Source organism: Anaerovibrio slackiae (assembly GCF_009695585.1).
Taxonomy (GTDB): Bacteria; Bacillota; Negativicutes; order Selenomonadales; family Selenomonadaceae; genus Anaerovibrio; species Anaerovibrio slackiae.
Window position 1 is genome coordinate 1 of the sequence record NZ_VUNR01000006.1, and the last position, 114,598, is coordinate 114,598.

92 protein-coding genes, 1 rRNA gene and 1 CRISPR repeat array are annotated in these 114,598 nt (G+C 51.8%); of the genes, 4 read left to right on the top strand and 89 right to left on the bottom strand.

The window, feature by feature from the left end; genetic code table 11:
- The 12 genes from FYJ84_RS04550 to FYJ84_RS04605 form a co-directional block, all read right to left on the bottom strand.
- Positions 1 to 226: ribosomal RNA gene (locus FYJ84_RS04550) — 16S ribosomal RNA — on the bottom strand; the annotation flags it as partial.
- 523 nt (positions 227 to 749) lie between these two features.
- A complete protein-coding gene (gene pilO / locus FYJ84_RS04555; protein WP_154406418.1) occupies positions 750 to 1,277 on the bottom strand; it encodes a type 4a pilus biogenesis protein PilO in 528 nt (175 codons plus the stop codon).
- Positions 1,278 to 1,296: 19 nt separating this feature from the next.
- Positions 1,297 to 2,358 (bottom strand): PilN domain-containing protein, encoded by a 1,062-nt coding sequence (locus FYJ84_RS04560; protein WP_154406419.1) that lies wholly within the window; start codon positions 2,356 to 2,358, stop codon positions 1,297 to 1,299.
- 52 nt (positions 2,359 to 2,410) lie between these two features.
- Positions 2,411 to 2,851, bottom strand: a complete 441-nt coding sequence (locus tag FYJ84_RS04565) for a hypothetical protein (RefSeq protein ID WP_154406420.1) — start codon at positions 2,849 to 2,851, stop codon at positions 2,411 to 2,413.
- Complete coding sequence (locus FYJ84_RS04570) at positions 2,848 to 3,420, bottom strand: hypothetical protein (RefSeq protein ID WP_154406421.1); 573 nt, start codon at positions 3,418 to 3,420, stop codon at positions 2,848 to 2,850. Before FYJ84_RS04570 ends, FYJ84_RS04565 begins: the two co-directional genes overlap by 4 nt.
- Positions 3,386 to 3,745, bottom strand: coding sequence for a hypothetical protein (locus FYJ84_RS04575; protein ID WP_154406422.1), 360 nt, complete (start codon positions 3,743 to 3,745; stop codon positions 3,386 to 3,388). Before FYJ84_RS04575 ends, FYJ84_RS04570 begins: the two co-directional genes overlap by 35 nt.
- Positions 3,742 to 4,188 (bottom strand): GspH/FimT family pseudopilin, encoded by a 447-nt coding sequence (locus FYJ84_RS04580; RefSeq protein WP_205764101.1) that lies wholly within the window; start codon positions 4,186 to 4,188, stop codon positions 3,742 to 3,744. The genes FYJ84_RS04575 and FYJ84_RS04580 overlap by 4 nt, the downstream gene beginning before the upstream one ends.
- 17 nt (positions 4,189 to 4,205) lie before the next feature.
- Positions 4,206 to 4,802, bottom strand: a complete 597-nt coding sequence (locus tag FYJ84_RS04585; RefSeq protein WP_154406424.1) for a prepilin peptidase — start codon at positions 4,800 to 4,802, stop codon at positions 4,206 to 4,208.
- Positions 4,802 to 5,233: a type II secretion system protein gene (locus tag FYJ84_RS04590; RefSeq protein ID WP_154406425.1), complete on the bottom strand. Its 432-nt coding sequence runs from the start codon at positions 5,231 to 5,233 to the stop codon at positions 4,802 to 4,804. Before FYJ84_RS04590 ends, FYJ84_RS04585 begins: the two co-directional genes overlap by 1 nt.
- Before the next feature lie 16 nt (positions 5,234 to 5,249).
- Positions 5,250 to 6,449, bottom strand: coding sequence for a type II secretion system F family protein (locus FYJ84_RS04595; protein WP_154406426.1), 1,200 nt, complete (start codon positions 6,447 to 6,449; stop codon positions 5,250 to 5,252).
- A gap of 6 nt (positions 6,450 to 6,455) precedes the next feature.
- Positions 6,456 to 7,490 (bottom strand): type IV pilus twitching motility protein PilT, encoded by a 1,035-nt coding sequence (locus FYJ84_RS04600; protein WP_154406427.1) that lies wholly within the window; start codon positions 7,488 to 7,490, stop codon positions 6,456 to 6,458.
- 12 nt (positions 7,491 to 7,502) lie between these two features.
- On the bottom strand, positions 7,503 to 8,780 hold the full coding sequence (locus FYJ84_RS04605) for a GspE/PulE family protein (RefSeq protein ID WP_154406428.1): 1,278 nt from the start codon (positions 8,778 to 8,780) through the stop codon (positions 7,503 to 7,505).
- Between the two features lie 465 nt (positions 8,781 to 9,245).
- Between FYJ84_RS04605 and FYJ84_RS04610 the strand changes: the two genes are divergently transcribed.
- Complete coding sequence (locus FYJ84_RS04610) at positions 9,246 to 10,700, top strand: DASS family sodium-coupled anion symporter (RefSeq protein ID WP_154406501.1); 1,455 nt, start codon at positions 9,246 to 9,248, stop codon at positions 10,698 to 10,700.
- A gap of 213 nt (positions 10,701 to 10,913) precedes the next feature.
- On the opposite strand, the gene FYJ84_RS04615 is transcribed toward FYJ84_RS04610, so the two are convergent.
- The 31 genes from FYJ84_RS04615 to nifJ all read right to left on the bottom strand — a co-directional run bounded on the left by FYJ84_RS04615 (position 10,914) and on the right by nifJ (position 51,280).
- On the bottom strand, positions 10,914 to 11,162 hold the full coding sequence (locus FYJ84_RS04615) for a hypothetical protein (protein ID WP_154406429.1): 249 nt from the start codon (positions 11,160 to 11,162) through the stop codon (positions 10,914 to 10,916).
- 389 nt (positions 11,163 to 11,551) lie between these two features.
- Positions 11,552 to 12,577 carry a threonine aldolase family protein gene (locus FYJ84_RS04620; protein ID WP_154406430.1) on the bottom strand — a complete coding sequence of 342 codons (1,026 nt, stop codon included), beginning with the start codon at positions 12,575 to 12,577 and terminating at the stop codon, positions 11,552 to 11,554.
- A gap of 38 nt (positions 12,578 to 12,615) precedes the next feature.
- A complete protein-coding gene (locus tag FYJ84_RS04625) occupies positions 12,616 to 13,308 on the bottom strand; it encodes a TetR/AcrR family transcriptional regulator (protein WP_154406431.1) in 693 nt (230 codons plus the stop codon).
- Between the two features lie 171 nt (positions 13,309 to 13,479).
- Positions 13,480 to 15,075 carry an ATP-binding cassette domain-containing protein gene (locus tag FYJ84_RS04630; protein WP_154406432.1) on the bottom strand — a complete coding sequence of 532 codons (1,596 nt, stop codon included), beginning with the start codon at positions 15,073 to 15,075 and terminating at the stop codon, positions 13,480 to 13,482.
- Positions 15,066 to 16,892, bottom strand: a complete 1,827-nt coding sequence (locus FYJ84_RS04635; protein WP_205764102.1) for an ATP-binding cassette domain-containing protein — start codon at positions 16,890 to 16,892, stop codon at positions 15,066 to 15,068. Before FYJ84_RS04635 ends, FYJ84_RS04630 begins: the two co-directional genes overlap by 10 nt.
- Entirely contained in the window at positions 16,892 to 17,908 is a 1,017-nt protein-coding gene (gene cydB / locus FYJ84_RS04640; protein WP_154406502.1) for a cytochrome d ubiquinol oxidase subunit II, read from the bottom strand. Before cydB ends, FYJ84_RS04635 begins: the two co-directional genes overlap by 1 nt.
- 24 nt (positions 17,909 to 17,932) lie before the next feature.
- Entirely contained in the window at positions 17,933 to 19,288 is a 1,356-nt protein-coding gene (locus FYJ84_RS04645) for a cytochrome ubiquinol oxidase subunit I (RefSeq protein ID WP_154406434.1), read from the bottom strand.
- Positions 19,289 to 19,458: 170 nt separating this feature from the next.
- Positions 19,459 to 21,138: an AAA family ATPase gene (locus FYJ84_RS04650; protein ID WP_154406435.1), complete on the bottom strand. Its 1,680-nt coding sequence runs from the start codon at positions 21,136 to 21,138 to the stop codon at positions 19,459 to 19,461.
- Between the two features lie 225 nt (positions 21,139 to 21,363).
- Complete coding sequence (locus FYJ84_RS04655) at positions 21,364 to 23,763, bottom strand: endonuclease MutS2 (protein ID WP_328596332.1); 2,400 nt, start codon at positions 23,761 to 23,763, stop codon at positions 21,364 to 21,366.
- Entirely contained in the window at positions 23,764 to 26,499 is a 2,736-nt protein-coding gene (locus tag FYJ84_RS04660) for a DUF3656 domain-containing U32 family peptidase (RefSeq protein WP_154406436.1), read from the bottom strand. It abuts the gene before it with no gap.
- A gap of 147 nt (positions 26,500 to 26,646) precedes the next feature.
- The gene (locus FYJ84_RS04665; RefSeq protein WP_154406437.1) at positions 26,647 to 27,963 is read right to left on the bottom strand and encodes a DEAD/DEAH box helicase; all 1,317 of its coding nucleotides are present in this window, start codon (positions 27,961 to 27,963) and stop codon (positions 26,647 to 26,649) included.
- 86 nt (positions 27,964 to 28,049) lie between these two features.
- Complete coding sequence (locus FYJ84_RS04670) at positions 28,050 to 29,672, bottom strand: ABC-F family ATP-binding cassette domain-containing protein (RefSeq protein ID WP_154406438.1); 1,623 nt, start codon at positions 29,670 to 29,672, stop codon at positions 28,050 to 28,052.
- Between the two features lie 56 nt (positions 29,673 to 29,728).
- Entirely contained in the window at positions 29,729 to 30,571 is an 843-nt protein-coding gene (locus FYJ84_RS04675; RefSeq protein WP_235901353.1) for a glucosaminidase domain-containing protein, read from the bottom strand.
- 173 nt (positions 30,572 to 30,744) lie between these two features.
- On the bottom strand, positions 30,745 to 31,746 hold the full coding sequence (locus FYJ84_RS04680) for a lysylphosphatidylglycerol synthase transmembrane domain-containing protein (protein WP_154406439.1): 1,002 nt from the start codon (positions 31,744 to 31,746) through the stop codon (positions 30,745 to 30,747).
- The gene (locus FYJ84_RS04685) at positions 31,739 to 32,593 is read right to left on the bottom strand and encodes a ChbG/HpnK family deacetylase (RefSeq protein WP_154406440.1); all 855 of its coding nucleotides are present in this window, start codon (positions 32,591 to 32,593) and stop codon (positions 31,739 to 31,741) included. Before FYJ84_RS04685 ends, FYJ84_RS04680 begins: the two co-directional genes overlap by 8 nt.
- Before the next feature lie 53 nt (positions 32,594 to 32,646).
- Positions 32,647 to 33,435: a GTP cyclohydrolase FolE2 gene (folE2, locus tag FYJ84_RS04690; RefSeq protein ID WP_154406441.1), complete on the bottom strand. Its 789-nt coding sequence runs from the start codon at positions 33,433 to 33,435 to the stop codon at positions 32,647 to 32,649.
- 299 nt (positions 33,436 to 33,734) lie between these two features.
- Complete coding sequence (gene queC / locus FYJ84_RS04695) at positions 33,735 to 34,424, bottom strand: 7-cyano-7-deazaguanine synthase QueC (protein WP_154406442.1); 690 nt, start codon at positions 34,422 to 34,424, stop codon at positions 33,735 to 33,737.
- Positions 34,425 to 34,427: 3 nt separating this feature from the next.
- A complete protein-coding gene (rpe, locus tag FYJ84_RS04700; protein WP_154406443.1) occupies positions 34,428 to 35,078 on the bottom strand; it encodes a ribulose-phosphate 3-epimerase in 651 nt (216 codons plus the stop codon).
- Position 35,079: 1 nt separating this feature from the next.
- On the bottom strand, positions 35,080 to 35,967 hold the full coding sequence (gene rsgA, locus FYJ84_RS04705; protein ID WP_154406444.1) for a ribosome small subunit-dependent GTPase A: 888 nt from the start codon (positions 35,965 to 35,967) through the stop codon (positions 35,080 to 35,082).
- Between the two features lie 16 nt (positions 35,968 to 35,983).
- On the bottom strand, positions 35,984 to 37,780 hold the full coding sequence (gene pknB / locus FYJ84_RS04710; RefSeq protein WP_154406445.1) for a Stk1 family PASTA domain-containing Ser/Thr kinase: 1,797 nt from the start codon (positions 37,778 to 37,780) through the stop codon (positions 35,984 to 35,986).
- A gap of 128 nt (positions 37,781 to 37,908) precedes the next feature.
- Positions 37,909 to 39,297 (bottom strand): peptidoglycan D,D-transpeptidase FtsI family protein, encoded by a 1,389-nt coding sequence (locus tag FYJ84_RS04715; protein ID WP_154406446.1) that lies wholly within the window; start codon positions 39,295 to 39,297, stop codon positions 37,909 to 37,911.
- Positions 39,298 to 39,300: 3 nt separating this feature from the next.
- A complete protein-coding gene (locus FYJ84_RS04720; RefSeq protein ID WP_154406447.1) occupies positions 39,301 to 40,545 on the bottom strand; it encodes an FtsW/RodA/SpoVE family cell cycle protein in 1,245 nt (414 codons plus the stop codon).
- Positions 40,535 to 41,251, bottom strand: a complete 717-nt coding sequence (locus tag FYJ84_RS04725; RefSeq protein WP_277006635.1) for a Stp1/IreP family PP2C-type Ser/Thr phosphatase — start codon at positions 41,249 to 41,251, stop codon at positions 40,535 to 40,537. The genes FYJ84_RS04720 and FYJ84_RS04725 overlap by 11 nt, the downstream gene beginning before the upstream one ends.
- Before the next feature lie 2 nt (positions 41,252 to 41,253).
- On the bottom strand, positions 41,254 to 41,709 hold the full coding sequence (locus FYJ84_RS04730) for an FHA domain-containing protein (protein WP_154406448.1): 456 nt from the start codon (positions 41,707 to 41,709) through the stop codon (positions 41,254 to 41,256).
- A gap of 77 nt (positions 41,710 to 41,786) precedes the next feature.
- Complete coding sequence (locus FYJ84_RS04735; protein WP_154406449.1) at positions 41,787 to 42,536, bottom strand: FhaA domain-containing protein; 750 nt, start codon at positions 42,534 to 42,536, stop codon at positions 41,787 to 41,789.
- Between the two features lie 168 nt (positions 42,537 to 42,704).
- A complete protein-coding gene (gene rlmN, locus FYJ84_RS04740) occupies positions 42,705 to 43,739 on the bottom strand; it encodes a 23S rRNA (adenine(2503)-C(2))-methyltransferase RlmN (RefSeq protein WP_154406450.1) in 1,035 nt (344 codons plus the stop codon).
- 125 nt (positions 43,740 to 43,864) lie between these two features.
- Positions 43,865 to 45,193 (bottom strand): 16S rRNA (cytosine(967)-C(5))-methyltransferase RsmB, encoded by a 1,329-nt coding sequence (rsmB, locus tag FYJ84_RS04745; RefSeq protein WP_154406451.1) that lies wholly within the window; start codon positions 45,191 to 45,193, stop codon positions 43,865 to 43,867.
- Between the two features lie 4 nt (positions 45,194 to 45,197).
- Positions 45,198 to 45,983, bottom strand: a complete 786-nt coding sequence (locus tag FYJ84_RS04750) for a DUF116 domain-containing protein (RefSeq protein ID WP_154406452.1) — start codon at positions 45,981 to 45,983, stop codon at positions 45,198 to 45,200.
- An 18-nt stretch (positions 45,984 to 46,001) separates the two neighbouring features.
- Positions 46,002 to 46,937 carry a methionyl-tRNA formyltransferase gene (gene fmt, locus FYJ84_RS04755; RefSeq protein WP_154406453.1) on the bottom strand — a complete coding sequence of 312 codons (936 nt, stop codon included), beginning with the start codon at positions 46,935 to 46,937 and terminating at the stop codon, positions 46,002 to 46,004.
- An 89-nt stretch (positions 46,938 to 47,026) separates the two neighbouring features.
- Complete coding sequence (gene def, locus FYJ84_RS04760) at positions 47,027 to 47,500, bottom strand: peptide deformylase (protein WP_154406454.1); 474 nt, start codon at positions 47,498 to 47,500, stop codon at positions 47,027 to 47,029.
- A 252-nt stretch (positions 47,501 to 47,752) separates the two neighbouring features.
- Entirely contained in the window at positions 47,753 to 51,280 is a 3,528-nt protein-coding gene (nifJ, locus tag FYJ84_RS04765; protein WP_154406455.1) for a pyruvate:ferredoxin (flavodoxin) oxidoreductase, read from the bottom strand.
- A 441-nt stretch (positions 51,281 to 51,721) separates the two neighbouring features.
- Between nifJ and FYJ84_RS04770 the strand changes: the two genes are divergently transcribed.
- Positions 51,722 to 53,008, top strand: a complete 1,287-nt coding sequence (locus tag FYJ84_RS04770; RefSeq protein ID WP_154406456.1) for an O-acetylhomoserine aminocarboxypropyltransferase/cysteine synthase family protein — start codon at positions 51,722 to 51,724, stop codon at positions 53,006 to 53,008.
- Positions 53,009 to 53,085: 77 nt separating this feature from the next.
- Here the strand turns inward: FYJ84_RS04770 and FYJ84_RS04775 are convergent, their stop codons facing one another.
- From FYJ84_RS04775 to FYJ84_RS04785, 3 genes are all read right to left on the bottom strand, one after another.
- Positions 53,086 to 53,424: a carboxymuconolactone decarboxylase family protein gene (locus tag FYJ84_RS04775; protein ID WP_328596333.1), complete on the bottom strand. Its 339-nt coding sequence runs from the start codon at positions 53,422 to 53,424 to the stop codon at positions 53,086 to 53,088.
- 140 nt (positions 53,425 to 53,564) lie between these two features.
- A complete protein-coding gene (locus tag FYJ84_RS04780) occupies positions 53,565 to 54,230 on the bottom strand; it encodes a hypothetical protein (RefSeq protein WP_154406458.1) in 666 nt (221 codons plus the stop codon).
- Positions 54,231 to 54,298: 68 nt separating this feature from the next.
- Positions 54,299 to 58,738 (bottom strand): hypothetical protein, encoded by a 4,440-nt coding sequence (locus FYJ84_RS04785; protein WP_154406459.1) that lies wholly within the window; start codon positions 58,736 to 58,738, stop codon positions 54,299 to 54,301.
- Positions 58,739 to 59,003: 265 nt separating this feature from the next.
- Here FYJ84_RS04785 and FYJ84_RS04790 point away from each other — a divergent pair, with 265 nt between their 5' ends.
- Positions 59,004 to 60,290 (top strand): helix-turn-helix domain-containing protein, encoded by a 1,287-nt coding sequence (locus FYJ84_RS04790; RefSeq protein ID WP_154406460.1) that lies wholly within the window; start codon positions 59,004 to 59,006, stop codon positions 60,288 to 60,290.
- Positions 60,277 to 61,266, top strand: coding sequence for a WYL domain-containing protein (locus tag FYJ84_RS04795; protein WP_154406461.1), 990 nt, complete (start codon positions 60,277 to 60,279; stop codon positions 61,264 to 61,266). Before FYJ84_RS04790 ends, FYJ84_RS04795 begins: the two co-directional genes overlap by 14 nt.
- A 172-nt stretch (positions 61,267 to 61,438) precedes the next feature.
- On the opposite strand, the gene FYJ84_RS04800 is transcribed toward FYJ84_RS04795, so the two are convergent.
- The 43 genes from FYJ84_RS04800 to FYJ84_RS05010 all read right to left on the bottom strand — a co-directional run bounded on the left by FYJ84_RS04800 (position 61,439) and on the right by FYJ84_RS05010 (position 113,909).
- Positions 61,439 to 62,437: a hypothetical protein gene (locus FYJ84_RS04800; RefSeq protein ID WP_154406462.1), complete on the bottom strand. Its 999-nt coding sequence runs from the start codon at positions 62,435 to 62,437 to the stop codon at positions 61,439 to 61,441.
- Positions 62,438 to 63,729: 1,292 nt separating this feature from the next.
- Positions 63,730 to 64,689: a DUF1848 domain-containing protein gene (locus tag FYJ84_RS04805; RefSeq protein ID WP_154406463.1), complete on the bottom strand. Its 960-nt coding sequence runs from the start codon at positions 64,687 to 64,689 to the stop codon at positions 63,730 to 63,732.
- A 22-nt stretch (positions 64,690 to 64,711) separates the two neighbouring features.
- Complete coding sequence (locus tag FYJ84_RS04810; RefSeq protein WP_154406464.1) at positions 64,712 to 68,284, bottom strand: ribonuclease H1 domain-containing protein; 3,573 nt, start codon at positions 68,282 to 68,284, stop codon at positions 64,712 to 64,714.
- 54 nt (positions 68,285 to 68,338) lie between these two features.
- Positions 68,339 to 69,643 (bottom strand): hypothetical protein, encoded by a 1,305-nt coding sequence (locus FYJ84_RS04815; RefSeq protein WP_154406465.1) that lies wholly within the window; start codon positions 69,641 to 69,643, stop codon positions 68,339 to 68,341.
- A gap of 179 nt (positions 69,644 to 69,822) precedes the next feature.
- Entirely contained in the window at positions 69,823 to 70,089 is a 267-nt protein-coding gene (locus tag FYJ84_RS04820; protein WP_205764103.1) for a hypothetical protein, read from the bottom strand.
- A gap of 331 nt (positions 70,090 to 70,420) precedes the next feature.
- On the bottom strand, positions 70,421 to 72,139 hold the full coding sequence (locus FYJ84_RS04825; protein WP_154406467.1) for a hypothetical protein: 1,719 nt from the start codon (positions 72,137 to 72,139) through the stop codon (positions 70,421 to 70,423).
- Positions 72,140 to 72,272: 133 nt separating this feature from the next.
- Positions 72,273 to 73,031: an HNH endonuclease signature motif containing protein gene (locus tag FYJ84_RS04830; protein ID WP_154406468.1), complete on the bottom strand. Its 759-nt coding sequence runs from the start codon at positions 73,029 to 73,031 to the stop codon at positions 72,273 to 72,275.
- A gap of 212 nt (positions 73,032 to 73,243) precedes the next feature.
- Positions 73,244 to 73,693 (bottom strand): hypothetical protein, encoded by a 450-nt coding sequence (locus FYJ84_RS04835; RefSeq protein ID WP_154406469.1) that lies wholly within the window; start codon positions 73,691 to 73,693, stop codon positions 73,244 to 73,246.
- A 51-nt stretch (positions 73,694 to 73,744) separates the two neighbouring features.
- On the bottom strand, positions 73,745 to 74,965 hold the full coding sequence (locus FYJ84_RS04840) for a hypothetical protein (RefSeq protein ID WP_154406470.1): 1,221 nt from the start codon (positions 74,963 to 74,965) through the stop codon (positions 73,745 to 73,747).
- Positions 74,966 to 75,079: 114 nt separating this feature from the next.
- Complete coding sequence (locus tag FYJ84_RS04845; protein ID WP_154406471.1) at positions 75,080 to 77,578, bottom strand: Hsp70 family protein; 2,499 nt, start codon at positions 77,576 to 77,578, stop codon at positions 75,080 to 75,082.
- Complete coding sequence (locus FYJ84_RS04850) at positions 77,556 to 78,176, bottom strand: hypothetical protein (RefSeq protein WP_154406472.1); 621 nt, start codon at positions 78,174 to 78,176, stop codon at positions 77,556 to 77,558. The genes FYJ84_RS04845 and FYJ84_RS04850 overlap by 23 nt, the downstream gene beginning before the upstream one ends.
- Positions 78,177 to 78,350: 174 nt before the next feature.
- Positions 78,351 to 78,635 (bottom strand): hypothetical protein, encoded by a 285-nt coding sequence (locus FYJ84_RS04855; RefSeq protein WP_154406473.1) that lies wholly within the window; start codon positions 78,633 to 78,635, stop codon positions 78,351 to 78,353.
- Between the two features lie 18 nt (positions 78,636 to 78,653).
- Positions 78,654 to 78,794 (bottom strand): hypothetical protein, encoded by a 141-nt coding sequence (locus tag FYJ84_RS04860; RefSeq protein ID WP_154406474.1) that lies wholly within the window; start codon positions 78,792 to 78,794, stop codon positions 78,654 to 78,656.
- Positions 78,795 to 78,826: 32 nt separating this feature from the next.
- Positions 78,827 to 80,794, bottom strand: coding sequence for an ATP-binding domain-containing protein (locus FYJ84_RS04865; protein WP_205764104.1), 1,968 nt, complete (start codon positions 80,792 to 80,794; stop codon positions 78,827 to 78,829).
- A 139-nt stretch (positions 80,795 to 80,933) separates the two neighbouring features.
- Positions 80,934 to 81,917: a CRISPR-associated endonuclease Cas1 gene (gene cas1, locus FYJ84_RS04870; RefSeq protein WP_205764105.1), complete on the bottom strand. Its 984-nt coding sequence runs from the start codon at positions 81,915 to 81,917 to the stop codon at positions 80,934 to 80,936.
- A 68-nt stretch (positions 81,918 to 81,985) separates the two neighbouring features.
- A complete protein-coding gene (gene cas2 / locus FYJ84_RS04875) occupies positions 81,986 to 82,261 on the bottom strand; it encodes a CRISPR-associated endonuclease Cas2 (protein WP_154406477.1) in 276 nt (91 codons plus the stop codon).
- A gap of 137 nt (positions 82,262 to 82,398) precedes the next feature.
- Positions 82,399 to 83,764: a CRISPR direct-repeat array (repeat unit 37 nt; unit sequence GTTTCAATGCCGCACGCGGCATTGGTTCTTACGTAAT).
- 230 nt (positions 83,765 to 83,994) lie between these two features.
- A complete protein-coding gene (locus tag FYJ84_RS04880; RefSeq protein WP_205764106.1) occupies positions 83,995 to 85,848 on the bottom strand; it encodes a TM1812 family CRISPR-associated protein in 1,854 nt (617 codons plus the stop codon).
- Positions 85,848 to 86,060 carry a hypothetical protein gene (locus FYJ84_RS04885; protein ID WP_154406479.1) on the bottom strand — a complete coding sequence of 71 codons (213 nt, stop codon included), beginning with the start codon at positions 86,058 to 86,060 and terminating at the stop codon, positions 85,848 to 85,850. Before FYJ84_RS04885 ends, FYJ84_RS04880 begins: the two co-directional genes overlap by 1 nt.
- Positions 86,061 to 86,876: 816 nt before the next feature.
- The gene (locus FYJ84_RS04890; RefSeq protein ID WP_154406480.1) at positions 86,877 to 88,985 is read right to left on the bottom strand and encodes a hypothetical protein; all 2,109 of its coding nucleotides are present in this window, start codon (positions 88,983 to 88,985) and stop codon (positions 86,877 to 86,879) included.
- A gap of 3 nt (positions 88,986 to 88,988) precedes the next feature.
- Positions 88,989 to 90,578: a TM1812 family CRISPR-associated protein gene (locus tag FYJ84_RS04895; RefSeq protein ID WP_154406481.1), complete on the bottom strand. Its 1,590-nt coding sequence runs from the start codon at positions 90,576 to 90,578 to the stop codon at positions 88,989 to 88,991.
- 31 nt (positions 90,579 to 90,609) lie between these two features.
- Entirely contained in the window at positions 90,610 to 90,981 is a 372-nt protein-coding gene (locus FYJ84_RS04900; RefSeq protein ID WP_154406482.1) for a CRISPR-associated protein, read from the bottom strand.
- A gap of 19 nt (positions 90,982 to 91,000) precedes the next feature.
- A complete protein-coding gene (locus FYJ84_RS04905) occupies positions 91,001 to 92,872 on the bottom strand; it encodes a TIGR03986 family type III CRISPR-associated RAMP protein (protein WP_154406483.1) in 1,872 nt (623 codons plus the stop codon).
- Positions 92,873 to 92,875: 3 nt separating this feature from the next.
- Positions 92,876 to 93,463, bottom strand: coding sequence for a type III-D CRISPR-associated protein Csx19 (gene csx19 / locus FYJ84_RS04910; protein ID WP_154406484.1), 588 nt, complete (start codon positions 93,461 to 93,463; stop codon positions 92,876 to 92,878).
- Entirely contained in the window at positions 93,460 to 94,836 is a 1,377-nt protein-coding gene (locus FYJ84_RS04915; RefSeq protein ID WP_154406485.1) for an RAMP superfamily CRISPR-associated protein, read from the bottom strand. The genes csx19 and FYJ84_RS04915 overlap by 4 nt, the downstream gene beginning before the upstream one ends.
- A complete protein-coding gene (locus tag FYJ84_RS04920) occupies positions 94,829 to 96,448 on the bottom strand; it encodes an RAMP superfamily CRISPR-associated protein (protein WP_154406486.1) in 1,620 nt (539 codons plus the stop codon). Before FYJ84_RS04920 ends, FYJ84_RS04915 begins: the two co-directional genes overlap by 8 nt.
- A complete protein-coding gene (locus FYJ84_RS04925; RefSeq protein WP_205764107.1) occupies positions 96,445 to 97,101 on the bottom strand; it encodes an RAMP superfamily CRISPR-associated protein in 657 nt (218 codons plus the stop codon). Before FYJ84_RS04925 ends, FYJ84_RS04920 begins: the two co-directional genes overlap by 4 nt.
- A gap of 43 nt (positions 97,102 to 97,144) precedes the next feature.
- A complete protein-coding gene (locus tag FYJ84_RS04930; protein WP_154406488.1) occupies positions 97,145 to 98,779 on the bottom strand; it encodes a hypothetical protein in 1,635 nt (544 codons plus the stop codon).
- Between the two features lie 81 nt (positions 98,780 to 98,860).
- Entirely contained in the window at positions 98,861 to 99,670 is an 810-nt protein-coding gene (cas6, locus tag FYJ84_RS04935) for a CRISPR system precrRNA processing endoribonuclease RAMP protein Cas6 (protein ID WP_205764108.1), read from the bottom strand.
- A gap of 303 nt (positions 99,671 to 99,973) precedes the next feature.
- Positions 99,974 to 100,243 carry a DUF4160 domain-containing protein gene (locus FYJ84_RS04940; RefSeq protein ID WP_154406490.1) on the bottom strand — a complete coding sequence of 90 codons (270 nt, stop codon included), beginning with the start codon at positions 100,241 to 100,243 and terminating at the stop codon, positions 99,974 to 99,976.
- Complete coding sequence (locus FYJ84_RS04945) at positions 100,236 to 100,511, bottom strand: hypothetical protein (RefSeq protein WP_154406491.1); 276 nt, start codon at positions 100,509 to 100,511, stop codon at positions 100,236 to 100,238. The genes FYJ84_RS04940 and FYJ84_RS04945 overlap by 8 nt, the downstream gene beginning before the upstream one ends.
- 47 nt (positions 100,512 to 100,558) lie before the next feature.
- Positions 100,559 to 100,906 carry a hypothetical protein gene (locus FYJ84_RS04950; RefSeq protein ID WP_154406492.1) on the bottom strand — a complete coding sequence of 116 codons (348 nt, stop codon included), beginning with the start codon at positions 100,904 to 100,906 and terminating at the stop codon, positions 100,559 to 100,561.
- 83 nt (positions 100,907 to 100,989) lie between these two features.
- Positions 100,990 to 101,688 carry a DNA/RNA nuclease SfsA gene (sfsA, locus tag FYJ84_RS04955; RefSeq protein WP_154406493.1) on the bottom strand — a complete coding sequence of 233 codons (699 nt, stop codon included), beginning with the start codon at positions 101,686 to 101,688 and terminating at the stop codon, positions 100,990 to 100,992.
- Positions 101,689 to 101,856: 168 nt separating this feature from the next.
- Complete coding sequence (gene ileS, locus FYJ84_RS04960) at positions 101,857 to 104,985, bottom strand: isoleucine--tRNA ligase (protein WP_328596334.1); 3,129 nt, start codon at positions 104,983 to 104,985, stop codon at positions 101,857 to 101,859.
- A gap of 416 nt (positions 104,986 to 105,401) precedes the next feature.
- On the bottom strand, positions 105,402 to 106,154 hold the full coding sequence (locus FYJ84_RS04965) for an exodeoxyribonuclease III (protein ID WP_154406494.1): 753 nt from the start codon (positions 106,152 to 106,154) through the stop codon (positions 105,402 to 105,404).
- Between the two features lie 111 nt (positions 106,155 to 106,265).
- On the bottom strand, positions 106,266 to 106,892 hold the full coding sequence (locus tag FYJ84_RS04970) for a L,D-transpeptidase (RefSeq protein ID WP_235901355.1): 627 nt from the start codon (positions 106,890 to 106,892) through the stop codon (positions 106,266 to 106,268).
- A gap of 147 nt (positions 106,893 to 107,039) precedes the next feature.
- Positions 107,040 to 107,885 (bottom strand): undecaprenyl-diphosphate phosphatase, encoded by an 846-nt coding sequence (locus FYJ84_RS04975; protein WP_328596335.1) that lies wholly within the window; start codon positions 107,883 to 107,885, stop codon positions 107,040 to 107,042.
- Between the two features lie 108 nt (positions 107,886 to 107,993).
- Positions 107,994 to 108,758 carry a hypothetical protein gene (locus FYJ84_RS04980; RefSeq protein WP_154406496.1) on the bottom strand — a complete coding sequence of 255 codons (765 nt, stop codon included), beginning with the start codon at positions 108,756 to 108,758 and terminating at the stop codon, positions 107,994 to 107,996.
- A 65-nt stretch (positions 108,759 to 108,823) separates the two neighbouring features.
- Entirely contained in the window at positions 108,824 to 110,368 is a 1,545-nt protein-coding gene (locus tag FYJ84_RS04985) for an SLC13 family permease (RefSeq protein ID WP_154406497.1), read from the bottom strand.
- A gap of 250 nt (positions 110,369 to 110,618) precedes the next feature.
- On the bottom strand, positions 110,619 to 111,206 hold the full coding sequence (locus FYJ84_RS04990; protein WP_154406498.1) for a GerMN domain-containing protein: 588 nt from the start codon (positions 111,204 to 111,206) through the stop codon (positions 110,619 to 110,621).
- 22 nt (positions 111,207 to 111,228) lie between these two features.
- Entirely contained in the window at positions 111,229 to 112,326 is a 1,098-nt protein-coding gene (locus FYJ84_RS04995; RefSeq protein ID WP_235901356.1) for an N-acetylmuramoyl-L-alanine amidase family protein, read from the bottom strand.
- A gap of 48 nt (positions 112,327 to 112,374) precedes the next feature.
- Positions 112,375 to 112,575: a DUF3006 domain-containing protein gene (locus FYJ84_RS05000; protein WP_154406499.1), complete on the bottom strand. Its 201-nt coding sequence runs from the start codon at positions 112,573 to 112,575 to the stop codon at positions 112,375 to 112,377.
- Between the two features lie 97 nt (positions 112,576 to 112,672).
- The gene (locus tag FYJ84_RS05005; protein WP_235901357.1) at positions 112,673 to 113,659 is read right to left on the bottom strand and encodes a ComEC/Rec2 family competence protein; all 987 of its coding nucleotides are present in this window, start codon (positions 113,657 to 113,659) and stop codon (positions 112,673 to 112,675) included.
- Between the two features lie 67 nt (positions 113,660 to 113,726).
- Positions 113,727 to 113,909 carry a hypothetical protein gene (locus FYJ84_RS05010; RefSeq protein WP_154406500.1) on the bottom strand — a complete coding sequence of 61 codons (183 nt, stop codon included), beginning with the start codon at positions 113,907 to 113,909 and terminating at the stop codon, positions 113,727 to 113,729.
- Positions 113,910 to 114,598 lie beyond the last annotated feature (689 nt).

Consider the following 114,598-nt stretch of genomic DNA (forward strand, 5'->3'; position numbering starts at 1 on the left):
GGTTGCCCGGCCTTTGGTTTCCAGGTCATGCGACCAGGAAACGTCATTCGGTATTAGCACCCCTTTCGAGGTGTTGTCCCCATCTGAAGGGCAGGTTGCCTACGCGTTACTCACCCGTTTGCCACTAGGCTCCATAATAGCAAGCTATCACTTCGCCCCGTTCGACTTGCATGTGTTAAGCACGCCGCCAGCGTTCGTCCTGAGCCAGGATCAAACTCTCCAATAAATATATTGGTCTGGACATTAACCAATCAACTTCACCCTACGGGCTCGTTTCTTGGATGTCCTGACACTCATTTCACAGCCGTTCAGCTATCGCTTCACGGGTGAAATGTAGAAGACCTTGAATGGCTCTCAAAATTATCCATGTAATGGAATTTCAGATTGTGTTTCGCACAAATCTTGTTTTGTTTATATCCTGCATCCGCATGGCGGACACAGAATCCAACATCTGGCTTGAAATCATGTGTGCATGATTTCTTATTGCATTGTTTAGTTTTCAAGGAACACTGCCTCTCTATCATCAACGGCTTGTAAAAGCTCTGTAAGCTTTTTGTAAGACCGCTGTGCGAGTCAGCTTTTATATAATATCTCAAATCATTCAGCTTGTCAAGAACTTTTTGAAATATTTTTTATTGACATCGCCAGCCCCTTGATTCTGCCCACCGCTGTCAGCGTGGCTCTCAAGGACATGTCAGCGACAACGATGTATATACTACTACATCATTGCCGCTTTGTCAACACTTTTATCAAAGTTTTTCTGAAAAAATTTTGAACTGCAGCCTGCAATCCAAAAAATCCCCCTTGCTGGCTACATCCATTGCCACCACCTGCATAAATCTGCTGCCATTTTGCAATGCCCGCAAAAAACGCACCAGGGAAAAATAATCCCCTTGCAGATTTACCCTCACCGGCATGGAAAGCAGGCCATTTTCTTCCTGTGCTTCCTCCGGCACCAGCTCACAGAGCACCATGCCTGTCCTGTCAGAGGCAGCCTTCAGCTCCTGCAAAAACACCCCTGTCTGCATCTCATCAGGCAGCAGTGCCGCCACGCGTTTTTTCTCCATCTCCACCTCCAGCTGATATTTTTCCACATCCGGATGCTCCTCCTGCAGCCTTTCCAGGGCAGCATACTCCTCCTGCATCTGATGCAGGGACTGCTCCTGTTCCTCCAGCTCCTGCACCGCCCCGGCTCCCTGCCACATCATTGCCGCCCACAGTGCCAGCAGCAGGCAGGAGGCTGCCGCAAAGCCCCGGCACTTCCACTTTTGCATCATATATTCCTCGCCATATCCCTCACTGGCTTCCCTTCAGCTGAAAGCTGATCATGCCATCCTTGCCCACATCCGCAGATGCCAGATAGATTTTCCCCTGAAAAAATTCCTCATCCGCCTGCAGCCTCTCCATCAGCTCCGACACCTGCCTGTATCCTGCCGCCTTGCCGGACAATACCAGCCTGTGGCCCGCCTCTGCCGACATCCCCGTCAGCCAGCTGCCCTCCGGCATGGCATTGCCCACAGTCACCAGCAAGCCCTGGCACCGCAGCCCATTTTCACGAATTCTCCCCATAGCCTTGTTTTTCCTCTCTGCAACCTGCTTATTTTCCTCAATAGCCTGCCTGCGTTCCCCTATATCCGACAGCAGCGCCAGCCGTTCCCTCTGAGCACGGAGCTCCTGCCCTGTTTCATAGCCCATATACCCCAGCCAGCCCCCTGCCAGCAAAAAGATAGACAGGCTGGCACCCCACAGGATGCCGCCACAGCGCAGCCAGTCCCACCTGCGCCACACAGGATGCACGCAGTCAAAGCGAATCCCTTCGCCTCCCAGGGCTGCCATTGCTCCCCGGGCAGCTCCCTCCGCCCCGGCAGCACCGACAAAAAGCACACAGCCAGCCATGCTGAAATACTGCTGCCAAAAGGACAGCCTCTCCGCCATGCGTTCCCTGAGAATGCCCCCCAGCCTGAACCTGCCATCCGCCAGCCTCTCATAGCCAAAGGCAAAACTCCTATGCCAGCCGGAGGCCGCCGCAAAATCCAGCCTCAGGCTCTGCTGCAGCTCCCTGTCTGCCATATCCGGGAACTGCTTTTCATAAAAGAACACCTCCTGCCCTTCCAGCACCAGATAGCACACCCCTTCCTCCGGGCAGCTCCTGAGTCCCCCCAGGGCAGCCCGTGCCCAAAAATCCTCCACCCCCTCATCATTACCGCACACATATTCCTCCTGCCACACCAGCTCCGCCCTGCCGTTCTCCGACCGCTCCGCCATTGCCATACAGATATTGTCCTGCCGCACCAGAATCCCCATCCCGGCACGTACTTTTGCTGACAGCCATGCCCTCAGCCTGCTTATACCTGTCATTCACCGATTCCCGTCCTTTCCCGGCTTTTCCCAGCCTATTTTCTCCATCATCCTAGCCTATCCTCTCCAAAACCAGCTTTTCCTGTGCCCTGTCCCCATAGAAGCACCATTGAAGCAGGTATTCATTGCCCATCATCATCTGCTTTTCATATTTCACATGGGACACCAAAACCAGCCTGTCATCAGCCTCATCCCTTTTGATTGTCACCCGGTATGCCATGCCATCCCTGCTGCCTGACGCAATTTCCTTTATCCGCCAGCTTTCCATTGCCAGGAACTCATCCACCCTGGCAAAATCCCCCTGCAGCCTGATGCGCTGCTCCTCCAGCAGATTTTCCGCCATCAGCTGCAAAGGCAGGTTGCGCTCCGCCAGGATAATCAGCTGGCTCTCCCGCTGGCTCAGCAAAAACACCAGCGTCCCGATAGCCAGAAAGCTCCCCAGGAGCCACGCCCCCAGCAGCGTAAGGCTGCCCCTTTCACCATCACACCTCATGCATCATCAACCGCCTCTCCCCCTGCCACATGCTGCTCCAGTCCCTGCCCATAGCTGTACAGTGTCCTGTCCAAGCGAAATACATGCCCCGTGGTCTGGTTGCACCCTGCCATGACTACCCGGACCTTGTTGGGGGCAAAAATCTGAAAATAGCATTCCTGCAGCACCACAGCCGACAGGGAAGTATTGCCCAGCACAGGCTGATTGTTCTTCCTGATCCAATAGCCGCTGCCATCCGCCAGCCGGGTAAACCTGTATCTTTGCCAATAATCATCATTTTCATTCATATAGTTCCTGCGGATTTTCAGGTTGATGCTATGGCTGTCCATAACCTCTGACTGCAGCTCACGGCAGTACCGCACATCCTGGGCGATTTCCTCCATGGGAATCCGAACCTGCTGCATCAACTCCCAGTCACCCAGAAAATCCTGATAATACCGTACTCCCATGCCGAACATATTCAGCATGCCAAAGCCTATCACCCATATCAGTGGCAGTGCCGCCAGCAGCTCCAGGACGGAAAAGCCATCCTCCTCAGCCTTCCACCGCCACTTCCTTTGCCAAGGCAAAGGAGTGCCTCTCCCTGTGCCCCTGCCAATCCGCCTGCACATGGTAGCGCACCATCCCCTGCACCCCAGCAGCCTCCCTAGTAGACTCAACACAAAACTCATAGCCGTTTTCCTGCCTATACCGGATGCCAAGGTCACTCTCCTGCCGCTCAACGCACAGCCTGTCCAGTTGTTCCCGTACCATGCATTCAGCTGTTACATAGCCTTCCAGCTCCTTCATGCCTGCCAGCTGGACATGCATATAGGACATACCTGCCACCATAGCAAGGAGCAGAATCAGAGCACCCATAGCATCCAAAATGAAATATCCTTCCTCACGCCTCATAGCTGCCGCTCCTCCAGCCGTACACGCCCCACAGTATCCACCACAATCCTCTGCTCATAGCCGCCCTTTATAAGCCGCACTGTACCGGCAGTAGCGTGCCCCCGCGGTGAAAACAGAAATCTTGATCTGTTGGTATGCATTTGAATACCTTTTTCTACCCTGCGCCAATTCAGGGCACGCCCCTGCTGAGAAATCTTGTGCTCACCACGCTGTACCTTCAGTATAGGACCGCTCAGTTTCTTGTCATAGTTCTCATAGCTACTATAATCCATCCCATGGCTCCAGCTCTGCACGTACCGCAAATCATTCAGCAGGCACAGCGCCTCATACCTGAGCTGCAACCTATCCAGTGGCACATACCGCGGTACCGCTGCCGCCAGCAGCAGCATAAAAATCCCAAGGCACAATACCATTTCCAATATCCCCGTACCTGTCTCATTCATCATAGTTCCCCTTTCCGCTACCATGCCCCCGTATACCAGCCCATCAGCTCACGCCCATGCAGGATCGACAGCAAACATGCCGCTGCCAGAAAAGGTCCCAGGGGCATCCTGTACGCTTGTTCCCTAATCCGGGCAGCCCCTGCCACATACACCAGCACAGCCCCTCCGCCACCCAGCATAAAAGTCAGGAAAAACGCCAGCGGAATGTACTCAAATGGGATGAAGGTTCCTAATCCCGCAGAAAAGCAAACATCCCCGAAGCCCATACTGCCCCTGCTCAATACAAAGACAATCAGCATCAGCAAACAGAACAAGCTGCCACCTGCCATCGACCAAAACACACTGCCTGTTTCTCCCCACATCATCCCCTGCGCTAGTGCCAGCAACAAGCCTGAAGCCGCCATGCAAAAAGACAATCTGTGATACAGCTTGCCATATATACTGTCCAGAACAGCCGCAGGCACCGCAAACAACGTACAGACAACCGCCCGGCACAAAACGTCCGCATACTCCGTACAGACCAGCTCATACATAAGCACCGCCACAATCACTGCCAGCACCAGCCTCCGATGCCTCAGCAGCTGTCCGCAGATTTCCCTGCTACCGGCTGCCATCAGCCATTCACCCCGCTTGACGAACTATCATTCCCCTTGCCGAATTCATCCACCGTATGCCCCTGAAACCTGGCCTCCTCGCCATTTTCAGCCAGCACATACTCCGTAGCCGTGATATCCACGATGCCATCTTCCTTCAGCAGACACTTACCAGTAGGCGGGCTAAGCTTATCCAAATGCGCCACATATTCACCCAGGTCGCTGGAAATATCTGACGGATTGGTGCCATTCTGCAGCTGATACATGGTTATGGCTGCATCCAGTGTCTGCAAATCAGACTGAATTTTTGCCGTATTTGCCATAGCCATGGTATTGGTGTACCTTGGCACAGCAAATGCAGCGATTACCCCCACTATACCGATATATACCAATAGCTCCAGCATAGAAAAGCCATGCTCGTTTTTCCATACCTTTCTCAACAACTGAATCATAATCTTTACCCCTCTTTCACATTACACACATCAAATCCAATATCGGCAGCACCGTACTAAGCACAATGAAACCTGCCACGCCCCCTAAAAGCAGCATAATCAGCGGCTCTGCCAGCACATTTATCCTCTCCAGCAACAGCTCTGCCTCCCCCTGACATACATCTCCCGCACCTTCCAGCATCCCTGCCAGCTCTCCTGATTGTTCCCCTGCCCTTATCATGGAAAGCACCATCGCCGGAAACAGCCTCGATTTTTCCATGCATACCCCCAGGCTGTAGCCCTGCTCCAACTGCACAGACATAGAATCGCACGAAAACTGCCAATACGCATTGCGGCTCATATTCCTGACTATGCCGATACCCTGGTGCAGCCTGATGCCGCTGTGCGCCATCATGGCAAGCACGGACAGGAAGGCTGCCTGCTCACTGCGCAGCTTCAGCCTGCCCCATACCGGCAACAGGAATGCCAGCCGCCCCAGCTTCAGTCCCAGCCAGCTGAACCTGCTGCCAGCCTGCCTCAGCAGGAAAAATAACAGCGCCACCGCTATCATCAGAACAGCACAAACACCCAAATGCTCACTCAGTGCAAGCAGCAGGCGCGTGGTCCCTGGCAGCTCTGCCCCAAATCCTGAAAATACCTCTGCAAAAACCGGCAGAACCTGGCACAAGAGAAATATCACTAACGCAGCACCAATTATGCATAACAGGCACGGATAAGCCATCGCCAATTCCAACTTCTGCATTATTTCCTGACGTTTCCTGAAAATCTGATACATCTTTCCAAAAACCTCTGGCAGGTTGCCAGACAATTCACCGCCTTGCACCATAACAATCATCGTTGGCGAAAACTCTTTTCCCAAAAGCCCCATGGACTCCGACAGCGAATACCCATCCACCAGATACTGCAACAGCCTTTCCATACTTTTCTTGTGAGCTGTATCCAAGTCACCTGCAAAAATTCTAACCGCTTCCAGGACAGGCAGTCCTGCCCTCAGCATAATATGCATCTGACGGCAAAAGGCTAGCCTGAACCTGTCACTGCCCTGCCCGAAGTGCCTGTACCATAGCCGCTTTACCCAGCTCTCCCTATGCAGGCTGATGACAGTCAGCAACCTGTCCCGCAGCTTTGCCGCCGCCTCAATCCTGTCACATGCCGCAATACAGCCCTTTTGCCTTCTGCCCATTTCATCGATGCCTTCATACACATACATCGCCATACTCAATCACCCGGCACTCAAAACCTTACCAAATTCACGCCTCACAAGATTTGCCTTCCTCAGCTTATCCACTCCCATCTCCATGCTCTGCATCCCTTCCGCCATGCCTGACTGGATAATATTGTGCAACTGCTCATATTTACCGCTGCGGATAATATTTCTCGCCGCATGATTGGCATTGAGGCATTCCACCGCACAATGCTTTATGCCTCCCCTGCCGGTCAGCAGCTGCTGCGTGCAAATCCCTTGCAGCGAAGCGGCCAGCAGCGACCTGCCCATAGACTGCTGTTCCTCCGGATACATGCTTATCAGCCTTTCCACCGTCTCAGTTACACTCCCGGCATGCATGGTTGCTATGACATAGTGGCCTGATACCGCTGCATTGAGAACAGCATGCACCGTCCTATAATCACGAAGCTCCGAAACCATAATGACATCCGGGCCTTCCCGCATGGCATTTTCCACCGCCTGAAAATAATCCCCAAAATCATCTCCCTTTTCCAGCTGGCTGACCAGCCCATAGCCCTTGGTGAACAAAAATTCAATAGGATCCTCCAATGTCAGTATATGCAGGTTTCCTGAGCGATTCATGCTTTCCAGCAAGGCAGCCACCGTAGTACTCTTGCCAGCCCCCGTGGCACCTGTCACCAAAAACAGCCCCTGCCGCCTGTCACCAAACCTGCCTGCAATCTCCGCCTGTCCCAACTGTTCCAGGGCAGGTATCTGGCGAGGCAGTGTCCTGATGGCAAAAGAAATCTGCCCCCTTTTCTTGTAGACATGTACCCTATACCGCCAGCTATCCATTGCCCAGGCACAATTCACTGCATTATCACTGCACATTTTCTCCCATGCATCTTCCTTCACAATCAGCTTGAACAGCCCGTACATATCACTTTCTGAAGGCACATATTCTTTCAAATGCGACAACACATCTCCCCTGCGCCAGCAAACCGGCTCATTTGCCGTCATATGCACATCAGATATGCCTGCCTCCGATGCACATCGCAAAATCCTGACAAAATCACGCTGCCTTACCCCCATAGCAACACCTCCCTAAAAAATTTCCATCAGTTCTTTCAGCTCCAAATACCCCAAAGCAGCTTTTGCAATCCCATCCTGCTTCATGCCAATCATACCATTCTCCATCGCTATTGCTTCCAAATCCTCAGCCTTTACATTGTTCATCACCGCCTCCGCCACATCTCCTTCTACAGAAAGCAGCTCCTGTACTGCAATCCTGCCTGCATAACCAGTATAATTACATGCCGCACATCCCCCTTCCCTATGCTTAAAAAATCTGTCTGACTGCCATCTGTATTCATCACCTAAAAAAATCCCCTCCCCGCTTTCTTTTTGAACGAAATATGCCTCCCGGCAGCAAGGACACAATCTTTTTACCAATCTTTGCCCTACAACCAGTGAAATAGCCGATGCCAGCAGATATGGCTTAATTCCCATATCCAAAAGACGGAATATCGTCTTGACCGCACCCGGGGTGTGCAGTGTAGCAAACACCCTGCGCCCTGTAAGTGCTGAAGTAATCAGCATATCTGCCGTCTCAGCATTCCTCAGCTCCCCGACTGCCAGACAATCAAAATCCTGCCTCAGCACCGCCCTCAGTGCCATCTCAAAGGTATAGCCTATTTTTTCGTTTATTTGGATCTGATTAATCCCCTCAATCCTGTATTCAACCGGATCCTCGATGGAAATAATATTCCGCCCTTCCTGGTTCAGCATACTGAGAATAGCATACAGATCAGTAGTTTTGCCGGAATTTACAGGCCCGGACAAAAGCACTGCCCCATGTCCCGATGTGCATTTCTGCCGTAGCAATTCATAATTCCTGCTGGTAAAATCAAGCTGCTCAATCCCCTTAAAGCTTTCCTGATTGTTCAGAAGCCGTAGTACTATTTTTTCGCCGTTAATCATGGGAACTATTGACACCCTGATATCCAGCATCCTGCTTCCATCTGCCATAAAGGAAAACCTGCCATCCTGAGGCAACCGTTTTTCAGCTATATCAAGGCCGCACATAATCTTCAGCCTGGACAGCAGATTGCCATACAGCTCCCACGGCATATCCTGAAAGAACTGCTTCATGCACCCATTTATTCTTAGCCGTATGCGCACCTCCTGTTCCAAAGGCTCAAAATGTACATCACTAGCCCTTTCCGCCACCGCTGTCTTGATTATAAATTCCATCAGATCCACCAACGGTGTCCTTTCATCCTGTAATCTGGCAGGCTGCTCACGCACCATTTCTATCAAGCCATTGGAAGCATTTTGCCTGGCTCGTTTCATCAGATGAAAATATTTTTCCTTAAGCTCCATCCTGTACCCCCTATATATATATATATATATATATAATTATTATATTAAATTAAATATTTCTATTTTGTAATTATATTTTCTATTCACTGAAATTTTATAAACTAATCTTGGTGACTATAATACCACATTTCCAGATTTTTGCAAGCATTTTTTATCATAATCTGAAATATTTTTATTATTTGCTCGCATTGTTAATTATTAATATATATATCTATATAAATATATATATTAATATTAAATGAAAATCCCCTTGACTTTTCCCCCCATTAGAGCTACTATTGTTATATAAACATTTTAATACAAACTATATAACTTTTGTTATATTGCACAGTGTCGTGCAGCTCATCAGTTATACTTCATCTATGCGTTTTGCGCTTGGTTTCTGAAGCAGGCTCTCGGTTTGAGCCTGCTTTTTTATTTATAAATATAGAGTTGTATAAAATCTAGGGGAAAGGAATGATTTGTATGCGTCAAAAATATGGTTTGGCGGTGGCTATCCTGGTGCTGATTGCCACCCTGATGGTTCCCACGCCGCCGGAGCTGTCCACAGCAGGCCACAGAATGCTGGCGGTATTGCTGTTTTCCGTTATTGTCTGGATGTCCGAATCGGTATCCTATCCTGTCTCGGCATCCATCATCATGACTCTGATGGCGTTCCTGCTGGGCACCGCCCCCAACATGAACAACCCTGACAAGCTGCTGGGTACCTCGGGGGCTCTCAAGCTGGCTCTCAGCGGCTTTTCCAGTACCGCCCTGGCACTGGTAGGTGCTGCCCTCTTTATTGCAGCAGCCATGATGAAGACGGGGCTGGACAAGCGCATTGCCCTGTTCGTCCTGTCCAAGATAGGAGCCAGGACCAACAGGATTCTGGCAGGCGTGATTCTGGTGGGCTTTATCCTGAGCTTCTTCGTGCCTAGCACCACCGCCCGGGTCTCCTGCATGGTCCCTATCGTCATGGGCATCATCTCCGCTTTCGGCGTGCCGCTGAAAAGCCGCTTCTCCGCCGTGATGATGATAGCCATCGCCCAGGCGGACAGCATCTGGAACGTAGGCATCAAGACCGCCGCCGCCCAGAACATGGTCGCCCTGGGCTTCATCGAGAAGCAGCTGGGCACCACCATCAGCTGGCTGGACTGGTTCATCGCGGCGGCCCCCTTCGCCGTCATCATGAGCGTGGTCCTCTACTTCCTGCTGCTGAAGCTGGTACCCCCTGAGATGAAGGAAATCCCCGGCGGCCAGGAGACCGTGGCGAGAGCCCTCAGGGAGCTGGGCCCTATGACCGCCAGCGAGAAAAAGCTCATGGCCCTCTCCGTCATCCTGCTGTTCCTGTGGTCCACGGAGAAGGTGCTCCACAGCTTTGACACCTCCACCACCACCCTGGCGGCCGTCACCCTGATGATGCTGCCGGGCATCGGCATCATGGACTGGAAGGAAGCCCAGAACCGCATCGGCTGGGGCACCCTGGTCATGTTCGGCGTAGGCATCAGCCTGGGCTCCGCCATCCTGTCCACCAAGGCAGCCACCTGGATAGCCCATGTCATCGTGGACGGCTTCAGCCTCTACACCATGAGCGCGGTTGCCATCATCGGCGTCATGTCCCTGTTCCTGATCCTCATCCACCTGGGCTTTGCCAGTGCCACGGCCCTGTCCTCCGCCATGATCCCCATCATCATCTCCGTGCTGCAGGGAGCCTCCGAGCAGGCGCCCCTCAACGTGGTGGGCATGACCATGATACTGCAGTACGTCATGTGCTTCGGCTTCATCCTGCCGGTAAACGCCCCTCAGAACATGGTGGCCTTCAGCACTGAGACCTTCGAGGCCAGGACCTTCGTCAAGACCGGCATTCCGCTGACCATCATCGCCTTCGGCGTCATCATGCTCATGTCCGTCACCTACTGGAGCTGGCTGGGCATCATCTGAGCCCCCTGCCAGGCAGGGCGGTTGCCGGTCTCAGCCTGACGGGCGCAGCACAAATAAAAATCCGGGCAAAAAAAAGAGACCGCGAGGATTGTGTCCCATACAATCCTTGCGGTCTTTAATTATATCCAAAACACAGGGGTAATGGTGTCTTGAATGCACAGCCCCGGGGAAGGGCTGCTGCGGAAAAAGAAAAGCAGTAGATACGCTATGCCATCACGCCACGCCGGTAACAGGCTTCAGCATGATGTTGTGGCCGACAGTCAGAATGTTGTACTTCTGCTTCAGCTCATTGGTGAAATCCTCCAGAGCGGCCACGTTATTGCACTCCACTGTAATAAAGCAGTCACCCTCCTCAATGTCGGAGCAGGATATAACCCTGTCATCCTCCTCGATGAAGCTCATGAAGGATTCGTCAGATGCCAGCGCGCAGGCACCGGCAATGCTCATAAATGATTCAACCATGGTCATTTAAACCTCCTATCATCTCACAAGGACATTATAGCCGAAAACCGAAATATTGTAAACACTTTTCTTGCACATTGGTGAAATTTTGATATATCTTTAACTGTTATAATAGATAGCCTTCATAATTTTAAACACCTGGCAGGAAAAGCTTTTCATTTTTATGCAACAACCATTCATCAAGCTATCTCACAGGCTTGCCATTTTAGCACCATCCTGTTGCAAAGCAATTATATGATATTTTCTGCAATTTTGCAAGCCGTTTTTTGTATTTTTTATGCAAAGTTTCATGGCTTTTCAGACACAAAAAAATCCTTTCTGTCCATGGCAGACATACATCAGCTGCCACAGCACAGAAAGGATTTTCTTCTGCAATGCTATCCCGGAAGCTATAAAATTTTCTTCAGCTGGTCCACCGCCTTCTGGGTGGTCGCCCAGCTGGTAGCCAGGCGGATGACGGTGTTCTTCTTGTCATACTTTTCCCAGTAGCTGTAGGATACAACCCTGGCAAGCTCTCCCAGGGCACTGTCAGGCCACACCACAAAAATCTGGTTGGTAGGCGAGTCCACATAGAGCCGGTAGCCCTTGTCCAGGAGATCCTCCTTTATCTGGGCCGCCATCTCCACTGCATGGCGGCAGATCTGAAAATACAGGTTGTCCGTAAAGAGGGCGGAAAACTGCACCCCCAGCAGCCTGCCCTTGGCCAGAAGGCCGCCGTGCTGCTTCACGGAGGTCAGGAAATGCTTCGGGGCATTGCCCTGGGGGAACACCACCGCCTCGCCGCAGATGGCGCCCGCCTTGGTGCCGCCTATATAGAAGGCATCCGCCAGCCTCGCCACATCTGCCAGGTCCATATCCGCCTCATCGCACATGAGCCCGTACCCAAGCCTGGCCCCGTCCACGAACAGCCTGATGCCGTAGGCGTTGCAGGTGTACCGCAGGGCCTCCAGCTCCGCCTTGGTGTAGACGGTGCCATACTCCGTAGGCTGGGAGATGTACACCAGCCCCGGCTGTGGCATGTGGTCGCTGCTGGCATCTGCCCCGAACTCCCGCAGGTAGCGTGCCAGGTCCGCTGTCTTTAGCTTGCCCTCGTGCCCCGGCAGGGTAATGACCTTGTGGCCGCTGTACTCGATAGCTCCTGCCTCATGGACGCTGATATGCCCCGTGTCCGCGGCTATCACTGCCTCGTAGGGCTGCAGCATGGTATCAATGACAATCTGGTTGGTCTGGGTGCCCCCTGCCAGGAAGTATACCTCCCCCTTGGGGCACTTGGCAGCCGCCCGTATCTTGTCCGCCGCCTCCCGGCAGTACCTGTCAGTACCGTAGCCCGGCAGCTGCTCCATGTTGGTGGCGGTCAGCGCCTTTAGCACAATGGGGTGCATGCCTTCGCCATAGTCGTTGGTAAAAAACAGCATCGCTGTCGCCTCCCATCATTTTGCCGGAGGGCATCCCGTTATTTCACCAGAGGATGCTCCACCATTTCCTTGCCAATTCTCTCCCATGTATCGTTCATGGAGCGAATCTTTTCCACAATTCCGTTGATTTCGGCCTCTTTTGCCCCGAAAACCCCCAGAGCCAGCCGCAGGAGGCTTTCCCTGGTCCCGGCGGAATCCACCTCCCGCCGGAAGAACATCTCTGACAGGCAGGCATGCATGGCTCCCTTCACCATCAGGGTATTCTGATAATACCCCTCATCGGAGCACTCATACTCCGTATCATCAAACAGCCCCCGTGCCAGCTCCACGAACTGTGCCACCATCCCCTCAAAGATAATGGTGGAGTTGTAGCCCTCCAGGTAGGTATCTCTGACAATCTTGTAGTCCGCCAGCACCTTCAGCTCCACCTGGCAGACAGCCGCATACTTGAACAGCGGTGATTCATCGCAGCAGTTCTTGTTGATCTTGTTGATGCAGTCACGCACCAGCTCCAGGAGGATCGCCCGGAAAATATCTTCCTTGTTCTTGAAGAAATAATATATGCTGCCGGTCAGCACCCCGGAATGCTCCACAATCTTCCTGATAGTGGTCTTGCTGTAGCCTTCCCTCGCCAGAAGCTCCTTGGCGCTGTTCATGATGCGCCCCCGGATGAGCGTTGCATGGTCGCTCATGATGGTTCCGTCTTCAGATTTTAATACTCTCCTTGCCATTTCCTTAATCCCCTCATATCCAAAACTTTTAAGCTTAAACACATTCAGATGTTACATATTTCCATTCTATAGCAAAAATATTCCATTGTCAATATTGAGAATTGTCAATCTGTCCTTCATTTTGCCAAAAAGGCAAGACATTATTCCATCTGCCAGGCAGACTGTCCTCCCTCACAGATGGATTTTTTTCTTGAACATTTCTGCAACATATTCATCATGTGTAATAACCAGCATGGCCCTGCCTGCAAAAGCAGCCAGCAGCCCTGCCAGCAGCCTCTCCCCGGTCCGCCTGTCCAGGCCGCAGGTAGGCTCGTCCAGCAGCAGGAGCCTGCTGCCGGTGCTGAGAGCCCTTGCCGCCGCCAGTGCCACCAGGAGCCGCTGCCTCTGTCCCCCGGACAGCCTGCAGCCATCCTGCCCCAGCCGGTAGCCCAGCCCATCGGGGCAGCTCCTGACGAAGTCCCCCAGGCAGGCAAGCTCCAGCGACTGCCACACTACAGCCTCAGAGCCTTCCGGGCAGAGCCTCCTGAACAGCTCCCCTATGGTGGTGTCAAATACATACACGTTCTGGGTGATGGCGCTGACCGTGCCCCCTTCTGCCAGCAGGCTTCCCTGCAGGGTGCCCCTGTCCGGCTGCCACAGCCCCAGCAGCAGATAAAAAAGCGTAGTCTTGCCGCTGCCGCTGTCCCCCAGCACTGCCGCCTTCTCCCCTGCCATGAGCTCAAAGGACACCGAATCCGGCACCCTGTGAACCCCGTCGTAGGAAAAGGATATCCTGTCGGCTTTTAGGCAGACTTTATTACTATTCATTATACTACTTTCTGCCCAAATTTGACTACTATTTTTCTCAAATTGACTATTGTTTTCTGAAATTTGGCTACTATTTGCCCCGGACAAGGCAGGCAGCACATGGCGGACCGCCTCCGCCAGCCCGGCAAACTCCCCCAGAATCGCCTGCACGGACACAGCCAGCACCGCCGCCTCCACAAAGCTCATCCTGCCCAGGCTGCAGCTCTCCCACAGCTCTGCCATCAGGAGGCAGAAGGGCAGCACCAGCATGAGGCGGATAGCCAGCTCTGTCAGGCTGCGGCAGCGTCCCTGCCGCCTGCCGGCCAGCCACAGGCTGTGTGCCGCCCCGTCCAGCTGCGCCTCTGCCCATGCCCTGCCCCCTGTAGTAAAAAGCTCCTCCCTGCCTGACTGCAAATCCAGCAGCCTGTGACGGTAGGCGCTATATTCCGCCGTCAGTGCCAGCTGCTTCCTCTCCCCCAGCCAGGCAGTACCTGCCACCGCCAGCCAGCACCAGGCAGGCAGCCAGCTGCACAGGGGCGAAAGGCTGCCCATGCCGCAAAGCACCGCTGCTGCCAGCATCGCCAGCATGAGGCTCACCAGCATAGGCGTCACACCCCTGAGGTAGAAGCTCCGCCATTCCTCCGCCGCCCGGTTCAGCCTGTGCAGGAGGCTCCCCTGATTCTCCCCGCTGCTGTGGCTGAGGGGCAGCAGCCGCAAGAGATAAATAAACAGCCTGCGGCTGACCCGGGCAGAAAGGGCAAATGCCGCCGCGTGCCCCGTATACCTTTCACCGTAGCGGAGCAGGGCGCGCAATATGCCAAAGGCCCGCACCCCGGTAATGGGCAGTGCCAGGGTATAGAGCTCCGGCTGCAGGGAAGCTGCCGCTATCAGGTATGCCGACAGCCCCAAAAGGGCGATGGAGGACAGGGAAGACAAAAGGCTCAGGCAGAAGGCCGCCAGCTGCATGCATCTCATAAGCATGGGCCCACCTCCCCTTCAACTTTCCCGGACTCAGACTCAATTTCAATTTCAATCTCAGCCTCAATCTCAACCTTCTCAATCTCAGGCTCAGCTTCAACCGCAATCACCCTGTCCGCCCGGCTCACAGCCTGCTGGCGATGAGTGGCCAGCACCACCACCCTGCCGCTGCCCTGCCACTGCCGCAGCATATCCAGAAGCTCCCCTTCCTCATGGGGTTCCAGCCCTGCCGTCACCTCATCCAGGAGCAGCACGGAAGGGCTGCCCAGCATTGCCCTGGCCATCCCCAGCCTGTGCCGCTGGCCGTTGCTGAGGGAGATGCCCCCATCACCAAGCTTTGCTTCCATCCCCCCGGCAGCAGCCTGCCGTCTGTACCAGCTGCCAAGTCCTGCCAGCTCCAGCACCCTCACCAGCTCCCCATCGGGAAAATCCCTGCCCAGGAGCAGGTTGTCCCGGAGGGAGGCGGCATACACATGCGGCTCCTGGGGCACATAGCCGATAATTTTCTGCCGCGTTCCCTCCGGCAGTGCCCCCAGGTCATAGCCTGCCAGCAGGAACTGCCACCCGGCCGGGGGCAGGAGACCTGCCATCCGCCGCAGGAGGGTGGTCTTCCCGGCACCGCTGCTGCCTGTCACCACCGCAAAGGTGCCTCCGGGCAGCTCCAAAGCATGATTGCCGCTCTCACCTGCTCCTGCCAGCATTTTAGAACCAGTGCCGCTCCTATCTGCTCCTGCCGGCATTTCAGAAGCGGTGCCGCTCCCCTCTGCCCCTGCCAGTGCCAAGGCAGCAGTGCCAATTTTCTCCGCCTCTGCCAGTTCCTGGAGGGCAGCCCTGGTATTCATCAGCACATGAAAGGCCATGCCTGCACTCCTGACCGGCATAAAAAACTCCGGTGCCAGGAGAAGCACCAGAAAGCCTGTAGCAAAATCCAGGCTCCCTGCCAGCACCCTGAGCCCGATGCCCACTGCCAGCACCGCGATGGACAGGGTAGTGAGAAGCTCCACCGCAAAGGCGGAAAGAAAGGCTATCCGAAGCACCCTCAGGGAAGATTCGCTGTGATGCCTTGCCAAATCCTCCATCTCCCTCAGGGCGGCAGCCGTCCGCCTGAACAGCTTCAAGGTCACAACTCCCTGCATCAGCTCATAAAAGCCCCTGTTCAGCTCCGACTGCCTGTCCCACTGCTCCGCGCTGGCACCGGCTGCCAGCCTGCCCAGAAGGTACAGCATGACAGGCGCCACCGGCATGGTGACAAAGGCGATAAGGCCGCTGACCGCATCCAGATATAAGAACACTGCCAGGAACAGGGGCAGGCGGATAAGCCCCGCCAGCACCAGGGGCACCACCTTCTGAAAGAACTCATCCAGGGCATCCACATGCTGGCAGCAATACGCCGCCAGCCCGGCATTATCCAGCATATCCTGCCTTTGCATCCCCTGCTCTTTGTTCGGCATGTCCTGCTTCTGCAGCCCCTGCCCTCTGTTCAGCATATCCTGCCTTTGCCTTCCCTGCCCCCGGCTCAGCCAGTTCAGCCTGTGCAGCCGTTTTCTGCAGGACAGCCGCACCCTCTCCGAGATGCCGGACAGCAGATACCTGCCCAGGGCGCCGCACACCGCCTGGACAGCCAGAGCCGCCGCCAGAAGCAGCAGATACCGCCAGCCAGCATCAGCCAGCATCCTTTCTCCTGCCATGCCGTCAATCAGCATGGCCGCAGCGTATGCCGCCAGCAGGATGCAGCCATTCTCAAAAAGGGCAGCCACCAAGGTGGCCGCCCTCTCCCTGACAGGTATTTGGTTATAGCAAAACCGCAAAAACTTCTTCATCAATAGTGGTTCCCCTCTATATCTGCCTCCGTAATAGTGCCCCGGAAATGCCAGTAGGCCATCCCCTGATAAATCAGCACAATCGGCACGAAGACACATGCCGCCCCGGTCATGATGGACAGGGTATACGGGGTGGAGGAAGCATTGTAGATATTCAGGCTCCAGGCCGGGTTCAGGGAGGAAATCAGGATATTCGGGAACAGTCCCCCGAATATGCCTGCCGTGGTAAAGAGCACCGCTGCCGCCGTCCCTGCAAAGGAACCGCCGTAAAGCCCCGCCTTCATCAGCACCATTGCCGCCACAAAAGCGACAACTGCCAGCCCGATAAGCACCAGTGGCATAGTAGTGGACAGGAGCCCGGTGCAGGCATACATGCCAAAGGCAAACATCAGGTAAAAGACCGCTGCCAGCAGCCCCAGCTTCAGGGCAAGAGCCTTGATTTTCTCCTGCAAGGCATACCTGCCCAGCCGCATGTTGAGGTAGGCAGCCCCGTGGAAGGCAAATACCAGCAGAAATGCCGCGCCGCCGATAATCGTCCCCGGTGTCAAAAGGTCAAAAAACGTCCCTGCATAAATCATATTGGCATCAATCTTCATGCCGCTGACCAGGTTTGCCACAGCCACCCCCCACAAGAATGCCGGCAGGGCGCTGCCGATAAAAATCGCCATATCCCAGAGCCTGCGCCACTTGATATCCTCCAGCTTGTCCCGGAACTCAAAGGCAACGCCCCTGAGGATAAGCCCTATCAGCATCAGAAAAAGTGCCAGGTACATGCCGCTGAACATGGTGGCATACACATGGGGAAAGGCCGCAAAGGTGGCTCCCCCTGCCGTAAGCATCCACACCTCGTTGCCATCCCACACCGGGGTAATGGTCCTCAGCATCATGCGCCTTTCTGTATCGTCATTGGTAGCCAGCATGGACACCATGCCCACCCCGTAGTCAAAGCCCTCCAGAAGGAAGAACCCGGCAAACAACACGCCTATCAGCACGAACCAAATAGTGTTCAAATCCATTTCCATTATCTGCCACTCCCTTCCTCAGTCTTCTGCAATCTTGGTATTGTAGATATGGCGGAAGCCGATGCCGACAGCCACCGCAATCAGCACCAGGTACACTGCCGTAAAGCCTGCGATGGTCAGCCCCACCTCACCGGCAGTGAGGTTTGGCGATACGGCATCAGCCGTCTTCTGCAAGCCCACCACAATCCACGGCTGGCGGCCTGCCTCGGCAATATACCAGCCTACAGAGTTGGCGATAAAGGGCAGGAAAAACAGCACCTGCACCAGCTTCAGCACAATCGGAAAATCCAGGAGCTTCCTGCGCCATGCCAGAAGCCCCAAAAGAGCCGTAATGGCAGCCATCAGCCCCCCTACGCCAATCATGATGCGGAAGCTGAAAAACAGCCCCGTCACATCAGGGTAATAGTCACCCTGGCCGTATTTTGCCACCAGCTCCTGATGGAGGTCGTTCATTCCCTTTACCTCCCCCTCAGGCTTGTTGTAGAGCATAAAGGAGAACAGGGCCGGTATCTCGATGGCCATATCGTTCTTGTGCTCATCCTCGTTGATAACCGCCATGACGGTAAAAGGTGCCGGGTTTTCCGTCTCCCACAGGGCTTCCATGGCAGACAGCTTCATAGGATTGGCCTCCGCCAGGTACTGGGTATGGAAATGGCCTACCCCCATGGTGCCCATGAGCCCCACCATGGTATAGACTACCGCTGCCTTCAGGGACAGCTCAAAGGCCGCCCGGGACTCCCTGTCATACAGGAGCTTCCAGGCGGAGATTGCCAGTACCAAAAAGCCTGCCGTGGACACACCTGCCAGCAGGGCATGGCCGAACTCCCCGTGGACATAAGGATTGGTCACAAGGGCCAGAAAATCCGTCATCTCCGCCCGGCCGTTGCTGATGGCATAGCCCACCGGGTGCTGCATAAAGGAATTGGCCGTCAGAATCCAGAAGGCAGACAGATTGCTGCCCAGTGCCACAATCCAGATAGTCAGGCAGTGCAGCTTCGGGCTGAGCCTGTCCCAGCCGAACATCCAAAGGCCTAGGAAGGTGGACTCCAGGAAAAATGCCGTCAAGGCCTCCAGGGCCAGCGGCGCACCGAAAATATCCCCCATGAACCTTGAATACTCCGACCAGTTCATGCCAAAATGAAATTCCTGCACAATGCCTGTTACCACGCCCATGGCGAAGTTAATCAGGAACAATCCCCCGAAGAATTTCGCCAGCTTCCTGAGCCTGTCCCTCATGGCATAGGTCTTTGTCACCAAAGAGCCCGTCTCCAAAAGTGCCACGAAAATCGACAGCCCCAATGTCACAGGCACGAACAGAAAATGATACACAGTTGTCAGGGCGAACTGCACCCTGGACAGCAAAAGCGCATCCATACCTTTCCCTCCTTTTCTTTTACCGCAGAAAAACGATTCTCCATTGATTATAAATACAATCAGTTCTCACTGTTATTTATTCGACCAAAGGGAAAAAATTCCTGCTAAGAACGAGAAAAAATACACAAAATTTGGCAAAATCCCGCCCGGGCAGGTACCATGGGCATACCTTATCGGGCTGATTGCCCCCGCAGGCACACCTTCTTGCCGCAAAAGGCGATGCCGTACTTCCAGACTTTCTCTATCTGCCGCTGCTGAAACTCCGCGATGTAGGACAGCTCCTCAATCTGTGCCAGGGCTTCCAGTGCCTTTTCCTCCAGCTGCCCCTCGTCAGCTGCCCGCTTGAACTCCATGATCACCCCGTAGTACCGCCTGTCGGTGGGAATCAGCGCCAGATCGAACCTGCCGTAGCCGCTCTCCCGGTTGGACTGCACTATATGGGTATCTTTCAAGAGGACGCAGAAGCCCAGCATCATGCCGTGATAAAAACTTTCCCCGTTGGCAGCATCGTGGTAGCTGACGCTGTTTCTCAGGATGCGGTTCAAGTCCTCCTCAAAGAGAACGGCATTGCCCTTCAGCATTTCATCCATCATATTGGTTATATCGCTGACACCGCGATAACCTGTAAAATTCTGCGCAATCTCACGGGTGAACAGCCGCAAAATTTCCAGGTTCGGTATCTGCAAATCCATATAGGTGCCCAGCAGGCTGTCCTGAGAACTGGTGCATTTCAAGTAGCCGGTAGTCAGCAGCATGGTGTACAAATCATCGGCATTGCTGCCGATTTCTTCATAAATAATCCCTTCCTGCACCTGCTTGCTGATTGTATTGCCGTCCATCAGCGACTGCAAATCCTCCCGGTCCCTGCCATCCAGCCTGTCCAGCATATATTTGATAATGCCGTTGCCGGAGGTGTTTACCCAGTATGGCGCAGGCTTGCATTTGGCATCAAAATACATGATGACGGACCAGGGGTTGTAGATTTCACTGCCGCCGAAGCTGTAGCCGTCATACCATTCCCGGATTTCCGGCAGCTTATCCTCTAGCTGCAAATCCGCAGCCATCCTTGCCACTTCCTGGCCCGTAAAGCCAAATATATCGCTGTAATCCTCCGAAAGGACGCTGCACACCTTGAGATTGTTCAGGCCGCTGAAAATGCTCTCCTTGGCCACCCGCAAAACGCCGGTCAGCACCGCAAACTCCAGGGCATCGTTCCCCTTCAGCACCTCGCTGTAAAACTGCCGCATGAAGCGTATCATGTCCTCATAATAGCCATCTTCCCAGGCATGCTGTATAGGGGCATCGTATTCGTCAAGAAGCAGGATGGTCTTGACACCATAATGCTTCCACAGGTACACAGTCAGCATTTTCAGGCTCTTGCCCCATTTATCCCTGCCATACTGCTCATGGTCAGCTATATTGTACACTGACAGAAAATATTCCTTTTCCCGCTCATTAAGAGCCGGTGACTCAGCCAGAAAGCCGTATTCAGCATACAAATCAGAAATCTTGCCGCACAAATCACGCAGGGCGTCCTGATAATTGCCTGTGGCAATATCCTTCAAGGAAAAAAATATCACTGGGTATTTGCCCCGGTGCTGTATGTATTTTTCCCCTGCCCGGCTGATGTTCAGTCCCTTGAAGGTATCACGGCCGGCGGCATTGATGTCAAAGAACTCCTGCAGCATCCGCATGGCAAGGGTCTTGCCGAATCGCCGGGGCCGGGTTATCAAAGTGACCTTATTCTTATTATCCAGCAATTCCTTGATAAAATTCGTCTTATCAACAAAATAATAGTCCCTGGAAACCATTTCCCGGAAATTGTCCACGCCTACCGGCATAGCGTACATAACAAGCACCTCCTGACTCAACGCCCAGCTTCTTATCTGTATTTTATAACAAAAACATAAGTATTGCAATACAAAAAGAGGAATGGCATCTGATGATAATCACCAAATCTCATTCCCCTATTGATATTCTATATTGCTGCGGAAAATAATGCTTTTTATCTCATTTTGCCGTCAGCTATCTGCCCTGCCTGTGCAGCCTTGCCAATTAACTCAGCTATTCCCTGCTTATTGCAGCTCCACTAAGGTTGCCCCGGTACCCCCTTCGCTCATGTCGGCGAAGTTGAAGCTGGCCACGTTGCGGTGGCGTTTCAGGTAGGCATGGACGCCCTTCCGCAGGGCGCCGGTGCCCTTGCCGTGGATAATCAGCACCTGGCTGAGGCCTGCCATGACGGAATCGTCCAGGAACTTGCCCAGCACCATCTCTGCCTCGTCCACCATCATGCCCCGGATATCAATATCCCGGTGGGCTTCCTGAGCCTTGGAGATAAAGCTGCTGCCCCGCTTCCTGCCGCCGCCCCCGGAGAGGGAGCCATTGGCACCGCCCTTGGCAGACGGCTTTTCCTTGGGTGCCTTTTCCACAAATTTGCAATCCCTGGCCTTCACATTGGTCTTGAGGCTGCCCAGCTGCACCTCCAGCTCCTTGCCCCTGATGGACAGGACGGTGCCCTTCTGGTCCAGCTTGGTCACGTAGATGATATCCCCCGGCTCAAGGGTTTTCAAATCCACAGGCTTGCGGAAGGCCTTGACGGACACAATGCCCGGGCGCACCTTGCCAGCCGCCTCGTTAATCTGGTCGCGGGCTGCCTGAATGGCCGCCTGCCGCTTCTGGATGCCCTGGTCGTTGAACTGCTCCTTCAGCTGGCTGATGACCTCCTCGGACTCACGGCGCATGCGGCGCACCAGTGCCGCCCCCTCGTCCTTGGCACGGCGGAGGATATCCGCCTTTTTCTGGTTCAGCTCCACCCGCATGGCCTCTGCCTTGGCCTCCATCTGCTCCGCCCGGCGCAGCCTGGTCTCAATATCCGCATTCATCTGCTCATAGAGCATCTTTTCCTTTTCCAGCTGGTTGATGACCTGCTCAAACTGGGCATGATCCGCCTGAATCAGCTGCTTGGCGCGGATAATCAGGGACTCGCTGAGCCCCAGCCTGCGGCTGATGGCAAAGGCGTTGCTGGCGCCGGGTATGCCAATCAGCAGGCGGTAGGTAGGACGGAGGGTTGCCACGTCAAACTCCACGCAGGCATTCTCGATGCCCTCCCTGCCAAAGGCAAAGGTCTTCAGCTCCGAATAATGGGTAGTGGCCAGCACGGTGGCCTTGATAGTCAGCAATCGCTCAAGAATCGCCATGGCCAGGGCCGCCCCTTCCTCCGGGTCCGTGCCTGCCCCCAGCTCGTCAAGGAGCACCAAATCCTCCGGCTCCACCTTGTCAAGGATGGAAACCAGATGTGTCATGTGGGCAGAGAAGGTACTGAGGCTCTGCTCGATGCTCTGCTCATCGCCAATATCCGCGTAGATGTTGCTGTACACGGCAATCTCCGAGCCGGATTCCACCGGCAGGAACAGCCCTGACTGGGCCATCAGCACCAGAAGGCCGAAGGTCTTCATGCTGACGGTCTTGCCCCCTGTGTTGGGGCCTGTCACCAGCAGCATGCTGTAGCTGTCACCGATAGTAATGTCAATAGGCACTACCTTGTCCGGGGGCAGCAGGGGATGCCGGGCAGACATGAGCTTTGTCACCCCTGCCTCGTTCAGCACCGGCTCCGTGGCCTTCATCTCATAGGCGAGATTTGCCTTGGCAAAGGCAAAATCCACCTGCGCCATGATTTCGCAGTTGTCCATCAGCTGGCTGTCGTTCTTCCGTATCTTCTGGGAGGCCGCCCGGAGGATGCGCTCCACCTCGTGGCGCTCCGCTGCCGTCAGCTGCTTGATGTCATTGTTCAGGTTCACCACTGCCATAGGCTCGATGAAAAGGGTGGAGCCGGTGGCGGACTGGTCGTGGACAATGCCCGGGAAGTGCTGGCGGTACTCCTGCTTCACCGGCAGCACATAGCGGTCGCCACGCATGGTGACGATGGCTTCCTGAAAATACTTCTGGTACTCATTGTTGTGCAGGAGGCCTGCCAGATGATCCTTGATTTTCGCCTGGCTGATCCTGATTTCCCGGCGGATGCGCTTCAGCTCCACGCTGGCATCGTCCCGGAGGTTGCCATGCTCATCCACGATGTGCTCCAGGTCCTTTTCCAGCTGGCCAAGGATTTCCAGGCTGCGGGCCCAGTTCTTCAAAATCGGTGCCTCTGCCTCCAGCTCCTTGAAGAACCGCTTCATCTCCCGCATGGCGTACATGGTGGTGAGAATGTCAAGAAGCTCGTCAGGAGCCAGCACTGCCCCCAGGCCTACCTTCTTGATGCTCTCCCGGATGTCCTTGATGCCCCCCAGGGGCGGCTGCGCCATGGAGGACACATAGACCGCCTCCGCCGTCTGCTGCAGCCGCTCCCTGACTTCCTCCCTGTCGCCGGAGGGCAAAAGTCCGCCAGCCAGCTCCTTGCCCAGGGTGGTGCCTGCCTTTTCCCTGAGCCTTGACAGGATGCGCTTGTATTCTAAAACCTTAAATGATTCCTGTTCCACTTATAATACTCCTCTAAAGTAATGGCCTCTGGTGATATTCTCCCCTTCCAGCTGCTGCACAGCCTTTTTCTCAGCCTCTGTCAGTTCTGCCGGATAGGCCATATACTTTCTGTAGTTCCTTACTGTCTTTCTCAGCTGCCCCTCATCCATGTACCTGCCGTCAAGCCGCAGGCTGCTGATTCCCATGTCCCGGAATTTCATGGCATGGGGCAGCATGCTGAGACGGCTGCTGTTCAAAAGGTGCATATGGCAGTACTGATCCATCACCAATGGGAATTTGATGTCCTTCCTATCCTTGAGGAAGAAGCTCTTGCCGCTGGTGACGCATGGTGCGCCGCAGCTGCCCTTGTCCAATCCCCCCAGGAAGCTGCCTGTGCAGCAGTACTCGGACACCATCAGCTCCAGGTTGCCATCCACAAGGCACTCCACAGGCACAGGCGACTGGCCTGCCAGGTCAGATAGCTGCGCCATGTTCAGCTCCGGTGACAGGACGGCACGGCTGATGCCCAGCTCTGCCAGATGCCTCAGTGCCTCTATGTTGTAGCTGATGAGGGAAAAATCCGCCTCCACCGGCAAGTCAGTCAGCTTCCTTGCAGCATAGAGGCTGCCGATGTTGTGGACGCTGATGGCGGCTGCCCCCATATCCCGGATGCTTTCCAGCCATTTGTGGAAGGCTGGCAGCTCCCCGTCACGGATGATGCGGGGGGTGTTGAAAACCACCTCTGCCCCTGACTGCCTTGCCAGCTTCACTGCCATCTCATACATGGGCAGGGTAACTGCCTCGTGGCGGTAATTCTCGCCGCCGAAGACGATGCGATCCGCGCCCCCCTCAAGGGCTGCCGACAGCTTTGCCAAATCGTCTGCCACCACGGTAATGCCTGTTTCGCCACGGTTGCGGCTCCTGATATTTTCAGTCTGCCGGCATAATTCACTGGCAGTTTCACCAGACTTAGGGCTCCTGATATTTTCAGGGGCAGTTTTTTCTATAACGCTATAAAAATTGGCAAGGCCTGCCCGGACGGCAGTGGCAGCTTCCCTGCGTGCCTTATCTGCTTTCTGCTGAAAATCTGCCAGCCGCATCTTTTCCAGCTGCTCTACGCATTTTCGGCGCACCTCGTTCAGCTCGCTGACAGGCACCATGACATGGCCGCTGATTTCTGTCTTTAGCCCGGTCAATGTGAAAATGCTGGTGCCCAGGCGGCCAATCTGCTTCATGAGGGTTTCCTCCGTCAGGGGACGCTTCATGGCCTCCTGCCCGATAAACTCCGTCTCCGCCTCAGCCACATTACCATCTTCATCGGTGAGGCTGAGATAAAGGGGCTGTCCCACAGCTGCCCGGACAACGGCTCTCACGCCAAAGCGACGCACCGGGGCACCTGTATTGTACATGGCCTTGGCCGCATCCATCAGCTTCCCGTCATAGACCTTGAATACCCTGTCCCCCGGGAATACGCGCCCCTTGACGGTGAGGGCAGCCATGTCACCTGCCGCCGCCTTTTCTACCGGCAGAAGATTCTGCATGTTCAGGCTGCTGGCATTTTTTGCCAGGTTCTTCGCCTGATTCCTGTCCTGCTTTTTTCTATCGTCTTTGCTGATGTTTTTCTTGGCATTTTTCAGGCGGCTTTTGCCTCTGATACCTGTTACCAGCTGCATATCCTGCACGGTGGCAGTCACCCTGCCCCCTACCTTTACCCAGAAATCCACCTGGTCACCTGCACTGATACCATCTGACAGCCTGAGAACCGCCAGTCCGCTGTCCTCCGTCAGGGGATGGTACTCCTGCACCCTGCCCAGCATCAGCCCCCGGTTATTGGGACGCTTGTCGCTCATCATGTTGCGCCCCTGCTTCTTTTCCAGATATGCGGTGGTGAAATCCCTGTTGAAAATCTGCGCCAGGGCCCTGCTGTCCTCCTCCGGCACGGCAAAATCACCTGACAGGAAGCTGTCCACCGCCCGGCGGTAACAGCCTACGGCCACGGCCACATACTCAGGCCGCTTCATCCGTCCCTCGATTTTCAGGGAGGTAACCCCGGCAGCCAAAAGCTCCGGCAGCAAGTTGATAGTATTCATATCCCTTGGGCTCAGCAGGTATTTGCCTGCGCTGTCCCCCAATAGGTCATTGTCCTTTTCATCCACCAGGGTATAAGGCAGGCGGCATGGCTGGGCACAGCGGCCCCGGTTGCCGGAACGGCCGCCGATCATGCTGCTCATCAGGCACTGGCCGGAGTAGCAGACGCACAGTGCCCCGTGGACGAATACCTCTATCTCCGCCTTGGCATGGGCGCAGATGTGGCGCACTGCCTCAAGGGTAACCTCCCGGGACAGCACCACCCTGCTAAAGCCCAGGGCCTCCAGTGCCCTGACGCCGTCCAGGTTGTGCACCGTCATCTGGGTGCTGACATGCATGGGCAGCTCCGGCACGGTTTCCCGGACAATCCGTGCCGCCCCCAGGTCCTGCACCAGCACCGCATCCGCCCCTGCCTCATAGAGGAAGCGCAGGTACTTCTTCAGCTCCGGCAGCTCCCGGCTGTCCATGATGGTGTTCACTGTCACATGCACATGGACACCCCTGAGATGGGCAAAGCGGATGGCCTCCCTCATGCCCTCCTCATCAAAATTGTCCGCATAGGCACGGGCCCCAAACATATTGCCTGCCAGATAGACAGCATCCGCGCCGCTTTCCACTGCCGCTACTAATGCTTCCCGGCTGCCAGCCGGTGCCAAAAGCTCAATCACAACTAAAACCTCCGTACAGCCCTCATTGCTGCTGCCTGCTACACAATGCTTAACTCATGCTTTCTGAAAATCTTTTATATCACTTTCTGCTGAAAACAGCACTACACAATGCTTAACTCATGCTTTCTGATAATCCCTATGGGCTTTTTACCTTCTGCCCCGGACGCCGTTTTTCGCCCTGTCCCGCATACGGCGTGAACGGCTGTTGCGCCCCTTGTGCTCCGCACCCTTGCGGTTGGCGTAGCGGCTCTTTGCCTTCTTGGCCTGCTCCTTTTCGGCAGCGGCACGCTTGGCGGCCAGCTCACGCTCACGCTTTTCCCTTTTCAGCCGGGCAGCCAGGCTGCGGCCGGACACATCCTTCTGAATGTGGTTCTTGATGCCTGCCTCGATGCGCCGCAGCTGGGAATACTGACGGGCGTTGACAAAGGTGATTGCCACTCCCTGCTGGCCTGCCCTGCCGGTGCGGCCGATACGGTGAATATAGCTTTCCGTATCCCTTGGCATGTCGTAGTTGAACACATGGGTTACGCCCTCGATGTCCAGTCCTCTGGCGGCAATATCCGTAGTCACCAGAATCTGCAGCTTTGCCTCCCGGAACTTCCTCAGCACATTGGTGCGCTGCAGCTGGGACAGCTCCCCGTGCAGCTCATCTGCCAGATAACCCCGCCTTGCCAAAGCCATTGCCACCTGGGACACACGGCTTCTAGTGGAGCAGAAGACCATGGCCAGATAAGGATTCTGCTCATTAATCAGCTCGCAGAGCTTGTCCAGCTTGGAGTCCTCCACCGTATCCACTATCCGCTGCTGGATATTGTCCAGGGTGATGTTTTCCGTCTTGATGATAACATGCTGGAAATCCGTCATGTAGCGGTGGGCCAGTGCCTTGATTTTGTCCGGCATGGTGGCGGAAAACAGCATGATCTGCCTGTCCCTGGCCATGGTGGACAAAATCTGCTCCACATCCTCCAAAAAGCCCCGGCGCAGCATCTCGTCCGCCTCGTCCAGCACAATCCTGTTGGTGGTGGCAAAATTGATGGTTCTGCGCCGCATGTGGTCCAGAATCCTGCCGGGGGTGCCGATAATCACATGGGGCTCCCTGCCCAGCTTCTGCTTCTGCCTTTCTATGTCCTGACCACCGTATATGGCTAATGAACGCACGCCCTCCGCCTTGCCCAGCTGGGCTGCCACCTTGGCAATCTGCAAGGTCAGCTCCCGGGTAGGTGTCAGAATCAGGGTCTGGATGTTGTCCGCCTGCACCTTTATCTTGTCGTACAGGGGCAGCAAAAATGCCAGTGTCTTGCCTGTGCCTGTCTGGGCCTGTACTATGGTGTCCCTGCCGTTCCTGAGGGCAGGAATTGCTTCTGCCTGCACAGGGGTAGGCTCCTTGATGCCCATCTGCGCCAGCACGGTGCAGATGCCTTCGGACACCCTCAGCTCATTGAATGAAGTGATTTTATTCTCCATAATCTATCCTCTAAAAAATACTGAATTGAAATGAGCCGATGGCATACGTCATCGACTCATGTTTACTGCTATAGAATACTAAAAGCTCACTCTGCCCCGTACATCTTGGCCAGCCTTGCCTGCACTTCCTCATCAGCCAGGAAGTCATCGTAGCTGGTGAGCTTGTCAAATACTCCCTCAGGAGTCAGCTCAATGATGCGGTCGGCAATAGTCTGCACAAACTGATGGTCGTGGGAAACGAACAGCAAGGTTCCCTTGAAGGCAATCAGCCCGTCATTCAGGGCCGTAATGGACTCCAAATCCAGATGGTTGGTAGGCTCGTCCATCAAAAGCACGTTGGCGCCGCTGAGCATCATCTTGGACAGCATGCAGCGTACCTTCTCGCCGCCGGAGATAACGGAGGCTTTCTTCAGGCTTTCCTCGCCGCTGAACAGCATGCGCCCCAAAAAGCCCCGGACAAAGGACTCATCCGGGTCCTTGGAATACTGGCGCAGCCAGTCGGTGAGGCTCAGCTCGCAGCCCTCAAAATACTGGGTATTGTCGTTTGGCAGATATGCCTGGGTAGTGGTAACGCCCCACTTGAAGGAGCCCTCGTCCGGCTCCATTTCACCCATCAAAATCTGGAACAGGGCAGTCTTCCCTGCGCTGTTCGGGCCGGTAAAGGCAATCTTCTCGCCCTTCTTTACCGTAAAGGAAACATTGTTCAGCACCTTTTCCCCGTCAATGGTCTTGGAAATGCCCTCCACCAGAAGCAGCTGGTCGCCAGCCTCCCGGTCAGGGGTAAAGGCAATATACGGATAGCGGCGGGAAGACGGCTTGATATCCTCCAGGGTAATCTTGTCCAAAAGCTTCTTTCTGGAAGTAGCCTGCTTGGATTTGGAAGCATTGGCTGCAAAGCGGGCAATAAAGGTCTGCAATTCCTTGATTTTTTCCTCTTTCTTCTTGTTGGCGTCCTTGGCCAGCTGCAACGCCAGCTGGCTGGAATGATACCAGAAGTCGTAGTTGCCCACATAGAGCTGGATTTTGCCAAAGTCCACATCCGCAATATGGGTGCAGACCTGATTCAGGAAATGGCGGTCATGGGAAACCACGATAACGGTGTTCTCAAAGCCAGCCAGAAAGTCCTCCAGCCAGTTGATGGAGGCCAGGTCCAGATGGTTGGTAGGCTCGTCCAGCAGCAGGATGTCAGGATTGCCAAAGAGAGCCTGCGCCAGCAGTACGCGCACCTTCAGGGCAGGGTCCAGCTCGGACATCTTCTGATAGTGGTATTCCTCGCCGATGCCCAGGCCGTTCAGCAGCTTGGCTGCATCGGACTCGGCATCCCAGCCGTTCAGCTCCGCAAACTCCGCCTCAAGCTCACCGGCACGGATGCCGTCCTCATCGCTGAAATCAGGCTTGGCATAGATGGCATCCTTCTCGTCCATAATGTCCACCAGGTGCTGGTTGCCCATGATGACAGTGCGCAGCACCTCATACTCGTCATAGGCATAATGGTCCTGCTTCAATACGGACATGCGCTCACCCGGGGTAATGTCGATGGAGCCCTTGGTTGGCTCAATATCGCCACTCAGGAGCTTCAGGAAGGTGGACTTGCCGGCACCGTTGGCACCGATAACGCCATAGCAGTTGCCCGGCGTGAACTTGATGGATACGTCCTTAAAGAGGACGCGCTTGCCAAATTGCAGTGTTACACCGCTAGTTGAAATCATTGTTACTTATACCTCGCAAATTCTAAATTAATTCATTAATTACTTATTTATCAGCATCAGGAATTAATAATTCCCTTGTAATAGTCATTTAATATGCTCTGGCCGTAGCCTACTCCCGGCACTGCCCAGCGGCCATTCAAATCCTGCCATCTGGTCAGGGTTTTCTCCCCGTAGGAATTGCGCACCAGGTCATAGCGCGGATCCACGATATTGTCATCAGGCTTTTCCGTGGAGGCGTATGCCAAAAGGTGCTGGATATGGGCCTTTACCCCCAGCCGCGGCGTGGCAAAATAAGCCCCCCGCACTGTGGCGCTGGTAGTTCCCAGGCCGCAGTAGTTGTTCTGCGCCGGCACCACCGTGCCGCCATACCTGAAATAGCCTGTCTCCTTCAGGGCCTGGGCAAAGGCAATATCAGGGCGGATGCCTGTGCGGCTGCCTTCCTCATAGTAGTATGCCACCAGCTCCTGGGGGGAAACGTTCAGCTTGGGATAAGGATTGTTCCTCAGGAGGTAGCGGACGCACTGCTCCTGGGTGGCCACGGCGCCCCCCATAATCATGTTGTCATCATTGCTCATGGCCACCACCGCTGGTTTGGGCGGCATGAAATCCTCCGGATGCAAAATCCGCTGGATGCGTTCCTGCAGGCTAAGCGCCTTTTCAGGCTTTTCCGCAGCTGACATAGCCTCAACGCCCTCATCAGCCACTTCGTTCCTATCCATGACATCGCCAGACCGGAGGGATTTGTGCCTGTCCGTATTTACCACTGTACGGCCTGATACCCTGACATCCTCAGGCTGGCCTGCCTGCCTGCCCGTTGCGGCATCGGCACTGCCTATTCCGGCAAAAAACAAGAAACTAAGGCTGCAAGCAACAACCGATAATAATCTCTTACCTCTCAAAATCACTGCCCCCAAAAACAACTTAAAACAAAAAATAACTCAAAAACAGCTTTTTAACTCATTCACTCTATACAACGTCAAATATCATATCACGAAACCTGCACTATATGCAAGCCAATATCAGTCATAGCCGGACAGCTTTTAGCCTGACGCTCCTGGCTGCCCATTGATGCTCATATATCATGCTCCGTATTCATGGACCTGGCCAGGATGTCCCTGCCCAGCACGGTGACGGAGTAATACAGCCCCACAAAGAAGGGCAGGTATTCAGCAATGAACCGCCACGCCACTGCCAGCACTCCCACAGTGCCTGCCGGTACGCTGTCAGCAAACAGCAGCACGAAGCCACCCTCTGCAATGCCGGAGCCTCCCGGCGTCGGGGAAAAGTACAGCAGGATATTCAGGAACATCATGCGCCCCATTACCGTCAGCCAATCCACATCCGCCCCCAGCCCCAGCATCAGGCAGGGCACTACCATGTAAATAAAAATCAGGCTCAGCCCTGATTCAAAGAAAACCCGCACCATGGACTTGGGCGATGAGGCTAATAGCTGGATGCCTGTCTTGCAATCCCGGTACACCTGCAAAAAATGCTTGCGCATCACATGGGAGGAAATCCGCTTGGAAATCCTCACTGCCGCATAATCAAAGGCATTGTTGCGGATGCCGTACACCAAGATGCCCAGGGCCAGGAGCACAATGCTCCCCACCATGACCATCACATCGTTGGACACTCCCGGCAGGATGCCCTCGTCATGGAGAAACACGAAGGGCAGGCAGCATGCCAGGAACAGGATGGATACGATGGTACGCACCATGGCCAGCACAGCCGCCTTGCCGGCAGGCACCCCCGCCTTCTGGAGAAACATCACCTGGGCAATGGCACCGGCTGCCGCCCCGGGCCCCAGCATGGCCAGGAAATAATTGCCGAAGACCACCTGCACCGACTGCTTCAGGGTGATTTTTTCCCCGGAAATCTTTACCATGTGCATGAGCCTGGTACCGTCCAGCACCAGCCCCACGCCGATGGCAAGGATTGCCAGCAGCACCGACCAGGGCTGGAACATGTGCAGGTTGGCGATGGTGTTTATATCCACGGTAAAGTATATTACTGCCCCGGAAATCACAAGGACAAACATTGTCAAAAGGAAAATCCGCACACAGACTTTATTCATCGGTTAACTCCTTAAAGGATATAAGCCTAATATTCTGCTCCCTGATATAAGCCATGGCCTGCTTGGAGGTTACGGCGGCCAGCTCATCCTCCCAGTGATACTGCCAGTCGTAGATGCTGCCCAGCACACCGGCATCGGCACCGGGATGAACCATGATTTCGGAGGTGCCCTCCGGCAGTGCCTCCAGGATATTCATAAAGTATTCTTCTTCCATGTGCCCACCTGCCAGCATGCCAAAGAAGCTGTCAGGCATGGCTATGTGATAGTCTTTTGCCTGCCTGCGGGCCAGCATGGCGCAGGCTGTCAGGCCGCATTTTGCCACCCGGCGGAACATCCCAGACGGATAGCCGCCCTCAAAGAGAAACGCCTCTCCCGGATAGCGCATGCGGCGGATGCCGTATTTTTTCATCAGCTCCAGGCAGATTTCTGTAATGCCCGGCAGGGTATGCAGGTGCTGATGGCTGTCAAGGTGGGTGATGTTCAGCCCCAGTGACATAGCCCTGGCTATCTGGGCTTCGCACTCTGCGTAGAGCTGCCCCTTGTCGATATTGCCCAGCAGGTAGTTCTTGATGAATACCATGTGGTCGGCATGGAATTTGCCGTCTTCTGCCAGCAGGGTGGAAACCTTGTCCCGGGGCAGCAGGGGATTTTCTGCCACCAGCGTCAGGTGGATGCCAATGCCCAGCCAGGGATTTTCCCTCGCCAGCTGGCTGGCTTCCTCCACAGCCGCCCCTGTAGGCATCAGGGATGTACTGCGTATGCAGCCCTTTTGATAGCCCCGGATGACCGCCTTATTTACTTCACTATGGAGGCCGAAATCATCGGCATTTACAATCAGTCTTTTCAAAACTCATTCACCTGTTATTTCTTAGTATGCTCTCGCTATGCTGCCCCAAGGCATCATGATACAACTTCTTCGTGAGCCGCGTAGGCACTGTGGTTGTGGATGGATTCAAAGTTCTCGCACTCTATGGAAAACCACTGGATTCCCGTAAGCCCTCTCAGTGCCAGCACCCCGTCCCGGATGATGTCCTCCACAAATTTTGGGTTTTCGTAGGCTGTTTCCGTGACAAATTTCTCGTCCTCCCGCTTCAGCAGGGGATAAATCTGGCAGGATGCCTGCTTTTCCATCAGCTCCACCAAATCCTCGATGAGAATGCACTCATTCTGAGGATGGAACCTGACCTGCACATCCATGATGCCCCGCTGGTTGTGGGCCCCGTACCGGGAAATCTCCTTGCTGCATGGGCACAGGGATGTATACGGCAGCTTTACGCCCAATGTGAAGCGCAGGCCGCCCCCCTGCTCCATGTCACCGGCAAAGAAGCAGTCCACGTCCAGCACGGATTGCCTGCCGCTGACAGGGGCTGTCCTGTCCACGAAATACTTGAAGTCGATGCGGATGGAGGCGGACTCTGCCTGCAATTTGTCCAGGGCTTCCTGCAGGATTTCTGCCAGCTCCGGCTCCGCCACAGGCTTTTTGGACCATGGATTGAGTATCTCCAGGAAGCGGCTCATGTGGGTGCCCTTGTATTCCATGGGCAGTGCCACCGTGAAGCATGCCCTTGCCACTGCCTGCTGGTAGCCTCCGTCCTTTGTCTTGATGAGAAATGGCAGGCAGGCTTCCTTGATGCCTACCCTCTGTATGGAAATGCCGCGCTGGTCTATGCTGCTCTGAACATCCTTCATCCTACCCCTCCTAAATTGTGCTTTATACGACGTAATATGCCTTTAATATGACATGACAGTACCCATGAAAACACGCTCGCGCTCTTAGCACAGCCTCACGCTTCTAAGCTCCTGCATCGCTTACGCTCGCACTCGCTAAGAAGCGAGGCTGCACTCAAGGTTTTCCTGGGGTACATATCATGTCATCCCCGGCATATTATGACGTATATCGAATTATAACCGCCACTACGATATGTTATAGAACATATTTGTCAGATACTGTGGTATACTCATACGTTATATACTCTATGTATATTTTGTTAATTCGACATAGTTTCATACTCTACAGGATCTTTTACGCCTGCTTCGGCGAAGCCCTTCAGGCGCAGCTTGCAGCTGTCGCAGACGCCGCAAGCCTTTGTGCCGCCCTTGTAGCAGCTGTGGGTAAACTGCAACGGCGCACCCAATCTGCTGGCAAGCTGCACGATTTCCTTCTTGGTCAAGTCCTGCAACGGCGTTTCAATCCTGATATGCCTGCCGTCAGCTGCCCCTGCCTTGGTGGCATAGTCTGCCAATGCCTGGAATTTCTGGATGAACTCAGGGCGGCAGTCAGGGTAGCCGGAGTAATCAACGGCATTGACGCCGATGAAGATGTGGTCTGCCCCGATGACCTCTGCATAACCCAGGGCATAGCTCAGGAATGTCAGGTTCCTGGCCGGTACATAGGTGACAGGAATGTCGTTGTCCTCATGCACTATCTCCCCATCCGGCACCTGAATGTGGCTATCCGTCAGGGCGGAGCCGCCTATCTGCTCCATGTTGGTCTCTATGATTAAATGCTTTTTTACTTTGTAAAAATCAGCTACTTTCTTGGCTCCTTCCAGCTCAATGCTGTGGCGCTGATGATAGTTGAAGCTGATGGGATACAGCTCGTAGCCCTGTTCTTTGGCTACTGCCATGCAGGTGGTTGAATCCAGCCCGCCTGATAATAATATTACTGCTTTTTTCATATCTCAGTTCCTTCCATGCAATGCCTTAATCGTAGCCTTTATATCCTTGCTCTTGTACACGGCGGAGCCTGCCACCAGCACGGTAGCCCCTGCCTCAATGATTTCCTGGGCATTGGCCTCAGTCACGCCGCCATCAACCTCCAGCTCCGCCTGAGAGCCGCAGGCATCCAGGGCAGCCCGGAGCCTGCGCAGCTTGCTAAGGGAAGCCGGAATGAACTTCTGTCCGCCATAGCCAGGATTTACAGACATTACCAGCACCAGGTCCACATCCGCCAAAAGCTCCTCCACCATGGCCACAGGAGTGCCAGGGTTCAGGGAAATACCTGCCTTGCAGCCTGCGGCATGGATAGCCTGAATCACCCGGTGCGGATGCTTGGCCGCCTCCACATGGAAGGTGATAATATCCGCACCAGCCTTGATGAAGGACTCAATCTGGGTATCAGGATGCTCCACCATGAGGTGCACATCAAACACCGCATCAGTAACAGGGCGAATCGCCTTCACAATCCCGGCTCCCAAAGTAATCTCCGGCACAAAAGTACCATCCATTACATCAATATGCACATACTCTGCCCCGGCATCCACAACCTTCTTCACCTCTGCCCCCAGATTAGCAAAATCCGCAGAGAGGATGGATGGAGAAACTTTTATCATATCAGTACGCCTTCTTTCTTTCATTTATGGCCTGCAAAATATTCAGATACGCCTCATAGCGCTCACGGCAGATGCCGCCAGCCTCCACTGCCTCCTTGACGGCGCAGTCAGGCTCATGGCTATGAGTGCAGGTATTGTAGTAGCACTTTTCAATATACTGGCGGAACTCAGGAAAATACCATGCCAGCTTCCCCTTGTCCAGCTGCTCCAGCTCTGCCGCGCTGAAGCCCGGGGTATCTACCACCGTGCCGCCCCCGGCCAGGGGCAGCAGGCAGGCAGCCCTGGTGGTATGCTTGCCCCGCTTGATTTTGTCGCTGATTTTGCCGGTGGCAAGCTGCAGCCTTTCATCTATGGCATTCAGCAGGGAGGATTTGCCCACTCCAGAGGGCCCGGCAAAGACAGTCACCTTGCCGGAAAGCTGCGCCCTCAGGCCATCTATGCCCTGTTTCTCATGGGCGGACACCAGAAGCAGCCTGTAGCCAGCATCCCTATACGCCTGCAAAAAACTTTCCTGTGCCGCCTCCGGCAGCAAATCGCACTTGTTGATGCAGATGACGATTTCCGGGATGCCCGACCACTCGGCCAGCACCAGAAAGCGGTTCAAAAGCAGCTCATTCAAATCCGGCTGCCGAGCGGCAAAGGTGACAATCACCTGGTCTATGTTCGCCACGGCAGGCCGCAGCAGCAGGCTTTTCCGGGGCAGGCAGCTTTCAATCACGCCGGTGCCATCCTCCAGGAGCTCGTACTCCACGTAGTCACCGGGCACCACTGCCCCCTTGTGCCGCTTGATGCGCCCCCGCAGGCGGCAGGAAAGGAGCTCATCCCCCTCCCTGCCCGTCTGCAGGTAGTAAAAGCCGTTATACATTTTGATTACTTGTGCTTGTGCCATCAATCAAATCCTCGCATCATTCCAGCTTGATAGTCAGCTTGCTGGCATCTGTCTTCTGCTTGGCAGTGGCCGGGGACTCTGTCGGTGCGCTAGGCTGCTTTTCCGGCTCTGCCGCCCTGCCCGAGGAAATCACCAGGCTGACACTGCCCCCCTCGGTTACTGTAGAACCGGCGGCAGGGCTCTGGCCGATGACAGTGCCCTTCGGCTTGCTGCTGGCTTCCTCCGTTACGCCCCCCAGGCTCAGGCCGTTGGCCTCCAGGTTGGACTTGGCGCTCTCCACGCTGAGGCCGGCATAGTTCTGCACAGTGAGATCCTTTTTCTTCTCACCCAGGCTGACAGTTATATCCACTGACTGCCCCTTGGTAATCTTGGAACCGCTCCTAGGGTCCTGATTGATGACTGTACCGGCAGGCTCCTTGGCATTTTCTTCGAAGACTGCCCCCACCTTCAGTCCCATCTTTTTCAGCTTTTCCTCCGCGTTGCTGCGGCTCATGCTCTTGAGGTCAGGCATGGTCAGCTCCTCGCCGCCCTTGCTGATGGTGATGGTTACCAGCCGCTGCTCCTTTACCCTTGCCCCGGCCTCCGGGTACTGGGAAATAACCTGCCCTGCCGGTACCGAATCATCATTTGACTCCACCAGCTTGACACGCAGGTTCTTGTCCTCCAGCATCTGTTGCGCCACCACGGAGGATTTGCCTACCACGTCAGGCACATCCACCTCCGCCGAGCTCCAGAACTTGCCAAAGGACAGGAAGGAACCCACAAAAAATCCCATCATCAATATGCCCACCAGCACGGCAATAAACTTCTTGGACTTGAAAATAGAAGTCTCCTTTTCCTCCACATAAGGCATCTCCGGCTGGTAATATTCCCTTTTCTGCCGTGGCTGCGGGGCAGCCTCAGGCTGATTTGCCATCATCTCCGGGGTAATCCGCGGAATGACACGGGTGGCAAAAGGGTCCTGGGCAGCTGCCCCCTCCCCGGCATTTCTCTCTGCCAGCATGCCCTTGGCCTGGTTCAAATCATCATACAGCTCCGTGCTGCTAGGACGGGTAAGAGGATCCTTGGACATGGCCTTCTGGACAATTGCTTCCAGGACAGGAGGAATGGATGGCTGCAGCTGGCGTACCGGCACCGGCTCCTCCTGCAAATGCTTCAAGGCAATGCTGATAGGCGTCTCCCCGTCATAAGGCAGCCGGCCTGTAAGCATCTCGTACAGCACTACCCCCAGGGAGTACACATCGGATTTGGTGGTAATGGCCGTGCCCTTGGCCTGCTCCGGTGAAAAATAATGGACGGAGCCCATGACGCTGCCGCTGTAGGTCATGGTAGAAGCGGACACCGCCCTGGCGATACCGAAATCCGTCACCTTCACGTGGCCGTCCGGCATCACGAGGATATTGTGAGGCTTGATGTCACAGTGCACCAGATTGTTGCGGTGGGCTGATTCCAGCGCGCTGGCAATTTCCCTGGCAATGCGCACCGCCTCAAAAGGCTCCAGCTGCCCTTTCTGCTGGATGACCTCCTTCAGGGTAGGCCCTGATACATATTCCATGACGATGTATTGGCTGCCGTCTTCCTCCCCTACATCGTAGATATTGACAATATTAGGATGGGCAAGCTTGGCTGCGCCGGTAGCTTCCCTACGGAATTTCTCCACAAATTCTGCATCATTGGCATATTGCTGATGTAAAATCTTTACAGCCACAGCCCTGTCCAGCAGCTTGTCATGTGCCTTGTACACATCAGCCATACCACCGCCGCCAATCAGTTCCTGCAGCTCATAGCGCCTGGCTAAAACCCGCTGTATCATTAGACATAACCCCCTACAAACAAAATCTATCACAATCCAAAATAGCCAAATTTATATGAATAACCAAATCTATATCACGGTATCAAACCGGTATCATCAATCATTTATCATCAATCATTTATCATCAATCATCTGCCATTCAGGGCCAGGATAAGCCGCCTGGCCACTGCCGCCGCCACGGCACCGCTGCCGCTGTTCTCCACGATGACGGCAAAGGCCACATTGCGCCCCTGCACCTGTGCAGTTCCCATGAACCAGCCATGCTCGGCGCCGGAGCTGTTCTCCGCCGTGCCGGTCTTGCCGGTCACCCGGATGCCGGATACTGCCGCTGCGCCGCCGGTGCCGTTCTCCACCACGTTCTCCATAAAGCTGCTGATGAGGGCGGCACGCTGCTCAGTGGTGGCATCACGCCACTTGGCAGGGGAGGCCTTCCTGATGACCAGCCCCTGGGGGGAAATCACCTCATCCACCAGATAGGGAACCATCATTTGACCGCCGTTGGCGTAAGCACTGGCCAGCATGGCCATCCTGAGGGGCGTCACCAGAAGCTCCCCCTGGCCGATGCCTGTCTGGGCCGTATCGCCATCTCCCAGCTCACCAAACTTTGGCAGATGGCACCTGCTTTCCTGAATCTCCCCGGTGAAGGTATCGGCAAAGCCGAACCGTTTAAAGGCGTCCTCCAGGCCGCTGCCCTGCATGCGCATGGCAAGGGTGCCAAAGGTATAGTTGCAGGAATGGGTCAGGGCTTCCTTGAGGTTTACCCTGCCGTGCACCGCCCCGTGGCTTTCCCCGATGTAGGTATCCCCGATCTGCAGCCTGCCGCTACATTCAAAGTTTTCATTGAGGTCCGTCACCTTTTCATCCAGGGCGGCATCCGCAATCAGCACCTTGATGGTGGAGCCCGGCGGATAAAGGCCATTGGCAGCCCGGTTCAAGAGAGGGCTGTCCTCCCGCTGGGACAGCTCAGTCCACCTTTTCTCCACGCTGGCAGGGTCTACAGAGGGAGTGCTCACCATGGCGATGACGCCCCCGGTGGCCGCATCCAGCATTACCGCGGCACCACGGCTGCCCTCCAGGGCATCATAAGCCGCCTGCTGCACCCCGGCATCCACCGTCAGCCTGATATCGTTGCCCCGGTCAGACTGAAGCAGCTGACCGGCAGGGCCCAGGTTTCTCAGCTGCCTGGACTGGCCCGACAGCTCATCTCCCAAAAGGTTCTCAAGGCCTGAACTGCCCAATGACTCCCCCACATAGCCTGTCACCGGAGCCATGACAGCCCCGTAGGGATACTGGCGGTCACCGGGAGCAGTGCTGTATGCCAGCTGCTCACCCCGGCAGTCCAGGATTGCCCCCCTGGTTATGTCCAGGGAAGCACTGCGGCGGTTCAGGGGATTGGCATTCAGCTCATCCGCCTGAAACACCTGTATATAAACCAGATAGCAAAACAAAATTCCAAAGCAGCCCAGCAAAAACATGCTGCAATGCAGAATCTGCTTTTTCGTTATCTTATCTCCCATCAGCTACTCCTTTTTTGCCATGGACAGCAAAATCCCCAGCATGATGAAGCCGGAAACCATGGAACTGCCGCCATAGCTGATAAACGGCAGGGTAATGCCTGTCAATGGCAGGAACTTGGTTACGCCTGCAATAATAATAAACGCCTGCAGATAAAAGCTGACGGAAATGCCTGCGGCAATCAGCATGTAAAGCTCCCGGCGGCAGGCCAGGGCGATGCTGATGCCCCTGTAAAAAAACAGGGTGTAGGCCAGCATGATGGCAGTACAGCCAATGAGCCCCAGCTCCTCACCGATAGCGGAAAAAATAAAATCCGTATGCACCTCGGGAATCAGCCCCGGATGGCCGTGAGCCAGCCCCGTGCCCCAGGTTCCGCCTGCTGCAAAAGCAAACAGGGACTGCACCACCTGATAAGCCTGGCCGGCAGGGTCAGCCCAGGGATCCAGCCAGATGTCAAAGCGCACCCTCACATGGCCAAAAAGCTGATAGCTGATAAAAGCCCCCAGGCAGAAAAACGCCAGGGCGATAAACACATAGGATTTGCTGCCTGTAGCCATGTAGGTCATGAACACCGCCAGGCAGAAAAACAGCAGGGCGGAGCCCAGGTCACGCTGCACCACGAACATCAGAATCGCCATGCCCCAGATGCACAAAAGAGGCGCAATAAACCTAAGGGGCGGCAGCCGCAACAGGAAAAACCTCCTGCCGGACTCCCGGAGAATATCCTTGTGATCCGAAAGGTACGCCGCCAGGAACAGCACCAGCAGAATCCTGCCGAACTCCGAGGGCTGCACCTGAAAGGGTCCCAGCACCAGCCAGTTCTTGCTGCCGCCAATCTCCGTGCCGAACAGCAGGGAGAGGCACAGCACCAGCAGGGTAAGAATTCCCAGGATGTACTGGTACTGCATCAGCTCCCTGATTTTCCGGGAAAACTGCAGCACTGCCAAAAGCACCACCAGCCCGATAATCAGCCACCTCAGCTGGGGGATGCACAGGACGGGCTTCAGCCTGCCCAGCATCACCACGCCGATGCTGGCAAAAAACATCACAATGGGCAACAGCCACACATCATCCGTATATTTTCCCTTGATGAGGAAGCATTGCACCCCGAAGGCAGCCCCTATGGCACCCAGGGCCCAGGGCAGCACGCTGTAGTCCGCTGCCGGATACTGCCTCAGCAGCAGGATAGCTAGTCCGCACAGCAGGATACCGGCATCCGCCCCCAGCAAAATCAGGCTTTTATTCCGCATAATATCTCACCACGATAACAGAAATATTGTCAATGCCTCCCCCTGCCTTGGCGCAATCCACCAGGGAAGCCGCCGGATTGGCACAGCTCTCCGCCTCCAGCACCGTCCTGATGGCATCCTCCGTCACCATGTTGGTGAGGCCGTCGGAGCAAAGGAGCAGGATATCGCCATGCTGCAAGCCAAACTCGCCGGTATCCACCTGCACGTATTCATCCACCCCTACGGCACGCATCAGCATGTTCCGCTTGGGATGGGACTCCGCCTCCAGGGGGGTGATGCTGCCGCTGTCAATCAAATCGTTCACATAGGTATGGTCCCTGGTAATCTGCCGCATGGAACCCTGCCGCACCAGATAAAGTCGGCTGTCACCTACATGAGCCCATACCGCCTTGCCCTGCTCAAGATGGAGGCAGGTGGCAGTAGTTCCCATGCCCCGGCGTTCCGGGTGCCGCTGGATGCTGGCCAGGATGGCGCGGTTGCCCCGGATGACCATGCCCCGTAGCCCGTCCTGATCCAGGCTGCCCTCATGCTCTGACAGCAGCTGGTTCATCATGCCCGTGAAGATATGGCTTGCCACCTCGCCTGCCACATGGCCTCCCATGCCGTCAGCCACCACGAAATCGTGAGGCGGCCTGCACAAAAGGCTGTCCTCATTCAGGCTGCGCTGCAGGCCAATATCTGACATCTGAAAAAATCTTATCAACACTATCACCGCCCAAACTGGAAGGTTACCGTTCCTATGCTGATAATATCCCCTGACTGCAAATACTGCCGCCCGGCAATTTCCTGACCATTGACATAGGTTTTATTAACGCTTCCCAAATCTTCTATCACATACAAATTGTTCCAGAGCTCTACCCTTGCATGTCTATGTGAAACATAGCCGTCATTGATGACTATGTCATTGGCATCGCCCCGCCCGATGGAAATGCTGTCCCCGAAGGCGAAACGCCGTCCTATCATGGACTCATCCGCCGCCTCCAGCACTGTCAGCACCGCCTCAGCTGCCGTAATCTCCGTTTCCGCGTAAATATCCTCCACCACCGGCCTGGCAGCTGCCGTCATCAGCCGGGCTGCCCTGTACACAAAAAACAGCAGGAAAAACAGCATCCCGTATTGCAGTACCACGCTCAGTGCCTTTATAACCACAGCCGTTACCTGCATCTATCTCTCACCTCATATAGCCATGACCTCCGGGGTCACAGCCTCTCATCTAAACAAAAACCTGTCTCCATAGCTTCTCAGATAACCTCGTACAAAAGCACCGTCCCGCCTATGGTGATCTCATCACCAGGCCTCAGAAGCTGGGGGGAAACCACCCGCCGCCCGTTGACAAAGGTGCCGTTCAGGCTTTCCGCATCATAGAGGATATGGCGGTGCCGCTCATAGCTGATGTAGGCGTGGAGCCTGGATGCATTGGTATCCGTCAGAATAAAATCATTGTTTACCCTGCGGCCGATGTAAATCTGCTTTTCACCAAATTCCAGATATGAGTCTATATCAGGCCCCTCCACTGCCAGAAGGCTCACGGTCTTGTACTCAGTCGGCAGGTTCAGGGGCGGATTGAACTCAGACTTGTCCAGGATAATGGTGTTGCACTCCACCTGGCTGAGCCTTGCTTCCTCCGGCTCATCGCTGGTAAACTGGGCTGCCACCACGCAGGTCCCCCGTGCCAGGGTGCTGTTGCTGTTCACCGTGATGGAAAGCTCCTCGTCCATGAAGCAGTCATTCTGAATGACCAGCTTTTCCGCCTGGATATACAAATCATCCAGAAAACGGCGGACGCACAGCCTCTGATAGTCCTCCTCCGTCAGCTCGATATAAAAGCTGTTGGGCACCACGGTCTCCGTCCTGCCCTTCTTCCGGCGGTGCAAAAGCTCCCTCTCCAGCTGCTTCATAATCTCCGACTGCTCCACGGAGCTGCCCAGCTTGCGGTTGAAGAAGCCCTCTATATGCTTTTCTAAAAAGGATTCCAGTTTGCCCATTGACATAAAGACCAAACCTCCTTTGAAAATCCTCTGCCCAATATCCAGAAGGATAAATTAAAATTCTTTATCCTTTAATTTTACATCTACAGGCCATTTTAGTAAATAGCCCATTGCCCATGTATATTATATTTCACATGTATATATGTCATATTCCATGTGCAGATGCCAGCTTTACTTAATGTGCTTATTCCTCAGCTGGCCGCAGGCCGCCTGGATGTCGTTGCCCATCTCCCGGCGCACGGTGACGGCAATGTGATGGTCTGCCAGGTATTTCTCAAAGAACTCAATCCTCGCCAGGGAAGGGCGGTTCCAGTTCCGCTCCGCCACCGGGTTAATGGGGATGAGGTTCACGCTGGCCAGCTGCCCCCGCAGGAGGGATGCCAGCTCCTTTGCCTGCTGCAGATTGTCATTTACCCCATCAATGAGGATGTACTCGTAGGTCACCCGGCGGTGAGTCTTCTCGCCATACTCCCTGCCTGCCTTTATCACGTCAGCCAGAGGATATTTTTTATTGATGGGCATCAGCTCCGAGCGCAGCTCCTGCTCCGGTGCATGAAGGGAAATGGAAAGGTTGATGGGCAGCCCTTCCTCCGCCAGCCGGTAGATATGGGGCACAATGCCGGAGGTGGACAGGGTAATGCTCCTGTAGCTCATGCCCAGGCAGTAGTCCTCATGCAGGAGGCGGATGTAGCCCAGCACGTTATCGTAGTTGGTCAGAGGCTCCCCGGAGCCCATGATGACGATGGTGTCCACCTTCTGCCCTTCCGCCTGCAAAAGGTCGTTGATGTAGAAGGTCTGAGCCAGCATTTCCCCGGCGGTGAGGTTCCGCACCATGCCGTGAAGGGTGGAGGCGCAGAAGCGGCAGCCCATGCTGCAGCCCACCTGGGAAGATACGCAGATGCTGTTGCCATAAGGCTGGCGCATCAGCACCGTTTCCACCCCTGCCCCGTCGGAAAAGCTCAAAAGGAACTTGCTGGTCCTGCCATCAGCGGAGTCCAGCCTGTCCACCCGCGCCGCCCGGTCAATCACATAGCCTGCCGCCAGCTTGCTCCGAAAATCCTTGGGAAGGTTCTGCATCGCTGCAAAATCCGTCACGCTTTTTTTATACAGCCATTCCGCCAGCTGCTTGCCACGGAATTTGGGCATCCCCAAAGATACTGCCAGCTCCGTCAGCTCCGGCAGCGTCCTGCCAAAAATGTTTTCCATAAAATCTATCTTCTCCTCATGCAGGCAATAAATTTCCCATAAAGCCTGTCTTCTCCTCATGCAGGCAATAAATTTCCCATAAAGCCTGTCTTCTCCCCATGCAGGCAAGAAACGTTCCATCAAATCTATTTTTTCCTCATGCAGGCAATAAAAAATCCGTCGGTGCCGTCACGCTGGGGATAAAGCTGCACCATTGCCTCACGTCTCGGCACCGGCAGCCTTTCCCCGGCATTTTCCAGCACAAATTCCTGATGAGCCTGCAAGAAGCTGCTGACTACATCCTGATTTTCCTCATGGGCAATGGTACAGGTACTGTACACCAGTATGCCCCCCGGCTTTACCGCCTCGGCAGCACTTTCCAGTATAGCCAGCTGCAATGCAGGAAGCTCCCGGATAAGCTCCGGCGTCTTGCGCCAGCGGGAATCCGGCTTGCGTCTAAGCACCCCAAGGCCTGAGCAAGGGGCATCCACCAGCACCCTGTCAGCCTGTCCGGCAAAATCCCTGCCGATGGTCCTGGCATCCTGCAGCCGTGGCTCAATAATCTGGATGCCAAGGCGATGGGCGTTTTCCATCACCCGCTGCAATTTGTGATCGTAGATGTCACATGCCACAATCCGCCCCCTGTTTTCCATCAGGGCGGCAATATGGGTGGTCTTGCCTCCCGGGGCACTGCACACATCCAGCACCAGCTCCCCCGGCTCCGGTGACAGCACATGAGCCACCAGCATGGAGCTTTCATCCTGCACCTGGCAGTAGCCCTCCTGCAAGGCGGACAGGCTGTCCAATGCGCCATGTTCCTCCAAAATAAATCCCTCATCCACCAGCTGGGAAGGCTGCACCTCCACGCCTGCCGCTACCAGCTGCAAGCGAAGTTCTGATGGGCTTGTCTTTAATGTATTGGTGCGCACGGACAGAGGTGCCTGCTGGTTGTTGAACCGGCACAGCTGCTCCGCCTCATCGTAGCCAAACTCCTTGATCCAGCGGCGCACCAGCCACTCGGGATGCTGCTCCCTCAGTGCCAGCTGCACCGTGGCATTGCCCTTGCCGGAGGGGAAAGCTCCCTTTTCCGGCTCCCTGGCCATGGAGCGCAGGATGCCGTTGACAAAGCCTGCCGCTCCCTTATTGGCAAATTTCTTGGTCAGCTCCACCGACTCATTGCAGGCGGCAGAGGCAGGGATTTTGTCCATGTAGCGCAGCTGATAGGTGCCCAGCCGCAATATGTCCTGCACTACAGGATTGACCTTTTTCCAGGGACGGGAAAGGTACTTTTTGATAATCCAGTCCAGGGTTTCCCCTGCCTTGACGGTGCCATAGACCAGCTCCGTCACGAACCGCCTGTCCATGTCTGACAGGCCTCCCTGCCTCAGCTCCTTTGCCAGTGCCACGTTGGCGTAGGCACCCTGCTGATGCACGGCATGAAGGATTTTTAATGCGGCTTCCCTTGCTTTATCCATTAGGTTATTTTCTCCTTATAATTTCTTCGATGGCCTGACGAAACTCCTTTAAGTCCACGTGGGTGTTGTAGCAGGGACCGTTGGGACGCAGGTTCAGGACTCCCACGGAGGGAATCGGGTATACATCCTGTATGCCGCTGGCCAGGTCACGCTCACAGGCAATAGCCACTACCGCCTGGGGGCGGATTTTCATAACTGTCTGCCGGGCCAGGGTGCCCCCTGTCACCACGAAGAAATGAAAGCCCATTTCCTCTGCCATAGTCACCAGGGCACCGATGTCGCACCTGCCACAGCGCTTGCAGTTATGCGGGTCCCGGGTAATCTTGTGGGGGCAGTCTGCCAGCTGCAAGCAATGGGGCGTCACCACCAGCAGCCTGTCAGGAGGCACCTTCAGATGGCGATGCTTTACTATCTGGTTGCTCACCGCCACAAAGGAGCCCTCAATCCGCCGCCTGTCAATGCCCAGCAGCTTCCCGGCACCTACCGCCACATAAAACAGCATATTCATCAGGGCATAAGTCTGGCGGCTGAAGCATTTTGGCACAGGCCAGCCCAGCACACCTGCCAGCATGCTGAAATTGCCCAGCGCCAAAAGCCCTGCCACTACCCCCAGCACCAGGCCAAAGCACAATGGCAGATATTCATTTATTTCCCAAAGCCCCGGATAAGCAACCTTCCACATGATGAGGAAAGCGAGGGCCACCACGGCAAAGCTGCCGCCCATCAGGCTGATAAAAAGCCTTTTCTTGTTGCTCTTATGGGGCGCCTTATTTTGTGTAACGCAATTCATAATTTTTACCCAAGCTTTTTATGAGAAAACTGCTCCGATTTCCACACCATGGCCCCGGACAAAATCCCCGGCGCTCATGCGCTTCCTGCTTGGTGGCTGCAATTCCAGCACCTCCAGCAGCCCCTTGCCGGTGGCTACTTTGAAGCTGTTTTTGCCCAGCTCCGTCACCGTTCCCGGTGGCTGGCTGCAATCCCCCTCCGCTGCACGGGTACGCCAGAATTTATAGTTTTTGCCCTCCAGCATGCCCCATGCCACAGGCCAGGAATTGAGCCCGCGAATCAGGTTGTGGATCTCTGTTGCCGTCTTCGTCCAGTCAATGTGCCCTGTTTCCTTGTTCAGCATCCCGGCATAGTTGGACAGGCTGTCATCCTGCTTCTCCGGCACAATAGTGCCTGCCGCCAAACCGTCTATAGTGTCAGACAGAAGCCTGCCCCCCATGTCCATCAGCTTGTCATGAAGCTCCTCCGTGGTCATGTCAGGGGTGATGGCTACCTTATCCTTCAGCAGCATATCGCCGGTGTCCAGCCCTGCATCCATCAGCATGGTGGTAACACCGGTCTCCTCCTCGCCGTTGATGATGGACCAGTGAATCGGTGCCGCTCCCCTGTACCTTGGCAGCAGGGAGGCGTGGACATTGACGCAGCCCAGCCTTGGGATATCCAGAATCCGCTGGGACAGAATCTGCCCGAAAGCCACTACTACGATGAGGTCAGGCTGCATTTCCTCCAGCCTTGCCGTAAATTCCTCTGTCTTGATTTTTTCCGGCTGCAATACCGGCAAACCGTACTCAAGAGCCGCCTGCTTCACAGGAGAGGCCTGAAGGTTATGCCCCCTGCCCTTTGGCCGGTCCGGCTGGGTAATCACCGCCATAATATCTGTCTTTTCCTGCAAGACACGCAGGCAGGGTACGGCAAAATCCGGCGTACCCATGAAAATCGTTTTCAATCTATCCATATTGTATTTTATCTCCTTATATTGCCCCTTGGGGACTGCGCATGGCTGCTAATAGCTGCACACAACTTCCCATAGCTGCTCATGGCTGCTTACTGCTGCTTTTTGTCCCCCTGCCTGATGCTCCTTGCCACATCAATGAACAGCACTCCCTGCAAGTGATCCAGCTCATGCTGGATGCAGCGTGCCAGAAGCCCGTCAGCCGTCAGCTTCTTCCGCTTGTTCCAGCGGTTGGTGTACTCCACCGTCACCTTGGCGGCACGCTCCACATCACCGAAGACATTTGGCACGCTGAGGCAGCCCTCCGAGTCGGTGGCACAGCCCTCCCGTGCCGTAATCACAGGATTAACAAGCTCCAAAAGCCCATGCTCATCCTGCACATCTATCACCACGCAGCGGATGGACTGGCCAATCTGGGGAGCCGCCAGCCCCACCCCGTCAGCCTTGTACATGGTTTCCGCCATGCTATCCATAAGCTTTCTCAGCTTGCTATCCACCTTTTCAATCGGAGCCGCAATCTGCTTTAAAACGGGATCTCCTGCTTTCACAATCTCCAGCACTGCCATTTATATCATCCTCCCAAAATTCTTCATAACTAATTAATTCTAGCACATTTACATGTACATTGACAATTTTTCCCACAAAAAATGACAGATAGCCCTATTTCGCACGGCAGGCTATATTTCCACACACCAAAAGAGGCCGGGACATACATCCCGACCTCAATTTTATTTTTTATTCAGCCTGTCAAAGAAAGCATTTTGCAATTACAGCAGTTGCAAAAGCTCCTGCCATGCTTGCCGCCAGCGTAAGGATTCTTACTTGCCAGCCAGCTTCTTGTAGCCTGCCAGACGGTTCTGGGCATCCTTCTTGGTCTTCTCAAAGAGAGCCTCAGCTGCCTCAGGGAAGCTGCGCTTGAGGGAGGAATAACGAACCTCGCCCAGCAGGAAGTCCTCGAACTTATCCCAGTCAGGCTCCTTGGAATCCAGGGTGAAGGCAGGCTTCTCGCCGCCAACCAGAGCAGGGTTGTAACGGAAGTTAGCCCAGTAGCCGCACTCAACAGCCCTCTTGGCCTCCTCCTGGCTCTTGCCCATGCCGATGCGGATGCCGTGGTTGATACATGGAGCATACGCGATGATGAGGGATGGTCCCGGATAAGCCTCAGCCTCGGCAATAGCCTTGAGAGCCTGATTCTTGTCAGCACCCATATCAATCTGAGCTACATATACATAACCGTAGGTCATAGCCATCATGCCCAGATCCTTCTTCTTGGTCTTCTTGCCGGTTGCAGCAAACTGAGCAATAGCGGCAGTAGGAGTAGCCTTGGAAGCCTGACCGCCGGTGTTGGAGTATACCTCGGTATCGAATACGAATACGTTTACATCCTCGCCGGAAGCAAGTACATGGTCTACGCCGCCGTAGCCGATATCATAAGCCCAGCCGTCGCCGCCGAAGATCCACTGGGAACGCTTAACCAGGAAGTCGCTGTTCTCGGCAATCTTGTTCAGCAGCTCATCGCCGTCCTTCTCGTTTGCCAGAAGCTCGGCAACAGCATCAGCACGCTGACGGGAACCCTCGCCTGCATCCTTGTTGTCGTACCACTCCTTGAGAGCTTCCTGCAATGCAGCGGAGCCCTTGCCGGCATCCAAAGCAGCCTTTACATCAGCAGTCAGGGCATTGCGGACAGCCTTTACGCCCAGGAACATGCCAAGGCCGAACTCGGCATTGTCCTCGAACAGGGAGTTAGCCCAGGCAGGGCCATGGCCCTGTGCATTCTTGGTATAAGGCATTGCCGGAGCGCTGGCACCCCAGATGGAGGAGCAGCCGGTAGCGTTGGCAATCATCATGCGGTCGCCAAAGAGCTGGGTGATGAGCTTTGCATACGGAGTCTCGCCGCAGCCTGCGCAGGCGCCGGAGAACTCAAGCAGAGGCTGCTCGAACTGGGAACCCTTTACAGTGTCCTTCTTCACAGGGTTTGCCTTCGGAGCAACCTTCTTAGGGTCTACGCCGTAGTCAAATACAGCCTGCTGAGTCTCCTGGGTAGCGATAGGCTTCATAACCAGAGCCTTCTCCTTGGCAGGGCAAACATTAGCGCAGTTGCCGCAGCCGGAGCAATCCAGAACGGATACAGCCATGGTGAAGTTCAGGCCCTTTGCACCAATAGCAGGCTTGGAAGCGAAGGCTGCAGGAGCTGCGTCCTTCTCAGCATCAGTAGTGAGAACAGGGCGGATAGCTGCATGAGGGCAGACAAATGCGCACTGGTTACACTGAATACACTTGGTAACATCCCACTCAGGTACGTTGATGGCGATGCCGCGCTTCTCATAAGCGGATGCACCGCTAGGGAATGTACCATCAGCCAGGGACTCCAGAGCCTTGACGGACAGCTTGTTGCCCTCCTGACGGTTGATAGGGTTCTGGATGTTCTTGATGTAATCAGGCAGGTCAGCTGCAGCTGCCTCAGCGGCATCCTCAGCATTTGCCCAATCAGCAGGAACCTCTACCTGATGCAGGGCATTGATACCTGCATCGATGGCACCGTGGTTCATATCAACGATGTTCTGGCCCTTCTTGCCATAGGAAGTAACTACGGCATCCTTCAGGTACTGAACAGCAGTATCAATAGGAATAATGTCAGCCAGCTTGAAGAATGCGGACTGCATTACCATGTTGAAGCGGCCGCCGAGGCCCAGCTCCTGGGCAATCTTGACAGCGTTTACAGTGTAGAACTTGATGTTGTTCCTGGCTATGTAACGCTTCATGGAAGCAGGCAGATGCTCGTTCAGCTCTGCATCAGTCCAGATGGTGTTCAGCAGGAAAGTGCCATTCTTCTTCAAGCCTGCCAGCAGGTCATACTTGTCAACATAGGACTGCTGGGAGCAGGAAATGAAGTTTGCATTGTTAATCAGATATGGAGAAGCAATCGGAGTCTCGCCAAATCTCAGATGGGACATGGTGATACCGCCGGACTTCTTGGAGTCATAAGCGAAATAAGCCTGAGCATAGAGCTTGGTCTTGTCGCCGATGATCTTGATAGCGGACTTGTTGGCGCCAACAGTACCGTCAGAGCCCAGGCCCCAGAACTTGCAGGCAGTGGTGCCGGCAGGAGTCAGGTCAACATCCTCAGGATACAGGGCCAGGGAAGTGCCATTCAGGTCATCATCAATACCGATGGTGAAGCCGTTGGCAGGAACGTCTTTCTTCAGCTCCTCATAGATGCCCAGTACCTGGTCAGGATTTACATCCTTGCCGCCCAGGCCATAACGGCCGCCAACGATGATAGGATTTCTGTCAGTGCCATAGAAAGCAGTGCGGACATCCTGATACAGAGGCTCGCCCAGGGCACCTGGCTCCTTGGTGCGATCCATAACGGCAATCTTGGTAACAGTGGAAGGAATAGCATTCAGGAAATGCTTTACAGAGAACGGACGGAACAGATGAACTGCAACCATACCAACCTTCTCGCCCTTGCCATTGAGGTAATCAACAGCCTCAACCAGAGTCTGGTTCAGGGAACCCATAGCGATAACTACGCGCTCTGCATCAGGTGCGCCATAGTAATCGAATACATGGTGCTCACGGCCGGTAACCTTTGCCAGGTCAGCCATAGCCTCCTCAACCAGGTCAGGCACAGCCTCATAATACTTATTTACAGTCTCGCGAGTCTGGAAATAAATATCATCGTTCTGGGCAGTACCGCGGATGCAAGGATGGTCAGGATTCAGGGCGTTGCGGCGGAACCTGTTCACAGCATCCCAGTCCAGAATCTTGCCCAGCTCATCATAAGGAATAACCTCAATCTTCTGGATTTCGTGGGAAGTACGGAAACCGTCAAAGAAGTTCAGGAAAGGAACGCGGCCCTTGATGGCAACCAGATGAGCAACAGCAGCCAAATCCATAACTTCCTGTACGGAAGACTCGCACAGCATAGCCATGCCGGTCTGGCGTGCAGCCATAACATCCTGATGATCGCCAAAAATGTTCAGGGAGCTGGTTGCCAAAGCACGAGCACTTACATGGAATACACCTGGAAGCAGCTCACCGGATACCTTGTACATGTTAGGAATCATCAACAGCATACCCTGGGATGCAGTATAGGTGGTGGTCAATGCACCAGCCTGCAGAGAACCGTGCACAGCACCAGCTGCACCAGCCTCGGACTCCATCTCAATGATGTTTACCTTCTGGCCGAACAGGTTCAGCTGACCTTTGGCTGCCATCTCGTCAACGTTCTCAGCCATAGGAGAAGAAGGTGTAATAGGATAGATAGCGGCTACATCAGTAAAAGCGTAGGATATATACGCAGCAGCAGCATTACCATCCATAGTTTTCATTTTCTTGCTCATGTTTTTATACTCCCCCTTGTGATTAGTACGCAGCCCATCTTTTGTCCAACCTTTAAAAAAAGACGAATTGATTGACGCAAACCGGCTTTTTCTGACTTGGTCAAAATTGGTACAACGTATAAAGTATACACAACCAACTTGAACCATGCACTTTTCCTTATATGAAATATGCACAATCCGTTTACATTATTATACAACCTGCGATAACTTTTGTAAATGGACATATCATTTTTGCAACCTTTACATTTATTTTGACAATTCGCTACAATTAGCAACAATTCACAATAATTGAATTTTGGCTGACAATACTTTAACAATTTTTCAGTCTTTTCCCTTGCCAGCGAGTGTTCCTTACTATAAAATATATGAATATATGGACATATGCATATATTTTGCAATATATGCAAGATTATTTTTGGATTGTTTTAGGGGGAAATTTGTATGAAGAATTATCATATCGGCACCAAATGCGTTCAGGCAGGCTACACGCCAAAAAATGGCGAGCCACGGCAGGTGCCAATCATCCAGTCCACCACCTTCAAATACGATACCAGCGAGGAAATGGGCAAGCTCTTTGACCTGGAGGCCAGCGGCTATTTCTATACCCGGCTGCAGAATCCTACCAATGACTATGTCGCAGCCAAGATTGCCGCCCTGGAGGGAGGCTCCGCAGCCATGCTGACCTCCTCCGGCCAGGCAGCGAATTTCTTTGCCCTGTTCAATATCTGTGAGTGCGGCGACCACATCGTGGCATCATCTTCCATCTATGGCGGCACCTATAACCTGATTGCCGTTACCATGAAGAAGATGGGCATTGATGTAACATTTGTTTCCCCGGATGCGGATGAAGCGGAGCTGAATGCCGCTTTTCAGGAGAATACCAAGGCCATGTTTGGGGAGACCATTGCCAATCCTGCCCTGACGGTGCTGGATATTGAGCTGTTTGCCAGGGTTGCCCATGCCCACAACGTGCCGCTGATTGTGGACAACACCTTCCCTACCCCGGTAAACTGCCGCCCGATTGAGTGGGGGGCGGATATCGTTACCCACTCCACCACCAAGTACATGGACGGCCACGGAGCTGCCGTAGGTGGCGCCATCGTTGATGCCGGACGCTTTGACTGGATGGCTCATGCCGACAAGTTCCCGGGCCTCTGCACCCCTGATGACAGCTATCACGGCATCATTTACGCAGAAAAATTTGGCAAGGAAGGTGCCTTTATCACTAAGTGCACCGTGCAGCTCATGCGTGACCTGGGCTCCATCCCGTCCCCAAACAGCGCATTTCTTTTGAACCTGGGGCTGGAATCCCTCCATGTGAGGATGCCGAAGCATGTGGAAAACGGCCAAGCTGTGGCAGAATTTTTGGAGGCCCATCCAAAGGTAGCCTATGTGAATTATCCGGGGCTGGCTTCCAGCAAATATCATGAGCGTGCCAAAAAGTACCTGCCAAAGGGCGGCTGCGGCGTAGTTTCCTTCGGCCTGAAGGGGGGCAGGGAAGCTGCCAGCACCTTTATGAAGAACCTGAAGCTGGGTGCCATCGAAACCCATGTGGCCGATGCCCGCACCTGCTGCCTGAACCCTGCCACCTCCACCCATCGCCAGCTGACCGATGAGCAGCTCATCGAGGCCGGGGTACCGGCAGAGCTCATTCGCATCAGCCTGGGCATTGAGGACAAGGAGGACTTGATTGCCGATATTGCCAATGCATTGGATTCCATTGAGTAAAACGAAATAACAAACAATACAAAACAAAAATGGCGTGAACGCATATCTGCTGGTATGCGCCACGCCATTTTTTTACTTTATTCAGAAGCAGCACGCTCTGCAAAGACTTCCTTAGCTGTAAATATCCCGTTCAGCACCCGTGGAAATCCCACATAGGGTATGCACTGCATAAATGCCTCCACTATTTTTGACTGCGAAAGCCCTACATTCAGGGCGCCGTTAATATGCACCCTGAGCTGGGGCTCACAGCCGCCCATAGCTAAAAGGCTGGTGATGGTTATCAGCTCACGCTCCTGCAAGGACAAGCCTTCCCTTGTATAAATATCCCCAAAGGCAAACTCCACAATATACCTGCCCAGATCAGGCGCAATATCCTCCAAGGCATTTATCACGCCCTCGCCGCCTTTGCCATCCACTTTTGCCAGCTGCTGCCAGCCCTGCTCAAACCTGCATCAGCAATATGTCCTTGAACAGCAGAAAAAATGGCAGGAATATGGCAGGAACCTTGAGGAAAAAATCGCCTTTTACAAGCATGAGATTCAGTATATCCAGCCGTCTATAACTGACTAACAAACTTCTTCAGCGCCTCGCTGTCGCTGTTTGCCATTTTTTCCAGCAGCCTGTTAAAAGCCTCCTGCTCAGCGCGGTTGAGCCGCAGGTGGAGCATGGCCTCCCCGATAGTTTTCAGCAACAACTGCAGGGCGTTTATTTTCCCTGCCTCCCGGCTGCTGCATTTCTTGTATTCATCCATCAGGATGTCGAAATCATGAGCTGTCGGCCTTTTGTACTCATTGGTGGTTGCCCTGCCAGCTTCCAGCACCATGTTGTTCATGGTCTTGAGCGCCGTGTTAAAGTCCTTGTTGTACAGCTTCTGGCTGAGGTTATCTGCCCGCTGATTAAAGGAGCGCATAGCACTTTCAAAATTCATGACCGCATTGCTGAAACGGCTCATCTGCTTCATCTGCTCCGACATGCCGTTTTCCCCATCCTGCAACGCCTGCAGCCTTGCCCCGATCCCGGCAATCCCTTCTACCATGCCGTCAATCTTATCACTGTATTGGCAGAACACCTCATCCAGCTGCTTTTCCTGAAGCTTCTCTCCCAGCTGCCCCATGCAGGCATTCAGCCTGCCCAGATACTTATCAATTTCTTCCAGCCCCTTCTGATAGCCCAGAATAGCCTCACAGACCTTTTGCAGCTCATCCCGTCTTTCCTGTGTCATAATCCAAGCACCTTTCCTTTCGGCATATCGCCATCAACCATCCTATAACATTAATCATTCTATAGATTTCAATTCACTTGCTCATTGCACCTGTCCAGGGTAGTGCTGATGGCGGCAGCAGACCTCTGGAAAAAGCCCAGCATCTGCCTGCTCCAGCCGGAAATATATTCCTCCATAAAAGGGTACATCTCCACAGCGTCCGTCAGTGCCTCATAAAAAGCCTTCCTGTTCAGGCTGCCGAACTTGTACTCCCAGGCCTGCTGCGCTGCCAGCAGCCAGTTTTCCTGCTGCCCCTCCCGGCTTACGGCATACCGTTCTGACAGCACATAGGCTGCCAGAAAATCTGCCCCTTCCAGCTCCGGCTGCTTCAGCAGGGTTTCCACGCTGTTCTGCCTGTTGCGCCCCTTGTTGCTCCAGCTCCTGCCAATAGAAGCGTAGCTTTCAATAGCCCCCAGAAAATTCTTTTTCATCTCCCGCGCCTTGCCCTGGCAGTAGGCGATCATATCCGGCTCCTTGCCATCCTTGGCATAAATATTATATGCCAGCTCATACTGCCCGAAATTCAGAGCATGCTCCGCCGTTTCCAGATTGCTTTCCACGATACTTTCCGTAACGCACTGATACAGATACCCCAGCCAGGTCTGCTGCCCGTCAGGTGCAGTATCCAGAAGATTGTCACAGCACTCTATCAGCCCCAGCTCTGCCGCCATGTTCAGAAAATCATATATCCTGCTACCATCTGCCGCAGCCTCCTCATAAATAATAATGCAGCGGTTGCCCCGGGTAGCTCCCACATAAAAATATTTCCACGCTAATACCGGGTCAAATCTGGTCTCAGTCAAAAGATTGTATAAAAGCACCGAAGGGTACTCCATCCCCTTGCAGCTAATCACATCCGTGACAGCCGCCGTATCAGCATCCGGAAAATCTGCCTTGCCAACGGAATTATCAAAGGCGAAAATCGTCTGCAGGACGCTGGCATCCAGCTTGCTGCAAAGCTCATCCAGCAGCAGCCGCCTGTTCTCCGCCCCCGGCTTTATCCACACAGGCATCACACCGGCAGGAGTCAGCGGTGGCACCTTGATTTCCGCCATTTCATTCTGCTTCAAGGTCATTATATCGCTCTCCATAAAATACTGGATAATATAATTTTGAAAATCAATAATACTTTTGCTGGAGCGATAATTATAATGCAAAAACCTCGCCTTGCACCCATACAGGTCAATGTCCTTCCCAAGAAAGCGGTCATAGTCGTTGGATGCCGTCCTCATCCAGCCCTCGTTGAAATATGTAGGCTGCACCATCTGGCATCTGTCTGACGCCATCCTTTTCGTCATGGATTTTTGCAGCAGATGAAAAATAGCCAAAAGCTCCATCTGTGTCAAGTCCTGGCACTCATCCAAAAATACCGCGCTGTACTCCGGCAGCAGCTTGCATCTGCCCCGGCTGCTGTATGTCTCCCTTGCCCTAATCAGCATCCTGGCAATGTCGTTATCGTCCAGCAGCTTGTGCCTGTGCAGATAACGCTGATAATGCTCATAGGTCTTGTAAACCGTATTCACCCACAGCACACTGCCTACGCTGTCCTTTTTTTCCCGGCGCAAAAGCTCGCGATACTGCTCCTCCGGCAGATAATCGCCAATCTCCGCCATGCTTTCGTAGGCAAGCCCCAAAGGAACTGCCCCCTTAATAATGCCGTGAATTTCACGCCATACTGCCAGCAGGGTTGTTTCGTTATTCTGATACTGCCTGCTGACGTCCTTGCCGTGCCAGAACTGGCGCCAGTCCACCTCCTGCTCCCAGAACTGACGAAAAACAGCCAGGCTCTGGCTGCTGTTCAGCAGGCTGCGCTCCGGCACAGCCGGGTAGAAGGCTTTCAGATACCGCCGCAAAAAATCAAAGGTAGTGCTGATTTCTGCCTCTGATTGGATAACCTTGCCATCCTGCCCTTTGCGGAATTCATAATCTAGCGTATAGACGAGGTTTTCCGACATGGTGAGATACAGGCAGCTGCAATCCGGCTTTTGCAGCTGGTCGTTGAGCCATTTCAGCCCCACCACTGACTTGCCTGCCCCGGCATTGCCGATAACCGAGATGTTCTCAGCCCTTTCACCGCTCTCAATGATGGACTGCTGGTCACTGTCATAAACAAAGTGCCGGGGTGACGCCATGTACTCGCCAAAGCTTTGCCTGCCCTGATTTTTTGGCTGCCATTCTGCCAGCTGCTGCAAAAAATCCTCCAGCTCATAATATACATATCCCACACTCCTGCCCTTGATTTTTCTGATGTCAACCATCTGCCTGTCATGGCTGCTAAGCTTCAAAAGCGTCAGGATGCCGTCCTTGAAGACCATGCTCAGGCGATTGCTGCCTACACGCCTTTTCAGTACCTTGCGCCCTTTGCAGCCCCGGACCAGCTTAAAATCGTTACCGGCAGCCCGCCTGCCGCCCTTCAGGATGCGTTCCAGCTTTTTCAGCCTGTCGCCAAAGGTCTTCTGGAACCGCTGCTGCTGCTCCGAAGAAATATTGCGAAAAATATTCTTGTCAAACTGAATACCACGGAACAAACCGGCTGCATTTACCAGCCTTGCTGTACTTGCTGCACCTGTTGCACTTACCTGACTCACTGTGCTTGCTTCTCTATCCGTCATAGCCTGGTCCTCGTCCCCGTCACATCCAGCCACATCACCGCCATTTTCCCCTGTGGCTGTTGCCTCACCGCCCTCGCAGCCATTTTCAGGCATAGTATCTATTTCCAAAGGCTCCCCATTTAGTGACTTTTCGTCATCCCCGGCAGGTTCATGAGCTGACTCCCCGGCGCGTTCCTCTGCCGCATCTACATATCTGCCCTCATCCGCCTGCCCCTCCTGCTGATTTTGCGGAGCAAACAATCCTGCCAGCTCATTCACTTCCAGCATGGCAGACACCTGCTTGTTGTCACTTCTCCACCGGCTGCTGCCGCCGTCCAGCATGCACTTTAGCTCCAGCGCCTCATAAAAAACCGGCACCGGGGATGCGCCAGCAGCAATCTTCCCATCTGCAAAGCCGGAAAAACCAGACGCATACTCCTGCACAGGATTACAGCGAAAATAAAAAGCAAATTCACCTATCTCAAGGTAAAGATTGCCCTGAAACCTGCCGAAATAATCCGCCAGGCTATACAGCTTTTCCCTCATGCTGCAACAACAAAATTCCCGCCATGCCATATCCCATTTAAACTCCCGTCCCTCAGGATGCTGCAAGGCATATTCCTGCAAAATATTCAAGGCACTGCATGCCAAAAATAAATTCTGCCTGGTGTATTCCGGCGCATCCCCCAGCACGCACAGCCAGCTATATGCAATGCTCGCCGCCTCATCACCCATTTCATACTTTGGGGCTGCGTAGGAATTTGTGCGCATATTCCCAGCTGCCACCGCCAGCATTTTTTCCATGCATTCCTCACAGCTGCAGCCAAGCTTCAGGTATATGCGTATAAACTGACGGCGCGTTTCCCCAGGAATGCCAGCTGGCGGTATATGCTTGCCATAATCCAGCTCGCCCTCCAGCTGGTTGCGGCAGATGCGGAAAATCTCCGTACAAAACTCCCTGTATGCCGCCGGAAGCCGGTATTTGTCCGCAAAGCTTGCCACCAGCTTCCTGATGGACACAGAACCGGCAAAGCTCCAGCAGGCAGCCAGATGCTTGTAAAGCAAATCATAAAAATCCAGCCCCTGCAGCCTGGCGTACTCCAAAAATTCCCATGCGTCCGATGTAAAAATCGCCTGCTCATACAGGCGATGCCTGCCGTCCCTGATGGACTCAATGGATTTGCCCTCCACCAGGCGATACCTGCGCCTATATGCCTTCGCCAGAATATCGGAGATATTTGCCTGATATGCAGTATCCCAGATGGCCGCCACCATGATACCGGCAGCCTGGGTCATATCGTAGAGCAGGGACACTCTCCACTGCCCCTCCTGCCAGAAGGCATCTGCCTCCAGCACTGCCACGCTCCATTTCTCATCCTGCTTGGACTGCTTTTTCAGAATACGGCCAACCAGCTGCACATCATGCTTGTCATGAAACACAGCCACCCTGGCTTCGCCCCGGCAAAGGCAATAAGTCATGGAATATTCCTGGGGCAGGGGCTTGAAATCAATCCCCCGCAAGCATGACAGCAGGGAGGCACGAAAACTATCCTCCTGCTCTTTTCCGGCAGCTGCCATTTCTTTATGGGCAGGCTGATATATGCTGCAGCCCGGCTTTAGATCTGCCTGCTGCCGCACAATGCCACTTTGCCCTTCCATGTCTCCCTGCCGCTCCATTTCTCTCTGCTGCGCTATTTCTCTCTGCTGCTTCATTTCCCTTTGCCTGCCTGCATTTCTGCCTATGCATTGGAACATGTTGTCCAGCCCTGCCAGGCTGTCCAGGCTGCCATGCTTCCTACGCTGCTTTCTGTGCCTGTCAGACGCCAGCTTCGCACGTATCTTTTTTGCATCCAGCAAGGAACTGCTCTTTTTCCCCATACTCCCGCCTCCTCTGCTATGGAAACCGATTACTATTGCTCACAAAATCCATATATACACTATAGCACATCCCCCGGCATATCTCAGTCAAAAAAAATGTGAGCTTGGCAAAAATTCCGCCAAATCCGCCTCAATGCTTTTCTCCACACCTAAAAAAAGTTATAATACTATTCGTCAGCCATCGATATTTTCCCAAAAGTTATAATACTATTCATCAGATAGCAGTATTTTTCAAAAATCACGCGAAAGGAGCTGGCGATTACTCATGTCATACAATAAAGCTGCCAAGGCTTTAAATAAATACATAGGGGACTACGATACCCTGCGCCCTTTTCTCCGTTACATTTCCTACGGCTGCCACAACAAGCAGTATTTTCAGAAGCACTACGGCATCAATGCCAGGACCTACGAGGACAATCTCTCCCGCATCCGCTTTTTCCTGCCGGAAAACATGCTTCTCACCCAGAGGCAGAACCGCAAAGAAATCCACACCATCAAAGGGGATTCCTATTACAGTGCCCACAATTTTCTCCATGTCACATATCAGATAAAAAGCTGCCGCCCAGAGGCTGTTTTTTACCTGCTGGCTATCCTGCAAATCGTGGAAAACAGCGATACGCCGCTCAGTGAGCAGGAAATCTATAATTTTCGCCTGATACCTGACGGCAACAAATATCCTGACATGCTGCCACTGCTGGAGGAAGACCTGGGCATCAGCCTCAGTACCTTGAACCGGTATCTGAGCACCCTTTCCGCCCTGGGACTGATAAAATGCAACAGCCATCACTCCCCCAAAAGCTATGGAGCAGCCCCCAATCCCCTGGCGTTGCTTACCCCTGAGGAAATAACCGAGCTGCGCCATGCCATTCACTACTACATGTCCATTGCACCTATGAGCCTGCCCGGCTACCAGCTGGATACGGCACTGCAAATCATGTACTGCCAGCCCCCTGTGTTCAAGCCCCTCTGCCAGTTCAAGCACAACAGAATGGTCCGTACCCTGGATGACTGCGTCATCCACGAAATAATTACCGCCATAGAGAATGAGCAATACCTGACTTTCCGATACGGCAGCAAATCCGTTTCTGCCATCCCCTGCCACATTTACATTGACTTCCTCACCGGCAGGCAGTATCTCTTTGCCCTGGCCAGGCGCACCTCCCGTTCCCATGTATTCAGCCAGCCCCAGACCTACCGCATCGATATGATGTTCAACACAAAACGGGCAAAGCTGCCGATGAACCTGCAGGACAAGCTGCCCCTGTGCCTGAAACCGGCACTGAAGCCTCTCAGCCTGAGGCTCACCTGCCAAGACAGCAAAAAAATGAACGGCCTTATTTACCGCGTCTGCAGCCGCTACCCGGACGCACAGCTGCAGCACATCTCCCCGCAGCAGGTCATCTGCCGCATCCAGCTGCCTGATATCATGCGCGCCCTGCCCTGGATACGCACCCTTTATCCCTATGTGGAAATCATCGACAGCAATTCCTGGCTCAACAAACGTATTAGGCAGGACCTGCAGGAGGCATTAGCAAACTATGAACAAATCTAAGCTTTTCAACGAGACACAATCAGAGCATTTTCTCACTCTGTGCAGTGTCATCAACGACATACACCGCGGCAGCCTGTTGACAGAAACCGATATCCTGCACCGCTTCCCCCACATTGACTGGGCAGATAAGGACAGGCTGCTGCAGCTTTTGCATTCGGTGTTTATTTTTGATGAAAAAGGCCATGCCAGGCTTTTTATCAACGCCCCCATTCCCCAGCTTGCTACCCATTACCAGCTCCGCTGGCTCAAGGATATGCTGCTCAATCCCGAATGCGATTTTCTGCTGGCTGACCAAATCAGAATCAAGCTGCTGGCTGCCATGAAGGATATAAATCCCCTGACCACCCCTGAGACCATTACCATTTTCCGGGAAACAGGCGACAGGAACCTGCCTCTGGCCAATTCTGACATGCTGGCAAAAATCTGGCAAGCACTAAAAAATCGCCAAAAGCTTGCCTACACCTATCAGGATGCAGGCGGCAATATCCATCAGGGCATCTGCCCGCCCTGCCGCCTGGAATACGACTGCGCCTGGCACAGGCTGCACCTCATCCTCTGGCTGGAAAAGGAGCAACGCGCCATCAAGCTGAACATCTCCGGCATCCAGGAAATCTCTATCACGGATATCAGCTATGGCAGGGAAATAGAGCAGTGCTTTGAGGACTTCCTCGCCAGGAACAAGACCAGCGTGGTGCTGCAGCTATCACCAAAAAATAATGCCGTAGACCGCTGCTTTGCTATTTTTTCCTCATATGACAAACAGTCCGTCTACGATGAAGATAATGATATCTATACCCTCACCATCACCTACTACCAATTTGACCGGGAGGAAATCATCAACTATATCCTCTCCCTGGGTGCCGCAGTCACTGTCATGGCACCACAGGATATGCGGCAATCCGTCATTGACCGGCTCAAAGCCCAGTGGCAGCGTCTCAGCAGCACGCCGGATAAACCCTCTCCTGAGGCAGATTAAGTATTTGTATGCTGAAAAACTGTACATAATAAATTCATGTATAAAAGCCTTCACCAGCACAGAAAAAACTGTCATGGTGAAGGCTTTTGACAATAACCGCAAATCATTCTTATTCATCCAGAATTTCCCATTGACAACCAGTGTGTCACGCTTTTTGAGTTTCACCTTTCTTTTACAATAAAGCAGCTTTCTTTCCAATGTCTGTAACTTGTTCTGCTGTCAGCTTGGCTACTTTGGCAATAACATCAATGCTGACTTTTTCTTTCAGCATATTAGTTATCATCTCAGTTTTAGTTTTTTCAATGCCACGAGCTTCACCGATAGCAATACCGCGGGCTTCACCGCGAGCCTCAATGCCTAAACTAATATTGCACATATCGCTCATCTCCTCATCTAATTCTACAGTCATAGGGATAGAGTGGTCAAATTCCAACCTGTTCTTTTTGTCTTCTACTGCCATATTGCTTAATAGAATGTCCATCATCCTGATAAGCTCATTGTTGCTTTTATCATAAGTTTCGTTTAAATGCACAAGAGTGACGTTTAGCAAATCATAGGCATAATCGATATTGAGCTTATTGTTGCCGTTATAAATAATCTCTGGATGCAATGTATATGATACGATAGAGTCTTTTTTATCATTGGGACAATCCATGCAAATCCAAATAGAATAGACCTTTTTGATATTATCATACTGAATTCTGTCTTCGCCCTTGTTGCTGAATTCAACTCCCAGCTGTGCTGAGATAAGCCTTGCTACATAGAAAACACCGCGCTTGACAATGCTATAGCCCGGATTGCTTTTCCTTTGTGCCTCAACATTGACGATGATTTTTGTCTGGCTGCCGTCAGGCAACCGCATGATAAAACGAATATCATAAAAAACCGTTCCCTCATCTTTTATGCTATCCTGGCAGTTTAACAGTACAGACTTGCTGTTACTCAGGCCGGGATTTACCCGTACGGAAGAAATCTCTATGCTTTCATGGTCAATAGAGGCTTCAATTTCAGCGATTGACATATTCCTGACTTCTGTAACGGTTCCTTTGACAGTCCGTGCCAGGATAGACATATTTGCCAATACACGCTTAATAGCTTGGTCGCATTTGATACGCTTTGCTTCGATTTCCAAATCATCTGCAAGAAAATTATTTGTTTTTAACGGCTCCAAGGGCTCACCTCCAGTATAATCAGAAAATATGCTCCTACGAATATTATAACTGAAAAAATTTCTTATATCAATATATTGGAAAATTCCAGTTTGTCGTAGTGCTTGATCGTTACTTCGGCGAGATATGTAAGGTTTATTGATTAGTGCAGGGGAGCTGTCAGAAAAACATCAGCATATATTCCAATGGGCGGTCACTTTTTTACATTGTTGTGTATAAACCTACTTACGGTCAGACCTTTTTATAGAGCCTCAGGGCAGTACCATCGCAGGCACGCTCGCGCTACTATCCACGCCTAGCGGATGCTAAGCTCTCGCTTCGCCTTACGGCTCGCGACTCGCTAAGCACCGAGGCGCGTCTCAGTGCCGTGCGAATGGTACATGCCCTGATACTCTTTAAGAGGTCTGACACAAAATTTTCACAGATCTGCTTATAAAGTCAACCGCCCATTAAATTATCTGCTAAGAGTTACAATCTTGCGACAGCTCCCCACTCACTTCTCAGCAAGTCCTTATATTTTGCCGTAGCAACATGATGATGCCTTACGAGCAAGCCTGAAAAGAGGGGACTAGGAGCTGGCGCAACCTGCAACTGCCAACCGCCGTATAAAATATAGTGCCATTAAGCAATTATATTGACTTGCAATACAATTAATTACCAACAACCATACAAAATATAGGGGCTAGTAATTGACAAAATTTACAACTGCTGATGTTTATGCAACCAACTCTGCTGGTAATAGCAGATTGCCTTGCATAGTAGTTGGCAGTAGCAGGTCTCGTCAGCCTCCCCGCTCCCCCTTTTCAGGCTTGCTCGTAAAGTAGGATTAGTTGCTACAGCTTCATACTAATTGGGGTGAGTTGAATTATTCTGTTGTATCTGTTCAGACACAAAGAGGGACAGGTGCGGCATGTACCCAAAGAAAACCTTGAGTGCAGCCTCGCTTCTTAGCGAGTGCGAGCGTAAGCGACGCAGGAGCTTAGAAGCGCGAGGCGCAGGGGATGACGAAACCCTATTGACATGAATTAGTTTCGAGGATAAATCCTTGTATGCTAGGCGGAGGAAGAAGGCATGGTGGTTCCATGCCGACCGACGACAACAACGCAGACAAGGATTTAGACCGAAAATAATCATGGAAATAGGGTTTTGTCACCCCTCCGAGCGAGAGCGAGTTTTCTATGGGTACTGCCGCTACCTGTCCCTTTCCAATGTCTGAACAGAGTCCACGAAGTATCAAATTACGTCAGTCAGTATATGCACGAAGTAACGATCAACCACTACGACAAACTGAAATTTAAAATAATGATAACTGCCCCTCTTTTTCCTCTGCAGGATTTTTCACAATTTTCAAATGCTCCGCCTTGCGCCTGGTGATTTTTTCATCTCCCCGCAGCTCACCTGATAAAATAGTGGAACACGGATTGTGCAGGGCGGCACATGCCTCCACCATTTTGGCATTGAAATTTGCATAGCAGTATGCACACAGGTGGCGGCAGGTATTGTACTGCCCTATATCCACGCTCTGCACACAGCCGCACTCCTGGCGCTGGTTGGCATCCTTGCCAATGTCTATCCTGCCGCCCAGGATTTTTTCCAGCCGCCTTTTATCTATGCACTGCCCATGCCGGATGCCGCAATCTGACAAATCTATTTTTTCCGAGCAGCTTTCCACTGTCAGGTCATATTCAGCGGCAATAGAACCAAACATCGCTGCCAGCTGCCGCATCTCAGGCTCCTCCATAGGCAAAAGTGCCAGAGGCCTGGTATTTCTGGCTGTCTTCGCATATAAATCCACAAAGCTGATAACGCACAAATCCGTATCTTCATGCAGTATCTCAGCCAGCTGCCTGAAAGCAGCAGCATGAAAATCCATAGTATATTTCTCAGACAGGAAAACAGGATCATAACGCCATACCACCCTGTCCCGGCCCACAGCTGCCGACAGCCTGTGAAACACCTCTACCAGCTCCTGGGTATCAGGCAGCCCCGGCTCTGCATCTCGTCCATAAGGTGTGATGGTGAACTGAAAATAATAATTGTATTCTTCCAGCAAATCCAGCCTGTCCAGCATGGGGGCTGGATTTTTCGTCCAAAACACAAAACAGTCCACATCCTCCGGCCGCAGGGAAATCTCGCTGACCTGTTTGCGATTGAAAGGATTGATGCCATGCACAAATCCCTCCTGCAGCCGGTTAAAAAACCAGTCACTGTAAAATGCCGGTATATCTGTGCGCCTGCTGACACTCACTATCATCTAAAATCACCTCACAGCTTTTCTATACACCATACTTTTCCATTTCCAGCACCATGCAGCTGAAGCCATGCTCCATGTTCTTGCCATTACTGCTGCGGATGCCCAGCTCCACCACCTGCTGCAGCAGGGTATTCCTGTTGCAGTACACGCGGCAATTACGAGGTGCCAGCAGCATGGCCACCCCCTCCACCATCATATCATCAAAAAATTTCTGCAGCCTGGTGCAATTCACTCTGCCTCTTGGCTCAATAAAGACAGCATGGCCTCCTGCCTGCAAGGCATACAGCATCTCCCTCGCCATGTTGAGGTGGGCATCTTCCGACACATTCTCGTGGTCATTCAGGGCATTGCTTTCCAGCACCAGGTCATAGCCCCTCTCATCGCCATACCCGGAAGCAAAAAACTCCTCAAAGCTTTGCCGCCGCAGCTGGAAATTGATATGCAGATTCTGCTGGCAGGGATGCCCGGCAATAAAATGATTAACCATGCTATCTGCCGCCCGGACAAAATCAGCCTCCCTTTCCACTGCCACATAATCTATGGAAAACTGCGTCTCCCTGTTGTCCAGCGCCAGCATACAATAAAAACTCAGCAAGGCCAGCGTGGCAGTCCCCGGCCCCGGCCCCAGTTCCAGCACCCGCACATTGGGCTTCAGCTTGCCCTGCTGCAAAATTTCCCACAAAGGCAGCCAAAGCTTATAAAAATTCATCAGCATATACGCCAGCACATAATAATCCGCCCTGCCATGATAATCCGTGGCCTGGCTGCTGCCACCATAGTTTATGCTCATCTGCCTGATAGCTTCAAGGCGGCTGCCGGAAAGCTCACGCAAATCATGGTTCACCCCCAGATACCGGCAGACAGCCTGCCGCACCAGCTGAGGCAGGTCAATATCCCTGACGCAGGCAATAACCGGGTTTTCATGCAGAAACCGCTGCAGCTTGCCATAGCTCAGCTGTACAGGCATAAAACGCCGCCATTCCTTGCCATAGACATAACGCACCGCTTCCTCCAAACTGTCAAAGCTTTCATGCAACGCACCTGAATACCCAGCTACCTGCTGCTCTGCTTCCGCATAACTCTTATAAACGCCAGGCTTCCGCCCTTGCTTGACACCGTAAAACTTTTGCTTGAAAACTAGCTTATATCTACTATCCCCGGCATCACTGTATATTCCATCCCCTGAGCTCTCCCCCGCTGCTTCATTGGTGATGGCATCATAAATAAAGGCAAGCTCCTCCACAAAGCGGCAGGTAACTTCCTGAGTGCCATAATAATTTGCCACAGCGCAAATATCCAGCACCTTCTTTGCCCTGGTGGCTGCCACATAAAACAGGCGGCGGCTTTCCTCCGCATCCTTGAAGAAAAACTCATCCGGATCCGGCCTGATATCCATATCCAGCAAATCCTGCCAGGGATCCACGATGATGACCCAGTCAAACTCCAGGCCCTTGGATGAGTGCATAGTGGTCAGCGTAACAGGGGCATCGTAAATCTCATCCTCCAAAAACTCCTGATGAGCCGCCACAAACTCCCTGACGGTTCTATAAGGCAGGCAGGCTCCCAGCACGGCATAAACATGCAGCCTTTCACCGGGGCTTTCCGGGATATAATCATTTTCCAGCAGCGTCTTTGCCGCCTGAAAAGGCGTCATCTTCACCAGGCTCCGCAGCAACTCCCCTGCTTCCCTGCAATGAGACCGGATATTATCATGCAATTCCCCCGCCAGGGACAGAATATCTGACACATGATTGTTTTTGCACTTTGCCTCCAGCTTTTCCATAGCTTCATCACTGATACAAGCCTTCAGCCAGAAGCGGCATTTCTTAAACAAATCCAAAGAACCGGGGTTACATGCCAGGGAAAAAATCCAAATAACCATGCCGATGCACTTGCTATAAGCAACATCCTTGTAGTAGCCGTTCATCCGGAAGGAAATACCAGCCTTTTTCAGCCAGAACATCACCGGAAAGACCGAGGCATTTACCCTGTATATCACTGCCAGCGTGGTGCCCTGCCGCTCACACTCCCTTGCCTTGGCCACTATGTACCTGTACTGGGACTGCACATTGGGCAGCTGGGTAATGAAGTTCACCTGCCCCGGGCCGGAGGCAGCCTGGAAAAGCATATTTTTCTCTGCCCGCTGGCTATTTTCCCTGATAAACTGATGAGCCATGTCCACAATGCGGCTGCCGCTGCGGTAATTCCTTGACATCACTAGTACCTTGGTCCTATCCAATATGCCGTACTCCAGCAGAAGCCCCGGCTGTGCTCCCCGGAAGAAATAAATGCTCTGGTCATCATCCCCCACCACGAACAGATTGCCTTCCTTCCCTGTCAGCAGGCTGAGAAGCTCGTATTGCAAGGGCGAGTTGTCCTGGGTTTCGTCAATGCTCCAATATTTATACCGCTTCTGATACTTTGCCAGGACTTCCGGCATAGCCTTCAGGCCCTCCAGGCTAAAGCGCAGCATATCATCAAAATCCATGCAGCCATGTTCCGCCAGTTCCTGCTCATAAGCATGAAAGAGAGCCGTGACGCTGTATCTTTCTTTGTCAATGGTCAGGAACAAGCCTGCATACTCCTCCGGCTCCATCATCCTGTTCTTGATGAAGGTGATGGTGCTGGTCAGCTTCTCCCGCACCGACTCATCGCTGATATTCAGCTTGTAAAATCCCTTGTGCTTCTCCACCATGCCTTCCAGCAGCCGCCTCATGGTCAGCTTGCCCATGCCTTTAGATTTGCCTTTGCCTTTTACGTCATCCTCGTCAATATCATTTTCATCTTCTATATCAATCAGGTGCAGCGGCATGTCATAGCCAGCAAGCCGCAAATCCCGTATGAGGTAGCACCAGCAAAAGCTGTGAATCGTGCGGAACTCCGGCATCTCCACCAAAGCCCTGGCACCTGCAGCAGCATTTTCCCGGACAGGGACAGGTGCCTCGGCAATTTCCTGGGCCAAGGCCTCAGCACCTGTGCCGAAGCCTGACCGGAAGTCTGCCAGCCTCCTGGCAAACCGCTCCTGCATGGAGCGGGCTGCCGCCCTGGTAAAGGTGAGATTCATCATCTCGCTGGCAGCAATCTGCCGCCCGTGCCTGCCAAAGAGCAGGTAGCCAGCCCGGATGGTCAGCACGGTAGTCTTGCCGCTGCCCGGAACAGCAAACAGCAGTACCTTGCCGTCCACAGCCTGGATAGCCCGTTTCTGCTCATCACTGAGGGCTATATCAGGGGCATAGCTGCGGCAGAAATCCTCCACGGCAGCAGATATGGGCTCCGGCCTGTCACGACCTGCTTCCAGCTTCTGCCTGAGCAGGTCAACGCTGTCCAAAAGCTCCTGCCGCCTGCACTCTACAGCCTGCTGAAGCTCCTCCTGCTTCCTTTCGGCCTCCTCCCTGGCTGCCTGCTCCGCCTTTTCAATAATCGCCATGTCACCGCCATTTTCTGCATAATAAGCCCTGGCGGCATCATAGTCCACGAATCCACTATATTTGCTGCCCTTGTAGCCATTCACCTTTTTCTGGCAGTTTTCCCAAAAATCATAATAAATTCCCGGCTGATGCCCGGCAACCACGGCATAAAACTTCTTTTTTGCCATCCGGCATTCCCCCCATCCCTTAACCCCAAAAATCCTCTTGCGCCTGCCGCCCGGTTACGGCACGGTTATCTCCACGGCATTTTCCTTCCACTGATTCTTTTTCCTGTCCAGCCGTTCCTCCAGGGCAAACCTGACCTCCGCCTCCGGCTGCAGCTTATCCCGGCGGCATCTGGCATCCTTGAAGCTAAAATAAAAGCTTCTGCCATCCTCACCCCGGATAAAGCCAGAGCTGCCGTTGGGCAAAATCTTCTCTATCCTGCCGCTGGCAAACACCCTGCCAATATTGCACCACTCCCACCACAAAGGCTTCAATTCCTTCAGCACATCCGCCTTGGACAGAGCAGCAATTTCCTCCGGCAGATGCCAGTTCTCATCTTTTTTCTGCTTCCAGTTCTTCTCCTGGCGCAGGGCGTCAATCAGCTGCCTGTGCAGCATGGCCTCCCTTTCCCTGCCCTGGCTGTCCAGAAACTCTGCCAGCGCACCATAAAACCTGACCCGCATCTCATGGGAATTATCCGCCACGGCACACATGCCGGCATATTTAAAGGCATCATCAAATTTTTCCTCCCGGCATGCCAGGCCGAACAGCAGATGGAAAATATTCCAGTTCCTAAAGCCGCTGCGCACTATCTCATTGGCGATTTTCTCAGCCTGCTCAAACTGCTGCAAGCCCGCCAGGGAAACTGCCATGCGCTGCTTTATCCAGCTATCGCTGTTGTTGTGGAAGCTTCCCAGTGCCTTCAGTGCTTCCTCACCAAAAGCGACGCACTCCTCATAGCGTGCCAGCTTGCACAGGCACTTTACCCTGCGGCAATACCACTTCTCCTTCGGGGAAGCCAATGAGATTTTCTTATTGCCTGCCATCGTCTCCCCCGATTCAGCAGACAAAGACTCCGGCTGCACCAAATCCAGATAATGCAGTGCCAGGGCAAAATCCTTTTGCCCGCCCAGACTGCCGCCCATCAGCCCCTCGGAAAGCACATACACAATCAGCCACAAAGGTGAAAAATCCTTCTGCCGGACCAGCTTCAGCACATAATCCGCCTTTTTCAGAACCTCCCTGCACTGTTTCTTGTCAAAATCATTTTTCTTGACCGGCTTGATGTACAGATGATAGACGCACCAGCCCATTTTGCTGTGCAGCAGGTCACCTTCAGGCCAGGCCTGCTTTTGCAGCTTGTACAGCTCCAGGCAGTCCTCATATCGCTTCAGCCCGTACAGCCCGTTCATCAGATGGAGATAATCCCACTGGGAGAGCTCCTCAGCCCTGCCCTCTGTCTGCCATTGGTCATAAAGGCGGCAGACTGCCTCATGGTCCCTGTTTTGCCTGGCCTCAGCCAGAAGCTCACGTATCGGCATTAAATCATTCCTCCCTCAAAATTTCCCCAAAACACCACTTGCTTAGCAGCACCAATATCTAAAAGCACCGGAAACAATTTTCATAACACAGCAAGTCAGAAAACTTGTATATACTATAACATTTATCGCCATGCTTGATTGTCAAAAAACATGTGAGATATTTACACGCCTGCCATTTTTTATTTTCCCGTTGTTATCTTGAAGTTATTATCCTCAAGAACAAACCTGGCCCAATCCTCATCGGTTGTTTCACGCAGGTACATAGATGCTTTATATTTATCCTGCATTTCCACAGAAAAAGCACTTTTATCTATCATGCTATTGATTTCCCGGATGGTTTTTTCTTCTCCCATTTCTTTAAACACAACAAGCAATCTTCTTAACGTAGCCCTCTTATACAGATGATAAGGAGACACCTTCAGCGAATATTTTCCAATATCAAGCATCATATTCCCACCTTTTCTGATAATCTCATCTGATTAAAATGCAACTGCATAATAGGATTCAACAATATCCCTATCAGACGTCTCCCTTGATACTTTAAAGAGAAAATCCGGATTTTCCATACCGTCACATAACTCGATAGCATATTCATAATCATTTATGGAAATCTTTTTGATGCCTGCAAACATTTCCTCGTCATTATGAAAATGAAGGAAAATATTTTTATTTGATTTTCTTCGATTGATGATTTTGCACATAGAATATCACCTGCATTTTCCGCAAGATTTCCTCATTCAAAGCAATCCGTTACAACAATTATTGCAATTTCAGCAATCACTTCCTGAACTGCTGCACAATCCAAGGCAGGCTCTTTTCACCCTCCAGCACATAAGCAAAAAATTCCACTGCCTTCTGATAGCCGAAGAAAGCGCTATGGGCTGCTGGATTGCGATAATTGGAAGCCACGCTGTCCGCAAACCTGCCAATCTCCCATAGCAGCTGCCAGATTTCCTCCTCCGAAGCCAGATTCCTGAACAGCCTGTCCCTGCCATACTGGCTGAGCCAGTGCAGATTGCGGTTTCTTGCAGCCTCGGAAAGCCTGCTGTCGGGCTTGAAATGGCAGAGGTATGCTATGCTGCCCAGCGTCAGCTGCTCAGAAGAACGAAGGACATATCCCTTGCCGTCCTTGTACTGGCACAGCCCGGAGGGCCACTGGCTCCCGTGCTCTGCCAGGGGCAATCGCTCCTCCATGTACCGGCAAAAATTTGAAAACAGACGCCGTTTCAGCTCCCCTTCCACTGCCTTGCTGACCACGATGCACACGCTGGAATAATCTATCATCTGGCGTGCCGCAGCCAGCTGGTAAAAAATCGCCCTGCCGCTCACCAGGAAATTCTGAGATTTATTGTCCAGCCTTTTCCACCTATCACCAAATCTGCCTGACAATTCCTCCTTTGCCTGCTCCAGCTTCAAGGCAAATTCCTCCTGCCTGCCAGCCTCCAGCAGCTTTTGCTCCTGTGAGCTCAGGCTGAGAAAGAAATTGTAAAACTCCTGGCGGCATTTTTCCGCCTTGAGGTTCAGCTGGCGGAGATTTTCCTCAAAAGCAGGATTGTAGTCATCCTTGTCCAGCACATTCAGCTGGGTATAGCCAGCCAGGGTAATGGCCGCATCATTCAAGAGGGGCATATAGCGGCTGTTCTTTTTCAGGCTGACCGCAAAGGCTCCCATATTAAGCATATCCCGGAAAAACTGACCAAAGCTGTACATATTCATGGTCAGGCTGCGGACAGCCGTGCGAATCAGCATGCCCTTTTTCCAGCGCAATTCCACTTCGGCACAGTATTCCCTGACCTTGCGGTGCTCCAGAAGTGCCTGCTCATAGTTCTTCTGCACAGCCTCATCGGCCTTGTACAAAGCAAAAGCCGCGGCAGGCACCGCCACCACGGCACTAAGGGCAGCCACACCGCCTGCTATGCCCAGCCCCCCTGCTGCCAGGCTTCCGCCCCCCATACATGCCAGCAGGGAACTAAGATAAGCAGCACCTGACAGGGAGCTGATAGCAGTACCCGTGCTGGCAGTGCCCAGGGCGGTAGCCAGCCCCACTGCCGTAGCTCCGCTGAGAAGCCCTGTCCCCACAGCCTTCAAAAGAACGGAATCAGCCGGGGACCACACCTGCAGCTGCTGGCTGGGCAATTTCCAGTCCTGCTGCTCCGTCATGGTTTCCTCATACTCCACATCAGCAAAATCACACAGCAGCCTGTAGGTGGAAAAGAATTTCTCATCCAGTTCCGCAACCTGGCTGCAAAAATCCACATACTCCCTTTTCAGCATTTCCTGGCAGGCATAGCTGCGGCTGCAAGCCTTTTGGTATGCCTCCTGATTTTGCTGCAGGATTTCCTTGGTTTCCTTTGCCTGCTCCTGACGCTCCTTGACATAATCCACCACATTATCAAATCTGTCCGCCGCCTCATCCTTGACTGTCCCCAAGGTATCCACCAGCTTCTGACCACCTGCACGCAGCAGCTCTCCTGCCACCATCCACTTATTATCCATAAAAAATCACCATTTGTGCAAAATTCTGTTAAACTAAAACCTATGCTTTCTATATTCTACGCAACGCAAAAATATCCTGCTATTTTTAACAATATTTTGCCAAACCTGCAAATTATTTGCACATTATTTCACTTTAACCGTTGTTAAACCAGCCATAATAGGCACTGTGGGCAGCAGTCACTTTGGCATGCTCCTCAGCAGACAGCAAAATCATATTATCCGGGGTATCAGCCCCGCCCTGGCAAAGGGGAATGATATGGTGCACCTCATAGCCCGCAGGCACTGAATACAGGCCATGCTGCTGCAAAAAAGCACTCCGGGCAGATAAATCCCTGACATACTGGCTGCTGTCAAGATGGTAGCTGTCCGGCACCTCCCCCATGCCGATAATATTATCCAGGGAGCTGCCATCCACCAGCATGCCATTCTCTACCCCGGGCAATTCATCCACATCCACAGCAGGCACGAAGCCATGCACATAGCCATAGCCATAAGCCCCGGCGTTGCAGGCAGTGCCATCACCTGCCTCCATGCCACCATCATCATCAAAGACAAATCCCTGCACAATATGGCCTGCCAGCATGATGCTGCTTATTGCAGACCCCAGCCGTATGATTCTTTCCTTGCTGCGGTCATCCACCAACTCCCTGTCGTGCAGGTAATTGTTGCACACATCTCGCCCCAGGCAGGCAGATTCCACCGCCAGCACCTTTGCACCGCTGATGACGCCCTCCGCCTTCCTTTTAGCTATATCAGCAACGGCATCCACATCCCTGTTGACCACAGCCTTTCCTACTTCATAAACCGTCCTGCCGCTGCCCAGCAGTGCCCTTGCCGTGCCGCCCAGCGTTCCCTTGGCAATCCTCCAGCCTATATCCATCAGCTTGCCCATGAATCATCACCTCAATTTCAGTACAAAATTCATCATTCAGCTTGTATATAATATAACAATTCAGCACATCAGATGATGGTCAAAAAACATGTGAGATATTGCCCTAAAAACAAAAATACCCCCACAGCCAGCTTTCTTGTTCTAACTTCCGGGGGTATCTACAGTATATCTCATCCTATGGACGTTTGATTAGTACAGCTTCAGAGGCGTATTCAGATTATCCTCAGGCATCTTTCCAACGCCTCAGACAGCAGACATGTGCCATGATTCAAATGACGACCTTTTTTGTCCCACTCACAGATAAAAACTGTGTCACTTCCCACAACAGGATCACATTCCACCGTCAGGTAGCGCAAGTCCCCAAAGCCTTCATCAAACTTGCAAATGCTGAAAAGGCACTCAGTTGCCTCCAGAGGCTCCGGCCATTTCATAATGACCGCATAATACCCCTCCCGCACCTTAACGCCGTCCACCACGAATTCCTCTGCGTTAAACAGCATGTCAATTTCCATGTCCGTCAATATGCCGCAAAGTGCCTTATAAAAAGCATCCTCCTCATGCATAATCGCCTTTATGAAAGTATCACGCAAATCAAAAAATACCTCTGGCACATGCCTGTGCTCTATCCAATATAAAAGGTCATGCCTGGACAGCTTTTTCATGTCCCATCTCCCCCTTCATCATAACTCCATCAAAAATATCACCCTGTTAAATTAATTATCCGCCAGCTTAATTGCCAATATGAAACCAGCTGCAGCACCTATCGGCCCGGCTATAGCTCCGCCTATGGCAGGCAGCAGCAGCAAAAGCAGGCAGCCGCCGCAGCCGCTATCACCCGAGCTGCTAGAGGCAGGTACATCTCTGGAAGAATCCTCTGAGTGGCTCATCCTGCTCCTCGGATTAGCCGGACTAGCAGGCTTATTGGCGGCCTGCTGTGCCTTGGCAGAGGCAGCATCATATTCAGCTTTAGTTTCTCTGACAACTTGTAATGTTTCATTAAGGTTTTTTACAGCATCAGGTATATCACCTGTAATTGACAAAAGCTTTTCAAACAATATTATGACAACACCATACTCATCTTTCTGCTTAAACAGGTTCATGCAGACATCATCAAAAAGCTTATTGTAGACCGGTCCTATATAGCAAAAGTCATTTTTCCCCTCTGCCACGCTCATCACTGCCAAAGGCCGTGCCAATCTGCCGCCCTTGTCCATAGCCTCACAGGCAGCCTGCACATTGCTTCGTGAAGGATTTGCCAGCACCTGGTCCAAAAGCTGCATCGTATGCTTTTTCAAATCCTCCAGCTGCTGCTCCACGGACAGGCGGTAGCCATCCATAAAATCCTGGATAATCCCCCCGTACTTCCCCTTCTTCCGAAGTACTGCCTGGGCCACCTCCAAGGCAGTCTGAGTGTATTGGCTGGCTGCCATGTTATCTACAGCTTCCTGCAGCTGCTCCCGGATATTGTTGCGCACCTCATGCCAGGCCGCCTCGATGGCCTCCACCCCCTGCACAGCAGGAAAGCCGGACACGCTCCTGCTCCTGTTCACCCAGGTCAGAAGCTGCTCCTTGTCCATCTCCCTATAGGCAGTATCTAGAAAAACTATCTCATTGGCAAGCCGGGGCTTTCCCAGTAGCCCGATGAGCTTCTGATTCATAGCTGCCAGCTTGTTGACACTGGCCATAAATACAGCCTGCTGCCTCATAGCGGCAGCAAGCAGCCTCTGCTCCTCCTGCAGCTGGACATCCGGGAACCAGCCCAGCTCCGCCTGCAAACGCTGCTGGGGATTTAACAGAATCCCCTTGGCCTTTTCAAAAATTTCTTCCCTTTCCGGCTCATCAAAGCATCTGTCATCCGCCTTTTCATCAATCACCTGCTTGCTGTCCCGTATAGATACACCCAGAATAAAAAACGGGTTTTCATTCAGCTTCATCTATATCACACTCCCCATCATAACCTTATCAGACACATACAAGAAACTTCATCAGCCACAGACAAGGCGCACATGCTGCCGGGAAAATCCCGGCAGCACCATGCCCCTTTCCTGTCAGCCCCTCACAATATTGGAGCGGACGCCGTTGGCATCACTATCATCTTCCCTGCGCTTGATGCTCCACAAAAGGTCTACCACCTCACGCAGCGCCTGAATATTTTCATTGACCACCGCATTCATGCCCCGCTGCTTCAGGGCCTCAAAGGCCTGCTTGTCCTCAAAATCCTCCGGTGAATCAATCATGCAATTAAAATCATAGATAATAAATTTGTCGCTCTTGGCCATAACCTCATAATTCAGCCCACGTATGTGGTCAATGACCTCCTCAAAGCCGTTGCCTGGCTGGGCTATCCTACTGCGAGCCGCGGCAAACATCCGATGATACAGTTCATCTTCCTCCTGATTAGCCATTTCTTTATAAAAATCATTGTAGGATTCCTCAAAATGAGCCAATGTCTTCTCCCGCAGCAGCTGCAAATTGCCCCGGCGTATTTTGTTCAGCTCCTTCTTCATCTTGAGGATAGCGTCGTTCAATTGCTGCAATTCCTCATGGTCAGACTTGTCCTGCTGCACATTCATAGCCTGAGAAGCCACTTCCCCGGCCTTTTTCAGCTGCTCCATATAGGCACCATCCTCAAGATTTTCCCCCAGATTGCGCACCCTCATCATCAGCTGCTTGCCATCATAGTTCAGCTTGTCCGCCACCTTGTCCAAATCCAGCTGGCCGCCCTGCCGGGAGTAAAAATTCTTGTCGCTGTTGAAGGACTCGGAAATGGACGGCACAGAAATTTCCAGGTCAATACTGCCAGAGTCGTTGACCACATAATTGCAGATGATTTCCGCCCCTGCCATAATCATGCCGAAATCAAAATCCCTGCCAGTGATGGTCATGTGGCCGATAAAGCGGTTATCCTCCACATCCTCCTGCATATCGCCTTCCCACAGCTTGAAATTAATCGCCTCATCGCTGCCAGCCCTGATGGTTTCCGTAGCCCGGAATTTCTTCTGCCCCTTGGCAGGCAGGGCATCTCCCTCCCGTACCAGGTAATCAAGCACAGCCTTGTCGCTGCTGCTGCTCTCGCAGACCTCCACCCCGATGGAATGGGAGGCCAGAATAGCACCTACAGTTGCCAGGGTATAGGAAATTTCTATATCGCTGTTTTCCAGCTCCACAGGCCTGCCAGAGGCATCAAATACGTCCACATGAAAATGATTGCTGCCCCGCCTGAACAATTCCAGTTCCAGGGTTGCCCTGTTTTTCAGCTCCATGCTGCCGGAATGCCAGCCCGTATCCCTGGAAGATATTTCAAAGGTATAGCCCGTCACAGGCTTTGCCAGCACAATAGCAAACTTCGCCTTTGGTGCCGTAGAACGTGCCACATACCGAAAGCTCAGGCCCAGGGACTTGCCGCTTTCCACCTGCTCCCTGGCTGACTTCCTGCCATGCTCCTCATTGCTCCAATCGATGGACTCAGCAAAAATACTTGCACCCTCGGACACGGCAGTCATAGGGTTCACCTCAATGCTGCCCACCGGCACGCCTACCTCCAGCACTACCTTGTCCCGCAGGGATTTATAATTGGTCGGGCCGCCCACAAAGATAATGCGGTCAATATCCTGAGGCGTCAGCCCCGCCTTCTCAATAGTTTCCCTTGTAGTCCTGACAGCCTCCATCACCAGCTCATCTATCAGATCATCATAGGTACTGCGCTGCAGCTCCACATCCAGGTAGATTTCTTCCCCGGCAGCATCAAAGGTGCCGGTCTCCCCCTCGATATTTACGACCTCGTCAGAAGAAAGCTCTATCTTTGCCACCTCTGCCTTATAGGCGGCAATCCGCAGGAGCTTCTTGTACTCATCCCTTGCCCTGAAATCATCAGGCAGCTGATAGTTGCTCCGCAGCCAGGGAATGACCACGTTGTTCATAATCACCCGGTCAAAGTCCCTGCCGCCGCACATGGCAATGCCGCCATGTGCCAGCAGATTTACCTTGCCTGACATGCTCTCTGCAATAGCCACATCCAGGGTGCCGCCGCCCAGGTCAAAAATCAGGAAATTGCCATCCCGGCTGCCGGCCTTCATGACGCTCATGATAGCTGCCACCGGCTCCTGCATCAGCGCCACCTTGCCCAGCCCTGCCTGTTTCGCTGCCTCCAGGGTAGCGGCATTCTGCATCTGGTTGAAGGCAGCCGGAACGGTAATCACCACGCCTACCTCATCACTGCTGCGGATTTCCTCCGGCAGATTCTTGTACAGCTCCCTCAGCACCTCCGCACTACATTCCTCCGGAGTCAGCTCCTCATCCCCCAGCTTGATTTTTGTGCTGGTTCCCATGAACCGCTTGAACAGAGTAGCACAGCGTTCCGGCTGCTGGGCGGCCTTCAGATAGGCATCCTTGCCATAAAAACGCTTGCCCCGCTTATCCACATAAATCGCCGAAGGGGTTACATCATTCTGATCCTTCTTGCTTTTCCACACCCTGACATTTTCCCCGTCAAAAGAAGAAATCGCGCTGTTGGTTGTCCCCAAATCAATGCCCACATAATACTTCATTGTTTATCCTCCCCACAACTACAGAACCCTTTTTCAAAATCTCCGCGGAATTAAGCTTCTTGATGGTGGGCTCAAGGGTTACCTCCACCCTCAGCTGGTCCTCCGCCTCAAAATCCTCCAGATTGATAGGATACACCGGCAACCCGGTATTGTAGACCTCCCCGGCAAAATCCAAAACCTCTATGCCCAGCTTCTCCAGGGAAGCGGCACTGTGCTTGTCAAACCTTTTTACCTGGTTCATGCCCCGCTTCTGAATCTGCGGATTCAGCACCTTGCCCACCAGAGCTTTCGTATACTGGCACAGCCGCCAGCCCTCGGCAGCATAATCTGCCAGCTCCAGATAAAAATCCTCTGCCTGTACATAATTTGCATGCACAGCTTCTGCAGGCATATCTTCCGCATGGACACCATCTGTATGTGCAGCCTCTGCATGTACATCAGCAGCCTCAGCCTTCAGTCCTGTATCGGACGCATCTGAATGTTCCTGCACGCACTCATCATCTTGTACATTCCCATCGTCCTGCACAATATCCCTTGCCTGCCCAGCTTCATCATTCTGTACAGCAACATTTTCATTCACAATCTCATTTTCATTCATCTAAAATACTCCTTTCATACTTGCTATATAAAATATAGCAGACATCAGAAAAGATTTCGTGTCAAAAAATCTGTGAGGTTTTGCTGCTGGAAATCACTAAGGAAATTGCCGAAAAAATTTTCCAGCAAAAAAGGCTGCCAGCTTGCATTTAAAGCCGACAGCCTACAAAACTATTTATTTGCCGTTATTCTTTTCATACTCCTTAACATGTCTTCTAATCATCTGCAACCCGGACAGCATTTTGCGCTTTAAATCATCCGCAGTAATCACATCCGCATCCAGCCGTGCATGGTTACTGCTATTGCGCTCATTCTTGAAAAAGCCATATACCCGCAAAATCTCCCTCATGCTCTCCAACGGAATATTCACCCTGGCAAAGCCAGCATCTTTCCTCGTAAATGATAAATACCTTGTCCACGCTGCCTGCCTTCTTGTGAAGATATCTGACCGCTGACTCATTGGTAGAAAATGCCTTCCCTACATCTTCATAGTCATGGGGCTCCACCTTGCCGGTATTCCAACCTTTATATAGCTGAGAAACAGCAAAAGAATATTCTGCCTTCCCTGCTTCTTTGCTAAACAAACCTGATTAGGCACATTTTCTGCCTCTATTGCCATAACAATCTCTCCCATCAAAAAATAAATGCCGCCTATATCCCCTGATACCGACTATCCATATACCATTGGAAAAAACGATGATACTCCTGCTGCCCGATATTGATAATCACCAGATAATCCTTGGCTCGCGTCATGCCAGTATAAACAAGCTCGTTTTTCATACTGCCTTCATCTATCCCTTCCGCATTCACCAGCAGAAGGAAAACTACATTAATCTCCCAGCCCTTGAAGCAGTGAATAGTTGAAAGCTTGATGCAGCCCTGATTGCGCTGGAACCTCATGCGCTTGGCATGGCGAACAGGCACCATAACATGTGCCGCCTTATTTTCCAGCCAGCCCTTAAACACGCCATAGCGATACTCCTGGATGCACTCAGGAGCATGAATTGCCAGCAGCTTCCTAAATAATTCTTCCTCCTCAAAAACAGTATGCGTCCGCCTGTTATTCGGCGCTCTGCGCAGCTCATAATCCAGCCAGCGCAGCTCTGCCACCCTGTCACAGAGAAATGCCACATCATTGACATGAATATTTGCTGACCTGTGGCTCTCCATAAAAGCATTATAAATACCAACAATTTTCTTCACATCAAAGCTGTCCATATAATAATACATTATTTCCCCATCAAACAAACTGGTCTGCCTCATTTCCAAAGGCTCAAATTCATAATCCTGACTGAGTATGCTCCTTTGAAAAGCATTCGCCAGCTCCAGTATGTTGTTGCTCATACGAAAACTAATAGACTTCAGCAGGTTCCAATTGCCACGTATTTTGCCTACATACATACGCTTGCCCGGCTCCCCCTTTTCACTATGCAAGGCACGCTGATATATGTTCTGTCTCTCATCACACCAGAAACTGATTTCTCCGTTCGATGCCAGAACGCGATAAATGCTGTCAATCCAAGGCTTCTCATAATCCTGTGCCTCATCCACCAGAATTGCCCCAAAGCGCCGCTTGCCCTCCGGCAAATCCTCCGGAATGCACCAGTAAAGGCTGGTAAAGTCCCGGCTGCCTGCAGGCCTTTTCCTGTCACCGAGATATTCCTGCCAGTACATATTAATAAATGCGTGATAATGCAAAATCAGAAAATTGTCCCTGATGAACCTGCCCCGATGCTTTTCATCCGGCGGCAGCTGCAGGCTGAGCATATCACGGATATAATTGCGCAAGGTAATATTAAATGTCAGGATAAGCACAGGTCCCCCTGTCCGCAGATAGGCATTGTATGCCCTGACAGCCAAAGCAGTGGTCTTGCCGCTACCGGCAGCACCGCGGATTTTCTTCCGCACATTTTCCTGGCTTTGCGCCAGCCGCCGCTGCGCTTTAGTCAACGGCACGTTGGCAAAATCCTTCTGGTGCATCAGCTCATCAGGCGGATAAAGCAGGGATTTAAAATCATAATACAGACTGTCATCAAAATACCTGGATGCTTTCCCGGACATGTGGCACCTTTCCAGCATAGCATCAAAATAAGCATTATTCAGGCCATTCCTGCCCCACATGTATTTATACTTATTTTCCGCCAGCGGTCTTTTGAGGCCGCACCTGGCACTGATTTCAGCCATCCGCTTGTCGGAGGTTTCCGACAAAAACACCCCCCAGCTGACCAATGCGACATTCTTGCCATTTTCCAGCACCCTGGCGGCATAATTCGGTGCAAACAGTGTGTAAAACACTTTTTTGTAGCCTTCCAGCTGGGTAATAGGCGAAGCTGCACGATTAATACCGCCATTGGCATGTACAAACCAGTTATCCGCATCCTGCACCTCATAACACACATCCATTATATAGTCCTTTACCTCGATAAGAAAAAGGCCGTAGTTCCTGCGCAGGATTGCTACGTCCGGGCGATAGCCCTCTATGTTGGGCTGAAAAAACACCTCAAAGTCATCCTGTCCCTTTAGATATTTATCCAAAAACAGCAGCAGGCGCACCTCCCCCTTGGTAGGCCTGTCCCGAAATTCCAGCATATCCTTCAGCGGTGGATAAAAAATTGCCATACATCCCGCTCCTATCCTCATCAGTATATTCTCATTATACCACGAACATGCCCACAAAACTATTGCTGGAGAAATAAATCAACTATGGCATTGCCGATTGCATCATGCTCCGCACCACATAACCGCAGCCTTATGGCACTCATGGCTGCAAATAGTGAGCAGCTTTTTCATATATCATATCGGCAAAAGACTCTATCTCCTTCTGGATATGCTGCCGCCAGTTCATGCCATCCAGCATTTTGCGCTGGGCAAGCATATACTTTTCATAATACAAAATCCATTTGCGCCTGGCAGCATCGCTGAAGCGGCAGCCCAGTTCTTCATCATAAGCAAAATCTATGGGCAGAAGCAGCTGCCGGTTTATCATTTTCAAAACAAACTTATCAATGACATTTTGCCGGAATAATTCCAGCAAATCAAACACAAGGCTGTCCTTGCGCCCGTTATTGCTGTGGAGAAAGCCTATCCTGGCATCCAGCCTGGCACCGGCAATAGCGGCACGCACCTCCCGCTCCAGAAAAGCATAGCCGTAGCTGAGCATGCTGTTTACTGGATCCTGGGGCGGACGGCGGTTGCGCCCTGACCAATCCCATTGACGGCTGTCAAAGATTTCCCCAAATGCCTCAAAATATACCCGGGAGGCAATCCCTTCATAACCACGCAGCTCCTCTGCCGCATCCGTATAAGACAGCTTGTGCTCATAAATCCTGATAACTGCGGCAGCCTCTTTCAGCCTTTCATTTTGCTGGCTGCTGGCATAATATGACAGCAAATGACGCTGATTTTCCATTTTCCTGCTGATGGTATGACGGATAAGCTCCGCCGCAATCTTCGGGTGGACAAAGCACCTCTGCTGCATCAGCAGCCTGTCCAGGGATATTTTATTGTCAGCCATGCAGCCCAGCAGTTTTCCGCTCCTGTCAATATAGCTAATCTGCACGCTGTTCTGCAAAAGAGTGTAAATCACTTCCGTACTTATCTGGGTGTGGCTTCCCACCACAACACTGCTAATATCCTCCAGTGTCAGGCTATACATTTTTTCCCTGGTATCCTTCCAGATTTCTATGCGTCCGCCATTTTTACACATTCTCTGACCTGCTGACAATAAATATACCGTGCTCATAATAATCGCTCCTATCCTGCAATATATGTCATATCTTATATGCCATGTATTATATGCCATTTATGATTCTAGGCAATCACGCATATCGGTGCTACTTCCATAGGCTTGCCAAACTGCCACATCTTTGCCTCACAGCTCTGGCACAGGGGAACAATGGTGAGAATAATATCCGCCTGCCCATTCCCCAGACAAAATAATTTGTTTTTCACCTTTTCTATCTGCTCACTGGTGCATTGCGCCATAAAAACACTGTACTGCATCCTATAAGCAAATGACTCCAGATATTTGGCAATACGCCTGCGGCATTTATCGCTGGACACATCATAACATATCAAATATTTCATGCTGAACCTCCAATTGACATCTTATAGGTATAGTATAGCTATCTGTGTAGATTACTATGAGCAAAAAAAATGTGAATTTTTGCGCAAAAAATAACTCCCTGTGCAATACACACAGGGAGCCCAAAATTATATATGGTGTTTTTACGCCGCACGCGGCATTGGTTCTTACGTAATTTTGAGCTTATGCCTTTTAGTCCTGCGGGACTAAGTTTCAATGCCGCACGCGGCATTGGTTCTTACGTAATTGATGTTATCTTTGTAAAGGCAGATATGGACGAGAAGTTTCAATGCCGCACGCGGCATTGGTTCTTACGTAATTGATAAGGACGGCAATGAAGTTGTTAAGCTGAATTTCGGGTTTCAATGCCGCACGCGGCATTGGTTCTTACGTAACTAAGCGTAGAAGTTATTCTTGTCAATAGGTTTAGAGGTTTCAATGCCGCACGCGGCATTGGTTCTTACGTAATTGAATTCTCTGTGTCAAATCATAACATTATCCGTAGTTTCAATGCCGCACGCGGCATTGGTTCTTACGTAATGTTAAAAGCATAGACGGAGTAACGGCAAGGATGTTGTTTCAATGCCGCACGCGGCATTGGTTCTTACGTAATTTGACTTAAAGGTTTTTAAGACTGAGGAGGACGCAAGGTTTCAATGCCGCACGCGGCATTGGTTCTTACGTAATGAATATCCAAGCCGTCCTCGGACGCAAACAGTATCTGTTTCAATGCCGCACGCGGCATTGGTTCTTACGTAATCCAGGGAGACAAATAAGGGGAGGACAGTAGCAGGGGCTAGTTTCAATGCCGCACGCGGCATTGGTTCTTACGTAATTATGGAAGTAAAGAGAGTTCTGGAAGCACGTATTAGGTGTTTCAATGCCGCACGCGGCATTGGTTCTTACGTAATACTTCATATAGTTGATATTTATAACTATAATTATCCCCGGTTTCAATGCCGCACGCGGCATTGGTTCTTACGTAATATGAACTTGATTCTGGACTGAATGTCCTTGATGTTATGTTTCAATGCCGCACGCGGCATTGGTTCTTACGTAATGAAAAACCACGAAAATATAAGGATAACCCTAAATGAAGTTTCAATGCCGCACGCGGCATTGGTTCTTACGTAATTCAACTCTGTATGGGCCAAGCAGTCCAAGGGATGGTAAGTTTCAATGCCGCACGCGGCATTGGTTCTTACGTAATGTACCAGTGGTGTTTGATTATTAACGCCTGCGCGCACGGTTTCAATGCCGCACGCGGCATTGGTTCTTACGTAATTCAGAACGAAGCACTGCAGCGTCGCCTTGAGGAGGTTTCAATGCCGCACGCGGCATTGGTTCTTACGTAATTCGATTTCATCAATAATTTTGTAGAGGATAACAAGGTGTTTCAATGCCGCACGCGGCATTGGTTCTTACGTAATGGTACAGTCGGGGATATCTGGGGCAGGATATGCCTCATGTTTCAATGCCGCACGCGGCATTGGTTCTTACGTAATCGTGTCCCTGCCAAACCGCAGAAACACTGAACCTGAAACACAGTTTTAATTTACAAAGCCGACAACGGCAAACAAACGCTTAATTTGCACTGCACACTATAAAAGCATAACCCGCAAAGCAGGAAATAACAGCCCTTCGCGCTATTAATTTGCAAGGGGCTAAATCAGCCCCTGCAACGAAAATTCAACTGCATAACTAGTATACCACATTTTTTTGATACTTGCAATTTTCAGTTTAACTGCTCAATTTTTTTCAATGCCAACATAATATAATGCTCAACATCCTCGCTGGAGGCAACATCAACACCATTATACGCATGATTAATCTCATTACGCTGCTTTCTGAGCCATGACAAAATTTCCATCACATATAATAGATTTTCTATATCAGATGTATCGGTACAAACAATTCCCTCAGTCAGCATCCTGCAAATGCTTTCTTTGCGGTCATCCCAATTAAAGGAACCTGTACTCATAATAAGATTTGGATAATCATAAGCATAATACGGAATGGTCGGAACCTCAATAACTGGTACTTGCTCCGGCTTAGGTTCTTCAGGAAATACGGATAATTTTTCCAGCAAGTCACGCAACAACTCACCTGGCACAACCGTCAAATAATTATATATGGTTTGCGCATTTAACTTGTAATCCATCAGATAATCATATAACTGCCATTCCTTTCTTTTACCATCACCCTTTTTCCTTCCATCCAGCACCATAGCAAGACATTCATGATCCGATATAAAATCACCAATATACAACCTGCCAGCACGAATTTGCTCTTGATAAGCTGCTACATACTTTATTTCCTGCATAAATGACTTCCACAACTTCTTGTCTATATATTCAGGCAATGGGCCGGTTTGATTATTTTGAAAATACATTCGTACCATATTAAGACTATTTTTTGTCATACCATTAGGCTTGTTGTTCTCCTTTTTCTCCCTTAATTTCTCCAGCGTACTACAAAAATCATAGACAAACACATTTTCAAACAACTTATAGCCCAAGTCAGACTTCTGGCATGTTTCGCGTATTTCAAAATCATATACCGGTGATGGATAATACAATTTACGCTTTACCAGTTCGCCCGGCATCCACTCAGTAAATAATGTCATCGCCTGCTGCAGGAAGCCTTTCTTGACGCACCAGCGGATAATATCAATACGCGATGGCTCTGCCTTGATTATATCCCCATAATCCCGTTCCACCGTTTCCAAGACTTGGGCAAAAAGCTGCTCCTGGGCACTTTTTCCCTGATAATTTTTAAACGCCTGCAAATTAGCAGCCAGCTTTTTGAGGGACAACTCAAACCGCCCGGTGCGGCAGATTTTCACAGCATCGGAAAATTCCTGCATGGAAATCAGCAGGTCTCTGAGCCGCTTGCTGATTTCTCCTTCAGGCACAGCAGCAAAATATTTTTCCACCTCTCGCATACTGGCAAAATTAATGCAGGAATCCGTACTGGAAACCAGTTCAAACATCCTGTGGATAGAAGACACATCCTCTATCCTGTTGCGGGAAGTATCTTCCCGGAAATAGTTGGCATAGATCGCCTGCCCAATCTCAATCCCTGAATATTTCAGCATGTGAAGTACAGATAGCATCAGCACAGCAGCATGGCGCATACCGCCTGTTAAATCAGTATGAATACGCCAGCTATCAGCCTCAGTCCCCAGTATAGCACGTATTTCATCAACCATCTTTAGAACATATAAGACAATACTCTCTGCAGAACAGTTTTCATCATAATCCACATAAATTATCTTTTTCGCTAATTCCGGGCATACCTTTGCCACTTCACCAGCAAAAATATCCCGCTGAACTGCTGCCAACTGCTGACCTGTCCGGTCATCAACATAAGAAATAGTTTCCTTAGTCTTCTGAGTAGAAAAAGCAAAGATATAATCCAACGTTTCCTGCTGTCCGGCAAGCTTTTGCAGCAGATACTTCACAGCAGCCTCATTGGTCTGGATGCATTTTATATCTGCAAAAGGTGCCGCATGGTAGCTGGTTGATGACAGATATTTCCCCTTAGATAGATGAATTTCACTCAAAAACAATAAAACTGCATTTTTCATCATGATTTCTCCCCATCGTTTTCCATGCCATAGCTGCGGAACTGCACAAAACTGAATACCGACTGCCGCACAGTTTCCTGCTTCGCGTTGACAGTGGTCACTGTCTGCCGTTCACTGCAGGCAGCCAGGACAGTGACGCCTGCCTCCTGCAGCAGCTTAATCAAGGCATAGCTGTATGTATTTTGCATTGAACAGATTGTAACGTCTGGCATACCCTACGCAGGCATCTATCGACCAACGCTTATCGCGTACTTGCGCTACCATCCATTGGACGAATAGTTCGCAATCGTCACAATAAATTTTCAGAGGTTTCCTAGAGTGTTTCCGGTGTTCTTCATAAGCTTTCTGCCCACGATTGGCTGTATACTGTGGCTTACGCCCACGATTGCTTTTAGGATGGGGTGTTACCCGTCGAATTTCATTGTATATGGTAGTGTGTGCACAATCCTGTCTGGTTTTTTCTGTAGTTTATTTGGTGTGTCAGTTTCAATGCCGCACGCAGCATTTCCCTGTGCACAATTTGTACCATTCTCCTGGGGTTGCACACTGGAATAGCAAGTTTCAATGCCGCACGCGGCATTTCCCTGTGCACAATTTGCTATTTAGAGGAGACTTTGCTCTCCGAGACGTTTCAATGCCGCACGCGGCATTTCCCTGTGCACAATTTAATCGCCCTGTAGAAAGCGCATCCGTGTCTTGCGCGTTTCAATGCCGCACGCGGCATTTCCCTGTGCACAATAGCATCCCCGGTGAACCAACGGGAATGTTAGGGTTAAAACTAAAAATTATCTCAAGCGGCTGCTTTTCGCAAAAACCGCCAAATATTTCGTGGACACTGTTTCCCAAAAGCCGAAAAACAATCCGCAAACCCCTGCAACAAAGGCTTCCTTTAGTCCACGAAAATATTCAACTTACGACTGCCATTTTTCACGGTTCACAGCAGCCCTCACTCTGGGTTAATTTTATCATAACAATCTCCAGCAGTCAATTATTATCGCTCCTGGGCCTTGCCAGATATGATTTCTTCCTCACAAGACAGGAATTGATGACGCAGCCTCCCGCAATACCTGCCTCGCTTCCACGGAGTCTCCCTCCAGGCTGGAAATCTTGCAGGCAAAATCATTTGCGACACGCAGTACAGCTTCCGGCAAATCAGGCTGTGCCAATACAGCCTGCACATGCCTTTGCAAATCATTCAATTCATTGGCATAGGAATTTTTGCTCCGTGTGCAGGCGGCAAAATCCGCCTGGGCAGCCAGTCCCTGCATGTAAATAGTAATATTTTCAATATGGGCATAAGCTATCTCCAATGATTTTCTTGCCGCCGCCTCACTACCCTTCAGTCCGCTGCACATCCTGTAGACAGCATACTTCCACAGAACTACATTGGCAGGATAATCCGACATGGCAAGAACAGCCTCCATGCAATCAGCCTGCTTCAATGCCTCATACATGGAATCCGCCAGTCCCCTGTCATGCTCCACAGCCCCAGCCATAATATCTGCATACACCCTGAGTGCAAAAATGCTGCCATAATTAACAGGCAAAATTCGTTCCAGCAGCACTGCCAGCTTATGTGCACCATCAGCAGAATCATCCACATCAAATGCCATATATAAATACTCCAGGGCCTTTGCAATATGGCCATAATGGCATGCCAGGGCAGCCGTGGACAACCCGACCCTGCTGCGATTATCCGGCTTGTGCCTGAGCGCCAATTCGCTGAAAGACATGCCCCGGTCATAATTTTCCTCGCTGCGCTCCATGCAGCTCAGAGCAGCCGTCATGGAATTGTAGACCTTGCCCAGGCTGTCCGATGTCAGATTACCGGCAAACATGCCCAATTCATCCACCATTCCCATTACCTCAAGCGTATCACACAGCAGCTTTTCAAGTCCTGACAGCACCTTCATTGCCTCGCAAAAATCAAAATTGTCCTTGTAATACTCTGCCAGGCGCAGCCGGTAGGAAATATAATAATCCACCATCTCCCAGGAGGATGGCAGGCTGCCCAGCAGGCTGTTGCACACTTCTATAGCAGCTCTGGCATCCCTGTGCCTGCCCAGATGGGAATAATATGTCAGGGCATGGAAATAAAGGTCGAACTTAAACCACACCGAATCAAGCTGCCTTGCCTGCAAAAATGTCAGGTATTCATCCTGCAACCGATGCAAAAGCTTTTCTGTTCTCGCAAAATCCCTGTTGATTGCCATATTATTCAGCTGCTGTGACAATATCTCATGCTGCCTCTGCATGCCATCACGCCCCACATCCCTGATTTTGCGCTCCAAAAGCTCATAAAACTCATTTTGATGCACCTGATGGCATGCATCCTCATAATAATCAACAAACCATGCCAGCAAAGCTTCTGCCAGCTGATTGGATTCCAGGTACTTGCATACCATGCTCCAGGCATCATCTGCCAAAGCCTCAAAACGCATGATAGGCAACTTGTCCACCTTGCCTAACTGGTCAGGTGAAAAAAGCGCACGCTTGCCCCGCAGCACTGTATTGACGGCATCTGCCAACATCAGCTCCACATCATTGTTTGCATCCCCCTGCTGCAGGGAAACAGCCACCCTGTCTCTGGCGGCACGGGAAAACCTGGCCAGGCGCAAAAAGATGCGTTCCCTGATGCGCACATTATATTCTTCATTGGTCAGATAGATGCCATAGCCTGCCTTTTCACTTGCCTCATTACTCACACGCCGTGCATAGATAATATGCAAATCCACCTTCTCAGAAGTCATAAGTAGCAATTTCTGCAAAAGCTGGATAACACCTTCCGCAAAAATATTCAGATATTTCAAGTCCCTGTTGCCCAGCTTGTTCAGATGCACACTGGAAAACTCAACCAGGGAAGAATTTGCGTTGCTTTTTATTGCCTTAATCAACAAAGTTACCACAAACTCCGGCAAGGCGGCATCGTTTTCCTCCAAGCCATGAAAATTCCTGACATTGATATCCCGAAAGGCAGGGCTGCTCTTTTTGACAGCATAAAAATACGACTCAGCCTGCTGCCTGTTCAGGGGCCTGCCTTCCAGCAATAATCCTGCCACAATAGAAGGAGCAGTGCCCTGCCTGCCACTATCATCCAAAAACTTGCCACTTTCATCAAGATACAGATAATACTTCATCTCTTAGCTACACTTCCCTTGTTTCATTTTGTCCATAGCACGCAGCATATTCAGGCCGTGATACAGCACATGCCTGAGAAGCTCTATATCAACCTCACCATCATACATTGCGTGATTTATCTTATTGCGCTGGATGCGCACCCAGATGATGATGCCCAGCAAATCCCTTACATCCTCATCATCAAAATCAGTGACAGCCAGCCTTTTGCTGAGCATATTGCGGCAAGCATTCATGCGCTGTACGACAGCATTATCCAAAGATTTTGCAGAACTTCTATGCCATAAGCTTTCAAACCTTTCCATTTGCACTGACGGCAATTTTTTGTTCCTATCGATAGGCTGCAAGTGGCTCGGCAACTTGCTCAGAAGCTGTTCCAGTTCATCCTTGCTTATCTTTTTGCCTGCCTTATTGCTCTCCAGCGTGTACATCTCCTTCATGAGTGCCTTGTAGCTTTTTGGGGAAAATTCCTTCACAAAATAATCCTGCCATGTAACGAATTTCTTATCATTTTTCAGCTTGCAAAATTCCACAATCTGCTCACCGCACTCCAGTGACGGATAATAGGCTTTTTTCTCAATCAGGATTTCCGGCATCCATTCGTTGAAAAGTGTCATGGCCTGCTGCAAAAAATCCTTTTCCAGGCACCAGCGGATAATATCCTGCCGGGAAGCATCCTCCCTTACAATATCTGCATAATCACGCTCCAGGGAATGTAGCACCTGGGCAAAAAGTTCCTCATGCACGCTTTTATGCTCCAGTTGCCGGAAGCTGGACATGGCAGATGCCAAATCCCGTGCCGCTCCCTCAAATTTACCGGTGTGGCACAGCTTCACAGCATTGGAAAAGCTTTCCAAGGCAGTCAGCAGGCTGCGCAGCTCGCTACTCTGCTGCTCCGCAGGTACATGCAAGTCAAAATACGCCTGTATATCCCGCAGGTTGGCAGAGTTGAGTACAGAGTCAGTGCCGGAAACCATCTCGAACATTTCATGGACTATAGAAACATCCTCTATGCACTTACGAGGTTTTTTTGAAAAATTGGCATATACAGCATCACCAATCTGCAAGCCCGTATAGCGCAGCATGTGCAGTACGGAAAGCATCAGCACAGCCGCATGGCGCAGGCCGCCTGCCAGGTCCACATGTATCTTCCACTCATCTGGCGAGCCTGACAGCCTGTCGCTAATCAGCCCGACCATTTTCAGTACATATTGTATCGCCTGAACGTTATCCTTATCTTCATCAAAGTCGCAATAAATCAGCTTGTTTGCCAGCTGAGGGCATTTGTGCAGAATCAGCTTTTCAAATACAGCCTGATGAGTATACTCAGCTGCCGTATCCGCACCCGGTTCAATATAGGAAATCTTGTTGCCAGCTGATTCCCCCCTGCCACCTACAAGGTTGCTCACAAAGACGAAAACATAATCCAGGCTTTCACCATTCTGTGCCAGCTTCCTATCCATGTATAGAAGTGATGCCTCATTGGTATGGCCTGCTTTAATGATTCCCAGAGAATCCGTATCATATTCCTGCTCACTCAGCCTGCCGGACTGTAATTTTACATCACTTAAAAACAGCAGCATCGCGTTCTTCATATTCTTTCTCCTTTACATGGCACAAATTCATTCAGCATGTATAATTACGAAATCTCACAAAACTAAATACCGACTGCCGCACAGTTTCCTGCTTCGCGTTGACAGTGGTCACTGTCTGCCGTTCACTGCAGGCAGCCAGGACAGTGACGCCTGCCTCCTGCAGCAGCTTAATCAAGGCATAGCTGTATGTAAATTCCCCTTGCACCAGTACAGCTGACGGCTCAAGGGGCAGCATCTGCCCCAAAGCCTTCTCCGCCATCACCTGAACCTGGGCTTCATCCAGGTCAGCTGCTATACCAGGAAAGGGAATATCCATAATCTCCCCGTATGCCAGCGCAGCCTGCCGCTGCTCATCCGACCAGCTTGCTGACGGATGATTTGTGTGATTGATAAATATTCCCATTGTTCCTCCTAAATTGTATTTATTGTATATACTCGCTTGGCTTTTTCAAAATGGCTCTGTCCCTATAGCGGTGATCAGTTTTATCACCAATCGGCATGTACGCCATCTTCGGCAACCACTTTGCCTGGTTCTTTGTTACACTCCAATCAAGCATGGTTTTCAGCTCTGACAGCACCTTCTGGAAAGCCTTCTCCCGCTGCAGATGCTGTGCACGATATGCCTCAAAACCGCTTATCAGTCTATCCCACTGTTTTTCTCCGTCTGCATCGCCTGCCGCCATGCCATCAGCATCAAACATGCAGCCATAACGTGCCGCTTCATCAATAAGGTGCAAGCTGGCACTTATCTCCACACTGCCCAGGCCAATGGACTTACCCATGCCCAGCTTGTAGCAGATATTCTCATCTTGACGTGCCAAGTCAAATACAGCCAGCAGTGCTCCCAGCTCCACATCACTGAGATTGCTGAAACGTATCCTGCCCTTGAAAAGATTATTGGCAGCCAAAGGCTCAATTGGCTTCATGCCATCAATGACTTTATCCTTATTTTTATTCAGCTGCCACTGGTTTTCGTTATTGCCCTGATGCCAATAAAGTTTGTAGCCGCGGATTTTTGCCTCCTCATCCCAATGCTTCAGGGTATTCATGTCAGCATCAGGAGACTGCTCCAGATACAGCTGGAAGGAAGTAGGCTTCGGCGACAAAAGCGGATGAGTCAGGGAACTGCCCAGTTTTTTCACCGTGCCGTCATGCAGTGCATCCTCAAAGAATACCCGGCTGCCCCACAGCTCCCTGCGCCCGAAAATCATATCGGACAGGTCTGCCACGCTTTCATCCTTCAAGTTCTTTGATATGTGGTCTGCAATGGACTTCTTATAAGGTATGCGGTAATGCAGCCCATGCCCGAAATGCTGCACTACACCATCCTCTGCCAGATAACAGCAGGGTACCACAAAATCAATATCCTTGCAGTGGGTAAAACCGGCAGCCTCATTATCCTTCTTTGCCAAAGCCCTCAAACTGATGCCCTTCAGCTTGTCATTGGCTGGATGGTCGTTGTCATAGTCACGCACCACTTCACTTGGCACCGGGATACGGTTTTCCTTGCGCCAGTCAGGGGAAAAGATCGTATAATAAATCCATTTGTCCTCAAACCTGCCAGTTTTCTTATCCTTGTGAGTCATTTTGCCAGTGTGAATCTCACACCTGTAGATGTCCGTATCCTCTTTCTTCACCGGCCAGGTAACAGAACCCTTCTTGGCTGACCTTCTCCTGTCATTTTCCTCATATTTGACCTTTTTCCCCTGGGCCGGGCAAACATAATACTCACCTGTACCCTTGAGCTTAATCAGAAAGCCTGGCTGTGCCTTGCTAAAAGACTTCCGTACCTGCTTGCCATCATTAGTAAAAGTCTTCATCTCGCTCATGCGCTCAGAATAATACTTGCCAAAATTCCCCTTGGCAGCCATGCCCCGTGAGTATAAATGCTTGTCCTCAATGTCCTCCCCGGGGCGCATTGAGCCACAGGTAATAATCTTGAACAGGTTTTTCACCATTCCACGGATACTGCTACCAGGAATCATAGGCTTGCCGGAAGGGGCAAAAAACTTTTCTCCATTGCCACCAATAAATAACGGACTCTTGGATGTAATCTCCAAATCAATATAGCCGGTGTTTTTCCCATGAGCCAGTACATGCTCCTTGTAAGCTGCCTGGCTGACCTCAGCAATTTCACCAGCAACTACTTCACTAATCAAAGGCACAAAATTATATGGTGCTTCCGCATTGCGCTCAACCGATACAGGTGTATTGTTGTTATGATTGCCTCTCCTATTATTATTGCCATTCCTATTGTTACGCGAATTATTTCCTCGATAATTATTCCCAGCCATATTCTACTCCACCTCCCCATTTTCAATAGCCACATACCTGCTATCAACATATCCTGCCTGATTGTTCTCGGTATAGCCGATATAATTGCGGGTGACAAGGCCATAATATTTATGACTGCCATCATCTACAGGAATTTTCATCTGGATTTTTCTATCTGCATCCTGCAAGACTGCATAACCATCAGCAACCCCGGCATTTTCACCCCACAGCCTGCTCAGAGAATCTACATATTCTGTTTCCATCCCCTCGGCACCAGCGGCAGCCGCTCCTGCCGGATAATCGTGGCAGATGCGCACCAGATAGGTGTTATCCCCCCGGTTGCGTGCATACACCTCTGCCTCTCTGCTAAAAACGCGCATCTCCAACACATTCTCCGTCAAGCTGCTGGCCTTGGCAAAAGCAAAGCCTTTTCCGTCATAACGCCCCCACAGCACCTGCTGGGGAAGCCATGCTGTCACCAGTCCGCCCTCCGGCAATGCCTCTGCCAGCACAGTCAGCAGCTCCTGCCAGCTGCCTGCCATCACACGCTTTCTGCTGGTCAGGCAGGAAACTGCCTTATAGGGATATTTTACGATATTAGCTGCACTCATGCCCTGCCACCTGCCTTTACAAATGCTTCTACCAGACTGTTCATAGCCGCCCGGTCCTCCGCTGACACCTTGATGCCGCCAGCTGCCTTCTCCATCATATACTTGGTTCCCTTGTAGGAAACTACTGCCTTCAAGCCCTGCATAACACCGCTGCCGCCTGCCTTGTCACCGCCAAAGGCCAGCTGCCCCGTCCAGATATCCTTCAGGATAAGCAGCATCAGACCTGCCTCTGCATCACTGCAGCCGCTGATGGCAAAGCGCATGGTCATGGTTTTTGCATCGGCCTTTTTCTGCCATACAGGCTTATTGGTATAAAGGCCGCTGCCCATTTGACCGCCGGTAAACCTGTCAATGCGCACATGGGACTGATTGACAGCCTCCACCCCTTCACCAAGATATACCTCGTATGTCCTGAGCCTGCTTCTCTGCTTCGCCTTGTCAGACCTGGAATATCCCATGAGAGAGCCTAAAAAATTCTCCTCATAGTCACCCATCACGCGGCAGATATGCTCTGCCTGCTTGCGGATAACTCCTTTGACCGAGGTGCCCGGAATGACATACTCCCCCTTGCTGGACAGCATGACCTTCTGCACCTTGCCTTCCCGGTCTCCGCTTCCTGCGTCAAAGGCATCAGGCTCAGTTCCTACCAGCAGGGAGGTTTTCAATGCCAGGTCAAGCTCCGCATAAAACTCGTCAGCAGCTGTCAGAGGCTTGGCAACGGCAGCATATACATCAGCCTGAAGCCTTTCCCCCAGCAGCCACGCTTCCAAAGCAGACGGCTTGGAAAAATCATAAGTGGCAACCTCAAGCTGCCTGCCCCTGACCTCGCCAAAGCCCTTGGCTGTATGGGCACCCAGGCTGATGCCGTACATCAGCTGATCTGCCAGGGCAGCTGCCAGCTTTTCAACAGCAGCCTTGTCCTCTATATCATTTTTGCGAATGGTAATGGTAGCGGAAAAGCTTCCGGAAGCCCCTCGCTCCACCACCTCGTAGTCAAACTTGCCGGTATCCTCTGCCGTGTTGGTAATGCTGTCAATGCGCACACCATCACGCACTGTGTACACGCTGTTTTCCAGCAATACATCATCTATGTTAATCATGCTCTGGCGGTTATCAGACAAATTCCCAAACAGCAAATCCGCCTGCCTGCTGTCATAGCTATCGACTATATCACGCAGGACGCCTGCCAGAGAGGTTCCCGGAATAAAAGCCTTGCCCTGCTTGTTTTTCAGCACCAGGCTGTCTGTTATGCCATCGTCCTGACCTGAGCCTATACACAGGGGAGACTGGACAACAAGCCTGCCCGACATCTGAATTTTTTCAATGATGGCTGCCTTGCTTGCAGGCATTTTGTTCATAGCTGCCTCACTCATTATTCACACTCCCTTTTCCAGTTGCTGCCTTGATGGTCTGCTTTCTGGCATGACGGAAAAACCACAGCCAATACTCATAATAAAGCTCATCACTTTCAGGCTCAGGCAAAGTAAAATCAACATCCTTGGCAAGAGCATCAATCTCCTTGCCCAATATCTCCTGCCAGCTGAAATTCATAGCATAAGGAGATTTGTAGTTGCCTTGCAGAATCTCCAGCAGGGTATGCCCGCCATAGCTGATGCCCTTCAGGTTCTTCTCGGCAGGGCTGCCAGGTCTGATGCAGGCTTCCATGTACTGATTAAAAGCCTTTCTGGTGCCTGACTGCGCCTTGACCGTAAGCATTTCCTGCTCCATACGGCTAAAGAGATGATTGTGCCTGCTGAGGCTGCCGCATTTTTTGGCTGCATCATCAGCTGCCAGACGGCGGATTTCTCCCTTCATGCGGTTCAGCAGGATGTGCTGCACTGTTTTTTTCATCTCTGCAGAGAAAACAGGCTTCACCTCAGGAGCATTTTCCAGGCCGCTGCCCATTTTCAGCTCCTGCTGCTGCCAAGGACGGAACTGCCCGAAGCCCTCGCTGCTCCGTCTGGACATGCCGCCCAGCAAAAGCTGCTCCACTGCCTCTACAGCCTCATCTGTCCAGCCCTTGTCCTCTCCTGACCGGCAGGACAGCTGAAAAACTGTACCGGCAGCTATGGCAGGCTCATCTGCCCTTTTCAGGTTCCACACCTGAACAAAGTTAGCGATAGTCACCTGCTTGCTGACTACGGACTCCGCCTGCACCGCAAAGGATATGCCCGGGCAAAGCTCCGACAGCCTGTCTGCCAGCTCCTGCAGGGAGGCGGCGGCATCCACATTCTGCCACTCAGGCAGGTACGGAGTATCTGCCCGGAGTGCCAGAAGCCCCTTTTCGTCAATAGCCTCCCTAATCATGCCGGTATAGTCCACCTCCTGCACCCCGGAAGCAGACAGCCTGCACCTGCCATACTGGCTGTACTTGGAACGCCCGATATAAACAAAACATTCCTTTTCGGAGAAAAGCTTTTCCGACATTTCCTGCAAGGCTTCCTTGGAACCGATGATTTCCCCGGCAAAGGACTGCCCGGCATCAATGGACTCATAGTTGAAGATGTGTCCTTCCTCGCTTTTGCCGGAAATACGTTCATTTTCCAGATTTCTGGACATGTGCAGCGAAACAGATTTTCCCACATGGGCCATGCAGATTTTGCCATCACTGACAATGCCATAGCCCTTGATCCCCTTGTAGCCCTTCTGGGAGTCCTTGGCAAATAATATATCCTGCACATCGCCGTTTACCTTTTCCTTCATGAGGGAAAAAGGCAGGGCAAAGCTCCGCTGGCCGCCTGCCAGCGGATTGGCATCCACAAAGCGGACATTACTGCTGAGGAACAGCCGCTGAAAGGCAGCATCCTCATGCCCCCTGTCACCGCCACCGAATTTCCTTATGTACATGCCTGCCAGCATGCCCCGCAAAATAGAGCCGCTGATATAGTCAGCAGAATTTGTCAGCACCGTGGTATTGTTTTTCTGGCTGATTACCACAGGCTCAAGGGTATCTATCCGTATATCAATCTTTGCCAGTCTGCTCATGCTTTTCTCACCTGCTTTACTGCACACCTGATAACTTCATCCATCTTGTCAAAGCAGCACTCTATCCTGCCCAGGCCTCGATTTCTCTTGCCTCCTGCGTATTGCAGATTGCGGCATGCCAGAGCCAGGATTGCCCTGTCCTGCTCATCGCCATTGACCACCTGGATACTGCCCCGGAAGCAGCAGCCTGCCTCCACAACCCTGATGTTGTGCAGAGAATGGTCAAGGGCAGTGTGGGTAGCTTTATCTATGCTGGTCTGATAGCGGATGGAGGTATATTCCTCCAGCACATCCCTGGCATTGATAAGCCCCGGGTACTTCGCCTGCAAATACTCCCAGCCCTGCCTGTCCTGCTGGTAGCCAGGCAGATAAAAATTGTGCATGATAAGCTGCTTTTCACCGCTCACACCATGCTGGAACAGGGTATTCAGTTCATCAAGGCTAAAAAGCTTCTGCCCGGAAGCCTCTGCCATCTCCACAACCTCAAGGGCACTCTCATACAATAGCCCCTTCAGCCTTTTGGCTGGAAAATACGGTACGCCGCAATGGTCGTGCACCACCTCGGCATCCAGGTTTACATCAGCCTGGCCGGAGCCCAGATGCAGGGCTGAAACAACACTGATTGTCAAATCCAATACAAAGCCTTTATCCATACTATTCGTCATACTGCTCGCCATACTTTTCACCAGCCTTTCTTCACACTGACAGCCTGCCTGTATCATCAGTAAATTTCATCATCTCAATTATATCCACATAAGGAGTAGCCATTTCCTGAGCCTCTGCCTCACGGCACCACAGCTGCCGGCTGTAGCCTTCCCAGCCCTCTATCAGCGGCAGGGCACCGCCATTTCGGCAAAGCTGCTCCACAAACCGCTCCATGGCATGTGCATCCCTTGCCAGGACGGCACGCAGTTCCTTGATTTTGTTGTTTGCCATAGCCTGCGGCAGCAGCCTGATGCCTGCCAGCAGCTTGTCGATATCATAACGCTTATTGGCACTATTGCTGGCTGGCGTGAACACCTTGTAAGGACCAAAGTGCATATTGCCCAGCACGCCGCTATACTCCTGGCTGCGGATATCTGAAATGTCAGGTGCCTGCTCGCCATGCAGCAGGGCAAAATCCAGCCAGCTGCTGGAAATATCTTCTGCCTTCTTTTTTTCCTTGTCTTCCAGCATCTTCTTTTCCCTGCGTGAACGCTTCTTTGCCTCACCGCAGAGCTGCTCAGCCATTTCATAGCCACGGAAGAAAGGATAGGATGTGTTGAGGATGGCGATGCCGCCGCAGCAGTCAATCCTGACGCCCTCATCTGCCTCCATATAGCTAATATACCGTCTGGTGTATTCCAATGCCATCCTGCCCATGCAGACAAAGGTAACATCGTCACCGCCCAAAATCAGCGGGCGTATCGGCAGGTATGACTTGCTGCCATCTCCCGTGCCGCATCGCTTAAAGCCAAAGCTTTTATTCTCCTTCTGGGCATCGTATTCAGCAATAATACTCTGCAGCAGCTTGCCAAAGGATTTTTGACATTTATCGGCCACATCCAGGGAGAGCTTTTTCAGTTTCAGAAAATCCTTGCAGGCACCAAAGCGGATGCCCATGTTGTTGCCATCAATATGGACGATAGCCACATAATCCTCTGTTTCAATCTGTCCCAGGTCTTCCAGGCTGTCAGGGAAAGCAAATTTGCCTGCCAGTATATTCTTAAATTTCTTCGTCATGGCATCCTTCGCCATCATGGCAGTTTCCTGCAATTTTGCCATAATACCGGCATCCACAAATTCCTTTTCCCCGGAAAGCATATTCCTGTCCCAGATATCCGCCGTGCCGCCGCTTAGCTTGCAGGGCACAGTCAGCCCGGTATAAGGTATACTGGTAACAGGTGCATAGCGGTTCTGATTTTGTTTCAGCTTTTTGTAAAGCTCATCCAGGCTGGACTGGAATTTTTCCTTGCCCTCCCCCAGACAAAGGGTTCCGGCAGCAGCACCTGTCAGAAGGCCGGGATATTTTAGCAGGACCTCCTTGGTAAATTCCCTGATTACTACAGCGGTGTCCTCCTCCGGCTGAAACAGCACCAGTGCTTTGCCGCCGCCGATATACCCCACCTCGCAGCGCACGGAGGCATCGGTTTCGATTGCCAGTGCCGAGCTGGTCTTCCAGGCATCCTTTTCAATCCCATACCCCAGCCTGTTCAGCACGCCGTCAATCAGCACGTCTGAAAACAGCCTGTCCACAATATAAGATGCACCTATATTTGTTTTCAGCTTGTTGCCAGCAAAAATATATTGCTGGATTGACCGGGTATCAAATAATATAGCCTTTACTTCCATTGTGTTCACCTCTCGCAACAATTATTTACGACTACTTATAATGCTTATCTATAATTATCCAGGATTTCCTATATTTATCAATTACCTGTATGTGACCTGCATCTGCCCCAGGCCCTGCCCTGCCATCCTGCCGCAGCCGGCAAATACGCCAAACTGTGCCAAAAGCAGCAGCACCTGCCGCTCCTCCACAGGCAGCTGGGACAGATTGTAGCTGAATGTTCCCGTAAAGGTATTCACTCCCCTCTGGGGCGTGAGGTACACGCTCTTTGTCCTGCCTGACCAGTGCTCTATATACACCTTTTCTGATAGTTCCCTGACCTGTGCCTTGTCGATTTCTGCAGGCATATCCAGCTGCTGCCATTTCTCCGCCAGGGAAGGAAACACCAGCCATGGCAGCGGCATGGGATAGTCCACCACATCCACCCTGAAGGCCGTCGGGGAAATAAAATCTATTGTCAGGCGGGACAAATTCTCCTCCCCCAGAGCCAGCCCCAGCAAATCATTTTCAGCCAAAAAGCCTGCCCTGGGATTCTGCTCCCCGTCAGCAGTCAGGGCTTTTACCTGCATGGGCAGGCTGTTCACCTGCAATACCTCCCCCGGCTCCACCTGCAGCATGACCTGCAGGATGCTCTCGTGCATGCCGGTTACGCGCCACTGAAACACATCACCTTTTTTGACATAAATTCTCCCTCTTATGGACTTGTATTTCCTGCCCAGCAGGGCGGAAGCTGTAAATGGCTTCATTTTCATCTGCTCATGTACATAGTTTGCCAGCTCCTGGGATGCCTCCTGCAGCATCCTGAAAAAGACACCGTGCATCACCCTGCCGGAAAATTCCGGCAGCCAGCCTGACTGCTCCGCTTCCAATGTATAAACAACCGCTCCCAGCAAAAACTCCATCTCCTTATACAAACCTGATGAAGTATACTATTCGATATTTAAAGGCAAAATCCTTCTAAAATGTCATTATTTTTTATATTTTTCTTTGTAAATTATGTGCATACTATTTTGCACTATAAGTATATTAGCAAAAATTCACATCTTTGTTTCGTCAAAAAAACTGTGAACTTAGGCATAAAAAAGACATCATGCCATAAGTTTGTGTTTCTATGACCCATGATGTCTTTTTGTATATTTTGGCACATTTATTGATTAATACTGTCCGGTTTCACTTTTTAATATCCCAGATATGATTCACCTTTTTAGCTCAGCTTTGCCAAAAAATTCTACCCAGGACATTATAATAGACTCCCTGTTTGCACGAAGATACGCGAGAATGGCCTTCATATCTTTTTTATCCACAGAACCAGTATCATTGGCAAGCTCTATTCCTTCAGAAGTCACCCAAAATTTCGTTGCATTCTTTTGCTTGCTTTTACTGACATGGACATGCACAGGCTCACTGCCGTCACCTCCCCAAAAATATATCAGATATCCCATATACTGTATTAGGGCATTAGGCATTTTTATTTTTCATCTCCTTCCTATAATCGGACCACATCAGCATTTCATTATTCCTTATATAATTCTTTATTTTAATAGTATCATCTTCTGAAAAGCCGTATGATTTGTAGCAAAAGATATCAGGCAGTCGCCATTCACAGAACGCATCAGGGTTTTCTTCCAACTCCACCCGTACAATGAGATTGTCCCCGCCATCCCTGTCTTCATATTCTTTTATCACATGAAATTCCAGCGTCTTGTCCTTTTTAAACAGCTTGCTATACAGCATACATAACCACCTCCCCTTACGGCAGTGCCTCCTATATGAAAAACCGCTTAGTCATACAGGTTTTCATACTCAATAACAATGGCAGCCCCCTTGCATGCCGGGCAGTCACAATACTCCGCCCCCTGTGCCTTGATTGCCTGGGCGTGCTTCAGGAGCATCTCCGCGCCTTCCTTGCCCAGCACCTTGGCACCTGTTTCCGAAGCTGCAAAGCTAATCAGGTCATCAATGGGCATAATGTCCACCTTTGCCTGCGCCACCAGCTTCTTCCAGGCAGCTTCCTCCGTATCGGTATCCCCGGCATTCAGCCACTCCTCGCCTCTTGCCCTCAACACCGGATAGCAGGACTTGGCAGCAATCATATCCTGAACAACTTTTTCCATATCCTTCCTGGTCATAAAGAGTACCTCCAAAAAAATAAAGTAAAATCAGAACATCTTCTAACGGATATTATACCACTTTTAACCTGAAAAAACTCATTTTATTCTCCCAAATACCTGCCGGTAACTATCCGCAGTTCATTTTCTTTCACTGCCGTACACAAAAACAAAACCTTCACCCCGGCAGCAATAGCTTCCTCTACTGCCTTGCCATAGGCAGGATGGGTTGTGATGTTAGGACGCACCTCATTGATGCCCTCCATCTGAATGACATATGCCATAATGCAGTGATACCCCTGCCCTGCCGCGCCTGCCAGCTCCTTCAGGTGCTTGATGCCCCGCTCCGTAGGCGCATCAGGAAAATAGCCGATGCCGTCAATCTCCAAGGTGCAGCCCTTTACTTCCATCAGATAACGCTCAGAAACTTCCTGTCCCCCATCATCCAGCCTAAACTTTTCCATATAGAAGTCTATCCGGGAACTGCCATATTTATACTCCGGCTTGATCACATCATAGCCCTGGCCTGCCAGCCACTCTGCCACCACCTTGTTGGGAGCCTGGCTGTCCATATTAATCAGCCCGAAGCCCTGCTTGTACACGGCAATCAAATCATATTTCGTCTTGCGGTCGGGATTAGCCGCAACTTCCAGGATTACCCTCACCCCCGGCAGCAGCAGTTCCCGGCACCGCCCGGTATTTTTCACATGCACTGTTTCCACCACGCCGTTGATTTCCACATGGGCAATAAACCTGTTGGGCCTGTCCACAAACCGCCCGGCAACAATATTCTGATAAACCATCCAATCACCTCCGCCTACATGCTCCATATCACTCATCATATGCTATATAATATATGTAATATGCAATATACAATATCATACCAACTGCCAAAAGACAGAAAATGCGGTGCAGCTGCCACATCCCAAAAGGAATGCTTGCAGCCATGCACCGCATTTTATTAAAGCAAATTACTTAATAGCCAGGATAATATCCTCGCCGTTGATATTCCATTCCTTTGCGAAACCGCCATCAACATCAGTTGTGCCATAGGCAATGCTGTCACCCAGCACAATCTTCTTGATGAAGTCCTCGTTGCGGCTCATGATATCAGTCAGCTTGTCATTGCCAGCGGCAAATACGCTGATGCGGTCAGTAACCTCAAAGCCGTTTTCCTTGCGCATGGTCTGCAGCTTGCTGATGATTTCCCGGACAAAGCCCTCCTCAATCAGCTCCTGGCTGAGGGTAGTCTCCAAAGCAATGGTCACGGAGCCATAACGCTGGGTAGCAAAGCCCTCGGTCTGGGACATGGTAATATCCACATCCTCAGCAATCAGCTCCACAGTGCCGCTCTTGAGCTCCAGCACCAGCTTGCCGGTGCTTTCCAGCTCTGCCTTGGCGGCATGGCCATTGATAGCAGCCAGGGCAGCCTTGACCTCGCCAATCTGCTTGCCCACCTTCGGACCCAGCACCTTGAACTGCGGCTTGAAGCTATAGGAGAGATATTCCTCCATATCCGCCTTGAACTCAACGTTCTTCAAATTCAGCTCGCTGGCCACAATCTCCTTGAAGAACTCGTCCAGCTCCCGGTCAGCCTTTACATACATGTTGCCAATCGGCTGGCGGTTCTTGATGTTGGAAGCGTTACGGGCAGCACGGCCCAGTACCACGATTTCCAGCACCAGCTCCATCTCTGCCTCCAGCTCGGCATCAATCATTGCCTCGTCAGCTACAGGGAAGTCGCAGAGATGTACGGAAATCGGCGCACTTTCATCCACGCTGCATACCAGGTTGCGGTAAATGCTCTCGGTGATGAACGGCACCATCGGTGCAGACAGCTTCACCACAGTGGTCAGTGCCGTGTACAAGGTCATGTAGGCATTAATCTTGTCCTGAGTCAGCTCCTTGCCCCAGAAACGCTCACGGCTGCGGCGCACATACCAGTTGGACAGCTCATCCACAAAATCCTGCAGCACCTTGGCAGTCTCAGTTACCTTGTAGCTTGCCAGATTGCCATCAACAGCCTTAATCAGGGTATTCAGGCGGGACAGCACCCACTTGTCCATGACAGACAGCTTGTCGTATTCCAGCTGATACTTGGTGGCATCAAAATTGTCAATATTGGCATACAGCACATAGAAGGCATAGGTATTCCACAGGGTGCCCATGAACTTGCGCTGGCCTTCCTGCACCGCATCATCATGGAAGCGGTTTGGCAGCCACGGTGCGCTGTTCTCATAGAAATACCAGCGGATAGCATCTGCACCATGCTTTCTCAGGGCATCCATCGGGTCAACGGCATTGCCCTTGGATTTGCTCATCTTCTTTCCGTCCTTGTCCTGCACATGCCCCAGCACGATGACATTCTTGTAGGAGGAATTGTCAAAGAGCAAAGTGGAAATCGCCAGCAGGGAATAGAACCAGCCACGGGTCTGGTCCACAGCCTCGGAGATGAAGTCCGCCGGATAACGCTCCTCAAAAATCTCCTTGTTCTCAAACGGATAATGCCACTGGGCGAAAGGCATGGAGCCGGAATCGAACCAGCAGTCAATAACTTCCGGCACGCGCTTCATCTCGCCGCCGCACTCAGGGCACTTGATGGTTACGGCATCAATGTACGGACGATGCAGCTCAATATCCTCCGGGCAGTTATCTGACATGGACTTCAGCTCGGCAATGGAGCCGATGGAATGCTGATGGCCGCAGGAGCACTCCCACACGTTCAGCGGCGTACCCCAATAGCGGTTGCGGCTGATGCCCCAGTCCTGCACATGCTCCAGCCACTCGCCGAAGCGTCCCTTGCCGATGGACTCAGGAATCCAGTTGACAGTGTTGTTATTGTCAATGAGCTTTTCCTTGACGGAGGTCATATTGATGAACCAGGATTCACGGGCATAATAAATCAGCGGCGTATCGCAGCGCCAGCAGTGCGGATAGCTATGCTCAAACTTAGGAGCTTTAAAGAGCTTGCCGCTCTTTTTCAAATCATCCAGAATCAACGGGTCCGCATCCTTGACAAATACGCCTGCCCAGTCGGTTTCCTCTGTCATGTTGCCCTTGGCATCCACGAACTGCACAAACGGCATATCATAGGCGCGGCAGACACGGGCATCGTCCTCACCGAAGGCAGGAGCCGTATGAACGATACCAGTACCATCACTGGTAGTTACATAGCCGTCGCACATTACAAAGAAAGCCTTCTTCCTGAGGTTCTTGGCAAACGGATACAGAGGCTCATACTCGCGATGCTCCAAAGCCTTGCCCTTGAAGCGGTCAACGATGGTGCGCTCACCTTCCTTGTTGGCAAAGACGGACTCCACCAGTGCCTCTGCCATAATCAGGTTCTGCCCCTCATAGCTTACCTTTACATAGTCAACCTCAGGATTTACAACCAAACCAAGGTTGGACGGCAATGTCCAAGGGGTAGTAGTCCAGGCCAGGAAGTAGGTATTTTCCTCATCCTTTGCCGCAAACTTAACCATGGCGGAACGCTCCTTGACATCCTTGTAGCCCTGTGCCACCTCATGGGAGGACAGCGGCGTACCGCAGCGAGGGCAATAAGGCACAACCTTGTGTCCCTTGTAAAGCAGCCCTTTCTTCCAGATTTCGTTAAGAGCCCACCATACAGACTCGATATAATCATTCTCATAAGTAATATAAGGGTGCTCCATGTCAGCCCAGAAGCCTACCACATCGGAGAATTCCTCCCACATGCCCTTGTACTTCCAAACGGACTCACGGCACTTCTTGATAAAAGGCTCAATGCCGTACTTCTCAATCTGCTCCTTGCCGTCCAGTCCCAGAAGCTTCTCAACCTCCAGCTCTACCGGCAGGCCGTGGGTATCCCAGCCAGCCTTGCGGAGAACCTTCTTGCCCTTCATGGACTGGTAACGAGGCAGCATATCCTTGATAACGCGGGTCAGCACATGGCCGATGTGAGGCTTGCCGTTGGCAGTAGGCGGACCATCGTAAAATGTGAAGGTATCACAGCCTTCACGATTGGTAATGCACTTATTGGCAATATCGTTTTCCTTCCAGAATTTCAGCACCTCGGCTTCACGCTGGACAAAGTTCAGATTTGTGTCAACCTTGTTGTACACGCTTTTTACCTCCTAAAACAACAAACAAAATAAAAAGCTCCTGTCCCAAAATAGGACAAGAGCTAAAAGACTAAAAACAGCCATAAACATGGTTCTTGCAACCACCTATTTCATGTACCAGCATACACTATCCCTGTAACGGGAGAACCCGGCTCAGCCTAACGCAGCTTTCTGGCAGTACCGCCCCCGATAGGAACAGTCATCACGCCAGCCAAACTGCCTCGACCTGCTGCTCAGAAGTGATTTTCGCCACCGGCTACTGCTGCAGGGCTTGCACCCTCCCCTGCTCGCTAGGAGTATTCACCAACAGTTACTTTCTTCATCGTCGCATTCACTTATTAAACTGCTGATTATTCTATCACATAGACAGATTATTTTCAAGAAAAATAACTATTATTTGCATAATGAAATTGGAGCTAGTTTAATTCCAAGCCCACCGGGCAATGGTCACTGCCAAAAATCTCATTATAGATGGTAGCCGATTCAATCTTCGGCGTCAGGCGATTGGAAATCACAAAATAGTCAATGCGCCATCCGGCATTATTGGCACGGGCTTTCCTGAGATATGACCACCAGGTGTATGCCCCGGTCACATCAGGATAAACATGGCGGAAGGTGTCCGTAAACCCGGCTGCCAGCAGCTCCGTAAACTTCTGCCGCTCCTGGTCGGTAAAACCGGCATTTTTGCGGTTGGTCTTCGGATTTTTCAGGTCAATTTCCTTGTGAGCTACATTCAAATCACCGCAGATAATCACCGGCTTTTTTGCATCCAGCCCCAGTACATACTCCTTGAAGGCTTCCTCCCAGGTCATGCGGTAATCCAGCCGTGCCAGCTCCTTCTGTGAATTGGGTGTATATACCGTCACCAGATAATACTCCGGCAGCTCCAGGGTAATCACTCGCCCTTCGTGGTCATGCTCCTCAATCCCAAGCCCGTAGGTCACATTCAGAGGCTCTACCCGGCTGAACACTGCCGTACCTGAGTAGCCTTTCTTCTCCGCACTGTTCCAATACTGCCTATAGCCCGGCAGGTCAAGAATTGCCTGCTCCGGCTGCATCTTGGTTTCCTGCAGGCACATAATATCCGCATCCATATCCCGAAAGGACTCCATAAACCCCTTCGTCAGGCAGGCACGCAGGCCGTTGACATTCCAAGAAACAAACCGCATAAAAATCCCCTCTCATCTATCTAAAGCATCTATCATCTATATCGATGTTTATACCTAATTTTATATCAATATCCCAATCCTGTTCCATCAGGCAGATTGCTTTACCAAAGGTCAATCCTCGCTAATCACGACCTGTACCCCGATGCCGCCATTGACCTGGCAGATAATATCTTTCAATTCCTGCACATCAGCATTGCGCAGCCTGATACAGCCTTCGGAAGCATTAGTGCCGATGCTGTTTTCATCATGGGTGCCGTGAATACCTATGCCGTCCCAGCCGGTGTTCAGGGAAATGAACCATGGGCCGTAAGCACCGGCAATCTCCCCCTTGCCATCCCCGAAATCATGAGTCCAATGTCCGGCATAAACTACCTCATCCACCACAAATGGCACATACTCGCTGGGAGTCCATGGCTCTGCTCCCGGAATAGAAGCCATGATATATCCCCAGCTAAAAGGCGTCCTGTGGTCGCCGGGACGCTGCTTGTCACCTGTGTTCATGCCAGTGGCACAGCCATATCTTTTGTAAACCTCCCCATCCCGGTAAAGCTCCAGCGTATGGGAAACCTTATGCACATATATCTTATAAACCGGCACTGCATCCAAAGCCGCCGCAGTTGCCCCAGCCTGATTTTCTGTTATCTCCGCTGCTCCTGCCGCACCTGCATTGCCTGCCACCATAACGCAGGCAAAAAACACTGCCAGCCAGAACCGCACCCTGCACAAAAATCTTCTCATATACATTTCCTCCATTCAGACAAAACATTACTTTATCATTATACCACAAATCACAGCAAGAAAAAGCACCTGCCCCGGCAAATGAATCATTTACGCAATTCATTCACCAAAACAGGTGCCAAAAATTACTGCAAGATTACCGCAAAATCACTGCAAGGTCGGATCCCCCACCAGGAACAGATAAGCAATCACAATCAGGCCCAGCACGATGCGATAGTAGCCGAATGCCTTGAAGTCATTGTTCTTGATATACTGCAGCAGGAACTTGATGGACAGGATGGAAACCACAAAGGCAGTAGCCATGCCCACCACCAGAATGAAAATCTCCGCCCCGGTGTAGTGGAAGCCGAACTTCACCAGCTTCAACAGGCTGGCACCAAACATGACAGGAATCGCCAAAAAGAAGGTAAACTCCGCTGCCACATAACGGGAAGTACCAAAGAGGATACCGCCCAGAATAGTGGAACCGGAACGGGATGTACCCGGCACCAGGGACAGCACCTGGAACATGCCGATGATAAACGCGGTCTTGTCGCTCAGCTTGCTCAGGTCGCTAACGCTGGGACGGCGGTGCTTGTTGTAGTTTTCCACCACAATAAACATCACGCCATAAAAAATCAGGGTGGCAGCCACCACAGGAGCCGTCATAAAATGCTCCTCCATATAATCATTGAATGCCAGGCCGATAACGGCAGCCGGTACGCAGGCAAGGATGACCTTGTACCAGAGCTGGAAGGTCTCCTGCTTTTCCCGGCGTGTTTTCCAGCTGGAGAAAGGATTCAGCTTCTCAAAATTCAGCACCACTACCGCAAGGATTGCCCCCAGCTGAATCACCACCAAAAACATATCCATAAAAGCCTTGGAAACATCCAGCTTGATAAACTCATCCACCAAAATCATGTGCCCCGTGCTGCTGATAGGAAGCCACTCCGTCAGCCCCTCTACCACGCCCAGGATTACTGTTTTCAACAACTCAACTATACTTAAATCCACTTTTTTGCCTCCTCAAAATATCACTAAACAAAAAGCAGAGATAGTATATCACAAACAACCGCAAATGTAAAAGGCAAAAAGCACAAAACTAAAAGGCAGAAAACCGCCTTACTGCCCGTCATAAATACTCAGGCAGATATAAGCCGGATATCCCGCAAAACTCAGGTATTCCTGCTGCCCAAGATGGAAGCTGTCACCAGCTTTTGGGCACCTGCCCAGACCGTACAGACCCTCAAAACGCTCCAAAGGGGAATCGCAGTTCAGTACAGACCTGTCAAGGAATTTGCTGCTGCCCGGAAACAGGAAAATCCTGTCCACGGTGCTGGAGGACCTGTCAAAGGTCACCAGCCAGCCCTCGTTCCGATAATACCAGGCATAGCTTTCTACACCGCACAATTCCTTGGTGGCAGCTTCCTCCAGATACTCCGCCGGAGGCCCGTAGAGGTACAAAAGCTGCATCATTGGCATATCCAGGGACACGCCTCCTACAGACTCGGCATGCACCTTTTCCGCCTGCTCCGGCACTACCTTCAGCCTGCCATCCAAAAGCAGCCAGCTATCCGCCCCGTCCCTGTGATACTCCACAGTCATCTCCCGGGAACCGCGCTTTTCCATTACTGTTAGCACGGCAGAGCCATCAGCAGCATTTCCCTCCCAGTCCCGAATCCCCATAATCCTGAAGCTATTGATGCCATCCTGGCCGCCAAAAATATGCATCTGGCGATGGCCTGCCTCATCCACCCAGATACCTGCGATGCAGGGAATGAACTCCTGCACCTGCCTGTCCCCCGAATACTCCGCAAAAGCAGTATGGGCACACAAACCTGCCAGCAGCAATAGCATGGCAAAAATTCTTCTTATTTCCCTACGCATTTACATCATCCTTTCCCGCAACAATCATTGTGGCAATCCATCCTGCTGCTATTGCGGCAGCTGATTCACCCCAGCACCCAGGTGACAAAGTAAATAGACAGCGGAATAGTCACGCAGCCGATACCGATAATATCAATATACACGCCGGTACTGAGCATCTTTGTAATAGGAATGTAGCCTGTTGCATACACAATGGCATTAGGCGGCGTGGAAACCGGCAGCATAAAGCCCAGAGAGGCTGACAGGGCTATGCCCACTGCCACAGGAATCGGACTGAGTCCTGCCGACACAGCCACTGTAATGGCCAGTGGCCCAATCATATTGGTTGCCGCCGTATGGGAAGTCAGCTCGGAAAGCAGCAGCGCCATTACGGAGAACACAGCCACAATCGTCACCTGGGACACGCTGCCTCCCATGCTGCCCACGATTAAATCACCAATCCAGGCAGACAACCCTGTCTTGTACATCATGGAGCCCATAGCCAGACCGCCACCGAACAAAATCAAGGTTCCCCACTCAATGCCTTCCTTTGCCTCCTCCCAGCGGATAGTAAAACGCCGCTCGGAAAAATTAATCGGCATCAAGAACAGCAGCAAGGCACCGCCCATGGCGGCAATGGCCTCCGGGAACAGCCTGTTGTACATTTTCAGCACAGGGTCCCCCGGTGGCAGCGCCATGCTGAGAAAGCCCGGCATCACCCAAAGGACAACTGCCACGGCAAAGCAAATCAGGGTATTCTTCTGAGCCCTGGTCCAGCTGCCCAGCTCCGCAATCCTGCCAGCAATAAATTCCTCTGCCCCCTCGATGCGCTCCACATCCGCAGGAAACAGCCTGGTCAGCACCACATAGGCAATGGCAAAATAAATTACCATGGCAATAAAGCCCCATTCCATCCACTGAAAGAAGGAAATATGGACATCCGCCATCTGGTCAAGAAAGCCCAGCATAATCAGGTTAGGCGGCGTACCGATAGGTGTAAGGACACCGCCGATAGATGCACTATACGCTGTCATCAGCATAAGCCCCGTGGCATATTTGTACTCCGACAGGTCAATTTCCTTGCCATTGGCAGCCAGCATATCCTTGATGGCGGACAGCAGCCCCAGGCAGATAGGCAGCATCATGGCAGCCGTTGCCGTGTTGCTCACCCAGCCGGAGCAGAGGGCTGCCGCCATGCCGATGGCAAGAAAAATCCTCCTTGGATTGGAGCCCACCCACTTCCTGGACAAAATCCAGTAGGAAAAACGCTTATCCAAACCGTGCAGCATCATGGCCTTGGCGAGGATAAAGCCACCCATAAAGAGAAAAATCATGGGACTGGCAAAGGCGGCAAAGGCGGCATCCGCCTTTACTACACCTGTCATGACCGCCAATGTCGGTCCCAAAAGGGATGTTACCGGGATAGGCACCGGCTCCGTGATCCACCACAGTGCCACCAGCACCATAATTGACAACAGCTTGTGCGCTTCCAGTGTCAGGGCATCTATTGGCGTCATAAAAATCAAAAGTGCCAAAACAGGTGCACCAAAAAGCCCCACCGTTCTCCTCTTTCTGTCAAAAGACTGCTCCGCCCTCTTGATGGCAAGAGCGTCCTGTCCCAGCTTGCGCATGGGAACCACCTCCTCACACATTTCATAATGGCATATTATCCAATAGTTCCCAACCAATCAATATCAAGCACTACTATTTATTATACGTATTTCTATAATAACAATTACAACTAATAATGTAAATAATTTGACCAAAAATAGTATTTTAGTACTCAAAAAGCCGCAGGAAAGCCAAGCTCTCCTGCGGCTACGCTGCACACATACAGACTATTGTCTTATTTCCATTATGCAACTTAATTAACTTAATAACTTATTTCTTTATCAGTTCCGGCATGCGCTCCACCGGCCTGCTCAAATCAAGGTGCCCGGACAGGGAGTCAATCTCCTTGCCCTCCACCAGAATCTGCACCTTCTTGATTTCCGGGAACTCCGTCAGGGTATTCACCAAGGAGCCCACCAGCATTTCCTCACCTGTAGAACCGCCTACAAAGCCGGAGATTAGATTTTTGTCAAAATCCACCTTTACCACGCCGCCGCTGACAGAAACCTTCCGCAGCTTTGCCTTTTTCGGGAAAACCGCCGTCAGCTTCTTGTCATCGGTGCCTGCCAGCAAAGCCTCCACAGCTGCCTGGTACTTGTCAGCCTCCTGCGCCTTGACTGTCTTGGTCACTGCCACCAGCCCGGTAGCGTTCACATCAGGATAATAAACGCTGATATCCATGGTAGCCGCTTTCTGTCCGGCTGCACCGGAGCTGGCTGATGAACTGGAACTTCCGGAAGCCACTGCTGCGCTGCTGCTGCTGCTGCCGCTACCGGCCTTCCCCTGTTCATCACAGCCTGCCAGCATTGCTACGCACAGCACCGTCAGCACTATGGCTAAAATATTTCTAAGTCTCATATCCACTCTCCGCTCCTATCTCTTACCTCATGTTAAAGTACCGGCTGATGCCCCGGCAGATTGCCACGGCAATCTTGTACTGAAAATCAGGGTCCCCCAGCAGGGCCTCCTCCTGATAATTGCTGATAAACGCCGTTTCTATCAAGGTTGCCGGCATAGCTGAATTCTTAATTACATAAAACCTGGCAGTCTTGGCGCCACGGCTTGCCAGCCCGGTTTCCTCCACAATCGCCTGATGGATTGCCTCCGCCAGCAGCTTGCCCCGATAGCTGGACTGATAATAAAAGGTGCTGGTGCCATGAGCTGACGGCGAAGTAAAGGCATCACAGTGAATGCTGACAAAAATCTCGTTGCCGGCAGAAGCGTTGCCTACGTCTACCCGTGCCTGAAGCTCATCGTGGTCGCTGGCCATCGGACCGTACACATCCACATCGCTGTCCCTGGTCATGGTCACTATGGCACCAGAGCTTCGCAGGATATCCGCCACATTTTTCGAGATTGCCAGTGTTGCTGTCTTCTCCATCAGCCCATTATGCCCCCTGGCACCGCTGTCACTGCCCCCATGCCCCGGGTCCAGCACAATCCTGTGGCCTGACAGGTTTTCAAAGCTGTCAGGTGTCTTCGGCTTTTCCGCCTCGTACTCGCTGTCCAGCTTATTCTCAGCAATCTCAATCACCATGCGGTATGGCTTCTTGCCATGCCTCTCCGGCTCGGCAAAATAAATCTTATATGCCTGGTCTGCCACCGGCTTGTTCAGGGAAACCATCACATCCAGCGCATTGTCCCCGGTCTCCCGCAAGGTCAGGTACTTGGCAATTTTTCTGTCCAGGGAAATATCAGATTTGACCTTGCCCCTGGCAGTATCTGACAGTATCACATGCAGCTGCTTTGGCGTCAGCTCCCTCACATTGGTACTGTACTCCGTGCTGCCGCCCTTTATGCCCAGCTCCAGCCGCAACCAGTTTCTTCCCTCGTAGGTGAAGGTTTCATATTTAAAATAATTAAGCTCATGAGAAGCCGCCGCCTCTGCCCTGCCTGCATCCTCTGCCAATCCCAGAAAACCTGCAAAAGCCGCCAGCACCAGCAGCATTTTCCACAACCTGTTCCTAAAAAAACTCAAATGCACTACATCTCCTTAAATTGTTCTCTAAATTACTATTTATGTGTCTCAATCATCCATCAAGGACAATGCCTCTGCCAGCACAGCCTGCTTCTTTTCCTCATCCTGGCTAAGGCTCAGGTTGATATAATCCCCCTCGCCCATATCCTCCGGCAAAAGCTCCGCTGGGAAATTCAGCTGGTAATCCCCATCATTCAGGAGAATTACTGCCACATCTTCCTCTATTCTGTCAATATAACCTGCAATCATCCACATGCCACCTCACATCACCTGATGCAGAAAGCCTCATGCTCTGCACAAAAAACATCATGCTTTGCACAAAAAACATCATCTGCCGCATCGAACATTACTTGCCGCAGGAAACGCTATAGCCTTTGCCATCGCTGGCAATGGTCACCGTACCGTTCTGGTCTGTGCGATAAATCTGCTTGATGCCCTGCTTTTTGTACTTGTTAAGCGTTACATCGTGAGGATGGCCGTACTGATTGTTCGCCCCGGCAGAAATCACTACCGCCTCCGGCTTCACAGCCTGCAAAAGCTCCTTGGAGGATGAGCTCTTGCTTCCATGGTGGCCTGACTTCAAAATCTGGCACTGGAGCTTGCTGCCATAGGAGGCTGCCATCTGCTTTTCCACAGGGGACTCTGCATCCCCTGTCAGCAGCATGGCAAAGCTGCCAAAGCTGAGCCTGCCCACCACGGACTGGTCGTTTATCTCCGGCTTTTCACCGGCCTTGATGGCAGCCGTATCATCCTTTATCTGCTGAGCTGTCGGGCTGAATACCTCATAGGTTACCCCACTGCCAAAATCCAGCACATCACCAGCCTTAACCTTTACCTGCTTCGTGCCCTGGGCCTTGGCAGCCTTCAGGGCATTGACAAAGTATTTATTGGTAGAAGGAATACCGTTATACACCAGTTCCTTCACCCCGTATTTTTCAATTACCTGTGCCGCCTTACCGATATGGTCAGCGTGGGCATGTGTCAGCACCAGCTTATCAATGGCGGTGACATTTGCCTTTTGCAGCTCCTCAAAAAGCTGGTTGTTGACCTTGCCCTTTTTGCCATCCTCATAGTATTTGTCATCGCCAGTATCAACCAGGATAGTCTGGCTGCCTGTCTGAATGAGGATAGCATCTCCCTGCCCCACATCCAGTACCTTGACTGTCAAGCTGTTGCCAGCTGCCTTTGCCTCTGCCGCTTTCGCCTCCTGACCTGCACCTGAACCGCCAGCAGAACCACTAGTCCCCTGACCGCCGCAGCCTGTCAAAAACAGCGTACATGCCAGCAGCAGGCAGCAGATAAAGCTGCTCATACGGCTACTAACTCGTTTCATCGTCTGCCTCCCTGTAAAACTCATATCAAAACTCAATTATCGCCCTGATACCGCCATGCTTTCAGCTCTATTGCTTTTCCCGGTTGACGATATACAGACGCACCACCAGCGCCACCAGCCAGAAGCCATAGGCCGCCAGGCACACATAATCTATCGTCTGCAAATTGCCAAAGTCCATATCCAAAGCAATAATCGCCGTCATCAGAATGATAATCAGCCAATCCGTCAGCTGCATTCCCTTCAGCTTCATAAAGCACTCCTTTCCAAACCACAATACAAAAATCATACTCAAAATTATAGTACAGCAATTGCACTGCACAGATAAGCATCTACAATGCAAAACATGTACATTATAGTATACCACAAAAGTCAAATTTGAAACATGAAAAAATGCATCCAATACAGAAATGCCTAAAGTTCATAAATCTATCTTTTGAAATGTAGAAGAACAATCAGTTGCTTAACAAATTGAAGAAACACGTAAAGAAGAATCATTCCAAAAGGCCGCTGATGCAGCTGTTCACGAGGCTCTGGAAAGTGAAGAAATAATAAGCGTCAACTACAATGATTCCATATTGACTATCAATCTTGATGAAACACAAATAAAAAAACAATGGTTTCAATACTCCTCAAATTGACATTCTGGCTACCAGAGTTACAGCTGTTGGTGACAAGGTTGTGGATATTCCAGGTTTTGATGAAGCAGTTGAGAGTGTTGTAGTTAAGTTTAGATGTGGCAAAATGATAGAAATGCCTACATCTATCATTAAGATAAATGAATACAATATTTGACAAATGTGCTCGATAGGTGTATTATACATGTCACATTCATCTTAATGGATGTAAAGTTGTAAAGGAGATGCACTTATTATGAATTCATTGGAAAAACTCAGCGGCTTCGTGTCCAAGTACATGGCTGTATTTGTTATCGTAGTCGCA

What these genes read in the sequence shown, in the direction of transcription:
- FYJ84_RS04625 (WP_154406431.1), bottom strand. Translation starts at nt 13,308, where the DNA reads ATGGCAAGGAGAGTATTAAAATCTGAAGACGGAACCATCATGAGCGAC.
- pilO (WP_154406418.1), bottom strand. Translation starts at nt 1,277, where the DNA reads ATGATGCAAAAGTGGAAGTGCCGGGGCTTTGCGGCAGCCTCCTGCCTG.
- FYJ84_RS04635 (WP_205764102.1), bottom strand. Translation starts at nt 16,892, where the DNA reads ATGAAGAAGTTTTTGCGGTTTTGCTATAACCAAATACCTGTCAGGGAG.
- FYJ84_RS04620 (WP_154406430.1), bottom strand. Translation starts at nt 12,577, where the DNA reads ATGCTGTTTTTTACCAACGACTATGGCGAAGGCATGCACCCCATTGTG.
- FYJ84_RS04795 (WP_154406461.1), top strand. Translation starts at nt 60,277, where the DNA reads ATGAACAAATCTAAGCTTTTCAACGAGACACAATCAGAGCATTTTCTC.
- FYJ84_RS04890 (WP_154406480.1), bottom strand. Translation starts at nt 88,985, where the DNA reads ATGAAGTATTATCTGTATCTTGATGAAAGTGGCAAGTTTTTGGATGAT.
- FYJ84_RS04885 (WP_154406479.1), bottom strand. Translation starts at nt 86,060, where the DNA reads ATGCCAGACGTTACAATCTGTTCAATGCAAAATACATACAGCTATGCC.
- FYJ84_RS04730 (WP_154406448.1), bottom strand. Translation starts at nt 41,709, where the DNA reads ATGCAGGTAACGGCTGTGGTTATAAAGGCACTGAGCGTGGTACTGCAA.
- FYJ84_RS04590 (WP_154406425.1), bottom strand. Translation starts at nt 5,233, where the DNA reads ATGATTCAGTTGTTGAGAAAGGTATGGAAAAACGAGCATGGCTTTTCT.
- FYJ84_RS04665 (WP_154406437.1), bottom strand. Translation starts at nt 27,963, where the DNA reads ATGGAGAATAAAATCACTTCATTCAATGAGCTGAGGGTGTCCGAAGGC.
- FYJ84_RS04930 (WP_154406488.1), bottom strand. Translation starts at nt 98,779, where the DNA reads ATGGAAGTAAAGGCTATATTATTTGATACCCGGTCAATCCAGCAATAT.
- rlmN (WP_154406450.1), bottom strand. Translation starts at nt 43,739, where the DNA reads ATGGAAAACATTTTTGGCAGGACGCTGCCGGAGCTGACGGAGCTGGCA.
- FYJ84_RS04915 (WP_154406485.1), bottom strand. Translation starts at nt 94,836, where the DNA reads ATGAGTGAGGCAGCTATGAACAAAATGCCTGCAAGCAAGGCAGCCATC.
- FYJ84_RS04845 (WP_154406471.1), bottom strand. Translation starts at nt 77,578, where the DNA reads ATGAAGTATTATGTGGGCATTGATTTGGGGACAACCAACAGCGCGATT.
- FYJ84_RS04560 (WP_154406419.1), bottom strand. Translation starts at nt 2,358, where the DNA reads ATGACAGGTATAAGCAGGCTGAGGGCATGGCTGTCAGCAAAAGTACGT.
- FYJ84_RS04945 (WP_154406491.1), bottom strand. Translation starts at nt 100,511, where the DNA reads ATGCTGTATAGCAAGCTGTTTAAAAAGGACAAGACGCTGGAATTTCAT.
- FYJ84_RS04585 (WP_154406424.1), bottom strand. Translation starts at nt 4,802, where the DNA reads ATGGCAGCCGGTAGCAGGGAAATCTGCGGACAGCTGCTGAGGCATCGG.
- def (WP_154406454.1), bottom strand. Translation starts at nt 47,500, where the DNA reads ATGGCAGTGCTGGAGATTGTGAAAGCAGGAGATCCCGTTTTAAAGCAG.
- FYJ84_RS04865 (WP_205764104.1), bottom strand. Translation starts at nt 80,794, where the DNA reads ATGGCAATTTTTTATCCACCGCTGAAGGATATGCTGGAATTTCGGGAC.
- FYJ84_RS04565 (WP_154406420.1), bottom strand. Translation starts at nt 2,851, where the DNA reads ATGAGGTGTGATGGTGAAAGGGGCAGCCTTACGCTGCTGGGGGCGTGG.
- FYJ84_RS04605 (WP_154406428.1), bottom strand. Translation starts at nt 8,780, where the DNA reads ATGGAGCTTAAGGAAAAATATTTTCATCTGATGAAACGAGCCAGGCAA.
- FYJ84_RS04805 (WP_154406463.1), bottom strand. Translation starts at nt 64,689, where the DNA reads ATGATAGTGAGTGTCAGCAGGCGCACAGATATACCGGCATTTTACAGT.
- FYJ84_RS04670 (WP_154406438.1), bottom strand. Translation starts at nt 29,672, where the DNA reads ATGATTTCAACTAGCGGTGTAACACTGCAATTTGGCAAGCGCGTCCTC.
- rpe (WP_154406443.1), bottom strand. Translation starts at nt 35,078, where the DNA reads ATGATAAAAGTTTCTCCATCCATCCTCTCTGCGGATTTTGCTAATCTG.
- FYJ84_RS04990 (WP_154406498.1), bottom strand. Translation starts at nt 111,206, where the DNA reads ATGAGACTTAGAAATATTTTAGCCATAGTGCTGACGGTGCTGTGCGTA.
- FYJ84_RS04715 (WP_154406446.1), bottom strand. Translation starts at nt 39,297, where the DNA reads ATGGGAGATAAGATAACGAAAAAGCAGATTCTGCATTGCAGCATGTTT.
- FYJ84_RS04840 (WP_154406470.1), bottom strand. Translation starts at nt 74,965, where the DNA reads ATGAAGCTGAATGAAAACCCGTTTTTTATTCTGGGTGTATCTATACGG.
- FYJ84_RS04940 (WP_154406490.1), bottom strand. Translation starts at nt 100,243, where the DNA reads ATGCCTAATGCCCTAATACAGTATATGGGATATCTGATATATTTTTGG.
- FYJ84_RS04720 (WP_154406447.1), bottom strand. Translation starts at nt 40,545, where the DNA reads ATGCGGAATAAAAGCCTGATTTTGCTGGGGGCGGATGCCGGTATCCTG.
- cas1 (WP_205764105.1), bottom strand. Translation starts at nt 81,917, where the DNA reads ATGAGCACGGTATATTTATTGTCAGCAGGTCAGAGAATGTGTAAAAAT.
- FYJ84_RS04835 (WP_154406469.1), bottom strand. Translation starts at nt 73,693, where the DNA reads ATGAAAAAGCTGTCCAGGCATGACCTTTTATATTGGATAGAGCACAGG.
- FYJ84_RS04595 (WP_154406426.1), bottom strand. Translation starts at nt 6,449, where the DNA reads ATGGCGATGTATGTGTATGAAGGCATCGATGAAATGGGCAGAAGGCAA.
- FYJ84_RS04580 (WP_205764101.1), bottom strand. Translation starts at nt 4,188, where the DNA reads ATGAATGAGACAGGTACGGGGATATTGGAAATGGTATTGTGCCTTGGG.
- folE2 (WP_154406441.1), bottom strand. Translation starts at nt 33,435, where the DNA reads ATGAAGGATGTTCAGAGCAGCATAGACCAGCGCGGCATTTCCATACAG.
- FYJ84_RS04645 (WP_154406434.1), bottom strand. Translation starts at nt 19,288, where the DNA reads ATGGATGCGCTTTTGCTGTCCAGGGTGCAGTTCGCCCTGACAACTGTG.
- cydB (WP_154406502.1), bottom strand. Translation starts at nt 17,908, where the DNA reads ATGGATTTGAACACTATTTGGTTCGTGCTGATAGGCGTGTTGTTTGCC.
- FYJ84_RS04855 (WP_154406473.1), bottom strand. Translation starts at nt 78,635, where the DNA reads ATGAGTCAGCGGTCAGATATCTTCACAAGAAGGCAGGCAGCGTGGACA.
- FYJ84_RS04630 (WP_154406432.1), bottom strand. Translation starts at nt 15,075, where the DNA reads ATGCTTATGAGATGCATGCAGCTGGCGGCCTTCTGCCTGAGCCTTTTG.
- FYJ84_RS04610 (WP_154406501.1), top strand. Translation starts at nt 9,246, where the DNA reads ATGCGTCAAAAATATGGTTTGGCGGTGGCTATCCTGGTGCTGATTGCC.
- FYJ84_RS04615 (WP_154406429.1), bottom strand. Translation starts at nt 11,162, where the DNA reads ATGGTTGAATCATTTATGAGCATTGCCGGTGCCTGCGCGCTGGCATCT.
- FYJ84_RS04820 (WP_205764103.1), bottom strand. Translation starts at nt 70,089, where the DNA reads ATGCTTGATATTGGAAAATATTCGCTGAAGGTGTCTCCTTATCATCTG.
- FYJ84_RS04735 (WP_154406449.1), bottom strand. Translation starts at nt 42,536, where the DNA reads ATGTCAATGGGCAAACTGGAATCCTTTTTAGAAAAGCATATAGAGGGC.
- FYJ84_RS04880 (WP_205764106.1), bottom strand. Translation starts at nt 85,848, where the DNA reads ATGAAAAATGCAGTTTTATTGTTTTTGAGTGAAATTCATCTATCTAAG.
- rsmB (WP_154406451.1), bottom strand. Translation starts at nt 45,193, where the DNA reads ATGGATAAAGCAAGGGAAGCCGCATTAAAAATCCTTCATGCCGTGCAT.
- FYJ84_RS05010 (WP_154406500.1), bottom strand. Translation starts at nt 113,909, where the DNA reads ATGAAGCTGAAGGGAATGCAGCTGACGGATTGGCTGATTATCATTCTG.
- FYJ84_RS04965 (WP_154406494.1), bottom strand. Translation starts at nt 106,154, where the DNA reads ATGCGGTTTGTTTCTTGGAATGTCAACGGCCTGCGTGCCTGCCTGACG.
- FYJ84_RS04905 (WP_154406483.1), bottom strand. Translation starts at nt 92,872, where the DNA reads ATGGCTGGGAATAATTATCGAGGAAATAATTCGCGTAACAATAGGAAT.
- FYJ84_RS04600 (WP_154406427.1), bottom strand. Translation starts at nt 7,490, where the DNA reads ATGGGGGTAAGGCAGCGTGATTTTGTCAGGATTTTGCGATGTGCATCG.
- csx19 (WP_154406484.1), bottom strand. Translation starts at nt 93,463, where the DNA reads ATGAGTGCAGCTAATATCGTAAAATATCCCTATAAGGCAGTTTCCTGC.
- sfsA (WP_154406493.1), bottom strand. Translation starts at nt 101,688, where the DNA reads ATGGTTTATCAGAATATTGTTGCCGGGCGGTTTGTGGACAGGCCCAAC.
- FYJ84_RS04680 (WP_154406439.1), bottom strand. Translation starts at nt 31,746, where the DNA reads ATGAATAAAGTCTGTGTGCGGATTTTCCTTTTGACAATGTTTGTCCTT.
- rsgA (WP_154406444.1), bottom strand. Translation starts at nt 35,967, where the DNA reads ATGGCACAAGCACAAGTAATCAAAATGTATAACGGCTTTTACTACCTG.
- FYJ84_RS05005 (WP_235901357.1), bottom strand. Translation starts at nt 113,659, where the DNA reads ATGAAACGAGTTAGTAGCCGTATGAGCAGCTTTATCTGCTGCCTGCTG.
- queC (WP_154406442.1), bottom strand. Translation starts at nt 34,424, where the DNA reads ATGAAAAAAGCAGTAATATTATTATCAGGCGGGCTGGATTCAACCACC.
- FYJ84_RS04650 (WP_154406435.1), bottom strand. Translation starts at nt 21,138, where the DNA reads ATGTACGCTATGCCGGTAGGCGTGGACAATTTCCGGGAAATGGTTTCC.
- FYJ84_RS04790 (WP_154406460.1), top strand. Translation starts at nt 59,004, where the DNA reads ATGTCATACAATAAAGCTGCCAAGGCTTTAAATAAATACATAGGGGAC.
- FYJ84_RS04785 (WP_154406459.1), bottom strand. Translation starts at nt 58,738, where the DNA reads ATGGGGAAAAAGAGCAGTTCCTTGCTGGATGCAAAAAAGATACGTGCG.
- FYJ84_RS04925 (WP_205764107.1), bottom strand. Translation starts at nt 97,101, where the DNA reads ATGGATAAAGGCTTTGTATTGGATTTGACAATCAGTGTTGTTTCAGCC.
- cas2 (WP_154406477.1), bottom strand. Translation starts at nt 82,261, where the DNA reads ATGAAATATTTGATATGTTATGATGTGTCCAGCGATAAATGCCGCAGG.
- FYJ84_RS04860 (WP_154406474.1), bottom strand. Translation starts at nt 78,794, where the DNA reads ATGGCAATAGAGGCAGAAAATGTGCCTAATCAGGTTTGTTTAGCAAAG.
- FYJ84_RS04810 (WP_154406464.1), bottom strand. Translation starts at nt 68,284, where the DNA reads ATGGCAAAAAAGAAGTTTTATGCCGTGGTTGCCGGGCATCAGCCGGGA.
- fmt (WP_154406453.1), bottom strand. Translation starts at nt 46,937, where the DNA reads ATGGATAGATTGAAAACGATTTTCATGGGTACGCCGGATTTTGCCGTA.
- FYJ84_RS04970 (WP_235901355.1), bottom strand. Translation starts at nt 106,892, where the DNA reads ATGAGAAGATTTTTGTGCAGGGTGCGGTTCTGGCTGGCAGTGTTTTTT.
- FYJ84_RS04750 (WP_154406452.1), bottom strand. Translation starts at nt 45,983, where the DNA reads ATGAATTGCGTTACACAAAATAAGGCGCCCCATAAGAGCAACAAGAAA.
- FYJ84_RS04815 (WP_154406465.1), bottom strand. Translation starts at nt 69,643, where the DNA reads ATGCCGATACGTGAGCTTCTGGCTGAGGCCAGGCAAAACAGGGACCAT.
- FYJ84_RS04825 (WP_154406467.1), bottom strand. Translation starts at nt 72,139, where the DNA reads ATGGATAATAAGTGGATGGTGGCAGGAGAGCTGCTGCGTGCAGGTGGT.
- FYJ84_RS04575 (WP_154406422.1), bottom strand. Translation starts at nt 3,745, where the DNA reads ATGAGGCGTGAGGAAGGATATTTCATTTTGGATGCTATGGGTGCTCTG.
- FYJ84_RS04830 (WP_154406468.1), bottom strand. Translation starts at nt 73,031, where the DNA reads ATGGGCAAGCTGATGGATATAGGCTGGAGGATTGCCAAGGGAACGCTG.
- nifJ (WP_154406455.1), bottom strand. Translation starts at nt 51,280, where the DNA reads ATGAGCAAGAAAATGAAAACTATGGATGGTAATGCTGCTGCTGCGTAT.
- FYJ84_RS04980 (WP_154406496.1), bottom strand. Translation starts at nt 108,758, where the DNA reads ATGCGTAGGGAAATAAGAAGAATTTTTGCCATGCTATTGCTGCTGGCA.
- FYJ84_RS05000 (WP_154406499.1), bottom strand. Translation starts at nt 112,575, where the DNA reads ATGATTGCAGGTTATATTGACAGAATAGAGGAAGATGTGGCAGTAATT.
- FYJ84_RS04895 (WP_154406481.1), bottom strand. Translation starts at nt 90,578, where the DNA reads ATGAAGAACGCGATGCTGCTGTTTTTAAGTGATGTAAAATTACAGTCC.
- FYJ84_RS04920 (WP_154406486.1), bottom strand. Translation starts at nt 96,448, where the DNA reads ATGAGCAGACTGGCAAAGATTGATATACGGATAGATACCCTTGAGCCT.
- FYJ84_RS04770 (WP_154406456.1), top strand. Translation starts at nt 51,722, where the DNA reads ATGAAGAATTATCATATCGGCACCAAATGCGTTCAGGCAGGCTACACG.
- pknB (WP_154406445.1), bottom strand. Translation starts at nt 37,780, where the DNA reads ATGATACAGCGGGTTTTAGCCAGGCGCTATGAGCTGCAGGAACTGATT.
- FYJ84_RS04850 (WP_154406472.1), bottom strand. Translation starts at nt 78,176, where the DNA reads ATGAATGAAAATGAGATTGTGAATGAAAATGTTGCTGTACAGAATGAT.
- FYJ84_RS04985 (WP_154406497.1), bottom strand. Translation starts at nt 110,368, where the DNA reads ATGCGCAAGCTGGGACAGGACGCTCTTGCCATCAAGAGGGCGGAGCAG.
- FYJ84_RS04780 (WP_154406458.1), bottom strand. Translation starts at nt 54,230, where the DNA reads ATGACACAGGAAAGACGGGATGAGCTGCAAAAGGTCTGTGAGGCTATT.
- FYJ84_RS04950 (WP_154406492.1), bottom strand. Translation starts at nt 100,906, where the DNA reads ATGACCAGGAAGGATATGGAAAAAGTTGTTCAGGATATGATTGCTGCC.
- FYJ84_RS04900 (WP_154406482.1), bottom strand. Translation starts at nt 90,981, where the DNA reads ATGGGAATATTTATCAATCACACAAATCATCCGTCAGCAAGCTGGTCG.